The sequence below is a fragment of the Brevibacillus sp. RS1.1 genome, assembly GCF_013284365.1.
GTDB lineage: Bacteria > Bacillota > Bacilli > Brevibacillales > Brevibacillaceae > Brevibacillus > Brevibacillus brevis_D.
In genome coordinates this window covers 1-115,343 of record NZ_JABSVA010000008.1, presented here as the reverse complement: position 1 = coordinate 115,343, position 115,343 = coordinate 1, and the positions used below count along the sequence as shown (strand labels likewise).

Annotated in this window: 89 protein-coding genes, 1 other RNA gene and 4 pseudogenes (1 of these 94 running past the window's edge); 18 read left to right on the top strand and 76 right to left on the bottom strand. The window is 46.9% G+C overall.

What is annotated here, in order from left to right; all coding sequences use genetic code 11:
• The 10 genes from HP570_RS22650 to HP570_RS22605 form a co-directional block, all read right to left on the bottom strand.
• A protein-coding gene (locus tag HP570_RS22650) for a hypothetical protein (RefSeq protein WP_173627235.1) crosses the window boundary here: on the bottom strand, nt 1-986 show its 5' portion. 418 nt of this gene lie to the left of the window's left edge; 986 of the gene's 1,404 nt are visible here — the first part of the coding sequence; it begins with the start codon at nt 984-986; the stop codon falls past the left edge of the window.
• Nucleotides 983-1,549, bottom strand: coding sequence for a sigma-70 family RNA polymerase sigma factor (locus HP570_RS22645; RefSeq protein ID WP_375138863.1), 567 nt, complete (start codon nt 1,547-1,549; stop codon nt 983-985). Before HP570_RS22645 ends, HP570_RS22650 begins: the two co-directional genes overlap by 4 nt.
• A gap of 111 nt (nt 1,550-1,660) precedes the next feature.
• Nucleotides 1,661-2,401, bottom strand: a complete 741-nt coding sequence (locus HP570_RS22640) for a GNAT family N-acetyltransferase (protein ID WP_173627233.1) — start codon at nt 2,399-2,401, stop codon at nt 1,661-1,663.
• A 143-nt stretch (nt 2,402-2,544) separates the two neighbouring features.
• Nucleotides 2,545-3,111, bottom strand: a complete 567-nt coding sequence (locus HP570_RS22635) for an SMI1/KNR4 family protein (protein ID WP_173627232.1) — start codon at nt 3,109-3,111, stop codon at nt 2,545-2,547.
• A gap of 27 nt (nt 3,112-3,138) precedes the next feature.
• Complete coding sequence (locus tag HP570_RS22630) at nt 3,139-3,711, bottom strand: histidine phosphatase family protein (RefSeq protein ID WP_173627231.1); 573 nt, start codon at nt 3,709-3,711, stop codon at nt 3,139-3,141.
• A gap of 468 nt (nt 3,712-4,179) precedes the next feature.
• Nucleotides 4,180-5,022, bottom strand: a complete 843-nt coding sequence (locus HP570_RS22625; protein ID WP_173627230.1) for a PRD domain-containing protein — start codon at nt 5,020-5,022, stop codon at nt 4,180-4,182.
• 174 nt (nt 5,023-5,196) lie between these two features.
• A complete protein-coding gene (locus tag HP570_RS22620; protein ID WP_173604273.1) occupies nt 5,197-6,576 on the bottom strand; it encodes a sucrose-specific PTS transporter subunit IIBC in 1,380 nt (459 codons plus the stop codon).
• A gap of 166 nt (nt 6,577-6,742) precedes the next feature.
• Nucleotides 6,743-8,044, bottom strand: coding sequence for a glycoside hydrolase family 68 protein (locus HP570_RS22615; protein ID WP_173627229.1), 1,302 nt, complete (start codon nt 8,042-8,044; stop codon nt 6,743-6,745).
• Nucleotides 8,045-8,125: 81 nt separating this feature from the next.
• Entirely contained in the window at nt 8,126-9,466 is a 1,341-nt protein-coding gene (locus HP570_RS22610) for a glycoside hydrolase family 68 protein (protein ID WP_173627228.1), read from the bottom strand.
• A gap of 33 nt (nt 9,467-9,499) precedes the next feature.
• Nucleotides 9,500-10,822: a glycoside hydrolase family 68 protein gene (locus HP570_RS22605; RefSeq protein ID WP_173627227.1), complete on the bottom strand. Its 1,323-nt coding sequence runs from the start codon at nt 10,820-10,822 to the stop codon at nt 9,500-9,502.
• A 664-nt stretch (nt 10,823-11,486) separates the two neighbouring features.
• Between HP570_RS22605 and HP570_RS22600 the strand changes: the two genes are divergently transcribed.
• Both HP570_RS22600 and HP570_RS22595 read left to right on the top strand, forming a co-directional pair.
• A complete protein-coding gene (locus HP570_RS22600) occupies nt 11,487-12,056 on the top strand; it encodes a DoxX family protein (RefSeq protein WP_015893358.1) in 570 nt (189 codons plus the stop codon).
• Nucleotides 12,057-12,289: 233 nt separating this feature from the next.
• Nucleotides 12,290-13,921, top strand: coding sequence for a peptide ABC transporter substrate-binding protein (locus HP570_RS22595; protein WP_173627226.1), 1,632 nt, complete (start codon nt 12,290-12,292; stop codon nt 13,919-13,921).
• A 55-nt stretch (nt 13,922-13,976) separates the two neighbouring features.
• Here the strand turns inward: HP570_RS22595 and HP570_RS22590 are convergent, their stop codons facing one another.
• From HP570_RS22590 to HP570_RS22495, 20 genes are all read right to left on the bottom strand, one after another.
• Complete coding sequence (locus tag HP570_RS22590; protein ID WP_173627225.1) at nt 13,977-16,196, bottom strand: AAA family ATPase; 2,220 nt, start codon at nt 16,194-16,196, stop codon at nt 13,977-13,979.
• Between the two features lie 16 nt (nt 16,197-16,212).
• Nucleotides 16,213-17,421, bottom strand: coding sequence for an MFS transporter (locus HP570_RS22585; protein WP_173627224.1), 1,209 nt, complete (start codon nt 17,419-17,421; stop codon nt 16,213-16,215).
• Nucleotide 17,422: 1 nt separating this feature from the next.
• Nucleotides 17,423-17,902 carry a DUF6530 family protein gene (locus HP570_RS22580; RefSeq protein WP_173627223.1) on the bottom strand — a complete coding sequence of 160 codons (480 nt, stop codon included), beginning with the start codon at nt 17,900-17,902 and terminating at the stop codon, nt 17,423-17,425.
• A gap of 23 nt (nt 17,903-17,925) precedes the next feature.
• Nucleotides 17,926-18,288 carry a GIY-YIG nuclease family protein gene (locus tag HP570_RS22575; RefSeq protein ID WP_217364780.1) on the bottom strand — a complete coding sequence of 121 codons (363 nt, stop codon included), beginning with the start codon at nt 18,286-18,288 and terminating at the stop codon, nt 17,926-17,928.
• Nucleotides 18,289-18,515: 227 nt separating this feature from the next.
• The gene (locus HP570_RS22570) at nt 18,516-18,980 is read right to left on the bottom strand and encodes a GNAT family N-acetyltransferase (protein ID WP_015893365.1); all 465 of its coding nucleotides are present in this window, start codon (nt 18,978-18,980) and stop codon (nt 18,516-18,518) included.
• Between the two features lie 12 nt (nt 18,981-18,992).
• Nucleotides 18,993-20,123, bottom strand: a complete 1,131-nt coding sequence (locus HP570_RS22565; protein WP_173627221.1) for a mandelate racemase/muconate lactonizing enzyme family protein — start codon at nt 20,121-20,123, stop codon at nt 18,993-18,995.
• A complete protein-coding gene (locus tag HP570_RS22560; protein WP_173627220.1) occupies nt 20,120-21,589 on the bottom strand; it encodes a serine hydrolase domain-containing protein in 1,470 nt (489 codons plus the stop codon). The genes HP570_RS22565 and HP570_RS22560 overlap by 4 nt, the downstream gene beginning before the upstream one ends.
• Before the next feature lie 36 nt (nt 21,590-21,625).
• The gene (locus HP570_RS22555) at nt 21,626-23,266 is read right to left on the bottom strand and encodes an ABC transporter substrate-binding protein (RefSeq protein WP_173627219.1); all 1,641 of its coding nucleotides are present in this window, start codon (nt 23,264-23,266) and stop codon (nt 21,626-21,628) included.
• 159 nt (nt 23,267-23,425) lie between these two features.
• On the bottom strand, nt 23,426-24,739 hold the full coding sequence (locus HP570_RS22550; protein WP_173627218.1) for a helix-turn-helix domain-containing protein: 1,314 nt from the start codon (nt 24,737-24,739) through the stop codon (nt 23,426-23,428).
• Nucleotides 24,736-25,764 (bottom strand): dipeptidase, encoded by a 1,029-nt coding sequence (locus HP570_RS22545; RefSeq protein WP_173627217.1) that lies wholly within the window; start codon nt 25,762-25,764, stop codon nt 24,736-24,738. The genes HP570_RS22550 and HP570_RS22545 overlap by 4 nt, the downstream gene beginning before the upstream one ends.
• A gap of 17 nt (nt 25,765-25,781) precedes the next feature.
• On the bottom strand, nt 25,782-26,888 hold the full coding sequence (locus HP570_RS22540; RefSeq protein WP_173627216.1) for an aminopeptidase: 1,107 nt from the start codon (nt 26,886-26,888) through the stop codon (nt 25,782-25,784).
• A gap of 21 nt (nt 26,889-26,909) precedes the next feature.
• A complete protein-coding gene (locus HP570_RS22535; RefSeq protein ID WP_173627290.1) occupies nt 26,910-27,872 on the bottom strand; it encodes an ABC transporter ATP-binding protein in 963 nt (320 codons plus the stop codon).
• Nucleotides 27,869-28,858 carry an ABC transporter ATP-binding protein gene (locus HP570_RS22530; RefSeq protein ID WP_173627215.1) on the bottom strand — a complete coding sequence of 330 codons (990 nt, stop codon included), beginning with the start codon at nt 28,856-28,858 and terminating at the stop codon, nt 27,869-27,871. Before HP570_RS22530 ends, HP570_RS22535 begins: the two co-directional genes overlap by 4 nt.
• Before the next feature lie 37 nt (nt 28,859-28,895).
• Nucleotides 28,896-29,750 carry an ABC transporter permease gene (locus HP570_RS22525; RefSeq protein WP_041749656.1) on the bottom strand — a complete coding sequence of 285 codons (855 nt, stop codon included), beginning with the start codon at nt 29,748-29,750 and terminating at the stop codon, nt 28,896-28,898.
• 1 nt (nt 29,751) lies between these two features.
• Nucleotides 29,752-30,687, bottom strand: a complete 936-nt coding sequence (gene nikB, locus HP570_RS22520; RefSeq protein ID WP_015893375.1) for a nickel ABC transporter permease — start codon at nt 30,685-30,687, stop codon at nt 29,752-29,754.
• Between the two features lie 231 nt (nt 30,688-30,918).
• Nucleotides 30,919-32,805, bottom strand: coding sequence for an alpha/beta fold hydrolase (locus tag HP570_RS22515; RefSeq protein ID WP_173627214.1), 1,887 nt, complete (start codon nt 32,803-32,805; stop codon nt 30,919-30,921).
• A 59-nt stretch (nt 32,806-32,864) separates the two neighbouring features.
• Nucleotides 32,865-33,437: a TetR/AcrR family transcriptional regulator gene (locus HP570_RS22510; protein ID WP_173627213.1), complete on the bottom strand. Its 573-nt coding sequence runs from the start codon at nt 33,435-33,437 to the stop codon at nt 32,865-32,867.
• Between the two features lie 360 nt (nt 33,438-33,797).
• Nucleotides 33,798-34,643: a DUF2785 domain-containing protein gene (locus HP570_RS22505; RefSeq protein ID WP_015893378.1), complete on the bottom strand. Its 846-nt coding sequence runs from the start codon at nt 34,641-34,643 to the stop codon at nt 33,798-33,800.
• On the bottom strand, nt 34,640-35,368 hold the full coding sequence (locus tag HP570_RS22500; RefSeq protein WP_173627212.1) for an alpha/beta fold hydrolase: 729 nt from the start codon (nt 35,366-35,368) through the stop codon (nt 34,640-34,642). Before HP570_RS22500 ends, HP570_RS22505 begins: the two co-directional genes overlap by 4 nt.
• Nucleotides 35,349-36,527 carry a DUF4272 domain-containing protein gene (locus HP570_RS22495; protein WP_173627211.1) on the bottom strand — a complete coding sequence of 393 codons (1,179 nt, stop codon included), beginning with the start codon at nt 36,525-36,527 and terminating at the stop codon, nt 35,349-35,351. Before HP570_RS22495 ends, HP570_RS22500 begins: the two co-directional genes overlap by 20 nt.
• 145 nt (nt 36,528-36,672) lie before the next feature.
• On the opposite strand from HP570_RS22495, the gene HP570_RS22490 reads away from it, so the two are divergent.
• Complete coding sequence (locus HP570_RS22490) at nt 36,673-37,767, top strand: suppressor of fused domain protein (RefSeq protein WP_173627210.1); 1,095 nt, start codon at nt 36,673-36,675, stop codon at nt 37,765-37,767.
• A gap of 120 nt (nt 37,768-37,887) precedes the next feature.
• Here HP570_RS22490 and HP570_RS22485 read toward each other — a convergent pair whose 3' ends face one another.
• The 7 genes from HP570_RS22485 to HP570_RS22455 all read right to left on the bottom strand — a co-directional run bounded on the left by HP570_RS22485 (nt 37,888) and on the right by HP570_RS22455 (nt 49,011).
• On the bottom strand, nt 37,888-39,855 hold the full coding sequence (locus tag HP570_RS22485; RefSeq protein ID WP_173627209.1) for a M6 family metalloprotease domain-containing protein: 1,968 nt from the start codon (nt 39,853-39,855) through the stop codon (nt 37,888-37,890).
• 350 nt (nt 39,856-40,205) lie between these two features.
• Nucleotides 40,206-41,900: a YcdB/YcdC domain-containing protein gene (locus HP570_RS22480; protein WP_173627208.1), complete on the bottom strand. Its 1,695-nt coding sequence runs from the start codon at nt 41,898-41,900 to the stop codon at nt 40,206-40,208.
• A gap of 294 nt (nt 41,901-42,194) precedes the next feature.
• Nucleotides 42,195-44,078 (bottom strand): sigma-54-dependent Fis family transcriptional regulator, encoded by a 1,884-nt coding sequence (locus tag HP570_RS22475; RefSeq protein ID WP_173627289.1) that lies wholly within the window; start codon nt 44,076-44,078, stop codon nt 42,195-42,197.
• A gap of 190 nt (nt 44,079-44,268) precedes the next feature.
• On the bottom strand, nt 44,269-45,648 hold the full coding sequence (lpdA, locus tag HP570_RS22470) for a dihydrolipoyl dehydrogenase (protein WP_173627207.1): 1,380 nt from the start codon (nt 45,646-45,648) through the stop codon (nt 44,269-44,271).
• Between the two features lie 13 nt (nt 45,649-45,661).
• The gene (locus HP570_RS22465; RefSeq protein ID WP_173627206.1) at nt 45,662-46,915 is read right to left on the bottom strand and encodes a dihydrolipoamide acetyltransferase family protein; all 1,254 of its coding nucleotides are present in this window, start codon (nt 46,913-46,915) and stop codon (nt 45,662-45,664) included.
• A 34-nt stretch (nt 46,916-46,949) separates the two neighbouring features.
• Nucleotides 46,950-47,984 carry an alpha-ketoacid dehydrogenase subunit beta gene (locus HP570_RS22460; RefSeq protein ID WP_015893387.1) on the bottom strand — a complete coding sequence of 345 codons (1,035 nt, stop codon included), beginning with the start codon at nt 47,982-47,984 and terminating at the stop codon, nt 46,950-46,952.
• A gap of 28 nt (nt 47,985-48,012) precedes the next feature.
• Nucleotides 48,013-49,011 (bottom strand): thiamine pyrophosphate-dependent dehydrogenase E1 component subunit alpha, encoded by a 999-nt coding sequence (locus HP570_RS22455; protein ID WP_015893388.1) that lies wholly within the window; start codon nt 49,009-49,011, stop codon nt 48,013-48,015.
• A 43-nt stretch (nt 49,012-49,054) separates the two neighbouring features.
• On the opposite strand from HP570_RS22455, the gene HP570_RS22450 reads away from it, so the two are divergent.
• Nucleotides 49,055-49,378, top strand: a complete 324-nt coding sequence (locus HP570_RS22450; protein ID WP_173627205.1) for a hypothetical protein — start codon at nt 49,055-49,057, stop codon at nt 49,376-49,378.
• Between the two features lie 95 nt (nt 49,379-49,473).
• Here HP570_RS22450 and HP570_RS22445 read toward each other — a convergent pair whose 3' ends face one another.
• From HP570_RS22445 to HP570_RS22430, 4 genes are all read right to left on the bottom strand, one after another.
• Complete coding sequence (locus tag HP570_RS22445) at nt 49,474-51,162, bottom strand: YcdB/YcdC domain-containing protein (protein ID WP_173627204.1); 1,689 nt, start codon at nt 51,160-51,162, stop codon at nt 49,474-49,476.
• Nucleotides 51,149-51,697: an RNA polymerase sigma factor gene (locus tag HP570_RS22440; protein WP_173627203.1), complete on the bottom strand. Its 549-nt coding sequence runs from the start codon at nt 51,695-51,697 to the stop codon at nt 51,149-51,151. Before HP570_RS22440 ends, HP570_RS22445 begins: the two co-directional genes overlap by 14 nt.
• Before the next feature lie 76 nt (nt 51,698-51,773).
• Nucleotides 51,774-53,297: a YcdB/YcdC domain-containing protein gene (locus HP570_RS22435; RefSeq protein WP_173627202.1), complete on the bottom strand. Its 1,524-nt coding sequence runs from the start codon at nt 53,295-53,297 to the stop codon at nt 51,774-51,776.
• A gap of 109 nt (nt 53,298-53,406) precedes the next feature.
• The gene (locus HP570_RS22430) at nt 53,407-53,787 is read right to left on the bottom strand and encodes a winged helix-turn-helix transcriptional regulator (protein ID WP_041749657.1); all 381 of its coding nucleotides are present in this window, start codon (nt 53,785-53,787) and stop codon (nt 53,407-53,409) included.
• Nucleotides 53,788-53,899: 112 nt separating this feature from the next.
• Here HP570_RS22430 and HP570_RS22425 point away from each other — a divergent pair, with 112 nt between their 5' ends.
• Nucleotides 53,900-54,562: an NAD(P)H-dependent oxidoreductase gene (locus tag HP570_RS22425; RefSeq protein WP_173627201.1), complete on the top strand. Its 663-nt coding sequence runs from the start codon at nt 53,900-53,902 to the stop codon at nt 54,560-54,562.
• Nucleotides 54,563-54,679: 117 nt separating this feature from the next.
• Here the strand turns inward: HP570_RS22425 and HP570_RS22420 are convergent, their stop codons facing one another.
• On the bottom strand, nt 54,680-55,879 hold the full coding sequence (locus HP570_RS22420; RefSeq protein WP_173627200.1) for a hypothetical protein: 1,200 nt from the start codon (nt 55,877-55,879) through the stop codon (nt 54,680-54,682).
• Nucleotides 55,880-56,054: 175 nt separating this feature from the next.
• On the opposite strand from HP570_RS22420, the gene HP570_RS22415 reads away from it, so the two are divergent.
• Together HP570_RS22415 and HP570_RS22410 are read left to right on the top strand one after the other, a co-directional pair.
• Entirely contained in the window at nt 56,055-57,371 is a 1,317-nt protein-coding gene (locus HP570_RS22415) for an MBL fold metallo-hydrolase (RefSeq protein WP_173627199.1), read from the top strand.
• 200 nt (nt 57,372-57,571) lie between these two features.
• Nucleotides 57,572-58,213, top strand: coding sequence for a hypothetical protein (locus HP570_RS22410; protein WP_064202027.1), 642 nt, complete (start codon nt 57,572-57,574; stop codon nt 58,211-58,213).
• A 215-nt stretch (nt 58,214-58,428) separates the two neighbouring features.
• Here HP570_RS22410 and HP570_RS22405 read toward each other — a convergent pair whose 3' ends face one another.
• Nucleotides 58,429-58,800 carry a DUF2165 family protein gene (locus tag HP570_RS22405; protein WP_254495425.1) on the bottom strand — a complete coding sequence of 124 codons (372 nt, stop codon included), beginning with the start codon at nt 58,798-58,800 and terminating at the stop codon, nt 58,429-58,431.
• A gap of 186 nt (nt 58,801-58,986) precedes the next feature.
• Here HP570_RS22405 and pdxR point away from each other — a divergent pair, with 186 nt between their 5' ends.
• Nucleotides 58,987-60,450: a MocR-like pyridoxine biosynthesis transcription factor PdxR gene (gene pdxR / locus HP570_RS22400; RefSeq protein WP_173627198.1), complete on the top strand. Its 1,464-nt coding sequence runs from the start codon at nt 58,987-58,989 to the stop codon at nt 60,448-60,450.
• A gap of 503 nt (nt 60,451-60,953) precedes the next feature.
• Here the strand turns inward: pdxR and HP570_RS22395 are convergent.
• The 8 genes from HP570_RS22395 to HP570_RS22360 form a co-directional block, all read right to left on the bottom strand.
• Nucleotides 60,954-61,910 (bottom strand): carbon-nitrogen hydrolase family protein, encoded by a 957-nt coding sequence (locus tag HP570_RS22395; RefSeq protein ID WP_173627197.1) that lies wholly within the window; start codon nt 61,908-61,910, stop codon nt 60,954-60,956.
• A gap of 68 nt (nt 61,911-61,978) precedes the next feature.
• Nucleotides 61,979-62,551, bottom strand: coding sequence for an SCO family protein (locus HP570_RS22390; RefSeq protein ID WP_173627196.1), 573 nt, complete (start codon nt 62,549-62,551; stop codon nt 61,979-61,981).
• A 15-nt stretch (nt 62,552-62,566) separates the two neighbouring features.
• A complete protein-coding gene (locus HP570_RS22385) occupies nt 62,567-62,893 on the bottom strand; it encodes a c-type cytochrome (protein WP_173627195.1) in 327 nt (108 codons plus the stop codon).
• Nucleotides 62,894-63,002: 109 nt separating this feature from the next.
• The gene (cyoD, locus tag HP570_RS22380) at nt 63,003-63,335 is read right to left on the bottom strand and encodes a cytochrome o ubiquinol oxidase subunit IV (RefSeq protein ID WP_142498141.1); all 333 of its coding nucleotides are present in this window, start codon (nt 63,333-63,335) and stop codon (nt 63,003-63,005) included.
• A complete protein-coding gene (gene cyoC, locus HP570_RS22375) occupies nt 63,336-63,932 on the bottom strand; it encodes a cytochrome o ubiquinol oxidase subunit III (RefSeq protein ID WP_173627194.1) in 597 nt (198 codons plus the stop codon).
• On the bottom strand, nt 63,932-65,905 hold the full coding sequence (locus tag HP570_RS22370; protein ID WP_173627193.1) for a cbb3-type cytochrome c oxidase subunit I: 1,974 nt from the start codon (nt 65,903-65,905) through the stop codon (nt 63,932-63,934). The genes cyoC and HP570_RS22370 overlap by 1 nt, the downstream gene beginning before the upstream one ends.
• A 36-nt stretch (nt 65,906-65,941) precedes the next feature.
• Nucleotides 65,942-66,847: a ubiquinol oxidase subunit II gene (gene cyoA, locus HP570_RS22365; protein WP_173627192.1), complete on the bottom strand. Its 906-nt coding sequence runs from the start codon at nt 66,845-66,847 to the stop codon at nt 65,942-65,944.
• Nucleotides 66,848-67,047: 200 nt separating this feature from the next.
• Nucleotides 67,048-68,505 carry an aminotransferase class I/II-fold pyridoxal phosphate-dependent enzyme gene (locus tag HP570_RS22360; protein WP_173627288.1) on the bottom strand — a complete coding sequence of 486 codons (1,458 nt, stop codon included), beginning with the start codon at nt 68,503-68,505 and terminating at the stop codon, nt 67,048-67,050.
• Between the two features lie 229 nt (nt 68,506-68,734).
• Between HP570_RS22360 and hisC the strand changes: the two genes are divergently transcribed.
• A complete protein-coding gene (hisC, locus tag HP570_RS22355; protein WP_173627191.1) occupies nt 68,735-69,850 on the top strand; it encodes a histidinol-phosphate transaminase in 1,116 nt (371 codons plus the stop codon).
• Nucleotides 69,851-69,935: 85 nt separating this feature from the next.
• Here the strand turns inward: hisC and HP570_RS22350 are convergent, their stop codons facing one another.
• Nucleotides 69,936-70,577: an NAD(P)H-dependent oxidoreductase gene (locus HP570_RS22350; RefSeq protein ID WP_173627190.1), complete on the bottom strand. Its 642-nt coding sequence runs from the start codon at nt 70,575-70,577 to the stop codon at nt 69,936-69,938.
• 251 nt (nt 70,578-70,828) lie between these two features.
• Between HP570_RS22350 and HP570_RS22345 the strand changes: the two genes are divergently transcribed.
• Together HP570_RS22345 and HP570_RS22340 are read left to right on the top strand one after the other, a co-directional pair.
• Nucleotides 70,829-71,728: a sigma-70 family RNA polymerase sigma factor gene (locus tag HP570_RS22345; RefSeq protein ID WP_173627189.1), complete on the top strand. Its 900-nt coding sequence runs from the start codon at nt 70,829-70,831 to the stop codon at nt 71,726-71,728.
• Nucleotides 71,729-71,959: 231 nt separating this feature from the next.
• Nucleotides 71,960-73,255, top strand: coding sequence for an MFS transporter (locus HP570_RS22340; RefSeq protein ID WP_173627188.1), 1,296 nt, complete (start codon nt 71,960-71,962; stop codon nt 73,253-73,255).
• Between the two features lie 72 nt (nt 73,256-73,327).
• On the opposite strand, the gene HP570_RS22335 is transcribed toward HP570_RS22340, so the two are convergent.
• Together HP570_RS22335 and HP570_RS22330 are read right to left on the bottom strand one after the other, a co-directional pair.
• A complete protein-coding gene (locus HP570_RS22335; RefSeq protein ID WP_087347755.1) occupies nt 73,328-73,510 on the bottom strand; it encodes a hypothetical protein in 183 nt (60 codons plus the stop codon).
• Between the two features lie 12 nt (nt 73,511-73,522).
• Nucleotides 73,523-74,353 carry a hypothetical protein gene (locus HP570_RS22330; protein WP_016741856.1) on the bottom strand — a complete coding sequence of 277 codons (831 nt, stop codon included), beginning with the start codon at nt 74,351-74,353 and terminating at the stop codon, nt 73,523-73,525.
• 506 nt (nt 74,354-74,859) lie between these two features.
• On the opposite strand from HP570_RS22330, the pseudogene HP570_RS22325 reads away from it, so the two are divergent.
• Nucleotides 74,860-75,662: pseudogene (locus tag HP570_RS22325) on the top strand (hypothetical protein).
• Nucleotides 75,663-75,779: 117 nt separating this feature from the next.
• Here HP570_RS22325 and HP570_RS22320 read toward each other — a convergent pair.
• The 14 genes and pseudogenes from HP570_RS22320 to HP570_RS22255 all read right to left on the bottom strand — a co-directional run bounded on the left by HP570_RS22320 (nt 75,780) and on the right by HP570_RS22255 (nt 97,137).
• The gene (locus tag HP570_RS22320; RefSeq protein ID WP_173627187.1) at nt 75,780-76,835 is read right to left on the bottom strand and encodes a DUF5050 domain-containing protein; all 1,056 of its coding nucleotides are present in this window, start codon (nt 76,833-76,835) and stop codon (nt 75,780-75,782) included.
• Between the two features lie 74 nt (nt 76,836-76,909).
• The gene (locus HP570_RS22315; RefSeq protein WP_173627186.1) at nt 76,910-77,884 is read right to left on the bottom strand and encodes an ABC transporter ATP-binding protein; all 975 of its coding nucleotides are present in this window, start codon (nt 77,882-77,884) and stop codon (nt 76,910-76,912) included.
• Entirely contained in the window at nt 77,881-78,927 is a 1,047-nt protein-coding gene (locus tag HP570_RS22310) for an ABC transporter ATP-binding protein (RefSeq protein WP_173627185.1), read from the bottom strand. The genes HP570_RS22315 and HP570_RS22310 overlap by 4 nt, the downstream gene beginning before the upstream one ends.
• Complete coding sequence (locus HP570_RS22305; RefSeq protein ID WP_173604164.1) at nt 78,903-79,883, bottom strand: ABC transporter permease; 981 nt, start codon at nt 79,881-79,883, stop codon at nt 78,903-78,905. The genes HP570_RS22310 and HP570_RS22305 overlap by 25 nt, the downstream gene beginning before the upstream one ends.
• On the bottom strand, nt 79,880-80,851 hold the full coding sequence (locus HP570_RS22300) for an ABC transporter permease (protein WP_173627184.1): 972 nt from the start codon (nt 80,849-80,851) through the stop codon (nt 79,880-79,882). Before HP570_RS22300 ends, HP570_RS22305 begins: the two co-directional genes overlap by 4 nt.
• An 87-nt stretch (nt 80,852-80,938) precedes the next feature.
• Nucleotides 80,939-82,684 carry a peptide-binding protein gene (locus HP570_RS22295; RefSeq protein ID WP_041749662.1) on the bottom strand — a complete coding sequence of 582 codons (1,746 nt, stop codon included), beginning with the start codon at nt 82,682-82,684 and terminating at the stop codon, nt 80,939-80,941.
• 208 nt (nt 82,685-82,892) lie between these two features.
• Nucleotides 82,893-83,462: pseudogene (locus HP570_RS22290) on the bottom strand (GntG family PLP-dependent aldolase); the annotation flags it as partial.
• A 7-nt stretch (nt 83,463-83,469) separates the two neighbouring features.
• Complete coding sequence (locus HP570_RS22285) at nt 83,470-84,369, bottom strand: GHMP family kinase ATP-binding protein (RefSeq protein ID WP_173627183.1); 900 nt, start codon at nt 84,367-84,369, stop codon at nt 83,470-83,472.
• A 427-nt stretch (nt 84,370-84,796) separates the two neighbouring features.
• A complete protein-coding gene (locus tag HP570_RS22280; RefSeq protein ID WP_173627182.1) occupies nt 84,797-89,761 on the bottom strand; it encodes an Ig-like domain-containing protein in 4,965 nt (1,654 codons plus the stop codon).
• A 229-nt stretch (nt 89,762-89,990) separates the two neighbouring features.
• On the bottom strand, nt 89,991-90,518 hold the full coding sequence (locus HP570_RS22275; protein WP_173627181.1) for a hypothetical protein: 528 nt from the start codon (nt 90,516-90,518) through the stop codon (nt 89,991-89,993).
• Entirely contained in the window at nt 90,499-92,283 is a 1,785-nt protein-coding gene (locus HP570_RS22270; protein WP_173627180.1) for a sensor histidine kinase, read from the bottom strand. Before HP570_RS22270 ends, HP570_RS22275 begins: the two co-directional genes overlap by 20 nt.
• Nucleotides 92,280-92,960 carry a response regulator transcription factor gene (locus tag HP570_RS22265; RefSeq protein ID WP_173627179.1) on the bottom strand — a complete coding sequence of 227 codons (681 nt, stop codon included), beginning with the start codon at nt 92,958-92,960 and terminating at the stop codon, nt 92,280-92,282. The genes HP570_RS22270 and HP570_RS22265 overlap by 4 nt, the downstream gene beginning before the upstream one ends.
• A 299-nt stretch (nt 92,961-93,259) precedes the next feature.
• Nucleotides 93,260-95,830, bottom strand: a complete 2,571-nt coding sequence (locus HP570_RS22260; RefSeq protein WP_173627178.1) for a winged helix-turn-helix domain-containing protein — start codon at nt 95,828-95,830, stop codon at nt 93,260-93,262.
• Nucleotides 95,831-96,018: 188 nt separating this feature from the next.
• Complete coding sequence (locus tag HP570_RS22255; protein ID WP_173627177.1) at nt 96,019-97,137, bottom strand: hypothetical protein; 1,119 nt, start codon at nt 97,135-97,137, stop codon at nt 96,019-96,021.
• Between the two features lie 139 nt (nt 97,138-97,276).
• Here HP570_RS22255 and HP570_RS22250 point away from each other — a divergent pair, with 139 nt between their 5' ends.
• Complete coding sequence (locus HP570_RS22250) at nt 97,277-98,350, top strand: RDD family protein (RefSeq protein ID WP_173627176.1); 1,074 nt, start codon at nt 97,277-97,279, stop codon at nt 98,348-98,350.
• A 48-nt stretch (nt 98,351-98,398) separates the two neighbouring features.
• Here HP570_RS22250 and HP570_RS22245 read toward each other — a convergent pair whose 3' ends face one another.
• The 4 genes from HP570_RS22245 to brnQ form a co-directional block, all read right to left on the bottom strand.
• A complete protein-coding gene (locus tag HP570_RS22245) occupies nt 98,399-100,720 on the bottom strand; it encodes a S9 family peptidase (protein WP_173627175.1) in 2,322 nt (773 codons plus the stop codon).
• A 206-nt stretch (nt 100,721-100,926) separates the two neighbouring features.
• The gene (locus HP570_RS22240) at nt 100,927-102,519 is read right to left on the bottom strand and encodes a sensor domain-containing diguanylate cyclase (protein ID WP_173627174.1); all 1,593 of its coding nucleotides are present in this window, start codon (nt 102,517-102,519) and stop codon (nt 100,927-100,929) included.
• A gap of 166 nt (nt 102,520-102,685) precedes the next feature.
• Complete coding sequence (locus HP570_RS22235) at nt 102,686-103,333, bottom strand: 2OG-Fe(II) oxygenase (protein ID WP_015893438.1); 648 nt, start codon at nt 103,331-103,333, stop codon at nt 102,686-102,688.
• A 203-nt stretch (nt 103,334-103,536) separates the two neighbouring features.
• Complete coding sequence (gene brnQ, locus HP570_RS22230) at nt 103,537-104,883, bottom strand: branched-chain amino acid transport system II carrier protein (RefSeq protein WP_142498167.1); 1,347 nt, start codon at nt 104,881-104,883, stop codon at nt 103,537-103,539.
• A 698-nt stretch (nt 104,884-105,581) separates the two neighbouring features.
• On the opposite strand from brnQ, the gene HP570_RS22225 reads away from it, so the two are divergent.
• The 3 genes from HP570_RS22225 to HP570_RS22215 all read left to right on the top strand — a co-directional run bounded on the left by HP570_RS22225 (nt 105,582) and on the right by HP570_RS22215 (nt 108,282).
• Nucleotides 105,582-107,060: a hypothetical protein gene (locus HP570_RS22225; RefSeq protein ID WP_254495422.1), complete on the top strand. Its 1,479-nt coding sequence runs from the start codon at nt 105,582-105,584 to the stop codon at nt 107,058-107,060.
• Between the two features lie 185 nt (nt 107,061-107,245).
• Nucleotides 107,246-107,656 (top strand): DUF6220 domain-containing protein, encoded by a 411-nt coding sequence (locus HP570_RS22220; protein ID WP_173627172.1) that lies wholly within the window; start codon nt 107,246-107,248, stop codon nt 107,654-107,656.
• Nucleotides 107,657-107,658: 2 nt separating this feature from the next.
• Entirely contained in the window at nt 107,659-108,282 is a 624-nt protein-coding gene (locus HP570_RS22215) for a DUF2306 domain-containing protein (RefSeq protein WP_173604142.1), read from the top strand.
• Nucleotides 108,283-108,423: 141 nt separating this feature from the next.
• On the opposite strand, the gene HP570_RS22210 is transcribed toward HP570_RS22215, so the two are convergent.
• Nucleotides 108,424-109,068: a hypothetical protein gene (locus tag HP570_RS22210; RefSeq protein WP_173627171.1), complete on the bottom strand. Its 645-nt coding sequence runs from the start codon at nt 109,066-109,068 to the stop codon at nt 108,424-108,426.
• A gap of 732 nt (nt 109,069-109,800) precedes the next feature.
• On the opposite strand from HP570_RS22210, the gene HP570_RS22205 reads away from it, so the two are divergent.
• Nucleotides 109,801-110,286 carry a hypothetical protein gene (locus HP570_RS22205; RefSeq protein ID WP_015893450.1) on the top strand — a complete coding sequence of 162 codons (486 nt, stop codon included), beginning with the start codon at nt 109,801-109,803 and terminating at the stop codon, nt 110,284-110,286.
• Nucleotides 110,287-110,344: 58 nt separating this feature from the next.
• Complete coding sequence (locus HP570_RS22200) at nt 110,345-111,394, top strand: DUF3231 family protein (RefSeq protein WP_142498173.1); 1,050 nt, start codon at nt 110,345-110,347, stop codon at nt 111,392-111,394.
• Nucleotides 111,395-111,554: 160 nt separating this feature from the next.
• On the opposite strand, the pseudogene ltrA reads toward HP570_RS22200, so the two are convergent.
• From ltrA to ssrA, 3 genes and pseudogenes are all read right to left on the bottom strand, one after another.
• Nucleotides 111,555-112,797: pseudogene (gene ltrA, locus HP570_RS22195) on the bottom strand (group II intron reverse transcriptase/maturase).
• A 799-nt stretch (nt 112,798-113,596) separates the two neighbouring features.
• Nucleotides 113,597-115,080 (bottom strand): annotated as a pseudogene (locus HP570_RS22190) (IS1182 family transposase).
• A gap of 118 nt (nt 115,081-115,198) precedes the next feature.
• Nucleotides 115,199-115,343, bottom strand: a transfer-messenger RNA (tmRNA) gene (gene ssrA / locus HP570_RS22185); the annotation flags it as partial.

The following is a 115,343-nucleotide window of genomic DNA, read 5'->3' as shown; positions in this document are numbered from 1 at the left end:
TGAACCCGGGAAGCATCGCCACCTCGAACTCGTTCCAGATTCTCATTAATTCGGTCATCTATTGCCGGATATTCCTTTCCATTCCCATCTACCAGCTTCACATTCTCCAAGCGATACAGCTCGAATCCATCCTGCAAAGTAGCTTCTAGCTCCGCTTCCATCACCGTCGGAGAGGCTATGATCTGGTTTACTTTCAGACTCGTCAACAGGCTGTCTGTTTCTAGCACACCATCTACTTCTGCGTCCGGTTGAATTACTTTTTCTGATACAATGACGGACTTTGGCAGGGGAAGCAACAGTTCAGCTACCACTTCATCAGCATCATTCTTGTGCATATCTACAATTTGCACAGGCAAGACGGGCTTCGTCTGATTCATGATCTCTCGCATTTTCTTCTCGTCAATTCGGTAATTCGATTTGATGATAAGATAATGCACACCATCGATCAATTGAAAATCCTTACTTGCACCGCCAATTTGTCTCAGCTCCCCCAAATCTACACCAAGTCTCCCATAGAGCATATCGCTTCTTTTCGATTCATCCGGAATTCGCGCAATCTCCTCCATTTTTTCACCGGAGATTAACAGCGTAAACGTAATCCGTCTGTGATCGACCATGGCATCCCTAATCTGATAAACAAAACCGTCCTTCTCCACTTTCACCTCAGGCAGAATCGGATAGCCGTTCTTCAAAGCATGCATAAAACCTTCATCGGGCGTGATCCATTCAAATACTTCCTGACCTCGCTCTGCACCAGTCAGTCCCCACAAGCTTACATCGAAGGGCTGAGCAATCTGAAAGAAAAGGGTAACAGCAACTACCACTCCGGCTGCCCAAGAGGTTACCTGCCAACGACGGCGACGCTTCTCACGCTGAATTTTTATGAGTACTTCCTGCTCGAATCTTTCCAAATGAAACGGATATTTTTCACGAACGGATTGCTTTGCTAATTGACTCCATTCCCTCCACATGCGATCGTCGCTCATCCTTTTACCTCCTTCGACATGGTCTCCTTCAATTGCTTTCTAGCTCGATGCAAACGCGTACGGACGACCTCTTGCGAAACGGAGAGAATATCCGCTACTTCCGCAATCGACAGGTCTTCATAATAGTGCAGGAGAATAACCTGCCTGTACTTCGGTGCGAGGGATTGAATGTAGGTGACGATCTCTTCCCGCTTCACCCGGTTTAAAATCTCTTCCTCTACCTGATTGTTTGCCTGCCGATCCATCAGGTCGCCCAAATGATCATCCATCGTCGGAAAAATGTTGCGGAACGACCACGACCGAAAATGCTTTTTGCTTTCATTCATCGCGATCTTGTAGAGCCAATGCTTGATCTCTCCGTCCCCGCGGAACTGATCGAGATGTCGATATGCTTGGATAAACACATTTTGGGTAATATCGTCCGCCAAGGCATGATTTTTTACCGTGAGGCTCACCAGATGAAAAATCTTCTCCCCGTATTGCTGCATCAGCCATCTCAGTCTGGCTTCCCGTGTAACCTCCAGACTCGCTGGTATTGTTTCTGCTTCGTTCAACCCGTTCACCTCATCCGTTGAATGCTTGCTATTAGGTATGATCCATCTCACGGCAAAAAGGTGACAGAAAATGCAAAAAGAAACCGCTGTGGTTTCCACAACGGCTACTTCGCTATCGCTCTACAAAAAATGCTGCATCCAAATATTCGGCTCGATGTATACCACTTCGTCCTTTTCCACGTCAACTTGTACGGGAACTAATGCATCTGGAATGATGTACGATCCGGACTCCGGAAATTTCATCCCTGTCCAGCTTTCCCAATCCGTCAGACTTCCTCTGATCAGCATGGATTCCGGCGCTACCTGCATAATCGTCGCACCCAGTTTCCAATGCGTGCGCACCCACGGATCAAACGGAGCGTCATCGGTCGTTTTCCACTGAACATACTTGTCCATTGGCGTGAGCGGGTACTTGTGCTTGAGCGATGGACGTACGGGTGCCACCAAGTACGCCAAGCCATTTTCCTTGGCGATATCCTTCATCGCCGTAACCATCTGCTTGCTCAGACCGAGTCCGCGATAGCGGGGATCGATGGAGATGGAGAGTGCCGATAACGCATTTGGCTGTTTTTCTTGGCGGTAGTCTTCAATCCCTTGCAGAAAGACATCATCCCAGCCTTTTGGCAGTCCTTCCACAGTGCCATCCCAATAAAATGGAATCGCATTTCCTACAGCCATCACCTTGTCAGCCTCGTCCGTCAGCATGAACTGATAAGAAGAGAACCAGTCATACAAATGATTGTAATATTCGTTCGCCACTTCATCATTGAGCATGAAGGCAGACCAGCTTGCTTCAATTAGTGCATCAGCTTGATCGTTTAAATCTGATCTTTGTGCGAATGTGTAGATGTTGTATGACATGCTTGGAATCCTCCTACGAACTCAGATGTCTAGCTTCCCATCTAATCCCTATTCGAGTTTCTTCGACATTTTCCTCTTGCGGTGTGTCACACAATCGTTCCCTCCCTCTTTCCTATTTTCGTGAAAGAGGGTTTGCTTTCACGTCATGCACGTCCTAAAAAAGTGTGGTCAAAATAAGTTTTGAAATTCGGATACAAAAAGACCAGTGATTCTTTCAATTCGTTGCGTTCTGTATTTTCTTCATCCATTTCAAACAAAATTTCATGGTCAATTTCATAGATTCCACACTTCTCTTCATCCGGGCTTTCTTGCAAATCGATACATCGTATTTTTCCGTACTCTGTATCCCATGAAAAAGGAAGGTAGCCTAACTTGCAAAGCAATGGATTGTACATATCCTTAATACGATCGAATGGCTCATCGATTCCTTGCTCAGGAATGACGTCGAAATAATGATGGTAAGTAGAAATGAAGGCTTTATACCACTCCGGAAATTTCAGCCCAAATTCTTCTTCGAGCGCAGCTACATCCTCCTGACTTACGATAGAAGGAATCAGCTTCCATCTGGACCATTCTTCATCGATATCAGCTACCTTCATGTCATCAGGGACGTCTGGTCGCATCCATCTGCAAAAACCGTCTTCTGTCACTTGGTTATATCGGGCATAGTAAGCTTCAAAAGCATTCTTGATATACTCTTTTCTATCCATCTAGCAAGCCTCCGTTTTTATAGGAAGTCAGTTCTTCCACAATCGCTTCGTTTCCACGAGTACCTCATCCTGAAATTCCATTTTGTATATATCAGGCTTGGACGTCGTCAATAAAAAATCCAAGTCGTACTGACTGTCAAAGTACCCCATCATCAATGTCATAACGGCACCATGCGTACCGATTGCAACTTTCTGCCCTCTGTATTGCTCTAAAATGTTTCGGAACGTTCCTACCACACGATTCCGACAAACGGTGATTGACTCTCCCCCAGGTAAAGAAAAGTCTGGCTCAGTAAACATCTTCTTTACTAATGGATACAATTCGCTATCGGCCATGATTTGATTGTTTCCGATAAAAACGAGTTCTCTCAGCTCTTCAAAAACGACGATCTCTTTCCCTACGGACTGGGCTAGTTCTTCTATGGTTGCCACTGCCCTTTTATACGGACTTGAAATGAACGCATCTATCCCCTCGTCTCTTAACAATTGAGTAATGATACGGGCATCTGACCTACCTTTTTCAGTCAGTTCTCGTGTTCTCTCGTCCCCTTCGGTTTTTGGTGATTCTCCGTGCCTGACCATGTAAATATAGGTTTTCATGCCTAACCTCCGTGGAAACTTTTTTTCCGCCTAGATCCTTCCTGCAAATATATTACAACAAAAACCCCCTTCCCGGTTTTCACCAGAAAAGGGGCACTCTTAGATTTTGAACCGATTCATGATCTCTTCCATCGTCTGCGTCAAGCATTTCTTGGATCGTTTCAGCAAACAAATCCTTTAATGCTGACTGTACGTCGTCCACAGACTTCATGTTTTTCTCTTTGATCCACTGCTTGATCTACTCTTTTGACATCATAAAAAATCTCCCAACCTTTCTAATACTAAGTGTAGTTTAGAGGTTGAGAGTTTTATTGTTTTTCCCTGTGCTGTTTCTTACTGTGGTCTTCTCCGGGACCTCTTTCTGGTCTCCTCTTTGCATGGATAATGTTCATGGGCACTTGAAAAAAAACTCGCTTCCTTAGGGCAAGCGAGTCCTCCTTAAACTCGAGGGTTAAATGTATCCACATGTTAACCACTCAACACTCTACTATAGATCCTTTGAATCTGCATCGTGATGTAGACCAATTCCATCTCGGGGAACTCAAAATCATATTCTTCTTGCGCAAATTCACCTACTTTTTGTGCACATAAATAAGATTCCTCGTACTGTTCTTTTATGATCTGGGACATTTTCGGTTCTACATCATGAAACGATTCGCCAAACTCTGCCCGTTGTACTGCAAAGCGCAAATGTGTGACTAATCGCTCATAGGAAACCGTTTTCTCCTCAATCTTGATTTTCAAGCTGCTTTCGATAAGATTGATCATATCCCGTATCATAGTGGTCATATCCATTGTTTTTGCCATATCTCCCGCGTTTATCCTGGCAGTGTGGATATGCAATGCAATATAACCGACCTCATCTTCGGGAATTTCTATCCCTAGCTTCTCTTTTATCAATGTTTTCGCCCAGCAACCGATCTGAAATTCTTTTGCATACAAAATTTTGATTTCGTTCAGCAAGGTATTTTTAATGACCATTCCCTTCACTAATCTTTCTAGGGCGAAGGACAAGTGGTCGGTCAAAGCAATATGAATATGGTCATGCAAGGTTATCCCTAGTTCTTTTTCCGTATGCGAGATAATTTCCTCTGCCACTTGGATATGTTCTTCAGGAAGTGTTATCAATATCTCTTCGAACTTTCCGTACTCTTGCCATTCATTCATGACAAATACTTTTTCTATCTTTGAAATGTCTACCAGATCATTCTTTTTTTTCTGGAAAGCGATCCCTAAGCCCATAACGATCTTTTCTTCCCCATGATCCTGGACAACGACCGCGTTGTTATTTAAGATTTTTTTAATTTTCATGGTATCCTCCCTCCTGTCTATCCTCCCGTCACCTTCCCCATTTACTAGGTGAACCATGATGAGAAAAATTACATCTTCGAGGAGTTCCATTACCTTTCATTTTACCGTAACCATCACCCATAGAACGCATCCAATTTGGACCAGGAAAACCTTCTCCCGGGTCATCAGAATGATTTATTCCTCTTCGGTAAATCTAAGTATCCATGTCGAGGTGAAAGCGGTAGTAACCGCGATAGCTAGACCAATAAGATAATGGACTGCGTTTGATATTCCTAATGGTGTCACAATCGCAAGCATGGGGATTCCAGTTAAGCCATAGGCGTTGGCAACTACGTGACTACCTACGACATATGCTCCGCCTAGCCCCCCTCCAATAGCCGCTCCTATAAATGGGGTGATTAACCTCAAATTGATGCCAAACATCACGGGTTCAATGATGCCAAAAAAGGACGAAAGAGCAGCAGGTATCGCAATCTTCTTCAGTTTGTCATTTCTCGATTTGAAAAAAACAGCTAATGCAGCTCCACCTTGGGCCACGTTAGCCATGGACCAGATCGGCAGCAAAAAATTGACACCAACCTTCGGATCGGCTAGCAACCCCACCTCAATGGCGTGCAAACTATGATGCAATCCAGTAACGACGAATAGCGCATATAATCCGCCAAACAGGAACCCTGCCACCAGTCCAGCATACTGATAAACGTAGTACAAGCTACCAGAAATCATCTCCCCGATCATCATGCCCAAAGGGCCAATCGCTACGAGGGAGACAATCCCGGTAAACGTAATGGTGATAAAGGGGATGAGCAATAAATCTAATGACTGGGGTATGAATTTTCGCAGGAGTTTTTCAAACCTGCTCATTACGTATACCGACAACAAGATAGGAATCACCGTACCCTGATACCCGATCAACGCGATTTCAAGCCCGAACAGATCCATATATTGCGGGGCGCTGTTCCCCAGCTCCGCAGGGTTTAATAATGACGGGTGGGTTAATATCCCCCCAATCACTGCACCTAAAATGGGATTGCTGCCAAATTCCTTGGCTGCGCTAAAGCCAATTAATATCGGAAGAATAATGAACGATGAGCTGGAAAACATGGTGAGCATCTTCATCCATGCGCTATCCATCGTGATCCAACCAAAAGCCTTCACCATACCAAGCAGCCCCATGAGCAAACCGCTCACTACGATAGCGGGAATAATCGGTAAAAAGATGTTGGATAGTGTCTTTACAAAATGAGTGAATGGATTCATCTTTGGCGCCTTCTCCATCCGCTCTTTGGATGGATTTGTCTGTGCGATCTCGATCGCCTCGACAAGTGCCTTGTACACTCTGTTTACTCTGCCGGTCCCAAATATAATTTGGAATTGTCCGCTTCTGGAAAATACCCCTTCTACGCCATCCATTTTTTCGATGGCTGATATATCCGCCTTTTCTTCATTTCGAAGAAGCAAGCGTAATCGAGAAGCACAGTGGGTAGCGTCAGCAATATTTTCCTCACCCCCTACCAGAGGCAACAACTCTTGAACAAACTCTTTTGATTGCATCAGCTTTGCTATTGCATGTTCCTCCTCTTTTGTATAGCTAAGGGAATCAACAACATCCCGCTTATCATTCCATGAAAACGAAAGAATCATAAATGCATGTCTACAAGAGTAAAGACGCTCAGCAACTACTGAACGCCAAAAACTTTCTATTACTATCCTATTTTCTCTAACGGAACACGCCTTGCTTTTTCTCATGCAGAAACCTAGTCTTGTCATCCGCAATGGAGAGCTTTAAAGATGGTGCCAGCATCCCACCGAAATGATCCTTTTGATAATCTGGTGTTTGTTCGCCAATTTGCTGGATGTCCTTTCCTTCTACATGGACATAGTTGACAAAGCTAATCACCGTACCGTTTGGCATGACCATCCAAGAGTATGCTTGATACGGATTGTCTTTTGGATTGGAAATCACTAGTCCGCTTCCATTCAGGGGTTTATACCCGCCAAATAAGGACCCGGACACAAAACCGTATAACCCTTCCGGCGCATCGAGACCTGGCGCGAACTTTTCATGGTGGGTTTTTGCAAAAAGATAGTATTGATTGCCTTTTACAATAATGCTTGGACGCTCCAGCTCGTCATTTACACAGTTGGCTTCCAGTAAAGGGGGAAGAGCCTCAAATTCCGTCAGACTGTCAGAAGACGCTTTGGCAATGCCGATACTCGCATTATAAGGTTTTGAACTGTCAGGCTGACAAGCCCGCTCTGACAAGGTTCCTGCGGAGTTGGCCTCAAATAAAATATATTCTTGTCCGCTCTTTGGGTCTTGGAAGAAGTAAGGATCGCGGAAGGCGTAAGAGGATTCACCTTGGTTGGACTGACTTTCTGTTTGATAGTATTCACCATCCGGTTCCAGGATGATTTTGTGTTCAGACCAATTTTTAAACGCCACAGAGGCATTGGTTGTTACGATATCAGCGGTAGCCGTAGCCAAACGCTGTTCGTATGTGAGTTTTTTTTCATTTTCACGTCCGGTCGCTGTATAAAAGATATGGACTTTTCCATCTTTGTCAATCATGGCAGAGCCTGCCCATTGCCTTGAACCCAATGCTTTTCCGTCATCAAACAAACGTCCGCCTAACTGCCAGCTCTTTCCGTCCTTTGCATAGAAATAGCGGATTTCCGCCGTATCGTGGCGTTTGCCAGGAAACACGTCACTTGGCACCGTCAGAGCAAAAATAACCTTATGGCCATTGACAACTGCTGGATGACCATTCCGATCTTGGAGCGGCCATGTATCCCATACCAGAAAGTCCTTTGTAAGTTCCTCAAGCTCCTCCTTGTTGAGGACAGGTGCTGTATTCTCTTCATTCATCTTTATTTTGCTGACATCTTCACGCGTCCAATCGAATGTAGCTGCTGTTTCTTGGGCGAAGGCGCTCGAACAGATAACCGGGGCTAGAATACCGGAAAAACCGATAACTGCTGCTGACAGCATCTTTCCAGCATTTTTTGTGTTCCAAAACATGTAGATGCAGCCTCCTGTAGTCTTCTTGTTTTTAGAAAAGAATAGAAGGTCAACCGACAACTTTCGGTTGACCATTCTTATTTATTGCTTGATCCAACCTGGCTCGTACTCTTGTTCCAATTTTGTGCGATCGTCTTTGATCGACAGCTTCACTGTTGGAGCCAATGTGCCACCAAAGTGGCTGAATTGGAATTCCGGAGTCTGATTGCCGACATCGCCGATGGACATGTTGCCCAGATCGCCAAAATGGGCGAAACCGACCACGTTCAAGTTCGGAAGCACCAACCAGGAATATGCTTGGTATGGATTATCCGCCGGATTGGCCAAGACCAAACCGCTTCCGTTCAGCGGTTTATATCCGCCGATCAGCTTGTCTGAAACGAATCCGTACAGTCCGTCCGGTCCGGTGAGTCCATCCGCATATTTATTGATGTGGCTGTCGGTAAACAGATAATACTTTTTATCCTTCACCACAATATGCGGGCGCTCCAGTTCTTCATTTACGTAGTTGGCTTCTACGAGCGGAGGAAGCATTTTAATTTTGGAAAAATCGCCACCTACCACCTCAGCAATGCCAATGTTACCATTAGCGTGTACGGCACCTGGAGGCACGTTTTGCTGCCCTGCAAACTCAGGGCTTCCGACATATTCCGGTTTCAACTTGCGGTCGGCTGCGGTGCCTCCGGAATTCCCTTCAAACAGCAGGTATTCTTTTTTCGTTTGCGGATCTTTAAACCACATCGGATCGCGGAAAGCGTAACCCCCGCCTTCACCCTGCTGCGCTTGTTCTTTGGTCTGATAGTGTTTTCCGTCCGGCTCCAAAATGATGCGGTGATCGCCCCAATTTTCGAATCGGACTCCGCTGTTGTCCGCGACGATATCGCCGGTAGCCATGGCCAAACGTTGTTCATAGGTCAAACGCTCTTCACCTTTGTGTCCGGTTGCGGTGTAGAACGCATGGATTTTGCCGTTATCCATCATAGCCGATCCAGCCCATTGGCGGGAACCGAGTGCGGATCCGCTCGGGAACAGCTCGCCACCCAGCGTCCAATCTTTTCCGTTTTTCGAATAAAAGTAACGGATCGTGGCAATGTCGTGCACTTTGCCCGGCAGCACATCACTCGGTGCGGTAAGCGCGAATATCACTTTCCAGCCTTTGATCGAGGCTACATTCCCGTCACGGTCTGTCAGTGCCCACGTATCCCACATGTGATAGCCCGGCGCCAATTTTTCCAATTTGCTGATGTCAGTGTACGGCAAGGTATTGTCTTGATTCAGCTCGATTTTCGATGCCTGTTCGCGCGTCCAGTTGACCGTTTGCTCACCGCCCTCGGCATACGCCGAGAGCGCAGTGAGGCCGGAAGCGACAACGCTTGTTGCCAAAGCCAGCGCGGTCAATGCTTTCTTGTTTTTGCGGATCATGTTACCGCCCCTTTCTTTTACGGCTATGCATGCTTAGCGATTCGGGCCGAACGGTTTGATTTCACCTTGTTTTCCCTCTTTGGTAATTTCCGATTTGTCGCCTTCCAGGTTTACCTTCAACGTTGAAGAGAAGGTACCGCCGAATTTCACTTCCCCGTTCTCATCTTTTGGTTCGTTAATGAAGCTGATCACCTGTTGGTTCGGAAGCACCATCCAGGAATACGCTTGGTACCCGTTTTCCGCCGGGTTGCCGATAACCAAGCCGCTTCCGTTCATCGGTTTGTAATCACTACGCAGACCCTTCCCGACAAAACCGTATACACCGTCCGGACCTGTCAAGCCAGGCGCGTAGGTGAAGGTATGGCTGATCGTGAACAGGTAATAATCATCGCCATTCACCACAACGTGCGGACGTTCCATCTGATGGTTGGCCCCAACTGATTCGAGCAGCGGAGGCAGCAGTTTCAATTTGGTGATGTCGTGGTCAAGCACTTCCGCGATGCCGATATTTCCGTTGTACAATTCCGCGCCTGCCGGAACCGAATGGGTTTTACGGTATTCTTCGTCACCGATGTTTTCCGGCTTCAAAGAATAGCCACCGCCGGCCTGGCCTTCGAAAATGATGTACTCTTTGCCGGTGTTCGGGTCTTGGAAGAAGAACGGATCACGGAACGCCGTGATGATATTGCCTTTGAACTGATCGATCGTTTCGTAGTACTTGCCGTCTGCTTCAAGAATGATCTTGTGTTCACCTTCGTTCGTGAGATGCACGCCATCTTTATCGGCGCCAATATCGAATGTCGTCTTTGCGATACGCTGCTCAGCCGTTTGAGCCCATCTGGATTCGTCCCAATTGTTTTTATCCCCGGTTGCCGTATAGAAGAGGTGGACTTTGCCTTTCTCATCCAGCATGGCTGTTCCGGCCCATTGCATATGACCTAACGCTTTGTTTTTGTTATAGGGAATCCCAGCGTAGGTCCAGTCTTTGCCGTTTTTGGAGTAGAACATTCCGATGCTTGCTTGCGTATGACGTTCACCCCAACCCAAAGAGCGCGGAGCGACCAAGGCGAAAGCGACTCTGTAACCTTTGACAGTTGCAAGGGAGCCGTCTCTGTTCTGCAGGGGCCATGTGTCCCAAACCCATTGGTCCGGTGCGACGAGCTTGAAATCCAAATCGACAGGTGGAGCTGTTGTCTCTTTCGTGAGAGCAACTTTTTCCGCTTGCTGGCGCGACCAAATCGAAGTGTGATCATCACTGACTTCGGCGGCTAATGCTGGGGTGGCTGCAAGAAAATTGGCAGCGATCGCTGTGGATAAAGCTAGATTCCTAAACTTAGGTTTGCTGGATTTTCTCATTTTCTTAAATCCTCCCTTTACATCATGAATTGCAGCAAAGTTACCTATTATGAGAATATTGAGAGATTGAAAACTCTGCTCTTCTCCATTGACAGGACACAAAAAAGACCTAAAACGCGTAAGGGACTGTATAGCGATAGCCATACTTCACCCATCTCACGTCTCAGGTCTTGCCTGCTTAGCAGTAACAATCCTGCGGTATTTTGTTCGCATCCTCATTCTATTGTCTGCGAATTACGATTTCAATAGTCAAAAATACCCTTTCCTACAGATCGAAACAAAGGAGAATATTCCCAGACTGTAAATAGCACCTTTCTAATTGGAACCTTAGTTAATCGTCCGCTTGGATCGGATATTTTTTCTTTTGTGAGAAGAATATCCATGGTTTCTCTGCTTTCATCCATCCACTTACAAACAGAGAAATAACAATAACCAACAGTAACATCACCACTCGTTCATAATTTACCACATCTTAACTTGTCAATCCTTTCATGAGTTTACTGTATTTTGGCAATATATACACTAAGATTTACCATTAACACCGTGCTTATAGTGTCAATGAACACCGTATGAACTTATGCCCCAAACCGCACTACACCGCCATTTGTTATGTTAAAATCGGCACGAACAAAGATGTACAAAACGTATGTAGGAGGACACCCACATGCAAAATCGTCAAAACGAAATTATTATTCCTGAAAATCCTGTTTCACACTTCCTGTTCACCAGTACGAAATCCGCTGCGATCTGGTTGATTATCAGATTGTATGTCGGTTATTCATGGATTACTGCTGGATGGAAAAAAATCCAGTCCGATAGCTGGACTGGAGATGCGGCTGGCGGAGCGATTCAAGGTTTCGTAAAAGGCTCCTTGGCAAAAGCAGCCGAAGGAAAGGACGTTACCGGGTGGTACGCCTGGTTCCTGGAAAACGTCGTATTGCCAAATGCTAAGGTATTCGGCTTCTTCGTCGCTTATGGTGAGGTACTCGTCGGACTCGGCTTGATCCTCGGATGCCTGACAGGGATCGCAGCGTTTTTCGGCGGCTTGATGAACGTCAGCTTTCTGTTCGCTGGAACGGTCAGCACCAACCCACTCCTTTTTATTTTTGCCACTTGGCTCGTTTTGGCTTGGAAGGTTGCAGGCTGGTATGGTCTTGATCGCTGGGCGCTTTCTTATCTCGGAACACCTTGGACGAGAAAATCGCGCGACGGTGTTTTGCCGATGAACAAGTAATCCTTTCTTTCCTCTCGAATGACAAAGCCACCTTTTACGGGTGGCTTTTGTTGTCCCTTCCCCTCAATCGTTGCTGAAGTAACGGACAAATTGTATGAATTTATCCCAACATGTACCCGTGATTTTCAATGAATATTTATACATGATGTTGAATGACTGTCTGATTGCTGTGCATTATTCTTTTGAGGAACTATAATTTTCTTATTTTTCAAATAATTAAACAGGAGGACTGTATGAACAAGTGGCTACTAGGCATTTCTACTGCTGTTTTCTTATTTAGTCTCTCAATCGGCTGTAGCTCAAAGCCCGCCGACAATATCCAATCCCCCTCAGCGGAAACGACAGCAAAGCCTACTACCACAGAGCCAATGGTCTTGCAATGGAGCATCACCGGGGAGCCGTCTACGATGGATGCCGGCATTGCAACAGATTCGACCTCGATGGACATGATCAACCTCACCTTCGAGGGTCTGACCACTGTCGACCGTCAAGGCCAGATGATCAACGCCATCGCGGAGAGCTACACGCATACTCCTGACTTCACTCATTTTACTTTTACCATTCGAAAGGACGCCAAATGGAGCAATGGCGACCCTGTTACTGCTCACGATTTTGAGTACGCCATCAAGCGCAATCTCGACCCCAAAACCGCTTCCGGCTACGCGTATCAGCTCTTCTATATCAAAGGGGGCGAGGATTTTTACTCCGGAAAAGGCAAGCCAGAAGACGTCGGGGTAAAGGCAAAGGACGACTACACACTCGATTTCACCTTGCGCTCACCAACACCGTTCTTCCGCGAATTGACCTCATTCACTACCTACTACCCGCTTCATAAAAAGACCATCGAGAGCAATCCCCAGTGGGCAACAGAAGCGAAAACGATTGTCGGCAACGGCCCGTTTATCATGGATAAGTGGGAGCACAAGTCCAAGCTCACCTTCAGCAAAAGCCCTACTTATTGGGACAGCGCCAACGTCAAGCTTGATCAGATCCATATTGTCATCATCGAGGATAACAACACCGCCCTGTCCATGTTTGAAAATGGCGATCTGGATTGGGGTGGCTACCCTTCCTTTGGCTTGTCGCCGGATGCGGTCGGTCAGCTTAAGGAAGAGGGCAAGCTGCTCGTCGCAGATAACCCAGGTACCAAAGCTGTCATCTTCAATACAAAGAAACCCCCTTTTACGAACAAAAAAATTCGCCAGGCGTTTTCGTATTCGATCAACCGACAGCAATTGGTGGATAACATCCTACAGACTGGTGTTCTGCCCGCTTATGGCTGGGTTCCCGTTTCCATGGGGTTGAATCCGGACGGCTACTTTAAAGAGGATGTGGCGAAGGCGAAGCAGCTCTTGGCAGAAGGCATGGAAGAGCTTGGGCTGACTCAATTCCCTAAAGTCACGTACTACTACGACACCGGAGAAACGGACAAGAAGCTGGCTCAAGCACTCCAGGACGAATGGAAGAAAACACTGGGAGTCGACATAGACATTCGCACCTCAGAATGGAAAGTGTTCAACGAGGATGTCCAAAATGGCAAGTATGACTTCGGTATCTGGCAATGGGGAGCCGATTTCAACGACCCGATCAATTTCCTCGAAATGTACAAGGACTTGGGTGGCAACAACGTCGTTCGCTTCGATCACAAGGAATACCGCGATTTGCTCAATAAGAGCTACTATGAGACCGACCAGCAAAAGCGCAAGCAACTGTTGTTTTACTCTGAAAGAATTCTCATGGAAGAAATGCCGCTGGCACCGCTGCACTTCCGTGGCAATGCTTATGTGAAAAACGATAAGGTGAAGGACTTTGTGATCCTCCCTCTCGGCGGTTCCTACTTTAAATACGCGTATATTGAAAAATAATAGAGCGCGGGCATCCTCTCTAGGCGAATCAGATAGAGAGATACCCGCGCTTCCATCATAAATACCGAGCGATCATCCGAACTAACTTTGCAGGGAACTCCTGTAAATTGGTAATATCCAAAAATCTTTCATTCCCATAGATATCGCTAATCACATCCTTGTCTTGACCGATTGCGGCTGCAAGAAAGGTAACCCCTTTTCGTTCATACTCCTGTATCGTCTGTTTCATATCTGTAACCGCATAGCTTCCGGTATAGTCATCCATTGCTTTCGGTTGTCCGTCACTTATGCTAATCAGCAGTTTTGTCTTTTGGGGGGAAGCGGCTAATCGTTCCGCCATAATTCTAAGAGCCATGCCATCGCGATTATTGCTTCTGGCATGAATCCTCATTAACCGGAAGCGATCATTGGCATCCGCTTTATCAAAGTCGGCATAGGCAAAGATCGACATTTGCTCCAATCTGGAAACATCCGCCGTATCGCCGTAGATCAAAATGGGAATCTGACAAAGCTGACAATATTCATATACCGCGATTACTGCTCGTTTTGCTGCTTCTAATCTCCCGTAAGCTGACATCGATGCGGATTCATCAACCCTAAGACCAACCACAAGAGAAGGGGATTCCGTTGGCGGACGTTTCTTGGCAAAATACTTGTAATCCTTGTAAGCAACGCTGTCTGCCTGAAATTTGCTGCCATAGTAACGATTCCTCGAAAAGTCGGAAGAGATCTCATGTTCCAGATACGGAAGTGTCTTTCTGGCAATCTCTTGCACGATCGGCATGAGTCCCTGACAAAGACGAACATATTCCTGTTGGTTTTCCTCATCGTAGTCTGGACGGTGAACAATGAGCTTTACTTTTTGATGAATCGAATCGGAAATGAGCTCTCTTGCCTCTCGATTCAGCTTTTTACGGAAATCGCGTTCCTTTTGTTTGGCTTCCTCTGACATGGATTCAGGATTTGCCTGATGATAGTTGGGAGAGCCATCTTCACCCAAACCTGAACGTTCCATATGGGTAGAATCATCTTCAGAGACACGGGAAGAGCTTTCGTCCCCATCGGCAGATTTTTTCAAGGCGATTCCCTTTTCTTCTATCTGGTTGTCTTTGCTAAAACCAGTGTCGTCAATATCTCCCCATGTCTTGATCTCTACGGCGTCGTCAGATTTTCGTTTTTTTTTTTGCTCAATCTCTGCTTCATCCAAGCTGGCAAGCAAACCATGATTTTTCAGGGCTTCTTCCAGAAGTTTTATTTCTTCCGAATCGGTTGTGATCTTGTAGATGACCTTATGATAAAGGGATTCTTTTGCGGAGGCTCCTCCGGCAATCGCATCCGCCCAGTAGAAAAAGGAACGCATTCCAGCCACGCCCTTGATCGCATTGGCCCGTGCTGTTCTGTCTAAAACGACAATCATGTCCGCTAAAATACCCAACATCTTTCCATCCTGAAAACCGGTTTTGGCCATTACACGTTCGATCATGATTTCTTTGGTCGGCAGGTCCATCTTTTCCGTATGGTGAACCCTGTCGCGCAGCGCTTCGTTTAACGGTCTGGTTCCCGCATAACTGCGGTTTGTTGTGATAACCGCGATGAAGTCCGGGTGCCTGCGTATGATCTCGGTGGGAAGATTGATGCTCCCATCCAGCTCCAAGGCAGAGTTTAATGCCATTAACACCGCCGCATCGCGAATAACGTTTGGTTCTTGAATTTCCAGCAGATAACCGTTTTGATAGGCTCTGACGATCTCCGAAGGGTAAAATCGGTACTCAATCGCTTCGCCATCGTTGTTTTCCACTGCTGCACGCTCCAATAATTGCTTCATTTTTAAGGCAGCCTGTTCCTGTGTAATCCCCAGTGCTTCCATCAAAATTTCAGATATACTTTGAAACCCATCGCTTTCATATAAGGCTTTCCATAGCGTTTGCTCGGCAGGCTCCATTTTCTCTAGACGTTCAGAAGAAATGACTGGCAAAATAGCGCCGATAATATCCGATTTATCCATATCAGCAAAACAAGTCACTTTTGTATACGGCAGCCCGAAATTAGCGGATAATGCCTTGGCTAATTGTGTTTTTCCAGAACCCGCGTCACCTTCTAACAATAGATTGGCGATTTTCATTTCCCCGCGATGCCAGTTGCGTTTGATTTCTTTACTAATGCGCTGTTCTTCTTCACTGACCTTATGCGTGGATGGCTTTTTCCAGACGAGCTTTTTTTCTGCATCCGTCAGCTGTCTTTCGGGTGACAGATGATAGTTTTCATTTTCCGTCATCACATTTCTACTCCCTTCATACCGCTGGCCCACTCTGCTTTTTGCCCTTTTTCTCAACAAGTAGAGGAAGCAGCAAAGCCGCACCAATCATAATCAAAACCCCGCTCACCACATATACCGCAACGAGGGATAACGTCTCCTTTAAATAGCCGGATATAAACATGCCAATCACCATCATCCCCATAAAAACAGGCGTGATCGTACCAGATACCCGGCCGATAAATGCCCCTTCTGTGTTCCGTACAAGCAGCGTCTGGATTCCGCTTTGAATACAAGGGAAAAAGAAACCGCTGATCACTAATAAAACAATCATCAACCAAATCGTTGTGGTAGCCCCCATTACCATGGTGCAAACGGCAGAGACAAGCAAGCCTACCATGAGCAACATCTGTGGCCTTACCTTTTTGGCTATCCCGATGATGAGAGCCCCTCCTGCCAACATAGCTGCCCCATTGGCCATAACCAACCACTGCAAAAATTGTTTGTCCCGTCCCAAATTCTCGATGACAAGGAAGATTTGAAGCGGCTGTGTCAGACCTGACGCCAATCCGACAGCGAAGAAAGTCAAACAGAGTGTTCGCAAGGATTGATTGGACCCGATATAGCGCAGTCCGGCCTTCAATTCCTCTATGAAGCCGCCGGCATCCTCAGACTTCGGTTCCTCCGCGTCACGGGGAAGCGTCGCTAAGATAAGGAAAGACCCTAGGAAAAGAACCGCCGTCAAAATCAGAGAGACTGTGATTCCAAACTGGATGAAAATAAACGTGCCGATGACCGGACCTAAAACCGTAAAGACAGCGACAAGCGTTTGGGACATAGCCATTGCGCCCTGCAGTTGTTCAGCCGGCACATGCCGCTTGTACAGTTTCATGGCCGAGGGCTGAGAAAATTGAGACAGGCTGGCGGAAATAAAGGTTCCGATGAGTAGTGCCACCCATCCCCCATTCATGAGGGCAAGCAATACAGCCCCGACGGACACGGCAGACAGCAGATCGCTCCAAACCATTGTCCGCTTCGGTCGCCATCGGTCGGCAAAGGTTCCGCCAATCAGGCCGAATAGAAAAATGGGTGCAAATTCCGCAACCGAAATCAGTGATACATAAACCGGATTATTATTCGTCAATTCGCTAACGAAAAGAAGGACGGCATAATTCCGGACCCAAATCCCCAAATGCAGCAGCACGCGGGAGAGGATAATCGTTCGAACATATACATTGGAAAACATTTTAATACCCCATATCCTTTAATAGCTTTGATAATGTGCGCAGACGTTCGCTAATCATCTCATCGTCGTTACTCAACGCTTGGCTGAACAGCTTAATGTCATCATGAAGACGCTCATTGTCCGTACATATCGCCACGTTCATTGCATCCCCTTGCAGGGCAACTCGGTCGATGACGGGCTCCTGCGGGTCATAGTAATGCTCATATCTGTATGCGTCGCGAAAGTGGGCCAAAGACCGACAAATCAGTATGGACATATCAAGAACGCGATGGAGAGGCAGTTCCTCCGATTGTTTCGACCATTCTTCTCCTGTGTATCTCCATACTTTGGCAGATAGATCGACCTTTCTTCTGGAGCTGCCCTCTGCCACTCCCAGAGAAAGTGCTTTCGCATCTGTGTTCCTGGCGAATCGACCATCAACACGCTCATAGTTATCCGAGATGACAACAGGCTTATGGTTCAAGTTCGTAGGTATTTTCATTTTCGTTCCCTCTTTTCGTTTGATTATTGCTCTTTCTTTTTTTCCTGGTGGTATCCGCGTTCTCCGTACGGCTGGAGCTGGTCGAGCCATTTTTGTTCCAGTTTCTTCAGGGCATCCTTTTCATCAAAGAATCCGTCTTCCTTCTTCTTCAAAACCTCCAACACTTCAAAGACGAATGCCTCTTCTCCGTATTCATTCCATTCCTGTTGAAGCTGTTTGTTTATATGCGAACCCATTTTGAGAGTGAACAGCTTTCCGTTCATCGTCTTAAGGTTGCGGGTGGCGCTGATCCAGACTTTTTGGTTATGGGTGTTTTTGATCTGATACACCCCTGCCTCCGTTTCCGATTCTTTATACAGTTGTTTCAGTTCTTCTCGATTCATCATTTCTCCCCCAGTTTTTCATGAACGGATTTAACTAGACAAAATTAGTTTTCGTTTATTATTTAATAAACATAATGATTCATCGTCTTATAATTGTCAAGAGCACAAAAAAAACACCGGAACATGTCCGGTGCCTAATTTGGGTCGGGTTACAACGAGTACAGAGCCAATGAATCTCCAACAAACAATAGTGAAAAATGTCTATGCAAATGCTTGTAGAGACTCTCCTTCTATAACGTTTTCACCATATAATAGCGATCGTTTCCACTGCCATATTCCGCAATTCGTGTCTCGATAACCACAAAGCCTGCTTTTTGATAGAGTCCGACTGCTCCAGTATTATCAGGGCTTACAGTTAGACAAATCTGACGGAACCCATCCTCATGCAGCTGCTCCAGCAATCGGTTCAAGAAAGAGAACCCATACCCCATCCCTTTACGATCTGCCCGGATGTAATACCCATACATGTAGCATTTGTCCGGCTGACGAAAATCCCTCAAGAGCTGGCATACCCCGACAGGATATGCCTCCTCTGCTTCCATGAAAAGTGCAACGCAGCCATGTCTCGCGAGTGGTACGAGCACCCATTCATCAATCGCTCCATGCGGGCCAAAAGCCTCCTGCTCCATTGCCTTGATCATCTGAAGCTGGCTCTCTGTCAATGCCTCGACGATTTCTATGCGCGTATTTTGCATTCAGTCCTCTCCCTATACGGGTTGCCGCTTCGCTCCGATGACCTGCTCTGACTTAACCGTTATGTCGGCAAGCACTGCTTCGTCTAGCTCTACGCCTAAGCCTGGCTGATCTGTCACGACAATCTGACTTCCGTGAATCGTAAGCTCGGCCACATCCCGCGAAATGAACGTAGGTCCTGCCAACTCATTGGAAATGATGTTTTTCTTCGCCAGTGACAAATGTGCACCAGCTGCACTGCCAATCGAGGACTCCAGCATCGAACCGATCTGACACTCCATCCCGGCCATTTCCGCCTGATTCACCAATTTGAGAGCAGGATAAATCCCTCCACTTTTCATGAGTTTGATGTTTACTTTATCTGCAGCTTTCTTCGCGATGACTTCCCGCATTTCCTTTGTCCCGTGCAGTCCCTCGTCTACCATAATTGGAGTAGTCGTTTGCTTGCGAATATCAGCCAGAGCCTCAAGATCATCTGCCAAGACAGGCTGCTCCATCCAATCAATGTGACAATCCTCGATCTGTTTCATAACAAGCAAGGAGTTCGCACGGTTCTCCCAACCTTGGTTGGCGTCCACCCGCAACCCTACGTCAGGGCCAACTGCCTGCCGAACAGCCCGGATTCGCTGGATATCTGTCTGAAGATCAGCTCCCACCTTTATTTTGATCGAGTCATACCCGGCTGCCACTGCTTGCCTGGCTTCAGCTGCCATGACCTCTGGCTCTAAAATGCTTAACACATACGGGAAGGAAAGAGTCGTGTGATATTTCCCACCCAGAAAATGGTAAACGGGTTGACCAGCCGCCTTGCCCATCAGATCATAGCAAGCGATATCGATGGCGGCTTTTGCTGCTGGTACTCCCCAAACAACCTGGTTCATCTTCTCGTGGATTCTCTCGATATCAAACGGATTCTCACCGATCACAACAGGCGCCAAGTTATGAACGAGCATTGTATAGGTAGACTCCCATGTCTCTCCGGTGACATTTTGATCCGGTACCGCTTCTCCCAGTCCGACCAGGCCATTATCTGTCTCCACTTTTACAATAATGGACGGCATATCCTCATAGGAGGCGTACGCAATGATAAATGGGCGTTTTAGCGGCAACCTTATGGCATGAACCCTTACTGACGTTATTTTCATACTCGACTCCCCTCCGCAGCAGCTACTCGTGGAATGATTCGATAATAAAGGGACATGGCTTTTACAGCGCCATCTTCGCCTTTTACAAAGCCAACTGTCAGCTCGCTTCCCTCTCTCTCGGTGATAAATTGATGCTCCCCAATTGGTCGCAATAGACAGTTCAGTTGTTTTCCTCCACCAAACACATCCGACGTTTTATCTATCATCATCAAGGCATCCTCTACCACATATACGATAATATCCACGCCTTCCCCACTAACGTATCGACCGACATACTCTCCTAATTGGGCAGTAGGGACGCTGTATGTCTCGAATTGGTACTGCGGCGTATTCAATGGACGCCCTTCTACAGCATGGAGTGCTGTCAGTGTGGCTTTTTCGACTGGACTTCCGATCAAATTGGCTAGAGCCATGGATGTAATGCCCCGCTCTGGAACAATCGCTAAATGGGCAGCGACACCTTTGATCGCTCCACCGTGCTTGATCAAGGTACCCCCATAGTAGTCGGGTTGAATGGATAAGCCATATCCGTAATACCTTCCGTAGCTGTTCTGGACATGCGGATAGATCATTTGTTTGACGCTCTCCTCAGATAAAATCCGTTCTTTGCCCACACATCCGCCCGTACGGAATATTTCAGCGTAGTTCAACATGTCACGCACTGTTGAATTCAAATGTCCCGATGCCGCTACGAGTAGCCCATCCTCCCAATTTGGATCAGGGTAAATCTCAGATACGCCATTGCTCTCTTTAAAATGATAGATGGTCGTTACATCCGGGAGATGTGGCAGATCGCTCAGAAGAAAAGTGCTGCTCTTCATGTCTGCTGGTTCCAAAATATGCTCTTTTACATAAACGTCATACGATTTCCCACTCACTCTGGCTATGACCGCTCCCAGGAGAGAATAGCAATCATTTGAATAGCTGAACAATTGTCCTGGAGAGCCCACCAGTTCATAATCCGCCAGGGCAAGAGCTTCTATCAGCTCTTCGAATGTGTAGATCGGTTTCTGGTACTCCTTTTTCAAGTACCGGTGAATCGGGTTATCCTCGTCAGGCATGTCATCGAGCATGGAGTTGCGAATCGCCAGGTTATCAATGGGCAGAGGCGGCATGCCCGTCGTGTGCGTCATAAAATGGTGGATTGTCATCTGCTCCGTTTTTTGACGATCCGGGGTACGAAATTCAGGGAGGTACTTGATTACCGGATCATGAACAGAGAGCTTCTTCGCTTCCTGTAGCTGCATGATCGCCATGCATGTAAAGGACTTCGTAACGGAAGCCAATCCCATCACGGTACCTGGCGTGATTTCGAGTTCCTTTTCACGATCACGATAGCCAAAGCTTTTGCGAAACAGGCTCTGTCCATTCAGATTCACACCCATGACGAAGCCCGGAACTCTGCCTTCCTTCATGTCTTTTCCAACCAGTTCTTCCCATTCTACTAACCAGCCTTGCTGTCTCATTTTTTCCACCTCTTTCGGATGTTGTCATACCATGCCCTACTCGTTCACCCACATGTCCTGAATAATTAAGGAGGCTAATGGATTTGGTTTGACTCCTTGAATCCGGTTACTGACGACCACGAATGTTTTTGCGGAATAGAGCGGAATCCAATAGGCCTGTTCCACGATTCTTTTTTGAATGTCTGTAAAAACCTGCTGTCGCAGTACTTGATCTGTTGTCGTTCGTCCTTTATTTAACAGGCTATCGAGCTGTTGATCACTGAGGCGAAAGAAATTCAAGCCCCCGATCTGACTCGAATGCAGTAACAAGTGCAAAATATCTGGATCGACACTGCCATGACTCGTTGAGAACAAATCGAACTCGCCCTTCAGTGCCTGTTCAAGAGCTGTCGCTGATTCATACTTTTGGATATACACTTCGACACCAATCTCTTTGAACATGCTTTGCACCAACTGATGCCCGGGATTTGTTTCTTCGATGAGCATCGTCAGGCTGAGCGTTTTCCCATCCTTTTCCCTTATCCCTTGCGCGTTTGGCTTCCATCCTGCCTCTTCCAGCAATTGTCTAGCTTGATCAGCATTGTACTTGTAGCCGTACTGCTCTACTGCTGCATCGTATCCGATCATCGTTGGTGGGATCGGTCCGTAGACAGGCACCCCCTCTCCTTGCAGATCTGCCATGATTAATGCATCTTTGTTGATCGCCAAGTTCAGTGCTTTTCTCACGCGGACATCCTGCAAGATTTCATTTTCCAGATTCATCCCAATGAAGTACTCTGCAGGCTGCATTCCTTCCAGCACCGTAAAATCTTTGTGATCCTTGTATTTCTTCGCGTCTTTCGGGGGGACAGTGGCAATATCAATCGTCCCACTGTCGAGAGCAGCCATCATGGTCTGGTTGTCTTGAATAAATTTCAGAACGAACTTGTCGGGTCTTACAGGTCCTTGATTCAGAGCAAAAGGAGCTGCCCACTTATACTCGTCGTTTCGTACCAGTGTGATCGATTCTCCTGTTTTCCAGCTCTCGAATTTCCACGGACCTACCCCCACAGGATTGCGTCCCAGCTCATTTCCGTATTTGTTTCGTGCCTCTACGGAAATGGGTTGCTGGTAGCCGCTATATGATAAGTTAGAAAGTAACGAAGGGGAGGGCTCATCCAAATGAAAGATCAATGTGGAATCATCAGGAGCTGAAATGGATTTGATCGAAGATACGTCCGGTCCCGTAACCGGTGAGGCTGTTTTCGGATCGAGTGCACGTTCATAGCTTTGCTTAAAAACTTCCGCAGTGAGCGGTGTTCCATCATGGAACTTCACGCCAGAACGTATCTTGAACGTCATGGTCTTGCCGTCTTCCGAGATCGTGTACGATTCAGCCAGATGCGGCTTCAACTCAAACGTAAAGGGATCGAGGATCAGCAGAGATCCCCCCAACATGCTCCCAACAAAATTTCCCGCTGGCAACGACGTCTTTTGCGGGTCCAGCGTATCCGGCTCCATCTGGTAGCCCATGGTGATCGTCCCACCCTTTTTGGGCTGAGAGACTTTTGCCTGTTGATTTGCTTGCTTCCCGTCTGTAGCCGGAGTGGGAGCAGAGCTACAGCCAACGATGGAAAAGACGAGTACACAAATGAGTAAAACGCTGCGAATTTGGCTCTTTAACCGCTCTGATAGCATGTCGCGACCTCCATTTTTCGAGTCTTTTCCATTCGAAGCCCATTTTGTCGGTATATAGTCGCTAATTAGATCGGATTGCTTCTTAGATGAGAGATGTGGGGGTCCCGGATTGCCTTCGTAAACGGAAAACCGGGACAGGTTGATGTTACATGAGGAGAATCACGGATGATTAAGGCGATACACAGCTCGCGGGCGTCCTTGCTGATACGGCTGTTCTTCTCCGACGATCTCTACGACCTGATGCTCGATCAGCTTTTTCAAGGTTCTTTCTGAGCTGCGGCGACTAATCTGGAGGTACTCGGCTAAATCGGAAGCGGTGAAGCGGTTATCGCGGTGAAGTTTGACATACTGCATGATTTTCGTGATAGTAGCGACACTTGCGCCAGTCTTCTCCGCTATCTCCAGCACTTCCTTGTTCTCGCTTTTTAATTGGAAGGTCTTCGATTCCGTGTTCAACGGTCCAATCACTTCTTTTTCATCTGTTACCAAGTACGCACTGCTTTCCTTTGTTTTCTGGGCATGATAAATCGCTATGCGTGCGTTGGCTTCGGCCTCTTTCGCAGTTAGACCAAAACCAAACCCGATGGCAACCGTCACTTTGGCAAGCAGATCGACATTGCCCAATACTTGCATGATCTTCCCATATTCAATCATTTGCTCGATACTGCCTCTCGTGCCATAGATGATGAATTGATCCATTCCCAATTTTTGAATGGAAGCGTCCGTCTCTTTGACGAGCTCCAGCAGCTCTTGCAGCAAAATAATCGTCGCATCCTGCCACTGTGTTTCTACTGGCGGACCATCATTTTGCTGGATCGCTGCAATTCCCACGGCGATTTGCGAGTTTTTGCTAATTTTCAATTGACCATAAGCAATCGCTTGATTGACGGCATCGCGAATATTTTTATCGGGACTAACCAGCGATGCGGAAGGGATGTTCATCTCACGCAATTGACGATATACGTAATCAACACCAGTCAAAGCAAAATGGCTCTGTTTCTGTTCCCAAAGCTCCTTGTGGAACAAAATAATTTCCTCTACGTCAAATTTCGTCCCGCCTTCTTCAATAATCTCACTGTAGTCTTTTACATACCAAGGCGTAGAAATAATGCCCAATTCATCAGCTACCTTCTCAATATACTCCGCCTTTGGCAAATCTATCGAGATGCGGTCCAGTCCTCCTGGTACGTTCAGCAAGGTATGAAACAAAGAAAGGGAAATCGTATATTCATCGATCGGGATGTACACGGCAGGCAGCTTCTTTTGCTCTACCTTTTCCTTGGCAAAAAAATAAGGAAGTGGGCCAGCAAAAAGCAGCACGTCGCAGTCATGGATTTGATCAACCAACGCAGCGCTCTCTTTGGGGTTCTGGTATGTATACGAGGTCAGTTGAAGGTAATCAATGGATTGGGTATGCTTCAAGATCCTTGGCAAAAATTCTTCCGAAGAGATTACCGCTATCGTAATGGTCAATGCTCCACCTCCTCATCTCTCTTTGATTTCCAGACGTCCTTAAACACGCGGATGAAGTTTTTGCCCAAAATACGCTCAATCGCTTCATCCTTGTACCCTCTTTTGGCAAGGGCACGCACAAGCTCTGGAACCTTTGTATGTCCTTTTACGACATCAAAATCTTTGCGTCCTGCTTGGATAAACATATTGGGAGAATCGTATTTCATAAATGGCTCGATGATGTCCAGACCAAGTCCGACGTGTTCAACCCCAACTAGCTTCACGATGTGATCGACGTGGTTGATCATGTGCTCGATATCAGCCTGGTCGTCTGTGTCGGCTACGAACAGATTGACGCCATTGATGCCGATTACGCCGTTGGTGAATGCGATCGCTCTGATTTGCTCATCTGTCAGATTGCGCATGGAGCTCGCTAATGTCCGACAGTTGGAATGAGAAGCGATGATGGGTTTACGCGCTACCTCGATCAGATCCCAGAAGCCTTCGTCATTCAGATGGCTGACATCAATGATGATGCCCATTGCTTCTGCCTCTTCGACGACGCGGATGCCGAACTCCGTGAGCCCTCCCTTGCGCCCTTCCCGTACCGGACTAAAATGACTGCCATCTCCAACGAAGTTTCTCCTGCTCCACACGAGACCCAGAAGGCGTACGCCCAGCTCGTAAAAAACACGGAGCATACTCAGATCATTATATAACGGTTCCGCGCCTTCCAGAGAGAGCACAAAACCAATTTTCCCCTGTCGCTTCGCTGTCTCGATGTCGCTCACACTTTTGCAAACCATGATTTTATCAGGCGATTCATCTGCCTCTGCGTGCAACGCGCTGATTTGTTGCAGTGCTTTTCTCAAGCCCATCTCCGGCAGGAATTTGTTGTCGATATAAATCGCTGCGACAACTGTATGCACCCCACCCGCGACCAAATCAGGCAAATAATCCGTTTCAATTACTTTTCGTCTGCCATATTCCCGCTGAATGGCAACATCCAGCAAAAGGTCAAAATGCCCGTCGATTCCATGTGTCATGCCTCATGCTCCCCCTGTTATTTCAGGTTTTCTGGGTTAAGTGGTTCAAGCTCCGGTAAAAGAAAGCGTCCGTCTCTGCGAATCAAGTGGTCATCGAACCAAATCTCACCGCCACCGTACTCCGGGCGCTGAATCATGACCATGTCCCAATGGATGTTTGACATGTTGCCATTGGATGCCTCGTCATAGCATCGGCCCGGGGTAAAGTGGAAGCTGCCGTCGATTTTTTCATCGAATAAAATATCCTGCATAGGCTCCCGGATGAACGGGTTGACCCCCAAAGCAAACTCCCCAATGTACCGGGCACCTTCATCCGTATCCAGAATTTTGTTCAAGCGCTCCGTGTCATTGGCTGTGGCATGAACGATCTTCCCGTCCACGAACTCCAACCGTACCTTTTCAAAGGTAAAGCCTTGATAAGGCGAAGGCGTGTTAAACGATAGGACACCGTTCACCGAATCGCGAATAGGGGCCGTAAACACTTCACCGTCTGGTATGTTATATTGCCCCGGACACGGGATCGCTGGAATGCCTTTGATGGAGAAGGTCAGCTCTGTGCCAGGTCCCGTGATTTTCACGCGGTCAGTTCGCTCCATCAGTTCCTTGAGCGGCTGCATGGCTTTTGCCATTTTGGCATAATCCATTGTGCAGACATCAAAGTAAAACTGTTCGAACGCTTCTGTACTCTTATTCGCCAGCTGCGCCATAGAAGGCGTCGGATAACGGAGATAGACCCATTTCTTTTTGAGACGCACGATACTTACTTCTTTGGAAAAGGATGTAGCCAGCTTCATCTGCTCACCCGGGACATCAGACATTTCGTTGATGTTCAGCCCACCCTCGATGATGATGCACGCTTGCATTTTTGCCATTCGTTCTTTGTCCATCTCTGCCTCTAGACGGAATTGCTCCTCTGTTCCCGCTAACAATAACTGACGGCTAATCGAGGATTCACGCAGGTTCACAAAGGAATGTCCGCCTGCTCGCGAAACTGCTTTGACAAGCTCCTTTATCAGAGCAGCGTCCACCTCCATCGCATCGATCAGCACGTTATCTCCCGGCTGCACATTTGTAGAGTAATTTACCAGCACATTCGCCAGCTTCGTAAGACGTGGGTCCAACATCTATCTATCACTCCTGTTCCCTTATTTTTCATAGAGATGACACGCAACCAGTCTGCCGTCTGCTTCTGTTAATAGCGGGGCTTCTGTTTTGCACACTTCCATGCATGCCCAACAACGCGGATGAAACTTGCAGCCCTTCGGCGGATTGGATGGAGACGGCAGATCCCCTGTTAACATGATCCGTTCTTTTTTCTCGTCAGGATCTGTGATAGGAATGGCGGAGAGAAGCGACTGTGTGTAGGGATGCATCGGACGTTGAAACAGCTCTTCTTTTTTCGCTAGCTCAATCACTTCTCCCAAGTACATCACCGCTACCCGATCGGCGATATGCTCGACGACACTCAAATCATGCGAGATAAAAAGATACGTGAGCGAAAACTGCTCCTGCAAATCCTGAAGCAAATTGAGAATTTGCGATTGGATCGATACATCGAGAGCGGATACAGGCTCGTCAGCGATGATGAGCTTTGGCCTGAGCATCAAGGCGCGAGCGATTCCGATTCTTTGCCTTTGTCCTCCGGAAAACTCATGGGCATATCGCGACAAATGACTTTTGTTCAAACCGACGATCTCCAGCGTCTCTTCGATCATGGCTGTTCGCTCGCGTTTTTGAATACCATGGGCAATCAATGGCTCTGACAAAATGTGTTGGATCGTCAGCTTTGGATTGAGGGTATCAAATGGATTTTGAAACACCATTTGCATATCACGCCGCAGCTTTTTCATGTCTGGCTTCTGTAAGCTACGGATATTTTGACCTTCGAACACAATCTCGCCGTCTGTCGGCTCGATCAAACGCAAAATACATCTGCCCAATGTTGACTTGCCACATCCCGACTCTCCCACGATTCCCAACGTTTCACCTGCGTTGACAGTCATGTTCACTCCATGAACGGCATGCACGTAACTTGGCGGCTGAAACCACCCTTTGCGGACAAGGAACTTCTTATTCAGGTTCTTCACTTGCAAAAGAGGCGTCTTCATCCATTCACCGCCGTGCTCTCCCTGTTCTCTCGATACAGCCAACAGCGGCATTCCGACTGCTGATCCACATCCAGTAACGGGGGATTTTGTTCCAAACAAATAGGCATCGCCTTCTCGCATCGCGGAGCAAAACGACATCCTTTTGGGTAATGATCAGGGGTCGGCACACTTCCCGCGATACTATGCAATCTCTTCAGGCCTTTGGCGTTATGTGGCGTTGATTTGATCAAGCCCACGGTGTACGGATGCTTGGGGCTGCGCAGCAGTGTGCGAACATCAGCGGCTTCAATGACCTGCCCGGCATACATCACGAGTACCCGGTCGCATGTCTCGGCGACGACGCCCAAATCATGCGTGATCATGATGAGCGACATGCCCAGCTCTCTTTGGATTTTTTTCATGACATCCAATATTTGCGCCTGGATCGTTACGTCTAGTGCAGTCGTCGGTTCGTCCGCTATCAGCAGCTTTGGATGGCAGGCAATCGCCATCGCGATCATCACGCGCTGTCGCATCCCCCCTGACAGACGATGCGGGTACTCGTGATAGATTTCATTGGCACGTGAAATGCCTACCTGCGTCAACAACTCGACCACTCTTTGTCTCGATTGGGCTCGGTTCATGCCCTCATGCTTTTCCAGTCCTTCGCTCAATTGCTTGCCGATAGTCAGTACGGGATTCAGGGAAGTCATCGGCTCCTGAAAGATCATGGCGATCTCTTTTCCTCTGATCTTCTGCATCTCTTTTTCGCTATAGCGCAAGAGATCGGCTCCGTCCAGTTGAATACGGCCTTCAATGCTTCCGTTTTTACTGAGCAAGCGCATCATGGATAGGGAGGCAACGCTTTTTCCACATCCTGATTCTCCGACGATCCCGACCGATTCACCTTTTTTGACCTGCAAACAAAGATTGTCCACTACCTTGAAAGCCCTTTCATTTTTTGGAAACGTGGTAGTCAATCCTGTCACTTCCAACATGTTTGTCACGTTACTCACTCCTTTTTCGGGAACGGAAGCTCGTCAACTATGCTTTGGGATCAAAGATATCGCGCAAAGCATCCCCCAGCAAATACACCGTAAAAACGACTGCCGTAATCGCAAGACCGGGAAATGTCGCGAGCCACCAAGCTTCTCGCAAGTAATTTTTCCCTTCATTCAGCATCGTTCCCCACTCCGGTGTAGGAGGCTGCGCACCCAAACCGATAAAGCCCAGTGCCGAGGTCCCCAAAATAGCACTACCTATAAACATGGTCGTATAGACGATCAGTACATTCGAGATGTTCGGAATGAACTGGCGCGTAATGATCCACCAATTCGAGCTGCCGATGGAGCGACTTGCCTCCACATAACCGGATTGCTTGATCGAGAGTGCCGCACCACGGATCAGAATCGAAAAGGCCGGGATCGATGATATTCCGATCGCGATCATCGCATTTTCCTGACTCGGTCCGAGTACAGCGACAATGGCTAGAGCCAGCACAATGCCGGGCAACGCCAGCATGATGTCCATGATTCTCATGATCACATTGTCAACAATTCCTCCGAGGTAAGCGCATGTCACACCAATCAGCGTTCCTGCTACAAACGTCATGACAGACGCCAGCACAGCTACGGTCATTGTCACTCGTGTTCCGTACAGCATCCGGGAAAAAATATCGCGGCCAATCGCATCTGTCCCTAGCCAAAAGTCTTTCGACGGGCCTTGCATAAATGCTTCGTAGTACGTTTTCGTGGGATCGTGCGGAGCAATCCACGGCCCGATGATTCCAAGCAAAACAATGCAGAGCATCATCAGGAAGCTGTATTTCGCTTTTTTTTGCTGCATGATCTTCTCAAATAATTCGAAACGAGGCATGGACCATTGTCTGCTCCAGAACATGCTATACCCCCTCCTTCGCGGCGTAATCAATGCGAGGATCGAGAACCGCGTACAGGACATCAATCAAAATGACTACGAGGACATACACCGCTCCGATAAACAGCGTCGTTCCTTGAATCATCGGAAAATCCCGCGAGCTAATTGCTTGAATCGCCAAAGTCCCCACTCCCGGCCAGCCAAAAACCTGCTCGATAATCACTGCCCCACCAAGCAAGCCAGCGAGTTCCAAGCCAATGACAGCCACAATTGGAATCATCACATTGCGAAAAGCGTGCCGCAGCAGCACAACTCGTTCATTCATCCCTTTCGCACGTGCTGTTCGGATATAGTCATTGGACAAAACCTCTACCATGCCAGCACGAGTGAGTCGGCTGAGTGCCGTCGCCGTCAATGTCCCCAGAGTAAACGCTGGAAGAACCATGTCTTTTAACCCCGTTCCTCCCGCAATCGGAAACCAGCCCAAATGGACGGAGAATACAAGGATGACGAGTAAACCTAACCAAAAGCCAGGTATGGACATCCCAAAGGTGGAAAAGGTCATAATCGCTCCATCGATGGGTGTATCCTTGTATTTTGCCGCTAGGACACCCAGCCCGATACCGATCACAACTGCCACTACGAGGCTGGCTACTGCCATTTTTGCTGTCGCTGGAAAGCGATCAGCAATTTCTGTGCTGACAGGTCGACCCGTTTTCAGGGAAGTGCCGAGATCTCCTTTTAAAACCCCAGAAGCATAGTCGAGATACTGGACTACCAAAGGCTTGTTCAAGCCCAGCTCTCCTCGAAGCGACTCGATTTGTTCTACAGTCGCCCGCTGCCCCAGCATGATCCGCACAGGGTCTCCGGGGATGAGATGAATGAGCAAAAACGTAAAAACGGAGAGTCCAAACAGGACAATGATGCCCGACAATAGGCGCTTCACAATATACTGCTTCATGAGGTCTTCACCCAGATGTGAGAAACGGTATGAACTAGCTTCTTCTTGTTGCGCTCCTGCACTTTGCTCTCCTCCCTCTTTCTCCACTAACGCCACTTGTCGTTATAGTGTCGTTATTAGTTAAAAATAGTCTATTCCAAATTCACAGAAAGTTCAACTTGTTTTTTCTCGCCCCATTCAAAAAGAGCATGGTCCCTTTCTACCATGCCCTTCTGAAGAATCGTTCCGTCGTCATTCCTTGCCGTGCCTCATCTGTAGCAATACGTTTGCCGTTAGCTGTGGATGACTGAGGGGAAAATGATGAGCAACGGAGAGCCTTTCAATCTTTACATTCGCTTTCCTGAATGCATCCTCTGCTCCTTTTGTCAGCTGATACGTTTTATCCTGAGTTCCCCATACGATCTGGGCTGGAAAAGGGAGAGGCTGTGTCGCTACCGCCATTTGCCGGAATTCGTTCATAAAGTAGCGCAGCACGTCTGTATGCGTCTTGCTGATGCGCGGGGATTGCAGGAGCTTCCCTGCCTTTTCTACATAGCCTTTTGGCATTTCATACGTAGACTGAAATACCCCTTGCTCAAGCATTGCTTTTTCCAATTTGGCTGACGTTAACTGCTTTTGCAAAAAAAGCTGAAGGAGGGCTGGACTCTTCCCCAATCCCGCCTGCAGCCGAGAATACTTCGGGGCATGCAGGGGTGGCTGCAAAAGGTATAGCTTCTCGATTTTTTCCGGTACTCGCTTTGCTGCCTCCCATGCCAAAAGCCCGCCAAATGAATGTCCTGCAAGATGAACCGGAGATGGCAGCTGTCGCAATGCCTCGGCCACTGCCTCGATAAAGCCCTCGAGCGGTTTTTCGTGATGGTGATAGGGCGATCTGCCAAATCCGGGTAAATCCAGTAACCATACTTCCTGTTCACCCAGCTGTTCAGCGAGCGGGAGTAAATCGCTCATCTCACTGAAAAGCCCGTGCACGAGCAGCCACGGAGTACCCGAGCCTTCTTTCTTGTACGCGGCCATGCCTGCGATTTGCTCTCGGTGAAAGCAAGGAGGTACTTTCTGATCCTTGACCGACAAACGGTAGTCGAGATCGGCAATCACACTGGGAAGATACGCCGCTACGTCGTATGCATCGATGCTTTTTTTCGCTTTCATTTGCTGAAAGGGAGCGAGCGGGAAGTCTTTCTTTACGAGAAAATCCATCGAATTGGCAGGTACCCCGAGCAAGCGGCTGCCGCCGTTATGGAGAATTTTTTTCAAGACCGATACCGGGAAAGGAATGGTTGGTGGCTTCATCCGTAATTCTTTAGCCATCAACGAAATCAGCTCTGAAAAAGCTGGCGTGGCACTCCGCTCATTTAAGGCGTAATACGTTTGATGCTCGATGTGATTTGTCTCTACAATCCCCACAATGACCTGGGCAAAATCGTCGACGGAAAGCAAGGGCAGCCACCACTCCTTACCACCGGGAAGAACAGGGATCTTACCACGCCGCATGGAGCTGATCACGAGCCCGAATCCATCTGTTTGTTCTGTGTTCCCGGTGCTTCGCGGGCCTATGATCGTACACGGATTTACCACGACCAGCGGCATTCCTTTTTGATACGCCTCTTGTCTGAGGTATAGATCTGCCAGAAACTTGTATTTCTCGTAGCCCCCTGCCTCTTGATAAAAATCGGTTGGCGCAAAAACATCTGTCGCCAGCTTTCCACTCTCATCGTCAAACGGACTCATGTAGCCAACGATATGAATCAGCTTTTGTAGACGCTGTTGTTTATGCAATTCATTCGCTAGTGCTGCAAGGTGACTTGCTCCTTGTAAAATCAATTCCCTCGCCACCGTTTCATCCAGCGAGATATCCATCGGGGCACCTGCATGGATGATAATAGTTGCGCGCAATACCTGCTCGTAATCACTCGCTGATAATCCCAAGCCCTCCTTTCGCAAATCACCCCGCACGGCCTTGCAATTAGACCTCTCTGTAGGTGTCATCTGCATCAGCAATTCATCCCACTTCTCGGGCGAACGAACCAGCGCCAGTACGGTATGACCGGACCGGGCCAGCTGCTTTGTTAACTCCTTGCCGATAAATCCAGTCGCACCTGTTACAAAAACGACAGCCATTGTTTCTGCCTCCTTTATATTTACAGAACTATTCAGTACTAATTCACTTCAAAAAAATCCTACACTTGAATCAAGTGTAGAAGTGTCTGACCTGCGCCTACGAGTACCTGTGCATGACCCTGCGATTCAGCCATGAGCATCGCTCCCTCCATAATGGTCACGAACAAGACTGCCGTTTGCTGAATCGAGATATTTTCCTTGAATTCTCCACGGGCGATTCCCTCCACGAGCAGCTTTTCCGCTAGGTTCTGCCATTCGATCAGGAACTCGTTGATTCGCGCTTTGACCTCTGGTATTTGTGCCGACAGCAAGGAAAGGATCGGACAGCCTCCTACACAGGAGCGGTCCTCCAGTTCTTCTGCGATGGTGGTAAAAATCAGCCCTACCCGTGCGGAAACAGACAGGTCTGTCCGTTGCAAGATGGCTTCCAGTGCTCCTCTCAGGACGTTGATTCTGTAGCCGAGTACAGCTACGACGAGCTCCTCCTTGCTTTTGAAGTGATAGTAAATGTTGGACTTGGAGACTTTGCTCTGTGCTACGACGTCATCCATGCTGGTATTCATGATTCCTTTTTGCAAAAACAAATTAGATGCAGTGGCGATGACATGGTCACGGTTTGAGGTTCGTTTCATGATTAGTACTATATAGTACTAGTAAGGGATTGTCAATCGTCCGAGTGTGTAGTGGAGGAGAAGAAAAAGCGCAGTTCTCTTTGACTCTGACACGCCCGCAAGGGGGATTGACTGTCCGTCTACACTTCAAAAAGGGGACCGTCGAGCCAAAGCCACCCTACGGGCGGAAGGTTCTCAAAGAAGAGGTGTTCGACAAGCGTGGTCCCCTTTTTGAAGTTCCGACTGGGTAGGCGTTGTCAAGGTCTACGAGCCCTGCGCTTTTTCTTCTTGCCAGCTTTGTTGGTTCATCGCTTTCATTTAAAACTTCGTATAAAAAAAGAAAAGGCTGATGCCTTCTGTCTTGGCATCAACCTTCACCCATTAATTGATCGCAAATCTGTTACACTTCGTTACGGCAGCAAGCATAGCTGCCGCAAGCTCATTTTCCCGGCTATCTCGTGCCCTTCTGAAATAGAGACAGCGTAAAAAGTTCTTGCTGTTTACCCGAGCGATAACTTGAGTACGACTTTTTGGAAGCTCGGCACAGCTTGCCAAGCCATTGATCCAGTCAGCAAGTTCCTGTTCTGGAAGCAAGCCTTTGTCTATCATGGTATCTACGATGCTCGCAAGTCGTTCGTCCTCTTCGTCATTGAAAATATGCTTTCCGTTATGTAGCACGCCCTGGATCGCTTGAAGAACGTCTCGCTGTACGGCTTCGTCGCTCTCTGGGCACTGCACTAGCTCTACGAATACGTCTGCTCCGTGAGCGGTACTGTGAGCCCAGCCTCCCTCGGACAAATAGCCGCGCAAATCCTTCTCCTCTTGAAAATAGCGGAGCATGGCATTCTTCACATGCTGGAAATCAGCGAGCTCCAAAAAAGGCTTCTGCCTGTGACGTCGCATGATCAAGGCAATCGGCAATGCAGAGAATGTCCTCGTAAATACAGATGGATCACCCTCGCTGCCGATCTGATAGAACAAATGCTTTTCGTCGGTTAGTTCTCGCAGGAGGCTGCGCAATTGCGCCTCCGTCAGCTTGTCCTCGTCGAGAATCCAATAATAAAATGCCGGGTAGATGAGGTTATCCCGCAATTCCGGGTCAGGATCCCCAATGTATTGCAACAATCGTGAGACGAAATCCTCCAATTGTTCACCTTGACGCAGCTGATATTGTTCCTGCTCCAATCTTTGCAGGTCCAGCACAAGCTGGGTTCTTGTATCGCTCACTTGTTCATCCCCCTTACCATAATCAAAATTTCCTCCACCACCATTTCCGGTTCATCGTGATGAATATAATGCCCGCTGCGAGTAGCTATTCTTTGCTTGCTTGAGGTTGAAAGCCGCTTGAAATCGGCCTGCAGACGTTGATCGATTGCTAAGATTTCCTCGTTCGGCCATTCCTCGTCCCACACGTCCGGCAAGCCTCTCGTAATAATCGTGACAGGTATGTCGCTTTGCCGAAAAGACTCAACAATCTCTTGATAGCTCCGTATTTTATCGATCTTCTCGCTGTTTCGCATCGGATTCTCGTAATATTCTCGATTGGCTGCGATCAGGTTGTCAGGTAAAACCTTTTCATAGGCGAGCTCTTTATATTCGGGAGCAGCGTCAACCAAAACCAGCCCCGAAACAAGCTGCGGATACAGGTTCGCAAACAATCTGGCAACCAAACCGCCAAAAGAATGTCCGACCAAAATACAAGGCGTCTCCACCTTTATCTCTTGCAGCAAGTCATACAGCTCCTCGACCAGATCACGGCATGTCCGGGGTACGACTTCTGGCGCTGGACTCCTGCCAATCCCTGCCCAATCATAGGATAAGGTAGACGCTTCCTGCGAGATGCGGTCTTGAACGATCTTCCATGTCTCACCGCTATCGCCCATGCCTGCTAGAAAGATCACACTAGGTGTCCCACTTTTTCGCGAATACAGCTTATGTATCCATCGAGACATGATCCCAATCGTCCTCCATGTAACGAACCAGCCAATTCAATGCTCGGTGTCTTTCCACAACTACTTCGTCATTCAAACCACCCGCAACCACACGATTGTTGATGCGCGCATCCACGCACGCCCAGTCATAGCGGTAGATTAAATCTGCCTGATCGAGAATCTCTTGTTTGCTTCTCACGACCGCATTGCTATAGAAGGTGTCATAGTCACCTGCGCTTCTGAGAGCGTCAATCGCGGTGTTCACATCACAAATCTCATCTGGGAAATGGAGCTCTTCCACATAGCCAAGTGCCCACAGCAGTATCCAGTAGCATTCGTACATCCAAACCATCTGAATCATATCGGTTCGGTCGGGCTGTGGATCATTCAAGAAGTCTCTCTCTTTTTCCGTAAAGAATTCAGCAGCGCCAAACTGCTCAATAATGCCCTCGATGAACTCCCGCTCTTCCTTGAGTTGTCCGTTTTCGGCAATCCCGCCGGCATATACCGCAATCAGACACAGGGCAATCGCTCGCTGAACCATCTCATCCTTGCTCCTGATGACGGCATCCTCATCCCCTACGATGACAGGAAGATGCGGGATGTACGGAATGCCTTGCTCCTGCAATAGCTTGATGCTCCGCTCCTTGCGCGCTTCGCCTGACTGGGAGGGCTGAATATGTCCGTCGATCAGGTCTACACTGACCGTCACCAGAAAATCGTCCACTTCGGATTCTCCTGCCGTATTGAGAATCAGCCTTCCTTGTTTATCGAGCATGTCTCCGGTAGGGAGAAAAACAATCCCGTGTACTTCTTCGGCAATCGCCATAATGGACGCAAACGCCGTCTGATCAATTTCCTTGCTCGCCACGATTCCTACCGCCACATTGAGCGCTGTAATTTGGTACAACAGCTTTTGCTGGACCTTCTCGTGGGTCGTTTCAATCTGTGCGAAGTAGCCGTACATCCCTTTTTTCATCTGGAGAAAAGCTTCTTGGTCATCGTCCTCGCGCATAAGATTGAAGGTGATCTTGCTCTTGCTAAACCATTTTTTATCGGTCACGGTCACGGCCCGCTCGTCTGCGGATACCTCTACCAATTGATCACGAAAAGCCTCGACAATCGCAGAGACGACTTTCTCGCATTGTTGGATGGAGACATAGATGGTGCATTGATTCATCTGGTAACCTCCTTTGCTGGGAAAACATTTTCAAAGTACCGAATTTTGTAATCAATATTCAATTATGGTATTCTAACCCTGTTTAATCAAGCACAAATCTTTATAGTTATCGGCGAATCTATCACGACGATTGAAGGTGAAACCTATGAAAAACATTCTATTAGAGGAGTTCTCCCCCATTTGTCCGATTCAAGCTTTTGTCGAAGAGGATGAGAACGGTGTCTTTTTTTATTTGTGGGATTATCCAGGCGAGGAACATGCCAGCATTCGCTCTTGTTGGGTAAGAAATTACGGACCTGCACCGGACTCGATCGATTTCGCTGCCATGGAGGATGGTCAAGCTCCCATGCTTCCACGCGATTGCTGCGCTCATCCGGATGGGGCAGACAGGCTGGACCCGGAGCAGCTCTCGATCGTCTGGCTGGAGGAAGGCGATGCAGCTGCGCTTTTGTATGAGGATGAGGTGCTGTGTGTGATTCCTAGCTGGGCTGGCCCTTCCCCGGACGGCTCGCACTATCCTTCGTATGCGCGAGATTGCACCGGAGAATCTGATTTATGCTTTCCGCTAGGAACACCAGAGTCGAACGCCATGTATGCTCGTATCGAGGCTGCCCAGCATTTTTGGGCGAGCTGGGATGGCAACCCTTGGCCTGACATCCAGCAGCAGTTCATGGACGCGATTACCTCGACTCTCGGCCCAGTTAAACAATATTACGGCATTGACGGCGGGCACTGGCCCCCAAAAGCATTGGTGACCATCGAAAAAGGGGACGTCACCTATGCGATAACCCTCGGCGTGTCCATTTTACCTCAGCCAAAAGTCGAGCAGTATACAGAAGAACCGGAGCAATTACGCCGATTCGAGCTGGCCTTTGCCTGCGAAACCAAATGGCTCGCCCAAAACGAACAGCAATTGCTGGCCTACGTTAGCGGCCAAACCTCTCTGCCGTGGTCGTATATGACCTTCCTCGCACAGGGTCACACCATTCCGTGCCAGGAAATCAGTCAGATTAATAGCCGCTTCTCCTCTATGCTGCTCGCAAAACCTGAGGATGCCCCGCGCATTCCACTTCCACTCATGGCGGGTGATCCTGTGAATCTATTATGGATGATTCCGATTACCGCAGAGGAACAGCAGTATGCAGAAATACATGGGTCTGAGCAATTGCTTCAGCACTCTGCGGGAGATGGTGCAAGCTGGATTTTTAATGGGGTTGCGAAATTTAGGAAGGAAGCATGAAGTTAGAAAACAGTTTCTAGTGGAATAAAAAGGTTATCAAATGCCGAGCGAAGCTCTCAGCAGATGATAACCTTTTCGAGTAGCGTATCAATGATTGCAATAGCTACCCTTTACCATACATTATTGCCCAAATACATTGAGTTCAGCCACACTTGTCCATGGGTTATTGTTTATCTCGCTTAAGGCACGCAGTTTAATATAGCGACCTGTCTTGGCTGCAAAGCTGGTTTCTTTCAACGTAGTATCACTTGCAAAGGTACCTGTGGCTACAGCTGTTCCCCAATTCACTCCATCACTGCTGACGTAGAACTCATAGTTCTTGATCGTTCCGTTCACTTGACCATCTTGTCTGGGCAGGTAACTAAATTTGGAAATGCTATACGTTGCACCCAAGTCAATTTGAATCTCGTGCGGCATTGGAGCTACGGGGCTCCATTTCGTGTGCCAAAACGTGCTGTTGTTTCCATCAAAGGCTTTCGGGGCTTCATTGTACAATTCATCGCTGTCTACGTATTTTAGCGTCCAATTCGCTTGCGGAATCAGACTGGCTCCTCCTGCTGTGACTGCCACATTCATGGCAGAATTACTTGTGCTTGTTGTCGTAATCGTTACTCCCGATTTTTCTCCCGTGTAGGTGTTACTGTTCGGATTGGTGTCTGGACTAAAAGTAGCAGCATGATTATTATTCGTGTAATAGAATGGGTCTTGATATTCACTCACGGATTGCTCAATGTCAATGAAAGGATGCGGGTCATTCGTGCTATTACTCATGGATTCATCAACGTGCCAAACCGCGATGCCTCCAGAAACTGTTTGCAAGCTAGCATCATATCCAACTTTTTCACGATTCTCAACTAAAAAATACGTATTATCCTTCAAAGGAACCTTTAAAACATTATAATTATTCGGGATGGCTTGAAGCGTAAAATTGTTAGTGGCATTTACTACAGTTGGTGTGACAAATCCTAATTTTGCTTTTGACCAGGCATCCATATGAGTGGGTGTCGTTCCAGGTTCCTCCCCTTGGAGATTATTCCAGGTTCCATTTGCCATTATACTTAGACCACTCACATGATTATTAGCACCATAGAGATCCGGAAGGCCCAAGGAATGACCGAATTCATGAGCAGTGATACCCATCGTTGCCATATGACCAAATTGTTTTTCACCCTGCGTCGTATACATCCCTGATACTGTAACACCATCATGATTGGTGTTGGGAGCATACCACTGATGTGCCCAAATATTTGGCACTGCACCACCACTAGCCTCTTCATTACCAGCAAGAACAGTTATAATGTAGAAGCTATCTTTAGAGTCGATGACTTGATCATTATTTGTATCAAAACTAGCAAAGTTCACCACAGGATCCGCTTTATCCAGTGCATCTGTTATAACCGTCCTAATGTCTTTTCCCGATGTATCCGGATGAGCGTAATCTAATTTTACTTTCACAACTCCATCATTGTGCGTACCATATATTTCGGATGCTGGGGTGATCTGTGCTTTTCCATTACTCACTTCATTATAGTAATTCTTTACCGACTTTTGATTTGCAGAAAAGAATTTGTTGCTCCAATCGTTGTCGTTATAAGCGATATCAACATCTGTAAATCCAATTAACAAAACAAGCAATTTTTGGGTTCCTGAAACGGGCGTGATACTTCCGTCAATATTTTTTTCTGACGATCCCGAGAATTCTTGTTGAAGCTCATTCAGGAACTCCTGTTTTTTATTTGCTTGAGGGTCGTACTCATTTATCCATTCCATTAAATTTTTCTCATTTACCGCCTCTGAAGGCTTTTCGTCAATTTTATATTTTATCCCCGTCGATTGCAGATCATCTGATGTAAGTTCAGCGTAATTCCAATATCCCTCCTGATCTTGTAAAAGGACATCGCCATCCTTTGTGCTCGCCCAATGGAACCATTCATCTCCATGCATCACGGCTTGAAAAGATTCACCAGACGGTTGCTTCATTTTGACAACTCCATCATATGCGGGTGCAGCAAAAACATCCGTTTGAAAGTACAAAATACAAATCAATGAAAAAACAGACGTGAACAGGCCTTTAAAACTTCTTTGCATAAATGTTCCTCCCGATTTAGAAGTTGTTATCCTGTTGGAATGGTTTCCTCTATAGATTCAGGAAGATCGCCCCCCCTTTCTATGGCAAGCTGAATATTCTGTTGATAAATGCACCAGATTCATACGTAGAATGAATCGACAGATCATCTATACAGAACTGCCAGAATGCCCTTACCTACATTATTGGAAATTCTTGGTAACATGTTAACTTTTTCTATAAATCGGGGATTTTTTTTATCATTAACTAATAAACGCCCCCGTTCGGGACTTTCACCCTAGAGACGACGCCCATGCTAGGTGTACTAAAAAAAGCCGATATTGCTGCGAGAGCAAATCGGCTGTTACGTCATTTATTGGCGGGACACCTTGACGAGCTTCCCTGTCGAAGCATCGATAAAGCTATAGCCATTCTTCCATTTGCGTTGATAGACTAGTTGCGGTTCGGGAGCTCTTTGACCATCATACTGCTCCCACACGTAGACCAGCTCCAGGTCAATTTCTTGTTGGATCGTTTCTTTTGCTTCTGCTGCACTTACAATCTTTTTGGAATCTGGAAGGGTAACACCCGGGTTGAGTGGATGGAGGTTTAAATCGGTAATCGTGCCCGTCGCCTTGTCTACACCCACCATATAAAACTCGTCAGATACTTCGATCCCGTTGCGTTTTCCGTGAAAAGTGAATGAATACACTTTATCCTCTTCCTTATCCAGCTTGTTCTTGTCTACCCACTCCGGAATATCTTCTTCAGGAGACTCTACGATAAGCGTTAGCTCCGTTAACGCCGGGTCAAGATAAGGTACGAGTGCTGCGATCGCTTTTTTCTTCGCTTCCTCTACACTGATTTTCTGCTCTGTTTTTCGTTCGTCTGGGAAATTCAGATCGAAGTCGATGAGCCGATCACTCTGTTCATCTGTAATGAGGCTAACCATCTCAAATGCAGGCGTACCTTTATTTGAATCGTTCATCCACCGATAGGATTCGATTGTCTGAAGTCCTTCTAAAAGATTGTCCTTGTGATCATCGTATTCAAAGGTCGCACCAGAAACATCAATACCAAACTGTGTTTTCAGCCATTTCTCTCCTTGCTCGCGGGAAGCTATTTTGATGCTTTTCCCTTCTCCTTTTACATGAACACTCTCCCCTGCCATTTCTGTTTCTTCCCCTGTGACTTTGCCGGTCAGAGCATCGATCCAACCAATGGTATTCAGTTGATAAATAAGCATCGGTTTCTCTTCTGCCGATTTTCCATTTTGAGCATAGGAAATCGGCTGCTCCCATACGTATACCAGGTCCATCTTAAGCTTGTCCTTGTAGATTTTGCTTGCTTCCTCAAGTGTTATCGCTTTTTTCGGATCAGGCCAGTTCACTTTGCTAGGATCGATGAAATGATACGCTTCATAGCCAATAATATGGCCAGCATGATCAACGGATACGAAGATAGAGTTGTTGGACAGAGGGAGGTTATTGATGAGAGAGTGGTATTTCACAGTGGAGTGAGCCCATTCCAGCTTGTTGCCCTTCCCGTCACCTGATCCAGCTTTTCCCCTACCGAGTTTTTGTTCGGCTTTCAGCTGTTTTGCTTCCGTACCGAATAAATCCTCGATAAAAGTTGCAGCCTTGTCTCTGGCAAGCTTTTCTTCCGGATAATCAGCTGAAGCCCATGCTGGATTTTGGATATCCATAAGGAGCAATCGGCCCGTCTGTGCATCCAGCTCAAGGCTAACGGATGAGTATGCGTCATACTCTTTTTTTTCATCTGTTTTTGGCCTGTTGGTGAAGTGCAAGCTCCAGATCGGTGCCGGATAACGACCAAAGCCGTCTTCCTCATAATGTTTATCAATTAGTCGATACCCTTTCAACTCGGGAATCACCTCAAATAGCTTGTCCAGAGAATTCTGAACATCTTGGGAATAATCATTTTTTTGAGACGCTGCCTTTTTCACATCACTTGCTGCTTGTACTGTTGGTTGATGGGTAGTCCAAGCAGGTGCAGAGGCAAGTAAGCACGCCGCTATAACCGTCATCATGGATGAGTTGAGTTTCATTGGGCACCTCCAAATAGTATTTATATTTGCGGATAAGTTCTGTTTGGCCTTACCAAGGGTAAGACGGAAGGGCAATTATTCGCGTCACATATTATTCCATTTTTATTATATAATCCCTTATCTCTATTAAAAAACACGTCCTCGCGTTAATCGGCGAGGACGTGTAGTCTAAACCTATATTTTCACGGAACAGCCCGTTCTATCTGACCCCCTGAAAAGCTCGCGTACCTTCGTTTCCGTTTTCTTCGTTGGAAAAGAGGAAGACTTATCCTGTGGTACTCCTCTCTGACACCGTCAACTGCGAGGAGGTTTGGCAGTTTCTTCAAACCGATGTATTCGTTTATAGAACGTACTTCTGGGGATTCCCAGAAGTTTCGCCGCTTTCGACACATTCCCGTTTGTCTTTTGCAGCGCCTCGACCATTTGCTGCTGCATGATCTTATCGCGAAACGATAGAGAAGCCCGGTGCTCCTCCGTCCTCTGTTCAGGAAAGCTAAGGCTGGTAGAGACGCTTTTGCTCAGCTCTGCGCTTTGATGGAGCAAGGAATGCAGCTGATGTAAAAGGTCGTCGCATCTGTTCATAGAGAGAATCCGCAATTTATCCAGCACATTCATAAGCTCGCGAATGTTTCCTGGCCAGGTGTAATCCATCAGCGCGGCAAAGAATTCCGGAGGGAACACAGCATCCCAGTCATGCTTTTCACAGTAATGGTGAACGAGGTGCGGAATGTCTTCTGCCCTCTGCCTGAGTGCCGGAACATGCACGGGATAGACGTACAGACGATAAAAAAGGTCTTCTCGGAACTTCCCTTCTTTGACCAGTTGGTGGATATTGCGGTGCGTAGCCGCAATCACGCGAAAATCGACGGGTATCTCTTGGCTGCCGCCCAGCGGAGTTACTTTACGTTCCTGCAAGACACGGAGAAGCGCCACCTGCATGGAGTGTGGGATCTCCCCAATTTCGTCCAAGAAAATAGTTCCTTGGTGGGCAAGTTGGAATTTCCCCTTCACTCCGGTTCGCTTCGCCCCGCTGAATGCCCCTTCCACATAACCGAATAGTTCGCTTTCCAGCAGCTCTGTCGGGATCGCGCCGCAATTCACCGCAACGTACGGCCCGCTTGCCCACTTGCTGTTCTCATGAATCGAACGGGCGATCACTTCTTTTCCGGTGCCTGTCTCGCCCAGGATAAAGACATTGATGTCCGCGGAAGCTACCCGCCCAAGCTCTTCCAGCGTCTTTCGAAATGCACGGCTTGTGCCAGCCTCGCCGCGGAACCGAAACGGCTTGGCTGAATCCTTGTCCTGATAGACGGCCTGCCTCACCTGTTGCTCCCCTGCATTCAGAAGGTAGATACATTTTCCGATGAAACCACCGTGCTCCGCAGAGCAAATCGGCACTTCCATCCGATTTCGGTACCCGCGCATGTATATTTCTTCGGTACGCATTCCGCACCAGTTCGGAATGTTCTGACGAATAAGTCTGCTCGCCGCGACGACTTTTTGACGAGGGTTGCAAATGATGAGCGGCTGTTCCTTTTCCAGTACTTCCATCGAACCCTGAATCAATTCCATCTCGTCGTGATGAGAACGGAGCTTTACTTCTTTCTCCAGCGTATAGGCGGCCTGAGTGACAATCCCCAGCATGTATGGATGCGCCCGGTCAACCGGGCACGAAACGTCGAGGATACCCAGGACCTCCCCGTCATCGTTGCGTATTGGAGCGGCAGCACAGCTCCAACCATGGGAAGCTATGGAATAGTGCTCCGAGCCGGTTACCATAATCGGCTGCCCCAGCGACAGCGCCGTCCCAATTGCATTTGTCCCCATCTCGGCTTCCGTCCAGCGCACGCCCTCTACGAATCGTATTTTTTCGGCTACCTCCCGGACACTTTTGCTTCCTTTCATCCAGAGCACGTAGCCTTCTGGGTCGATTAAAAGCGCGATCATTCCCATCTCGCTCGCGAGTCGATCCATTTTTTCGAGAAAAGGGGCAGCGACGTCCATAAGCATAGCGTTCTTTTGCTGTTGGTGCCGGAGAGATTCCCCGCTCAGAATGTGCCTTCCCCGATCCAAGTACGGGCTGACTTGGGCGTTCCGGGAGCGATGCCAAGATTCGATGATGGATTGGTGAATCCGTGAAGAATCCAGTACGCCTTCCTGAACGAACTGCTTCCACATCTGCGAACTTAATGCGAATTCAAACAAGATACATTCCCTCCCTCAGTAACTCGCCTGAAGTAACTCCTGCCAGAATGTATGCAAGGTCGTCTCCTTTTGTCTAAATTCTAATCAATAATGGCAGCGTTTACAATGGCTGCAAATCAAAATTCCCCCTGGGTTACAGGGGGCTTTTGGTTGAGTCGATGCTTCAGGCGTGTACAGCATGACCGATGGCAGACAGCAGAGCTTCGTGAACAGCTTCTGACAACGTCGGGTGAGCAGAAATGAACGTTTCCATCATATCCGCCGTCATTTCCCCGTGGATCATGACCGTTCCTTGCCCAATCAACTCCGTCGCCCGCGGGCCTACGATGGACACACCCAGTATTTCGTTGTATTCCGGTTCCGTGATGACCTTCACCTTTCCGATCGCTTCACCGAGAATGATTGCCTTGCCATTAACGGAAAACGGGAATTCTCCGATTCTTACGTCTCCGTATTGGGACCTGGCTTGCTTCTCGGTGAGGCCGACACCAGCGATTTCCGGCGACGTGTAGATGCACCTCGGTACAGCCCGATAATTGGCTTTGGCGTCCAGACCGCATGCATGCAAGGCTGCTACTGTTCCCTCATGAAAAGCGACATGGGCGAGCTGGATGCCCCCGACAACATCCCCGCATGCGTAAATATGTGGCACGTTCGTTTGCATATGCCCGTTTACGGAAATACCTTGCTTGCCGAATGCTACACCCGCCCGATCAAGTTGCAGTTCAGCCGTCCGCGGCATCCTTCCGACAGCAACCAGCACGATCTCTGCTGTGGCTTCCCCGCTACCATCCGGATTCTTGAAACGAACGGTTTTCGTCTGCTGGTCGACCGACGTCAATGACGTGGAGGTCAAGATCTTCACCCCTGTTCGTTCCAGCTGATCTCGCAGAACACCCGCAATATCCGCATCTTCACCGGGGAGAATCTGATCCGCCATTTCAATCACTGTCACGTCGCACCCCATGCGACTGTATATGCTAGCAAACTCGCATCCGATGACGCCTCCGCCGATGATCAGCAATGTCTCGGGAATCGCCGAAAGCGACATCGCGTGTCCACTGTGGATGATCCAGCGACCGTCAAATGGCGCAAACGGTAGCTGAATCGGCTCCGATCCCGAGGCGATGATGATTTTATCGGCTTCAACAATTTCTTCTCCCTGATCCATCTTTACCGCTATTTGGCGTTGACTGACAAAACGAGCCTTCCCCGTAAGCACCTTGATTTTGTTTTTTCTCATGAGAAATCCGATTCCCATGACGAGTTGCTCTACGATGTTGTTTTTGTAGCTCTGCACTCCCGGCCAGTCAATCGATACTTCCTGTTCGGGCACGCGAATGCCGAAGCGGCCGGCATGCTTTATTTTCTCGGCCATCTCGGCGGACTCCAGGAGCGATTTGGTTGGCATACATCCTTCGTTCAGACAGGTCCCACCCAACACCCGCTGCTCGATCAGGGTGACCTGTTTGCCCTTTTGGGCGGCGACAATCGCCGCAACGTAGCCCGCAGGTCCCCCTCCGATCACTGCAATCGTACTCATCCCATCACGTCCTTCACAAGAGCATCCGGTACGGCTCTTCCAGGTATTTTCTCAGCGTGTATAAAAATTCGGCTGCCGGTGCTCCGTCCAGTACCCGATGGTCGAACGTCAGGCTGAGCGGGAGAATGCTCCGCCGCTGTACTTCCTCACCGATGAAGACAGGCGTTTCCTGCACAGCCCCTACGCCGAGAATGCCTGCCTCCGGCGAATTCAGCACTGGCGTAAAGAAATCAATTCCGTATGCCCCAAGGTTCGTGATGGAGAAGGTAGACCCTTGCATCTCTTCCATGCCAAGCGTCCCTTCCCGCGCCTGTGCAGCCAGCGCTTTGATCCGGCGGGAGAGGTCCAGCACCGATGTTGATTCTGCGTACCGAACGACTGGAACGACCAGCCCTTGTTCGAGCGCGACGGCTATTCCCAGGTGGACGTGCCCGTACCGATGAATCCGGTCATCGATATAGGCGCTGTTTACTTGCTTGTGCCTTTGGAGAGCGAGAACCGTCGCCCTCGCGATGAGATCAGTTACGGTCAGCTTGATTTCGTGCTCTTTTTGAGTGACTTCGTTCATTTTCTTTTGCAAAGCGATCAAATCCGTAACATCGGCCCGTGTGGTGATCGTAAGCTGGGCGCTTTCCTGCAAACTGGCCATCATCCGGGAAGCGATCACTTTCCGCATGCCCGTGACAGGCAATTGCTCCGTCGTTTCCTCCACGACAACGGCAGGTGGTCTATCATCCTCCGCTGCTACAGCCTGCTTCGCCTCCCGGTCAGCGATCGCCTTTTCTACGTCTTCCTTTGTGATCCTGCCCACCGGTCCCGTGCCGATGAGAGATTCGACGGGGAGGCCGGCCGCCTCGGCCAACTTGCGCGCGACCGGGGAAATTTTCACTTCTTTCGCACTCGTTGGACTTGCCGCAATCGTGTCCGACTTCGTCATAGCCACGGGCTCCTCCAGCTTTTTCTCGCCAGTAACCGTCTCGAACGTCGCCGTTGCGGCCGTTGCGGCCGTTTCCTCCGCGATTTGCTCGTTTGGATGACCGATATATCCAATGACCGTTCCAGGTGGCACACCCTCCCATTCCGAAACAGTGATTTTCAACAAAACACCGTTCGCCGGTGCTTCCAGGTCCGCTTCGATTTTTTCCGAGCTGATGCTAGCGATCACTTCTCCTTTGGATACCAGATCGCCGGCTTGTTTGTTCCAACGGGAAACCGTTCCCTCTTTCATCGCCATTCCCATCTTCGGCATGAGCACCTCGACTGCCATCGGTTTTCCCTCCGTTTTCTTCTTTCTTTCTGAATCAGACGCTTAGCAGCGATTTATCGCCAAGCAGTTCGGATACGACTTGAATCACCGTTTGCGGCGTCGGTAAATACAGGTCCTCCAGCACAGGCGAGAACGGAACCGGGGTATGCGGTGCCGTAATCCGCTTGATCGGCGCATCCAGACTGTCGAAGCCTTTATCCGCGACCAAGGCCGCGATGTCGGTCGCAATGCTACAGCGTGGATTCGCCTCGTCGATGACAATCAGCCGATTCGTCTTTTGAACGGACCCCAAGATCGTATCCTCATCAAGTGGCGACAGGCTGCGCGGATCGACGACCTCCGTTTCAATTCCTTTCCTGGCGAGCTGCTCCGCCGCCTCCAAGGCTGTATGCACCTGTTTACCGACCGCGACGATCGTCAGATCCGAACCGGCACGCTTGATGTCCGCCTTGCCGATCGGAATTGTGTAATAACCGTCTGGCACTTCCCCTGTCATGTTGTATAGCGTCTTGTCCTCAAAGAAGATTACGGGGTCATTGTCCTCGATAGATGCCAGCAGCAACCCTTTCGCGTCAGCAGGTGTGGACGGAACCACCACTTTAATGCCCGGAATGGCCGTGAACAGAGCATAAAGGCTTTGCGAATGCTGCGCCGCCGCCCGGAATCCGGCGCCGTGTGTCGTGCGGATCGTAACGGGCACCTGTGCTTTGCCCCCAAACATGTACCGGAACTTGGCCCCCTGGTTCAACACCTGGTCCAGGCAGCTTCCGATGAAATCGTTGAACATCAATTCCGCAATCGGGCGAAGACCAGTGGTCGCGGCAGCCATCGCCGCCCCGATATAGCCCGCTTCGGTAATCGGGGTATCCAGCACCCGCTCTCGGCCGAACTCCTGAACGAGGCCTTTCGTTACCCCGAGAACGCCTCCCCATGCTTCTTCATCCTGCAAATGGTCGACCTGTGCCCCGCCAGCTACGTCCTCGCCCATCAAAATCACGTTTTCGTCTCTGCGCATCGCGAGTTTCATCGCCTCGTTGATTGCCTGCGACATGGTTATTTTTTTAGTCATGTTCCCTTCCCCCTTTGCTATCGTTTTTTCAGTACGATACGTATACGTCTGTCAACAGTTCGGACGGCTCCGGGTACGGGCTGTTTTCCGAAAACGCGACTGCTTCCTCGACCGCTTTGTCAACAGCTGCTTCGATTTCACCTAGCTCGTTTTCAGTAAACAGCTTTCCAGAGAGCAGATCGTTCTGGAATTTTCTGATCGCGTCTATTTCCGACAGATGCGCCTTCTTCTCTTCATCTTTTTTGTATTTCTGGGCGTCGCCCTCAAAGTGGCCGTAGTTGCGGTACGTCACGCACTCGATCAGAGTCGGCCCCTCTCCCCGACGAGCACGCTCGATTGCTTCCTGCGCTGCCTGATAAACGGCCAGCACATCCTTGCCATCCACTCGGATGCCAGGAATGTTGTAAGCGATTGCACGGTCCGCGATGGTTTTGCAGCTGGAGGCGTACGAAAACGGCGTGGCTTCCCCATATCCGTTGTTCTCTGCTACGAACACGGCTGGCAGCTTCCAAATGGCTGCCAGGTTGATCCCTTCATGGAACGTACCCTGGTTGTTCGCTCCGTCTCCAAAGAAACATACACTTACAGCGCCTGTCTGCTTGTACTTGGCTGTCAAAGCGGCTCCGCAAGCAAGCGGATAGCCACCCCCGACAATGCCGTTTGCCCCGAGCATTCCTTTGTCCAAATCCGCAATGTGCATGGAGCCCCCCTTTCCTTTGCAAAGTCCCGTGGCCCTGCCGTAAATCTCCGCCATCATTCCATTCAGATCGCACCCCTTTGCGATGCAGTGTCCGTGCCCTCGATGCGTGCTGGTAATGGTGTCGCTGTCGTCCAGGTGCGCGCAAAGCCCGACCGCAATGGCCTCCTCCCCCGCGTATAAATGGACGAAACCAGGGATTTTCCCTTGGCCGAACAGGTCGTGCACCTTGTCCTCGAACTTCCGGATCTCCAGCATTTTTTGGTACATCCAAGCTGCCTTTTCACGGGACAACGGAATTCCTTTGACTTGCTGATCCACTTTCGTCATTTGCGTGTCTCCTCCTCGAACATGTTTTATTGGGGTCCGGCCTTTGACACAATGGATATCGCAAAAAGTATGCCAACCGTCGAAGCAGGTCACATTGCGTTTTTTTGTAACCGCTTTAATTTTGGCAGGAAACAAAAGTGGACACCTGTCTCATTTTGTCTCCTTTTGTACACTGGCTCACCGCGTGCCTTTGGAGTGTGGCAACGCAAAAAAACCTCCCGGCGTTATACCAGAAAGGCCTCATCTGCAAATCCTGTTCTATTACCTGGAGCAGCCTTATGCCGTTCAAAATGACAACCAGCTGTTCGCAGAAAACTGGCTTTGGTTTTTTGAACGATCGAACCCGGTTGGTCAATGGCAAGGTTGAACGAAAAAAGGCGCCATACGAGCTTGCGCTTCTCGCCCCAGACCCGAGCCAATAAAAACCCCGCCCCTCATGATGAGAAGCGGGATCACCTATGTTTATTTGAATGCCTTTCCTGTTACCGCATCCAGCCTAAAGCCAGAAATCGTGTCCACCGTATAAACTAGAAGTGGCTTTTGTTGCAGTTTCCCATCTGTTACCGGAAGCACATACCCCAATTCAACCGGATGGCCCTGCAAAAATCGCTTGGCTGCTTCTTCCCTCGATATGACTGTATCCAATTCCGGAAACGATTCGGTCGGACTCGTGAAATAGTCCATGAAATTGACGATCTCCCCAGTTTGCCCATCCACATTGACGAGGTATTGCTGATCACCAACAATCACGCCATTATGAAGGACGTAAAAGGTGAAGCTGTACGCCGTTGCAGAAGGCATCGACATCTGGGTCTCATCAATCTTTAATTCCTCCACACGGCTGTCCAGATAGGGCTGCAAAAACTCAACGGCTTTTTCCTTGGCCTCCTCATAGCTAAGCTGAGCATTTACTGGATTGTTCTGATGCTGGGTAGATCTGGCCGTCTCTGTACCACGCCGCACCTGAAAACCTGTAATTACCCCGTTGTTTGAGTAGACGGTGACTCTGCCTAGCCCTTTCTTGGCCTTGTAGGACGTCATCTGCTCGCCCTCCATCGTCTTCTTACCACCAGTGAGGATAAATTCGTCCAGATTCACCTGAAACTGTTCCGCCATAGCCTTTGCAACTTCTTCCTCCATTTGCACAGTGACCTTCTTGCCTCCAGGTGTTACCGGGATGGAAGCGGAGTACCGACTTGTATGCGACGCTTCCCCCCATACCTCTTCTCCTGTTACCGCATTCATGTATCCAGTCGTCTGAAGAGAGTACGTCAGCGATGGCTTCCCAGTATGTCTCGAACTCGCAAAATAGGTAAGCTCCATGAGCGACGCTACTTTCTCTGTGATCTCTTCTTCGGACAATACAGCGTCCGGTTCGGCAAACGACTCCGCAGATATTTGCAGTGGCGCGGCGTCGAACGTATTGACATACGTCACACCATTACGATTGACACCAACGACGTATCGGTCTGAGAAAACGGGTAGCCCATTTGCATAGCGCGTATAGGTCACCGCATCCCAATCAGTGCCGCTGGACTGACTCGCTTGGTATTGCTTGAATTCGTCTCCCAACAGCGCTTGTAAAAAGGCAGCAGATACTTGCTTCGCTTGTTCTTCTGTAGGCGAAGGGGCCCCTTCATTCATCGCTTTCTCATTTTCGTAACGGCTTATTTTCCCCGTGACTGCTACCATCTCTACAGATACGTACCGCTGTTCCCCTCCTTGCTCCTTTTGATAGAAGACAATCTCATAGATTCCATCTTCTTTTCCAATGACTTTGGGTTCTATCGTCTTTAATTCCGGAACGAGATTGAACAGCTTTTCCAAGGTTTGCTTCGCGGCAGGGGATACTTCCGCCAACTTCAGCTGCTGACCCTTTAACACGAGCGGAGCCTCTGGCTGCGTCGTCATGATAGATTCCGGATTGGTAATCAGCCGGGTAAAAATCGGCGCCAGCAAAAAGACTGCGAGCAGCACAGCTACGGATAATCCCAGTCGAACTGCCGTGCGTCGCGTTTTGCTTCTGCTTCGATGCTGTCGATCGACCTCGATCAGCTTTCTTTCCAATGTGTGCAAAAACTCGTTCCGGGGGACTGCATCCGGTCTGTTCCGAAATTCCTGTAACACTTCTTCATCGCTAGGAAATTTCATGCACACCAGCCCCCTTTTCATAAATGTGTAACGCCGTTTCCTTTACCATCTTCATCGCGCGGTGAAAGTCTACCTTGACCTTCGCCTCTGTGCAGCCGAGAATTTCCGCTGTTTCCTTCACCGTATACTCTCTGATTCCCCGCAATACGATGACGTTTCGGTACTTGGGCTTCAGTTGCAGCAGCGCTTTTTCAAAATGAGTACGTTCCTCTTTATCCTGCAGTTCTTTTTCCGGCAACCCCTCTGAGCTGGGCAACAGCTTTAGCAAGGTCCCGCCAAAAATTGTTTGCAGCCGTTTCTTTCTGTATTCATCGATGGCAACATGCTTGGCAATATGCAAAATCCAAGTGCGCATACTCGAGCGCTCCTCAAATCTGTGCAAGGATTTAATGACGCGCACAAACACTTCTTGGGTCAAATCCTCTGCGGCTTCCCGACTCCCATTAAAATGATAGAGATACTGATAGACTTCTTTGGAATACATCCTGTATATCCCTGATATGTCTTGCTGACCTCGATCTTCTCGAGCATCCAAGGCTTCTTCCTCCTCTTCTCGCGACAGGACATGATGGAATCCCGCTTCTCATGATAGAAAGCGGGACCGAATACGATTATTTGAATGACTTTCCTGTTACCGCATCAAGCAAGAAGTAAGAAACCGTGTCGATGGAATAAACCAGACTTGGCTTTGCTTGCACCTTCTCATTCTGAACAGGGAACATGTACCCGAGCACAGCAGGACGGTCTTTCAAAAACTGCTTGGCGGCTGCTTCTTTGGAAATGGCGGTCTTTTTGTCCGGGAACGGAGCAGATGGCTTCGTAAAGGAGTTCATGTAATTCACGATTTCCCCGGTCTGTCCGTCTACGTTGACAAGGTAATTCTGATCCGTAACAATCACGCCGTCATGCAGCGCGTAGAAGCTGAAGCTGTATGACGTTGCAGATGGCATCCTGATCTCTTTTTGATCGATCTTCAGCTCTTTTACACTAGAGTCGAGGTACGGCTGTAAAAACTGCACCGCTTTTTCCTTGGCTTGCTCGTACGAAAGCTGGGCATTTGCCGGTTTGTTGCCATGCTGTATGGCATTGGCCATCTCGACTTTCCCGCGGACCTGGAAGCCGGTCACTTCGTTGTTGTTCGTATAGACCGTGATTCTGCCATCTCTTCCCTTGGACCTGTAAATCGTTTCCCCTTCCCCTTTCATTTCCGCCGGGGTATGCGTATCCTTCTCTAACGTGATTCCATCCATCTGCATTTGAAATTCTTCTGTCAGCACTCTCATCGCTTCATCGGCATTGCTGGCTGTGAGCTTTTTGCCGCCTGGCTTGACCGCAATGACATCCGAGTAACGGCTTTTAAGGGAAAAGGCACTCTCGATTTCTTCTCCTGTCACAGCATCCAAGTATCCGGTCGACTCCAGCGAGTATTTCAAAGCCGGCTTTCCTGTCTCCTTTTTATGCGCGGAATACGTAAGCTCCATGAGCGAAGCTACTTTCCCCGTCACTTCTTCTTTGGACATTACCTTTCCTGGCTTGGCAAACAAGGAAGAGGCTGCTCGGAGCGGGGCGCCTTCAAACGTGTTCACGTACATGACACTCGAACCGTTGACACCAACGACATAACGATCGGTGAAAACAGGTACACCTTGCTCATGGCGCGTGTAGGTAACAGCATCCCATTCACCTTTTGTTGTCTGAGTGGCTTTGTACTTTTTGAAATCATCGCCCAAGAGCTTTTGCAAAAATGCCGCAGATTTTTGTTTGGCCACCGCTTCCGATGGCTGATTGTTTTGCTTCTGCATCTCCTGTTCGTTTTCGTAGCTATGCAAAGCACCAGTCGTTGCATCGAGGACCACCATGGCATACAGCTCCATCTTGCCCGGGGCAATTCTTTTGTCAAAGCGCAGCTCGTACACGCCGTTTTTTGGTCCGTTCATCTTTTTGTCCATATTTTTTAATTCAGGCTGGATGGTGTAGAGTGTTTGAAGTGTTTTTTCTGCTGCAAGTGAGAGCTTCATCTGCTCTTGATTGTCCACAGCTTGTACGGTCATTGTCGGGTGTTGCAGCCATACCGGAGTTGTCGCCAACAGGCTTGCCATTAGTAACGTGCTTGCCAATTTCTTTGTATGCTTCACAGTTGTTCCCTCCCAAGGAATTTTGTGTTTGTTTTTCGTCCTATGTAATAGTCGGAAAAACCACCGGGAGGTTACAAAATAAAAAAACCACCCTTTCAGGTGGCGATTTTCATGACCCGTGAGCAGTAGATAGAGACTCTTCTGGTGCCTCTGTTTGAAAATGTTCTCCCCACTCTCGTAAATACTCAATGACAGGTCCCAAGCCTTGCCCTAGCTCGGTCAATTCGTACTCTACTTTTGGCGGAACGACCGGATACACTTCACGCTTGACGATTCCTGCTTCCTCCAACTCCCGCAATTGTTCTGCCAGCATTTTATGATTCACACCGAGTATATTTTTCTTTAACTCTCCGTACCTTTTTTTCCCTTTGAACAGCTGACAAATGATGGATACCTTCCATCTTCCCGCAAAAACCGAGACGGCAAGCTCGATTGGGCAAGGATATTCCTTGCCATTTAATAGGTACCTCATCGCTGGTTTCTTCTTCATCCCACTCACTTCCCTTTTCGTAAGTATTAACCGAAAAAGTGCGTACTTACTTTTCTTTAGTGTATTCGGTATGCTTATTTTTGTAAAACACTTTTAACGGAGGGAGCTCATCATGCATAAAGATCAAATTATAGAAGCCTATCAATTCAGACATGCCTGCAAAGAGTTTGATGCAGCTAAAAAAATTACAACGGAAGACTTTGACTTTATTATGGAGACAGCTCGTCTGTCGCCTAGCTCCTTTGGTTTTGAACCATGGAACTTCCTCGTGCTGCAAGAGCCGACGCTTAGAGAGAAGCTGTTACCCGTCGCATGGGGTGCGCAAAAACAACTCCCGACCGCAAGTCATTTCGTCATCGTATTGGCTCGGACCAAACAAGAAATGACCGCTGATTCCGAATATATCCAACATATGATGAAAGACACGCAAGAGTTGCCGGAAAACGTCGTACAGCAAAAAGGCGCTGCTTACGATCACTTCCTGAAAAACGATTTCTCCGTGTTTGATGACGAGCGAGTCATGTTCGAATGGGCATCCAGACAGACCTACATCGCACTTGGCAATATGATGACATCTGCTGCGATGATCGGCATTGATTCCTGCCCCATTGAAGGCTTTGCAAAAGAAAAGGTTGAGGACATCCTTGCGGCGGAGGGGCTGCTGGACAGAGAACGTTTCGGCGTGGCTTGCATGGTGGCTTTTGGCTATCGGAAAAATGAACCCCGTGCGAAAACCCGACAAGCGAAAGAAGAGATTATTCGTTTTATCGGTTAAAATTCAGGATTGGTTACACGTAAAAAGCATTCGTATTCCGAATGCTTTTTGGCGTTCATCGTGACAAAAAAAGTAGTCGCCCGCAAAAGCAAGCGACTATCTTCCTTACCTATTTACTTACTCATCCGTATACTGAAAGCCTACGATGCGACCTGCTTCATCCACAGATATCGTGATTCCCTTGCCTGTGGCTGGACGGAACGTCACGTCTGCTGTCACAAAGCCATAGTCATAGTCTTCAAAAACGGCACCGCCACCGCCCCGCTCGACCTTTGCCTCTACTTTATACTGGCTTGATTGATCACCCACCAGCTGTTTTAGGAAAGCAGCTGCTTTCTCTTTTGCCATCTTCTCGGCAGGGAGCTTTTTCGAAACCCAATCTGGATTTTGGATCATGACTTTGCTCAATTCGTTTGTACGGGCATCCATGATAACGAAAGCTTCTGCGCGAGGGGTCGGACTGTACACTCGTTTTTGTGTTTCCATCATTTTCAGGAGTTGCCAGTTACCTTCGATGCCGTAATCATCATAATCGGAAAACTGCGCAGTGTCCGGGAAAAGCTTCGTCACCTCGGCTACTCCCTTTTCCACCTCAGGGGAAAACTTGCTCTGCTCCACACCCGTTGGAATGCTCACTTCGAATATTTTCTCATCAAATGCGGGTTGGAAATCCACCTTGTCTACGGTGTACGAAAATGCTTGTGCTTGATTGTGGGTGAAGGTCCGCTTGAGCAGCAGCCCTGTTTCTTTGTCGATCCACAGGTCATCCTGGTAATGATGAGGCTTGCCATTGATTTTCGCCTCTTCTTTTTTCGCGACGTGATACACAGCTCGATTCAACAGTTGTGCTTCCTTCACGGTGATCTCCACCTTCGAATCTGGCAGCGTCACTTTCAAGCGACTTAGCTCTCGCTTCGTCTTGTTGATTTCATTATCGTATGGGCCAATCGTTGCGGAGTGGACAAATCCTCTGCCGCCTTCTTGATACGCTGCCACCTGTCCCGCCTTCCCTACGGCATGCTGAACCCTTTTCCCATCTGAGATTTCCTCTCTCCATTCCCCTTTGATCGTGTTATCCCATGTTTTTGCCTTTTGGGTCTGGGTATCCTGCTTCACTTTCGATGTGTGCGTGGATTCAATGTACATGGAGACTGGCTGTTTTTTATCCATTTCTTTGAGGAGCTGATCAAAAGTGATCGCTTTCGCTTTATTCGCAGCGGCTACCATGTTGGTTTGTGCCTGTGCGATCCCGAATGGGGATACTGCTGAGAGAAGGAGTGCTGCCATGCTCACGGTAACAAGTGCTTGCTTTTTCATGTCGGTTCATCCTTTCGACTCGTTGATTGCTGTTCACTTGTTACGATCCTCCTCATGCACAGCTTGTGACACATCCCCCAGAAAAAATATTTTTTTCAAGTTCCTGTCACGTTTTTCTCCCCGGCAGGATCATCCCTTTTAGCAAATCGCTAGTATACATAGGGAGACAAACCACATGAAATTTCAAATGATCAACCACGCTTCGTTTCTATGGGAACACGATTCCATCAAATTATTGACCGATCCTTGGCTTACGGGAACTGCCTTTGATAACGGCTGGGGCTTATTAGCCAAGACCCGCTTCACCTCTGAGGATTTTGCCGAGATTACGCATATATGGTTTTCTCATGAGCATCCGGATCATTTTCATCCACAGAGCCTGCGAACCATACCCGAGGAGTATCGCAAGCGAATTACGATCCTCTACCAGCAGTCAACCGATAAAAAAGTGATCGATTGGTGCCGTGCCTTTGGCTTTCAGCAAGTCATTGAGCTCTCCCCGGACAAATGGTACTCCTTGTCCGACGATGTCTCTGTTTTATGTCGGCCGTTTCCTGTCGGCGATTCCTGGCTGTGCATCAAGACAGCAGACATGACGATCCTGAACCTCAACGATTGCGAGGTCAGCACCACACAAGAAGCCAAGGATATCCTGAACCGTGTCGGTGACATCGATCTAGTATGGACGCAATTCTCGTATGCAGGCTGGGCGGGGAACAAGGAAGACTTCCTGCTCCGCAAAAAGCGAGCCATGGAAAAGCTCGCCCGGGTGAAAAAACAGGTGGAAGTCCTTCAACCTCTCTACGTGATTCCCTTCGCCAGCTTCGCCTGGTTTTGTCACGACGAAAACTATTACATGAATGATGCGATCAATAAAGTAGACAGTGTGTACCGCCTTTTGCGGGAGGAAACGGATGCCGAACCAATTATTTTGTATCCCGGGGATACGTGGACGCCACATGAAGCCCATGATCCTGCAAAAGCGCTCGCCCTCTACGCACGCGACTATGAGAAGATGGCTTCCTCTCCTACTCTTCTTCCTTCGATCAAAATCGAATGGGACATGTTACTCGAGGCAGGCTTGGACTTCAAAGAACAGATTCGAAAAAATAATCATTCGCTGTTTCTCTCTATCGTTAGGCCCGTTACCTTTTATTTGTCAGACTATCAAAAGACATTTCGCTTTTCCCTAGCAGATGGGTTGATCGAATCCCCCTGCAATCCACTTGATTGTGATGTGGAGCTGTCATCTGAGGCCCTGCATTATTGCTTCACCCATTTGTGGGGATGGAGTACGCTACGCATTAATGGCAGACTGCAAGCGCCAAAAGGTCGGAATGCCCGTTTCAAGCGCTTTGTCATGCTCGGGCATGTTGCACAGCTAAACAATTTCGGTATTTATATGGGGTGGAACAGGGCGTTTTTGCGTTTTGCGTTAAATTATTTGAGAGAGAAGGTTCGCAACCGCTATATTACGACAAACAATATATGAAAATAGGTAATTGTACTCATTTTACCACAGTTTAAATAGGTGTATTTTATCCTAGTTCCCTTGGGCACGTAAGAGAGGGTGTTATTATTAGAATATTCGCAATTAACCTCCCGTATTCCCAATATTATGCACCCCATGATAGAATCGGAAAGGAAATTCCGCACATTTCCAATTATGTATAAAAAGGTGGATCAATTCAGATGAAAAAACTAGTATCCGTAGCTTTGCTGCTCTCCATGTTGGCTGTTTCTGCTTGTTCGAACAAGCCAGCTGATACAAAGCCAGCTGAGCAAAATGCAGCACAAACCACAGACGCTGCTAAACCAACTGAAGCTCCAAAAACAGATTCAACTACACCAGCTGCAACAACAAGCGACAAGCTGGAAGCGAAAAAGGTTCTGAACGACAAAGTGGAAATCTTGATTCCAAAAGGCTTTACTGTCATGTCCGAAGAGATGGCAAAAGCAAAATATCCAATGGAAAATCGTCCTTCCCTGATTTATACCGATGAAAAAGGTACCATTAACATTGCGTTTAGTCATACAGAAACACCTATTCAGGACAACCTTCTCAAAGACATGAAGGACCCAATGAAACAAGCTTTCTCCAACATGTACCAAGATGCAACCTGGTATCGCGATGAAGTTATCCAAATCAACGGAAAAAATGTTGGTGTGTTCGAACTTCTGACTCCAGCTGCTGATACAAAAATTTACAACCTCATTTTCTTTACAGAGCTCGACGGCAAAATGCTGATGACCACTTTCAATTGCACCGAGGCACAAATGGAAGAGTGGAAACCGCTCGCGCAAGAAATTTTGATGTCTTACAAAGTGCAATAAGGAAACAACGATTCCCCCTTATAAAGAGTAAAAGCACCCGCCAATGGGTGCTTTTTCTGTTTGTTGCATCCAACTCTTTCTACCAACGAAGCAAGGTCTCCGCGAAGGATACGGATTGGGAACTGCAATGCGGTCTATACCGGAGCTCCAACGGGTAGAGTAGGAGTTACAGTCTGTCGGAAACCCTCTCCCACGAATTGAACGTGGCTCTTGTATTACCCATCTGTTAATTCTCGATCTCGCAAGGAAACCAAAATAACGAATCCAATCATCACCTCTGTAATGTTAAACGCTACCTGCTGACCATTCCATACTTGTGATTGCCACATGGCGCACCACTCTGCACCCACAATGGCAAATCCGAAAAACCAGATGCAAAAAGCAACCATGTAAGCTATGTATGCGAATGTTTTCGAGTTATTGAACGTTTTTGCATCCTTTTTTACGTTACGCAGCATATTTCCTGTAGCGATCCAACCAAAAAGTGAGAATAATCCTTCCGCAATGATAATTCCGATATAAGGGATGGTGTGAGCAGTATGATACTCACGCCTCTTTTCCCTATTCCCTATACTGTCTTTACTCATTCTCGATCGGATTGACTCCCCCTTTCTCTTTGTAAGAAAAATCTATCTATTTTTATCGCGAGTATTCATATCCATTAGATGGAAACCTAATCATACTCCCATGTTCAACAGTTTGGAACGGTTTTGTCACATGTGTTTTTCTTAACAATGTTATGATGAAATGGATTCACCCCTATATAACAAACAATGAATATGTGCAAGGTTGTGATTATTATTTGGAAGCCTGATCGGTCGAGCAGTCAAACTTTATACCACCAAATAGCCGATGAGATTGAACGCAGAATTTCATACGGAGAGTTCCCCCCTGGGAGCCTGCTCCCTTCTGAGAGAAAACTGGCTGAGCAATTAGGTGTAAACCGAAGCACTGTTATTCTAGCGTACGAGGAACTCCGGGCATTAGGCATCATTGAGAGCAGAACAGGAAGCGGTACTCGTGTGTGTAAAAATAAATGGGAGGCAACTCCGAAGCATACACCGAACTGGCATCGATATGTAGAAGGTGGTCAATTCCTCCCGAATTTGTCTTATCTGCGTCGGATCAGAGAGGCCTTGCAAAAAGACAGCAGTCTCATCGATTTTGCGAGTGGAGAATTGTCTTCCCAGCTCTCACCTGGCAAGGAGATCAGTACCCAGATGAAGGAAAACCCCTTCACCGAATATTTGGGATACGATAATCCGCAAGGCTTTACGCCATTGCGTGAAGAACTGGTCTCCTATTTGTCACGTTACCGGAATGTACAGACAACGGACTCTTCCATTCTGATCACGTCGGGTTCTCAACAATCTCTGTATTTGATCACCCAATGTCTGCTTGCACCCGGCGATGCAGTTGCCATCGAAGATCCCTCTTATTGTTACTCGTTGCCTATGTTTCAATCTGCTGGTCTCCGTCTGTTCCGCCTCCCCGTCAGCAATAACGGCATGAATCCAGAAGATATTCGAGCCTTGTATAAAAAACATCGGATCAAGATGATCTTTATCAATCCTACTTTTCAAAACCCGACTGGGGTTTGTCTTGATCCCACTCGGCGCATGCAACTGTTGGATGTAGCAAGCGAACTTGGTCTTCCGATTGTAGAGGACGATCCATTCAGTCTCACTTCCTATGACGGCAAGCCTCCACTGCCACTCAAATCATTGGATCAGCTTGGCTCCGTTCTCTACATCGGTTCCTTTTCCAAAATTGCTGCATCCGGTTTACGAGTCGGTTGGATGGTGGCGCCTCATTCCGTTGTCGAGCGTTTGGCAGATGCCCGCCAGCAGATGGATTTTGGCCTGAGCGTGGTGCCACAAAAAATCGCGGCCCAGTTTTTGCATTCCGATAACTTCCTGCCTCATTTAGAGCGGTTACGCATGCATTTACAGTACAGAAGAGATTTGCTTGTGGAGGCACTCCAAAAAGAGTTGCCCAATGAGCTTTCTTTCTCCATTCCCCAAGGCGGATTACACTTGTGGTGTAAAATCAACCTGGATGTGAACGACAACCAGTTATTTGAAGAAGCCCTTCGCAGAGGCGTCGTTTTTGTGCCAGGAAGTGTGTATGGTTCAGACTCCGGCTACGTTCGCTTTACCTTTGCGCGACCAAAAGAAGAGGAAATTACGCTTGGTGTCGCTAAATTTGCGGATGCGTTGAAGGGGGTTTTGTTATAAAGATGGTGGTCGGCCAACGATTGTGGTCGGGGGAAGCCCTGCCACATGTTTTCCAGTCGCCTGTATCCTCTCTACGTTCGGGCGGTCTCCTTCCAAACATGTGACAGGACTTTCGTACAGCTTTTGTTTCTTTCAAGCTATCAGAGCGTTTAAGAGGTCAAGACAGGAAGCTTTGATTCAAGTATTTTACTACTTGGATTTACCTACAAGGATGTTGGACAAAGCTACGTAGGAGAAGCGCATTTCCAGTCAAGCGCCTCTGGAGCCCATCTCAGCACCGGAACAAATGGCGGGGAATTTCAGCTTTTATTACATACAAAAACGCATTTGCGTTTTCTGGTTTGAAGCGCTCCCGCCATTTGTTCCGGTGCGGACAGTCTCCCCCCCTTGCGGGCGTAGGTTGAAGCGTAGACTGGAAATGCGCTTCTCCTCCGCTACAGCAATTACAAGACCTCCACCGCTTTCATCAAGCAATGGAGGCCTTCTGCATTTGACAAACGGACTTACTTCATCCACTTCACATTCTCTTTTTTCTCTTCATTCACCAACAATGTAAAAACATCGGGCCGCGAGTAATGTCCAACGACATCAAAATCGAATTGGCTATAAGCGATATCGCGAATGTCCAGATCAGCGTAAAGAATCTCCTCCCGCCCAAAAACAGGCTTGATGATATAGTCGCCCAATGGCCCCACAATCGCACTTCCACCTCTGCTCATCTCGTCTGGTGAAGAGGCCAGATCGTCGTAGCAAGCCAAATCAGTCGGATACATATCTTTTGTTACGTACTGATTGCTCGATAAAACGAAGCATCTACCTTCCAATGCGATATGGCGGATGGTAGCTTGCCATGCATCCCTCGCGTCTGCTGTAGGTGCGATGTAGATTTGAACGCCTTTTGCATACATCGCGGCTCGCGCTAACGGCATATAATTCTCCCAACAAATCAGAGCCCCGATCTTACCGTACGGAGTATCGAATACCGGTAAAGTACTTCCGTCTCCTTCGCCCCAAATCAACCGTTCGGATGCAGTCGGCTTCAGCTTGCGATGCACGCCGAGCAACTCACCATCTGGTCCGAAAAATAAGACGGAACAATATAAGGTGCCACCGCTATTTTCATTGTCTCGCTCGATCACACCAATGACGAGATACACGCCAGCCTTGCGCGCTGCCTCCCCGAGCTTGTCTGTCTCTTCACTCGGGACGACAATCGAATTGTCCCAATAACGAAACCAGTCTTTACGCCCCTCAGGTGAGCGACTGCCTACTTTTGCTCCAAAAGTAAGTCCTCTCGGATACGCAGGGATAAAAGCTTCGGGAAAAACAACGATTTTCGCTCCTTTTTCTCCTGCTTCCAATGTCAGTGAAACCGCCTTTTCCGTACTTCCCTCACGATCCATTATGACCGATGCAGCTTGAACAACTGCTACTCGTACGTTCTGTTGCTGAATTGACATGTTACATCCCCTCCCAAATGGAGCATCTGTCTTGCTTTCCTATTATTCGGCGTACCCGACTGGCTCCCCTACTCCTGCAACGCTTTCATATCCTCGATAATTTGATTGTAGGGCACGTCCGTCATTCCTTCATAACGGTTAACCACTGTTCCCTTTTGATCGACCAAATATAAAAACGTGTCGTGGATGACTTGATCGGAATTAGAGTCCTTTTCTATTGGCGTCTTGAATGACTTGAGAATAAACGTTTTGATCTCATCAAATCCGTAGCCAGTCAATGCATGCCAATTGGAGAAATCAGCATTGAATTTACCCAGATAGGACTTCAATGCCTCTGGCGTATCTCTTTCTGGATCAACCGAGAAGGAAACAAACTCCACATCTACGCCAGCTTCTTTTGCTTTTTTCTGCAATTCAGCCATGTTTGCTGTCATCGTCGGACAAACGGTTCCACAATACGTAAAGACAAAGTTAGCAACCCAGACCTTATTTTCCAGATCACTTGATGAAAAAGGCTTCCCTTCCTGGTCCGTATAAGCAAATTCATTAACCGGATAGTTGTAATCATATCTTGCTGGACCACACGCAGTTACCAAAACCATCAGGATACCGAGCATGATCAACCAAGCTGTTTTTTTCATTGTACCGCTCCTCTCCTATTCCTTTTTCTCAGAGAGCCACTTCGCTAACTGGCTGATTTCTTCAGCGCTTAGCACTTTTTCATAACCAGGCATGCCATTTGCGCCGACCGTAATTATTTCAACGAGTTTTTCCTCCGTCATTTTCGAACCAACTTGCTGCAAGCCTGGACCCACCCTACCGGATAAATCATTACCGTGGCAGCTCATGCAATTATTTTTGTATAGCTGCATCGCAGTTTTCTCAGCATCTGCAACTTCTGTTTGCTCTTCCGTTGCACCATTACTGCATGCAGTTGCAACCAAGAACAGGGAACCAATCAGGAGATACTTGATGGCTTTCACAGAAACCCCCTACCTTTCCGACGGGAATAAGGTTACCTTCCAAAAAGGGACGGTCTGCAACCGAGAATCAGGGCGTACAGCAGTACGCCCCCGATTGAATTTTATGTCATTATAGTGCGACCATGTTGTACATCATGATCCAGATAGAGCCGATCACGATGAGGAAGACGATAAACAACCCGAGTAAAAGCGACATCAAGTTGTAGCGTGGTTTATCCTCTTCTTTCAGGTGCATGAAGAAGAATAACTGGACAATAAACTGGAACAGAGCCGCTCCTAAATAGATGATGAGTCGCTTATCACTATCCAACCAGCCGTTCTCTAGAGCCAGGATGGGAATGATCGTGAATACAAGCGACAAAACGAAACCGATCACATACGATTTCAGGGAACCATGACCGCCGTGTTGTTCTGTCGTGCCATGCACAGATTGCTTGCTCAATTAATTCACCCCCATCACATACACGATGGTGAAGACGAAAATCCAAACAACATCAAGGAAATGCCAGAACAAGCTGATGATGTTTACTTTTCGTTTCGTTACAGGTGTAATACCGTGCTTGGTGATTTGCATGATGACGATGATCATCCACCCCATACCGAGCGTCACGTGCAAGCCATGCGTCCCTACCAATGTGTAAAAGGCAGTCAGGAATGCACTCGTTCCAATTGTTGCCCCTTCACTAACCATATGGATGAACTCGTTGATTTCCAGGAACAAGAAGGATGCTCCCAAGAATACGGTAACTCCCAGCCAGTTCATCAAGGCAAGACGATTCCCCTTATTCATAGCGAGAATCGCAAGACCGCTCGTAAAGCTACTGGTCAGCAAAATAAACGTACTCGCGTAAATCCCACTCATCTGAAACAGATCTTTTGGACCTGGACCACCATCCGTGCTACCTTGCAGTACGATATAAGTCGCAAACAAGGTAGCAAACAAGATAACATCCGTCATGAGGTAGATCCAAAAGGCAAACGTGCGCAATTCCTCTTGGTCTGGATGATGATCATGATGTCCAGCATTCACATTAGCCATTACGTAATCACCCTCCCTGCTTCGGCCTCTGTACGTTTAATCTCTTCCACCGTGACATAGTAGTCCGTGTCGTAGTTAAACGAGTGAACAACCATACATGCAATCACACCGATAAACCCTGGTACCGCCATCCACAGCCAGTCAAAAATCAAACCGAATCCGACAAAAAACCAGAACATGGACATCACAATCGGAATACCGGAGTTTTTCGGCATATGAATCGGTTCCAGCTCTACTTTCGCTGGCTTTTCCAAGCCTTGCTCGATGCGCAGCTTTCTTTCATGCCAGTCATCTTGAGACGTTACCTGCGGCATGACGGCAAAGTTATAGAACGGAGCTGGGGAAGGAATCGACCACTCCAACGTACGAGCATTCCACGGATCGCCTGTTGTATCTCTCTTCATGTGCTTGATGCTATGTGCAATGTCCCAAATTTGGACAAGGAATGCAGCACCCATGATTACGGCACCAATCGTCGATACCAGGTTCATTTCGAACCAGCCCTTGTCCCAGCCGTACGTGTAAAGACGACGTGTCATCCCCATCAAGCCCAATGCGTATTGCGGCATGAAGCACAGGTAGAACCCGATGTTCCACAGCCAGAAAGCCCAACGGCCAATACGCTCATTCAGCTTGAAGCCAAAAATTTTCGGCCACCAGTAGTACAAGCCCGCGAAGAATCCAAATACGACACCCGCAATGATCACTTGGTGGAAGTGTGCAACGAGGAAGTAGCTATTGTGATACTGAAAGTCAGCAGGTGCCACGGACAGAAGAACACCCGTCATCCCACCGATGACGAAGTTCGGGATAATCCCTACCGTCCACAGCATCGGCGTTTCGAACGTAATTTTTCCTCGGAACATCGTAAACAGCCAGTTAAACACTTTCACACCCGTCGGAATCGCAATCAACATGGTCGTGACGGCGAAGAACGCATTGACGTCAGCACCGGAGCCCATCGTGAAGAAATGATGCGCCCATACGAGGAACGAGAGAACGCTAATGATGATCATGGCGAATACCATGGATTTGTAACCAAACAGCTTTTTCCGCGAGAACGTTGCAACGATCTCCGAGAAAATCCCGAACGCTGGCAAAACGATAATGTAAACTTCCGGGTGACCCCACATCCAAATCAGGTTGATGTACATCATCGGATTACCGCCGCCATCCAAGGTGAAGAAGTGCCCACCCAAATAGCGGTCGATAAACAGCAGTGCCAAGGTAACCGTCAAGATTGGGAATGCGAAAACGATCGCGATACAACTCGACAAAACCGACCAAGAAAACATCGGCATTTTCATCAAAGTCATACCAGGAGCACGCACTTTCAAGATCGTCACAATAAAGTTAATCCCGGTCATCAAACTACCAATACCTGAGATTTGAATCCCCCAAATGTAGAAATCCTGACCTGGTCCCGGGTTAAAGGCTAGCTCCGAATACGGCGGGTAAGCCAACCATCCTGCATCCGGGGAGCCCCCAATGACGAAGGACAGGTTGAACAGCATCGCCCCAGAGAAAAACAACCAGAAGCTGAGCGCATTCAGAAACGGAAAGGCTACGTCACGTGCACCGAGTTGCAGCGGCACGATGACATTGAATAAACCAAACATAAGCGGCATCGCCATAAACAGAATCATAATGACGCCATGCGTCGTAAAAATCTGGTTGTAGTGATCCCCACTCAAAAACTGCATCTCAGGCATGACGAGCTGCGCCCGCATTAAGAGAGCATCTACCCCTCCTCGAAACAGCATGAGAACGGAAGCGAGAATGTACATGATACCGATCTTCTTGTGATCGACAGTCGTCAGCCATTCGCGCCAGAGCCATCCCCATTTTTTAAAGTAAGTCAGCACCGATACAACTGCGATGATACTGAGCACAATGCTGACGTCCGCACCATAAATAAGTGGATCGCCTGTTACGAAAAATTCAGAGGCGAATTCTTTCACACTCTCCCACATCGTTGTCTCTCTCCTCCCTCTTTCTATTTCAACCGACTATTCTTTCACCCGCGCTGGCGGTTGCACTCTCGTAGATAAGCCGTGATTGTGTGAAGCAGCATACTTGGTCACCGTCATTTCGTACAAACCTTCAGGGAAAGCAGAGAAATAGCGCACATCTGATGTTCCTTGTTTCGTCAGCTCTTTGTAACCATCCAGTGTCAGCTCAGGGGAAGTATGTTTCACCTGATTCACCCATTGATCAAAGTTTTCTTGGGAAGTCGCATTCGCTGTGAAGAACATCTTCGCAAATTCTTTTCCGGTAAAGTTCGCACCTGATCCCATGTACTCACCCTGCTCATCTGCTTGCAGGTAGAGAGTCATCGACATGCCGGACATGGCATAAATCTGACCGCCAAGCTGTGGAATCCAGAATGAATTCATCGGGGCGTCAGATGTCACTTCGAAGCGTACCGGCACATCCTCTGGGAACTGCACATAGTTCACAGTGGCAATGCCTTGTTCAGGATATTGGAATAGCCACTTCCAATCCAAATTCGTCACTTGAATCGTGATCGGTTTCTTCTCGGATTCCAACGGCTTGGATGGCTCCAACGAATACGTGTACCGAACTGTCACGATCCCAATTAACGTAATAATGATGATGGGAATGCCCCACCAAATGATTTCCAGTTTCGTGCTGTGTTCCCAATTAGGGGTGTACTTCGCCTTTCTTCCTTTTCTGTCACGGTATCGCCATACAATGACAAACGTAAGAATTAGTACTGGAACAATCACAATTAACGTTAAAAGCGTGGATAAAATCATTAAGTCCTTTTGCTGTTCACCAATGGGTCCTTTCGGATCGAGCACGATATAGTTATCAGCGCAACCGGTCGTCAAGAACACCAGGATGAACATGAACAAAAATGACATACAGCGTACTGTCTTGGACGTCTTCATGTCCTTTTCCTCATCTCCTATCACCATGCACGGGGTACTTTTGAAACAAGTCTTACTCTAAAGCCGGACCGATAGAGTGTCACCAGCCAATGACAAAGTGGATCAACCAGCCATGTTCAAGAATCCGCTGCATTTTGGACACCTTTTCGACATAAAAAGAAAAAGACCACCCCAAGGCGGCCTTTCCTCCTATTGTTTGGTTATTCCTTGATGACACGCATAGTTTGTAGCGTCGGGTCTTCAAAGCCCTGTACTGGTAAACCTGCCTCCATGTTTCTCTTTGTATAGATGAGGTTCTCTTCCGAAATGATCTCACCCGGAATAAAGATCGGGATACCTGGTGGATACACCATGACAAACTCCGCGATAATTCTTCCCACAGCTTGTTCGACGGGAATCATCTCTGTCGGTGCGTAAAATGCATCGCGCGGGGTGACAGCCAGTACCGGTATTTTCGGCAGCTGCATTTTCGGGCAGGCTTTTCTGTTTCCTTGATCCGCGGCCCCGGCAGCCAGCTCCTCCAAGGCATAGACAAGGATTTGCAAATCTTCTCTCGTATCGCTTGGTGTGATAATACAAACGATGTTGTACAGGTCAGATAGCTCTACCTCAATGTTAAAGCGATCACGGAGCCATTTTTCAGCTTCATATCCCGTAATGCCGAGGTCTTTTACCGAGATGACCAGCTTGGTCGGATCATGGGCAAACGCTCCATTTGTCCCGATAATTTCTCTCCCAATACAATACAAATCATTTATTTTATTGATTTGTGCCCGTGCTTCGTTTGCCAGCTGAATCGTTTGATCCAATAGCATTTTCCCGGATGTAACCAACCGCTTTCTCGCCACATCGAGCGACGCGAGCAGTAAATAGGAGGTAGATGTCGTCGTGAGCATGCTGTAGATTGCTTGTACACGCTGAATCGAGACGAGATTTCCCTGCATGTTCAACAACGAACTCTGCGTCAGAGAGCCTCCTAATTTATGCATACTGCTTGCTGCCATATCTGCACCAGCCTGCATCGCCGATAGGGGAAGCTTGGGATGGAAGTGAACATGTGAGCCATGCGCTTCATCTACGAGTACAGGCACTCCTCTGGCATGCGCAATTTGAACGATACTCTTCAAGTCACCGGCAATTCCGAAATAGGTTGGGTTGATGACGAGGACTGCTTTTGCATCTGGATGCTGTTCCAATGCTTTTTCCACAGCCTGTGGTGTGATTCCATGTGAGATCCCGAAGACAGGGTCTATTTCTGGATGTAAAAAGATAGGAGTCGCACCAGATAAAACAATGCCGCTCATGATAGATTTGTGTACATTCCGTGGCACGATGATCTTATCGCCAGGATTACATACTGCCATAATCATCGTCATGATGACTCCGCTCGTGCCTTGAACAGAAAATATGGTGTGATCAGCGCCAAAGGCTTCAGCTGCCAATTCCTGCGCTTGTTTGATAATTCCTTTTGGTTGATGCAGATCATCTAATGGTTCAATGTTAATCAGATCGATGGAAAGTGCATTTTTTCCCATGAACCATCGAAATTCAGGATCCATCCCTTTCCCTTTCTTATGACCTGGTATATGGAATTGGATTGGATTCTTCTGGGCATGCTTTCTCAACCCGTTAAAGAGCGGCGTTTGCCCTTGAATCAACATTTTTCCCACCTCACTATCCTTCCGTGTTGTTTGCATGAGTGATGTTTCTGGGCTGATTATAAAGGAAGCGGCCTCTTCCTTCATGATCCAATCTTGACTTTTATGAACCATCCAATTTGTGTCCTTCCTCGTAATTGGTCTGTTTCATCTTTCGTAAATTGGCTGGTTACAGTGCTGGCAAATTCACTTACAGTGTTGCTACCACGAAGTTTTGGAGGCCATATAGATGAAACAACTGCCCACTACACAATCGCGAAAAACACTTGAAAAGATACAATCCTATCAACCTGGAATGCCGATTTGGGAGATAAAAAAAATGTACGGGCTCTCTTCTATCATTAAATTAGCTTCAAATGAAAATCCACTCGGCCCATCCCCCAAGATCATCCGCGCCATTCTCAGTGCGCTCCCGGAGCTGCATCGTTACCCGGATGCCCATACAACGACGCTAAAAGAGCATTTGGCAGATCATCTTGTGGTAAGTTCAGAGCATTTACTTGTCACGAATGGCGGTGACGAACTGATCAAGCTCATATCCGAAACCTTTTTGGAGACCGAGGACGAAATCGTTTTGCCTACGCCGACCTTTCCTGAATATGAATTCGGCGCACATCTCATGGGGGCTGTCATCAAAATGGTTCCGCTTGAGGCAGATTATGCATTCAATGTTTCTACAATTTTGGCGGCTATCACGGATCGAACAAAGCTTGTCTACCTTTGTTCCCCGAACAACCCGACAGGCACCTATTTGTCTCGTCAGGACTTGACGACATTACTAGACCAATTGCCAGATGGGGTGCTTGTGGTACTCGACGCTGCTTACAGTCACTACGCAACGGCTGACGATTACACAACAGGTATTGAATTTGTCCGCCAAGGATACCCTGTTCTCGTTTTGCAAACCTTCTCGAAAATTTACGCGCTTGCCGGTATTCGCGTCGGATTTGGCGTCGCTCACCCATCGGTGATCCAAAAAATCCTGAAAGTAAAAGAACCGTTTAACGTCAATTCCTTGGCACAAACAGCCGCCATTACCGCTCTTGGAGACGTGGAGCATTTTGAAAAGTCCCTCACGGAAAACACCAAAGGCCGCAAGCAGCTCTATGATGCGTTCGATGAAATGAATATCCCTTATACCGTGAGCATGTCTAATTTTATCTTGGCAAAATTCGGGCCAAATGCGGGTAGGATTTATCAAGAGCTACTGGAAAGAGGAATCATTTTGCGGTACGGAGAGACCTGGGGGCTACCGGAGCATATTCGAATTAGTGTAGGTACGCTGGAAGAAAATCAAATTCTCATACAAAACCTCCGTGAACTATTGATTATCGTAGGAAAATGAATAAAAAAAGGATAGCACTACACCTAGCAAAAGCAATTTAGGTACAGGCTATCCTCTTTTTTCAATCCCCCAAAAGGGGCAGTCGTCAGAATTTCATGGCAATCTCGCGCGCTTGTTGCATCGCCTTTTCTTTTATCGCAGGCTCTTGCTCGGGTTTCGCGGCCATGCCCTCCACAAATATCGCCTCAAGAGTAGGAACTCCAACGAATTCCATAATGAGCTTCAGGTGGCGGTGACCCATTTCTAAGTCTGCATCCTCTGAGCCTGGTGACAAGAAGCTTCCGCTAGCTTGAATGTGAACGGCTTTTTTATCACTTAACAAGCCAACTCGGCCGACATCCGGTAAATATTTGAAAGTCTTACCCGCTATGCAAATGGAGTCAATGTATGATTTCATAACCGGTGGATACGAATAATTCCAAATCGGAGTAACAAATATATATTTATCTGCGGCAACAAATTGGTCTACCAACTCATCCATACGGCTGAGTTTCCTTATCTCCGCTTCGGTCAATTGATCAAATGCAATACCAGCTTTCAGTTTGCCCCAACCACTAAAAACATCGAGATCAAGTTGCGGTATATCCATTTTATACAGATCAAGATGAATAACTTCATCATTTGGATTTGCAGATCGATAAGTCTGTACAAACTCTTTACCTACTAACATGCTGTATGACTTTTCATGATCGTGTGGATTTGCCGTAATATGTAATACTGTTGCCATAATGTAGTACCCACTTTCAACAATTATTTGCTCGCAGAAACGGTTACGATCTGTCTGGTAGAAACGTTAGGATTGCATGTGAAGCACTCCTCCCATTTTGTTTAGAACCGATTTAGGCTCCTTACTATGTTGACGAATCGCCCCCCGGGACTTGTGACAAAATTAAATAACCGGTATTTGTCACATTGTTAAGATTTCATCCGTCAGAATTTATATTGACTTTTTTATTTTTGCGCGAGGGAGTTTAAAGGATGAGCGAACAGGTTTGGTTGGCAAATATATTCGAATCACACCGAAAGCACCTTCAGGCAGTCGCGTATCGAATGCTTGGATCATTGAACGAAGCGGAGGATGCGGTACAGGAGTCCTGGTTACGTCTTAGTCGTGTGGATGCAAGCGGCATTGAGAACATGGGAGGATGGTTGACCACCGTTGTTTCACGGGTTTGCCTTGACATGTTACGCTCGCGAAAATCTAGGCGCGAAGAATCGATAGAAACTCAATTGCCCGATGCTTTCACAAGCCAAGATAGTATTGTTGACCCCGAACAAGAAGCCATATTGGCTGATTCTGTCGGTATTGCACTTCTAGTCGTTCTTGGTAATTTGAACCCTGCCGAACGCATCACGTTTGTGCTGCACGATGTTTTCGCCATGCCCTACAATGAGATTGCGCCTATTTTAGGTAAGTCGGTGGTCGCTACTAGACAACTTGCGAGCAGGGCACGCCACCGAATTCGCGGGGCGAAAGCAATGCAGGAAGTCGACCTTGCTCTCCAACGCGACGTCGTTCAAGCTTTTCTTGCTGCAGCACATGTAGGCGATTTGGATACTCTGGTAGCTGCGCTCGATCCGCACGTTATTCTTCGTGACGATCGTCAAACAGACTCTTCAAGAGTAACGCAAGGAGCGGTTGCTCTAGCGAAACAAGTTTCGGGACGCGCACAGAAAGCAGCACAATTAGCCCTCGTTAACGGATCAGTAGGAATCATTGTGGCTCCTCAAGGAAAATTGCTTTACGTACTCAAGTTTACAATGAATTACGGAAAGATTACCGAAGTCGACTTAATCTCCGATCCTGAGCGCATCAGTCATCTGGATCTGAAGGTATTAAACACCGATGTGCCACGGTATACAGATGATCTCGTCTAAAACCGTATGAAAAGTCCCCTTTTTACAGAAGGGGACTTTTTCTGCACTCTAACCGGATAGAAAATGTCCGGTGTTTTCGCTTTTGCAAAGTGTTTCCTAAGCTGGATTCTCCTTGTGTTTACCCGTCGCCAATACTATACTGAATGCAAATTCCCTAGTCATTTCCACACGAAGCAATGACTGAAATTTCATAACTTACGAAAGCTTTCGCTCCATAGAAAGGTGGATCAGATGTCACTCAAACCTGAAGATTTACAAAGCTACATCGACTCCCCAGACAAGCAGCAAAGACTATACAAACGAACGCTCTGGATTGTCGTCATCTCACAAATTTTCGGCGGTGCAGGACTTGCGGCAGGTGTCACCGTAGGAGCTCTCCTCGCTCAGGATATGCTCGGTTCGGAAAGTCTCGCGGGCATCCCTGCCGCATTGCTCACGCTTGGCTCTGCTGTCGCTGCATTGCTGGTGGGTCGACTCTCTCAACGCTTTGGACGCCGTTTAGGGCTCGCTAGCGGCTTTTTAGCCGGAGGGATTGGGGCAATTGGGGTGGTGCTCGCAGCCGTCGAAAACAGTATTGTCCTTCTATTTGCTTCCTTAATTTTGTATGGGGCTGGCACCGCTACTAACCTGCAAGCCCGCTATGCAGGCACAGACTTGGCAAAGCCTAAACAGCGAGCGACTGCCGTGAGTATTGCCATGGTCTCCACTACATTCGGGGCTGTTGCAGGACCAAACCTGGTGGAAGTCATGGGACGATTCGCTACATCCATCGGTGTCCCCGCACTGGCTGGTCCTTTCATCTTGGGTGCCGCAGCCTTCATCCTTGCAGGTCTCGTATTTTGGGTATTGCTTCGCCCGGACCCGTTCATTGTTTCGAAAGCAATCGCCGAAGCACAACAGGGGAATCAGAGCTCGTCGGCCTATCTGAATGGGAATCAGCTTGCAAGCAACAACCGGGGAATCATCGTGGGAGCTACCGTCATGATTTTGACGCAGATCGTCATGGTCGCCATTATGACGATGACGCCTGTACATATGAAGCACCACGGACATGGTCTCTCAGAAGTAGGCATCGTCATCGGTTTTCATATCGGTGCGATGTACCTCCCCTCGCTCTTGACGGGTGTACTCGTTGACAAGATCGGTCGCTCCACAATGGCCTATGCTTCAGGTGTCATACTGCTTGCAGCCAGCCTGACTGCTGCTTTTGCGCCAGCTGATTCGATGCCGCTGCTCATCACCGCTCTTGTGCTACTCGGACTGGGCTGGAATTTTGGATTAATTAGCGGTACAGCGCTCATCGTGGATGCAACGCAGCCCGCCACTCGCGCGAAAACGCAGGGAACGGTTGATGTCTTGATTGCCTTGGCTGGTGCATCCGGTGGAGCCCTGTCTGGTATGGTCGTCGCCAATGCCAGCTACGCAACACTTTCGCTTGCCGGGGGCGCATTATCGCTGTTGCTAGTCCCTGTACTGATATGGTCCCACAGAAAAAGCAAACACCGTGTAGAGATCTCCCAAAACTAAAGCCACCCTCATCAGGTGGCTTTTCCTCTATCCAAAGGTATCCAAAAAAAATAACACTGCTCACAGGCAGTGTCATTTTCCTCCGACCACTTTATTATCATGTCCTTCACTCGGACTATGCTCATCTACAATCTGTTTTAAGCTAGCGAAGCCAGGAGTAAATTTGCTGTTGGGAATCTTCTTCTTGGAAGAGAGATTTTTCGAGTAAACAGCAGTTTCGTTACCTCTTTTCGCGAAGAACTCAGCTAATTTCATCGTATCCCACTCCTAACTAGCTCTCTTTAAAGTTTTGACCTTATTCACAAACTTGGTAACAAACCCTAATAGTAACATATACGTTGTCAACCGCTCGAACTCCTGCATATTTTCGGGAGTAAATGTGTCATTCTTGTAAACAGCGACCGCAAATCCAAGTCGGAACTTGCCGAAATTTTTCACAATTGCAAATTGTTCGATGTCCGTGTTTTGAATTCGTCCCTTTACTTGTTTATCGGCAATTCTGCAATCCTCTTGAAGCATAGAAGACAGTAGTAGCGTACGTACTGTATCAAAATCTTTCAACTCGGTTAAGTAAAACACTTCAAACTGCTTGTCATTATTCGTAGGTACGATCCAATAGCAGCATAGCTCGTCCGGTTTCAAACCATAAATCGTCTTTACTTCCATTTCAAATGCCTTCATAAACGTGATCGCATTCGCATTAATAATAGCTGTTGATTGACCGCTCCCATCCAAGCTGTAAATCGCATTGGCCAATTCTTTCTCACAATATTTCACTTCCATCTGGAACTCGATCTCGTTCCCTCTAATCTTGTTGCAGATGAACAAAACGATGAATATCATTCCTGCCAAAATAGCGGAATACAAGATAGACAAGCCTAGAACAGAGCCTAATGAAGCTAGCTTGTTTTCCTCATGTGGCGGTGCCAGGATAAACAGCCATTCAATCGGTTGAAACATCCACTTATGTATGACTGCTATCAAATCTGGCAGCAAACCTTTTAACAATTCAAATACGAGCCATGAGACCAGAACGAACAAGATGCCAAGAACAGAAAAAACAATCTTCACATGGCTCTGCACGAGATTCTTTAGCACCTGTAAACCTCTCCTTCTGGTAAAGTTTTACATTATTTTAACATTTTATTCAGATTCTACAAATAGGAAAAAACTACCTACATTTAGGTAGTTTTTTAGGCGTTTCTATCGTTATCGTACTAACCTTTTGATTACCTATGTACTGGATCGTCTGCTGTATAATCTTGCTGTTTTCTTCAATTCTCTTCAGTGGTTTAAATGAACTCAACAATTGCACGTTCCCCCTATCGGTATACTAGGTGTAATTTCGTGACGTAATGCTCCCTTATTGGTCTGCCCATTTTTCACCGCTATCAAACACGAAATGCTCATCATGACCTTCTTCCGTCTTGGTAATACCCCTTACCTTATGCCGTTCTAATTTTGTTTAGACCCCTCTTCTAGGTGCTGCTTTTCCACTATCAGTGACGGTTTTGTTACAGACAATGTTGCTCCCATTGGCACCATTGACATCCTCAATCCTTGCCTTAATTAAAGATAATCCAAGCGAACAGGAGTTAGTCAGAATGAATTCAATGATAGCGAAGAACGAAACCATTCTATCATTGCCATAGCGGTTATCTTGCTCATGGTAGCGGCTTCCGTCATACTCGATGATACTGAAGTCATTCTACCAGAAATAGCAGCGAGGGTGATTGGGATATGGGTATACAAGGAACCGGGATGGATCAGACAGCCTTCTACCATTTTTGTCGCTCCGTCGATCACCGCTGCAATCCGATTTACAGTGAACCAACTAGACCTTCCGTACCTTGGAAAAGTCAGCATTACACTCGTACTCATGATGCTCTTTTCCTTCATCATCATGCTTGGTGTTCTCGCCTTCAAATTCAATGACGGTCTTGAGAAAAAAGGAAGATACCGTACCAGTATATGCTCGTGTTCCTTATTTTGATATTCGTGTGGATCAGTTTATGCTGGGTGGCAGGCTACCCACAGCTGGCCGTTATTCCGCCCATTCTCGTCGTTGTATATGAATCGCGATGTTCAACGGCAAGATGGCCTTCAAGCTCGGTCTGGTGTTAACCATATCGGCGACACTTGGAACGCTGCTGTACTTCGAGCTTGATTCGTGGGTGTTAGTCACTCTGCTTGATATGATTTTGATGCTTATTTTGTTGCGTATCCTAGGTATGCGTGTACCGGCAGCGTACGCTTTTCTCCATTGCTTCCTTTTGTCTTCCCTGATGAAATTGTAGTCATGCTGCCTATCAGAGCGCTCATTGCTTCTGCATTTTCCTGTGAAAAACGTCTCGACGTTTTTCATAAAAGTGGATGCGACCACTTGCGGTCAACAAAGCGGTCATGACCGTTTTGTTTGGCTCCGTTCTCCTCTATAAGAACTGGGATAGAAAACGAAGTCATCTTCACGCCCCGAATAATTTACCATATCAATAGAGCCACCCTTCTGAGGTGGCTCTTCTCCTTACTGCTTTTTTGGTCCTATCTTTTCCACTTTTGTATCGCCCCATTTAAGTTTGAATATCTGTTGAGTCGAATCATCGAAATTTTTAAATCCATATAAAAAGAGATAGTCTTGATCGCCACTCATTTTCAGACTGGAATATCCACTAAAAGGATGGAGCTTCGTTATTTGGCCATCCTCTAAATTCATTCGCTCCAAGGTAATCATATCGCTCGAATTAGAAAGGTAGTACATAAAGCTTCCAGAAACAATCATACCTTCTGTTCCCAAAAACCCTTGCTTCACCAGCGACGCCTTCGAATCGTTTAATCCAATTTTGAATACATCGACAACGCCATTTTCGTTTACCCATTTTGTAAAGTAGATAAAATCGTTAGACACGCCAATTACCTCTAGCTCCTCCTCGCTGATGAGTGTGTTTTGCGTTCCATCTCTCTTCATTTTATACAGCTGACCCACGTTATCGGTGGTATAAATAATCCAATCCTGATAGAAATACAGACCTCCCACATAATCAAGCAGTCGCTTTTCATTACCACCATCCACATCCATCCTGTAGAGAGCGGCCCAACTAGACTGATAGTAAATTGTGTCGTCTATTACATAACTGGCGTACACGTTATTTGGATCTTCCACATTCGAATTGAGTAGTGCCATATCTGCGCTTTTCACGATTGTTTTGGAGCTGCCATCCGTCTTAATTTTGATGAGCTCATACGTATCTTCATAAGTATCGTTGATATCGTAGGTGTCAAGCTCCAGCTTGTAAAGCGATTCATAAGGCCTATTGCGTGTGTAATAAATCCAGTCTCCCGCGACAGTAATGTCATCAGCCCAATCACTGCTCAATTTTTGCAAGGAGCTCCCATCCTGCTTCATTTTGTACAAACCATTGTCATTGTAATAGATCCAATCTCCTTGCGTTGCTACCGAGCCAGGAGATGCATAGCTACCCAGTGAGCTGCTTTTTGAAGTACTTGTGGTACAACCATAGAGCGTAAACAGCAAGAATATCGTAATGGAAACAATCAGGCTCGCAATGCTTTTTCTTTTCATGATACCACCCCCATTTTTTTACAATAAACGAAAGAAACCCCCACCTAAGCGATGAGTGTTTCCTTTTATAGCATCTATCCTAAAGGGAAATGACACGCTACCTGCCGATCCTGCCCAACCTCTATGAGCTCGGGAATCTCCTTGCTGCATCTCTCCTGCGCCATTGGACAACGCGGATGAAAACGACAACCTGACGGCGGATTGGCCGGAGATGGTACATCCCCTTGCAGGACGATCCGCTCTTGTCTACGATGCGGAGTGGGCTTCGGAATCGCCGACAACAATGCCGCCGTATACGGATGCAGTGGCTGTGCAAACAAGTCATCCGTTCGTGCAATCTCCACCATTTTCCCCAAGTACATCACGCCTACCCGATCAGAAATATGGCGTACCACATTCAGACCATGCGCGATAAATAGATAGGTCAGCCCCATCTCTTTTTGTAATTTCATCATCAGGTTCAAAACCTGTGACTGTACGGACACATCCAGCGCAGAAACAGCTTCATCCGCCACAATAAACCGTGGTGAGAGTGCGATTGACCGCGCAATACCGATCCGTTGCCGCTGTCCGCCGGAAAACTCATGCGGATACCGATTTCGTCTCGAAGGATCGAGTCCCACCAGACTCATCAGCTCGACTACTCGCTCATCCATTTCCTTTGCAGACGCCCGCAGATGAACCCGCAAAGGCTCTCCAATAATATCACTTACCAAAAATCGTGGATTCAACGAACCAAACGGGTCTTGAAAAATAATCTGCATATCCCGTCTCAGCTTCAAATTTTCTTGTCTATTCACCTGATGGATATTGGTTCCGTCAAACAGCACTTCTCCGCTTGTCGCCCTTTGCAAATTCAGCACGACACGCCCCAGTGTCGACTTCCCGCAGCCGGATTCCCCCACGAGCCCAAATGTCTCCCCTGCGCGAATTCCGAAAGATACATCATCTACGGCTTTTACATGACCGATGACACGACTCAACAAGCCGGCCTTAATCGGAAAATACTTTTTGATATGGTTGGCTTCGATCAAATATTCCCGGTTCATTGGCGGTTCACCTCTGCTTTGCTTCCAGCGACTGAATTGGCACGCTGATTTATTCTGAATTGATTGCTGACATCTTCGTTCAACCAGCAAGCCACTTGTTGTCCCGTAACAACCTCGCGCAAAATGGGCTCCTCTTTTCGGCATTTGTCGATCGCATACGGACAACGCGGGTGAAAACGGCAGCCCGTCGGCAATTGAGTGATGCTCGGGATGGTGCCTTGGATGGTGTACAATTCTCCGCCGCGCTCTCCTTCAAAGCCGGGAATAGACTGCAGCAAGCCAATTGTGTAAGGATGCCGGGGCTCGTCAAATATCCGTTCGACCGTTCCCTCCTCCACAATCGTTCCTGCATACATCACCGCGATTCGATCCGCCATCTCTGCTGCTACCCCCATGTCATGGGTGATCAGCAAAATCGACATGCCCATTTCCTTTTGCAGCCGTCTGAGCAAATCCAAAATTTGCGCCTGAACCGTTACATCAAGAGCTGTTGTCGGCTCGTCTGCTATCAGCATTTCTGGGTTACAAGCCAGGGCCATCGCGATGACCACACGCTGGCACATCCCTCCAGACATTTCGTGCGGGTACTGTTTCACTCGTACTTCCGGCGCCGGGATCCCAACCAGACGAAGCATATCGATTGCTTTTTTGAACGCATCCTGCTGGCTCATATTTTGATGCAGCATCAAGCTCTCGGCAATTTGGTCGCCTACCGTAAACACCGGATTGAGAGCCGACATCGGGTCTTGGAAGATCATCGCGATTTTGTTTCCGCGAACGTGCATCATTTCATCCAAGTCCTTTGCCGCCAGATCCTGACCGTGAAACATGACGTTCCCACTCTGAATAAATCCGCCCGCATAATCAATCAGTCGCATGACTGCAAGTGAAGTCACACTCTTCCCGCTACCGGATTCCCCTACCAAGCACACCGTCTGTCCTTTGCCAACGTTGATGCTCACTCGATCCGTGGCCTTGACCGTGCCGTCATCCGTAAAGAAGCAAGTGGTCAAATTTTTTATTTCGAGGATGTTGCGTTCCACTTGTTCAGCCTCCTTTTCGGGTTTTTCTTTTTCTTCCGTGGGTCGAATGCATCGCGGATGCCGTCTCCGACGAAGTTCACCGCTAGCACCACGAGTAAAATACAAAGACCAGGATAAAGTGCTTGCAAAGGATCGACCAGCATGAATTCCTGTGCCTTGCTCAGCATTAATCCCCAGCTTGTTTCAGGTGGTTGAATCCCCAAGCCTAAATAGGAGAGACCTGACTCTGACAGAATGGCCGAACCAACCATGAGAGTCGCGTACACAATGATGGGAGCCATTGCATTGCGTATCAGGTGACGCGTAATAATGCCCCAGTGTGAAACACCGATCGCTCTCGCCGCTTCCACATACTGCATTTCCCGTAGCTGCAAAAACTGCCCGCGCACCAGACGTGCCACACTTGTCCAGCTCGTCAGCGACAAAATCAGGATCATGTAGACAAATTCCGCTCCGAAAAGCGCCAAAACCAAAATGTTAAAAAACAGACTCGGAATGGAGTTCATCACGTCCACGAGACGCATGAAGCAGGTATCAATCCAGCCGCCAAAGTAACCAGAAATCGCTCCAATCAGCGTCCCGATGACGACCGCAGCAAAAGCAACGCTGAAGCCGACCAGCATAGACACCCGACTGCTATGAATGAGGCGGGACAAGATATCACGACCGAGCTCGTCTGTTCCGAGCACATGCCCTTCTGTTCCAGGAGGCAGATTGGTAATCATAAAATCAACCTTTGCCGGATCATGCGGTGCAACCCAATCGGCACCCGCGGCGATCCCAACAAAAAACAGGAGCACGATCAAGCCACCAACGGCATACGGATTGCGCATAAATTTTTTGCCCGCGGTTTTCCATAGCCCAGGAGGCTTTTCCCCAACAGAATTTGTCGGAAGCTGTCCACCTGGTCGATTCGGTTCAACAACAGTGTCATCTTGAAGCTGCAATTGACTCATGCTGCCCTGCCTCCTTTACGTCCAAGCTGCACTCGTGGATCAACCAGTGCGTAGATTAAATCGGCTAACAGGTTTCCGATAATCACCATCAGTGAAATCAGCAACGTGATCGACATCAACACAGAATACTCACGCGCTACAGCCATTTCCACAAACAGACGGCCCATGCCTGGCCAGTTAAATACACTCTCTGTCAATGCTGCACCTGCTACCAGCGTCGGCAAATCCAATCCGATGATCGTCACGACAGGGATCAATGCGTTCCGCAGAGCATGGCGGAAAATCACGCGTCTTTCCTTCATCCCTTTGGCACGTGCCGTCCGAATATAGTCTTGCTCCAAAACCTCCAGCATACTGGCGCGCGTATATTTGACATAGGCTGCGATGTTCACCAGTGTTAACACCGTAACAGGTAGAATCAAGTGCAAAATGAGGTCGCTTATTTGTCCCTCTTTTCCCATCGTGTACATGTCAGATAGTGGGAGCAGGTTCAACTGCATCGCGAAATACTGTTGGAGCATTATCCCAAACCAGAAGGTCGGCATCGCAAATCCGAGATAGGCAACGATGGAGGCGATCTGGTCAGATAGACCGTATTGCTTTGTACTGTTGTAGATGCCCCAAGGAATGGCGATCAGCATGGAAAGTCCCCACGCTACAGACATGAGCACAAACGTATTCCAAACCGTCGGCCACAAAATATCACCAACAGGAACGTTATTTTTAAAGGTATGGCCCAAATCTCCTTGCATCAAATTACCGACCCATTTCATGTATTGAATATAGACAGGCTGATCCAACCCCATATTTTTCATCTGAATAAGCTGTGCTTCAGGAGACATTCCCGGTGAGAGCATGACTTTTAGCGGTCCTCCGGGTGCTGCATGCATGAGTCCGAACGAAACTACTGTGATCAAAAATAAAACAAGCACGGCTTGTAGTACGCGGCGTACTAAATATTCAGTCAATCAGCATCCTCCTTTCGTTTGAAAGGGGAAGGGGCAATGAGGCTGCCCTTCCCCCCTTTTCCTATTGCTAACCGCTACCAGCCGAGCTTATTTTTTGGTATCGTCGATCCACCAGTTCAGGAAGCCAAAGGTCTCCCCATACGGAATCATGGATACTGGTTTAAACTCATCCTTATATTTGACGCGAGAAGTCATGCCTCGTGGCGTTCCGTACTGATACATGAATACGTATGGCAGGTTCGTCGAGATTTCTTTTCCGACTTCTTTATAGATTGCAGCGCGTTCCTCTTGTTTTACAGTAGATACAGCCTTTTCCCAGAGCGCATCCAGCTTCGGATTGTCGTACCAGCCAGCGTTGTTGCCAGGCGGGAATGCCTTTTTCCCGAACGTAGAAATGCCATCCGGATCTGGATCAGACAATTGCCAGCCGAGTAACAGAACCTGGAATTTACCAGGGTTGGCATACTGATCGACAAGGGCTGAGAAGTCTAATGCTTTTGGCTTCGCTTCAATTCCGATCTCTTTCAGGTTTTGCTGAATAACGACTGCTGCCTGTTCACGGCGACTGTTCCCCGAGTTGAAAATGAATTCAAAGGAGAAGCGGTTGCCGTCTTTGGCAAGAATTCCATCTGCCCCGGCTACCCATCCGTCTTCTTTCAGCAATTGTTTAGCTTTCTCTGCACTATATTCGTAATGGACTGCTGCATCGCCCGGGTCTGCCCATGTACCTGGCAGGAACGGTGCATCCATAATTTTTCCGGTTCCTTTCAAGATATTGTCGATAATACCTTGACGATTGATTGCGTGGGCAATGGCCTGACGCGTTTTTTGACCTTCAAACAACCCGTAGTTATTCGGGAAGTTCTTCTTGTCAAAGTTGAAGGCAAAATATTCATAGCTAGGACCTGGCTCCGTCGAAATGTTGATCGTTCCTTTCGCCTTCACCGCTTCGAGCTGCGTGACAGGAATGGAATCTACCAAGTCAACGTCGCCTTTCATCAGAGCCTGTACTTGTGTGTTTTGATCCGCATAGATTTTGTACACAACCTTTTGAATATGCGGCTTCTTTTCACCCCAGTAATTTGGGTTAGCATCTAGCACATGGAATTCCTTTTGTTTCCACTCGGTCCATTTGTACGGTCCGGAAGTAGGTGTCTTGGCTGGATCTTTTCCGTAAGAATGTGCTTGCAAATCTTTAAACGGTACGTCTTTCAACACGTGGGCTGGTGCCAACTTTTGCATTAATCCAAAAGCAAACGGAGCGTACAATTGTTTCAATTTGATTTCTACGGTGTAATCATCCAGCTTTTTCATCTCTTTAACTTTGTCGTATTTCGTAATTTCTGGTGATCCAGTCTCAGGAGTTTTGATGGCATTAATGGTAAAAATCAAGTCGTCAGCCGTGATTGGCGTTCCATCGGACCATTTCGCATTATTCTTCATCTTGATTGTATAGGTGAGGCCATCCTCGCTTATTTTCGGCAACTCGGCTGCAAGGGACCAAGGGTAAACTGCTAAATCAAAAGACGGGTTCCGATTGTACAAATACGCCTGAGTGTACTCCATAACGTCGCCGGATGCTGTATCATTCCCGAAAATCGGATTGAGCGTGACGATGTCAGACGTCGTAGAATGCGTAAACGTTCCACCGTCTATTGGTTTCTCATCATCCGTACTGGTCGCCTGAGGAGCCACCTGCTCCACCGGTTTTTTTGTTGGTGCTGGTGTTGTAGTTCCTGGCGAAGCATTGTTCCCGCTTGAGCAACCGACCAATAGCGCGCCGGTTAAAGAGAGCAACGCCAACGGCTTTAACCAACCTCTCCCTTTTTTCAAATCATTTCCCCCTCTTTCACATGTTTTCAAGCCTTTTCCATAACGGGTAATACATCCCAAGGCCTGTCTTTTTAATATTAAATAATTTTCTGTTATTTGAAAATATTTTCCCTTTAAAAGATTTGAAAAAATCAGATGATTTTATATTCTTTTATAAACCTTAATAATAAATCCCCCTTCAAATAAAGGGGGAGCGAACCTATCTGCTCTACACCGTTTGGAACTGCAACAGTTCACGTACAATGACTAGCGCCTTGTCGATATCGGCTGTCTCAATACCAGAATGAGTCACCGCTCGAATTCTGCCGTGACCGAGCTCCGCTACGCGCAGCCCATGTGCTTGCGCTGCTTCTATGAAGGTCTGCCACGTATGGACTGGGTGTTCAATCCGGAAGAACACAATATTGGTCTCTACATCTTCCACATGAGTCACGATTCCTGGAATCTCTGCCAGACCACGTGCCAAGCGTAGGGCGTTAGCGTGATCGACTGCCAATCGATCCGTCATTTGCTGCAAGGCAACCAGGCCTGGCGCCGCAATAATCCCTGCCTGACGCATACCGCCACCCAGCATTTTGCGCAGACGATACACTTTCTGAATAAAGTCTTCTGTTCCGACGACAAGGGAACCAATCGGTGCTGACAACCCTTTCGACAGACATATTTGCACGGAATCCGCATAACGTGCAATCTCAGCCGCATCCACGTCAAGAGCAACTGCCGCATTGAACAAGCGTGCACCGTCCATATGAACAGGCACCGACTTTTCGTTTGCAAATGGAACGCTACGTGTGGTACACATGCAATTCTTTATTCCATTCACTTAACCATCTATACCCCAGTTCCAGCTTTTGATAGAAGTCAGGTTCTTCTTTCAACAATAAAATACCGAGGCTGGTCCCACTGTGTGCCACAACCGTACCTAACCCTCCAATTTTCTCGTTGATCTCCATGACTTCCGGCAATAGTTTTTTGGGCAGAATTTTTTGATTCAAGATCGCACTTCGGGACGACACGGCACCTATCGTGTGGACATCCTTTTCTCTAATCGCTTTCGTGATTTTTTGCAACAACACGCTGTACTCCATCTTTTCTTCTTGGGTATAAGGCTTTGTTCGCTTATTGAACTCAACGGTATCGATGGTTTCCCCCTCATCAATACTTACAATGCATAATGCTGGCAGTTCCCCGATGTATTCTCGCAATCTGACTTCTTTATGGTAGTAAGAAACGGAACCCTCATACATAACGCCATCCGTCGGCTCAATACTCGACAAAAACCACTCTAATAATGAGGGCTCAATGTTTATACCGAAACAATCTCCAACCGCTCTGGAGGCAGCCACCAAATCTGCTGATGAGCTTGCCAAGCCCTTTCCAACCGGAAGTTCAGAGTTGATCTCTAAAATTCCACCTGCCGGCAATCCATAGTGCTGAATGATTTTTTCGACCAACCTTTTTGATTTCTGCTTGGAGCGTGGCACAATGACGATCTCCTGTAAGGTTGGAATCGAATAAAAAGTAGCGTAAGATGCATTTTTGATAGGCAAAGTCACCAGAAAATCCAGATTATTTTCCTCTAGAATCCCCTGCAGAAGTTCCCCAAAAGTACCGACAGATACACCGATTCCTACGTCATTCGTATTAGGAAAACGACTAATGGAACTGGTCTTTATCATGCTCATAGTGGCCCCCCGTTTACACGAATATGATTTGGTGCTGATTCCCCTATACAGCTTGACTACAGGGAAACACATTATTAGCGTTGACATTGGTTTATCATAAAACAAAAATAGACATGCTTACCTTCTCGGGTAGACTGGTGTAGAAATAGATCGATACCTGAGAAGGCTGAACATGTCTATTTTTCTATTAACCTTGAAAAAGGGTATACCCTCCTACTACTATCGAGACTGCAAATAAAATACCGAAGTACCACTTCGTAAACCGAAGACTGAACCACGAGCCTTCCCACCATAAGATCCCAAAAAAAATGGCCCCAATCAAGATGCTACTTGCAAAAGCAAGGAGTGCATTCTCCATATTTCTTCACCTTTTAAACAGAATGGAAAAGAGGCTGCCCTCCCAGTAGATCGAACAGCCCCTTTTCATTTACCAGACCGTAATGTTAATCGTAATAGTCTCGCCGCCGTATTCCACTGTAATGGTTGTTTTACCAGATTCCAGTGCGGTCACGACACCATTTTCTACAGTCGCAATCTCAGGATCTTCCACTGTCCATTCGGCATCCTTGGTGACGATCTCCTCGTATCTATTTTCATAGACCGCATACAGGACGATCTCTCCAGTATTGTCTGCCTCCAAGCGCAGCGAAGAGCGCGATACTCGCAAATCTTTCACTTTCTTTTCCTCTACGACGAGCACACGATTGGTTACCTTTTTACCGCCGTATTTCGCAGTAATGACAGCCTTACCGGAAGCCAGCGCTGTCACTTTTCCCTCTTTTGTTACTTCGATGACCTCTTCATTGCTAGAGGACCAAGTTGCTTTCTCTGTCACCTCTTCGGTGTTCTTGTCATTGAAGACGGCTGTCAGCGTTAGCTGCTTCTCCTCATCGATCTCCAGCACCAAATCCTTGAAGGAGGTCGTCAACGAACGAATCGTTTTCGTAGAAACCGTCACCGGAATCTCCAGTTCCTCGCCCATATAGCGAACGATAACGATGTCTTCTCCCTCTTCTTTGCCTGCCGTAATGCGACCCTGCTTGACGGTAACCAACCCGTTTTCCGTGTCGTACTCAACATTTTTGTCTCGCGTGATGTCTTTGCGTTTTTTGCCTTCTACCTTATAAACTCGTAAGGTTGTGGTTACTCTCGGCTTAATCCAGAAGGACGGTTCGTTTGTTTCCAACTGGAAGGTGGGTATTGCCTTAACGGTTACTTCCACCGAAGCGGTTTTGTTCCCGTCTACGGTCGTCACTGTAATCGTCGCAGTCCCAGGAGCTACTGCCTTGATCTTGCCATCCTCATCTACCTCGACGATCTCAGAGTCGCTGCTTTCCCACTTGACCCGTTTGTTGGTGGCATTCGTTGGTTTTACTGTGGCTCGAAGGCTTTCTGTATCGCCAACACGCAGTGTTAACTGCTCTTCCTCCAGCTCAACTCCGGTGACCGGCTCTCCTGTTGGTGGATTCGGCACATTTGGCACGTGTAGCTCAATGGAATCATCCAGTTCAACGGTGTTTCCTGCCTGGTCGCGAAGCTGGATCAGAACCTTTTTCATTCCATTGCCATACGTCAAGTTCCACGGTATCGTTCCCGTCACTTTTTCCCAGCTGCTCCACTTGCCTTGGTCATTGGAGATACGCATCTCGACATCTCCCAAATTGTCCGAAGCAGTAACATGCAGTCTCACGCTGGTGGAGCTGGTTAGACGATCATCATTGTTGATGACGAACGTTCCTGTTGGTGCTGTTTTATCCAAAGTAAACGTGATCTTGATTTCGTTACCGGAAGCATCTACAACCCGTAGTTCATGCTTACCTTCACTTGTTACCCGGTCGCCACTTGAGAACGGAGCACCGTTCAACGTCGCGGTTCCTTCGTTGAATGTGATGGTCACGTCATCTTTGTAAATGCCTTTGTCCTCGACTCCAGTAACAACAGGCGCATCTGCATCCAGCTCGATCGTATCGGAAACAGTTGTAATGTGCCCTGCCCGGTCAGTGATCTGCATCTCGACAGTCTTGGTTCCATCACCGGACTTCAACTGCCATGCTTTGGTCGCAGTTACTGCCTCCCAATCGCTCCAGTCGTTGTCACCATTTGCGAAGCGGATTTGTACATCACTCGTACTGTCGTTCGCTGTGATGGCGAGCGTAACATCACGAGACTTGGTGGAATTGTCTCCGTTATTGATCGTGATAGATCCAGTCGGCGCCAACACATCCAGTACAATCGTATCACTTAGCTTTGTGACGTTCCCCGCTTTGTCCCGCAGCTTGACATAAACCGTTTTGGTACCGTTTGTGCTGCCATCAGCCAGCTTCCATGCTTTTGACTCCGCAAAACGCTCCCACGTACCCGAATTGTCATCGGCGTTAGAGATCGCCATTTCAATGTCATCGGTATTGCCTGACGTAGTGAGTTGCAGTGTAACGTCTTCTGTTTTCGCATATTCGGCTCCGTTATCGATACTGAGCGTTCCAGCCGGTGGTGTTTTATCCAGCGTGAAACGGATCGTCGTACGATTTTGTGCATCATCCGTGACGACCAGCTCATACGATCCTTCCGCCGTGACGACAGAACCGCTCGTAAACGGATTGCCGTTTAGTAATGCTGTTCCCTCATTGAAGGTAATCGTTACGTCGCTCGCATAGACACCATCCTGGGCGACTCCTGTGACAACTGGTCCAGCGGAATCCAACGTGATTTGCTTTTGAAGGGCCAATCTATTTCCAGCCGGATCTCTTAGCTCCAGATAGACTGTTTTGGTCCCATCGCCACCGCTCAGCTCCCATGGAACGTCGCCTTTTGTCGGCGCTGTTTTCCAATCGCTCCACGTCAGGTTGTCATTCGACAAGCGCATTTCCACACCGTGAGCATCAGCCGACTCCACAGTCAGCGTAACCTTGCTCGTGTTGGTATACGACTGACCTTGATTGATCGCAAAAACACCCGTAGGGTTGGTCATATCGAGTGTGATCTCATCGGTAAAGCTGGCAATATTCCCCGCTTTGTCCTTTACTTCCATGGAAACCGACTTGGTTCCGTCTCCAGTCAGCAAGGTCCATGCCTTTGTTGTGGTCAGCGTTTCCCAAGAAGTCCAATTGGCTGGATCACTCGTATCATGGGAAAAGCGCATCTGTAGTTCATTGCTGAAATCGGTAACAGCAATTTGTAATGTGGTTGCTAGTGTATTGGTATAATCGGCGTCACCATTGATCTTGAGACTGCCCGACGGCTTCGATTGATCAATCGAAAATGCAAGCATTGCTGTATTGCCCGCTTCATCCGTGACAATCAGCGTATAAGCGCCATCGTCATTGACGATTTCTCCGTCAGCTATCGTCTTTCCGTTCAAGGTCGCCTTTCCTTCGTTGAAGCTGATCGTCACACTCTGATTGTACAGCTTGTTGTTCTCTACCCCTGTGACTACAGGCGCAACCGTATCGAGTGTAATTGTTGTCTGTAAATCATGCGTGTTGCCAGCTTCGTCGATCAACTGTAGATAGACCGTTTTTTGTCCATCCCCATTTGTTAGCTTCCAAGACTTGGCGCTCGCCACATCCTCTAGCGCACTCCAGCTGATGTTATCGTTGGACAGCTTCATTTTCACCTTGCTGGAAACGTCAGTGGCATCGATTTGCAAAATGACATCCTGGTTATTCGTATGAGTGGCTCCGTTATTAATCGCAAATGTTCCAGTAGGCGCGGTTTTATCCAGGGTAAAGGTTACCGTAGTCGTATTCCCCGCTGTATCCGTCACTACCAGCGTATACTTGCCCTCCACACTCACCTTTGTGCCGCTGACAAAAGGAGCACCATTCAATGTTGCTGTGCCGTCGTCGAAGACAGGTGTGACATCTGCCGTGTAGAAGCTGCCATTCGCTACCCCTGTCACAACAGGTGGCGTTTTGTCCAACACGATGGTACCAGATGTATAATACATATTCCCTGCACCATCACGGAACTTCGCGTAGACTGTTTTTTGTCCGTCCCCACTAGCCAAGTTCCATTCCAGCTTGTTGTTGACAGGAACAGGTATCCAGCTGCCTGTAAAGCTGTTATCATTCGACAACATCACTTCTACCGGGCCGTTCGCATCACTTCCCTGAATGGTAAGCTCCACCTTTTCTGATGAAGTGGCTACGTTCCCATTATTGATCTCGATGGTTCCTGTCGGTGGTGTTATATCCAGCACAATGCTATCCTGCGCTTTCAGGACAGTTCCTGTTCCGTCACGCAGCTCCATGAAGACCGTTTTGGTCCCTTCTCCTGCTTGGAGGCTCCAGGTAACAGGCGTCTCAAACATCTTCCATTCGCTCCAAGGACCGCCTTCCACGTTCGTCAAACGATATTCGGGCTTGGCTGCGTCAGGATCATCATGGGCAATGGTGAGCGTCACATTTAGTGAATTCGTAAACGCAGCACCGCCATTGATGGTAACCGTTGCTGTCGTTGGTGGTTCATCTACATCCGTCACCTGGATCGTCATCGCCTTGGTGAATATATTGCCAGCCGAGTCTGTTGCAGTGATCGGTACAGCGTAAGTCGATTTCGTTTCAAAATCAAACGTTTCTGTCGCCTTCAGTTGATTTCCGTCAACAGTAAATGGCAACGTAGTGTTTTGAATACTGAACGTAACAGTGTCTCCTTGATCAGGATCTACTGCCGAAAGCGTACCAACTACCGCTCCTATTTGATTGTTCTCGGGAATCGAATTGGACGATAAGAGGATATCGGTTGGTGGAGTGTTAGGAGCATACGTTATTTCTAGCTGAGAAGCATAGCTAGCATTTCTTTTGTCGTAGAAAATGATTTGAGGCTGATACAAGACAGGAACAGGTGGTGCTGTTTGTCTTCCTCTTAAAACAAAGGTAGCTTTTTTGTCTGGAATATTACTCATGACAAAGCTGGTTACATCAAACGATTTCCACCCTGTGAAATTAGTAGGAATAAACTCATTTGTTATGATTCTTTCATGATGCGAGGGCAGCACAGCCGTAGAATCATCGTTCCAATTGTCATCAGACGAGCCCCATAGATCAATGAAAGGCATATCTCCGCCTGTTGCTTCTGCCTTATGCACATAAATTTTCAGGGCAGCGGACTGAATTTTCCTCTCACTTTTCACGCTGCTCAGGTCAAAACGTAGAGCAGCATTTGCAGCCCCATAATCCCCACCAGAGTCTCGCGCGTAGCCGACGATCAACGTGTTCGGAACTCCTTGGTAATCCAAGCCATCAGGATAGGCACCATACGCATCCACGAACTTGTCTGCCTCTACTCCAATCTCTAGAAGTTCCGCTGCGTTGGCTTTTTCTTGAATAAGCATCGGTTGGACAATTGCAAACAGCAAAGTAAATACCAACAAACGAGCCATCATTCTTTTCATCAATAACGTTGTCCTCCTTCCTTCTTCATTTCAACTCCCCCTACTGTCGACACATTCCCCCAGCAAAACATCTAGGTGAAACAAAAATATGGTAACAACAGTCTTTTGCAAAAAATACTAACTAAAGTTATGTCTTTTCGTGATTGATTTTTTTCAATAAAAAAACCCACCCCACCGTACTGTTGCAAACAAAAAGAACCCCAAAAATGGGGTTCCAATTTAGCGGGTGTTATTTAAGGGTTAGCTCCTTCTCCCATGTCTTTTCATTGCCTTGCTCATTTTTAAAGACCAAGATCAATTTCCCCTTTTCCCCCTTCAACTCATCCTTGTAAAAGAAACCGGTGAACTGTCCATTGCCACTGATGTAAAAGCCATTCCCACCAGAGATACCTTCTTTGTCATTTTTGATCGCTTGCTCTGTAGTGTTTACGATGTCAGTTTTCTCAGACTTCCACTGCATGCTAGCTAACGAATAGCCGGCAGGTAGCTGTTCGATAGAGAAATCGAAGCTATTCCCCTCGATGGGTTTCGGTTCCTGGTCGACCACGACGAGAATTTCTTTTTCCTGCTGTTCTGCGGCAATGTCTTTTGCAACGCTCTCCGGTTGTTTCTCTTTGTTTTCTTTGTTTTCCTGAGGATCTTGCTGCGGCACTTGACCAGTCGATTGTGAAGGAACCGGTGTGCCACAAGCACTAGTAACAAGTGATAGAACCAATACAGCCAGGAAGCTTTTCATATTATTCTTTTTCAAATTCATTGTCATTTCCACCTTTGTTTTTATTTTCAACCAACGTGAAGGAAAAAGCGACACCATTCACGGTATTTTCCGCATCATAATCACTGCCATGCAGATCGAGGATGTGTTTACAGATCGCTAATCCGAGACCCGTGCCGCCAGATTTTCGCCAGCGAGAGCTATCTACTCGATAAAATTGCTCCCATATCCGCGTTAGTTGATCGTCTGGGATATGCGCTCCTTCATTTTCGATTCGAAACCGGATGCACTCCCGCTCGCGGACCCCGGTAATCCGAATCTCACTTGATGGATTGGCGTGCCGGACTGCATTGCCGAGCAAATTCACGATCACTTGCTCGATACGTCTTGGATCTGCCCATACGTTGATCTCTTCAGGTAAGGCAAGCCATAATCGTACCTGCTTGTTTGCCAGCTGTAGTTGAAAAGAAGCGGCTACGCGATCTATTATTTCCGATACGGGAAACGATTGTCTACGAAGCAAAATGGCTTTGGCTTCGAATTTGGACAACTCCAGCATATCCATAATGAGCTCGTTCATCTTGTCGACTTCGCTTAAAATGACATCCATGTATCGCTCCCGCTTTTCATGTGCGACATCATCTTTTAATCCTTCCGCAAAGCCCTTCACAATGCCAAGCGGGGTCTTGAGTTCATGAGAGATGTTTGCAATCAATTCTTTGCGAAGCTGCTCCATTTTTTCCTTATGCTCTAAATCCTCGCGAAGAGTGACATTGGCACTTTTCAGATCTTTTAATGTTTGATCCAGCTTACCAGCTAATGTATTCAGATGGCGAGAAAGCTCACCGAATTCATCCTGAGAATGAATCGAAGCAAGTTCTGTGAAGTCCAGATTAGCCATACGTGAAGCGGAATGACTCAACGTAACTAATGGTTGCGTGATGATCTTCGAAAAGACAAAGGACAGCAGCAGTAAGATGACGAGGATAACTGGCGTCGCGTATAGGGAATAGCTGGTCAGCATACTTACCGCATCGCTCACTGGTTGCAACGTCGTCACCGCCAGTATATAATTCGCCCCGCCCTGATAGGAGAATCGATGAATCACGATGGCATAGTTTACACCACTCCACGGATCAGTCCACTTCCGCTGGATGAATGATCCGCTTTTCATCTGTGTAATCTCGTCGGATTGCTGCGTCAGCCATGGTCCGATTTGATCAGCTACGAGAGAATCCTGATAAAAAGGGTTATGTGCCCGCTGCTGACTAGGCAGCATGAGTTCAGAAATAACTGCCGTAACCCGGGTTAGTCTATTTTCGGTCACATTTGTGGATGGACTTTGCCTCGCAATCCGTATCGGCTTCATGATCGTATTCTTCTCATCCATATAGATTCCGTCGATGGTAATCGTGTCTCCAACATGGAGTCCTTCAGGAAGATCGGTGCTTTTCATTTCTTTTAGCGGTAAGGTAATCACTTGATTTTTATTTGCTACTTTCATTTCCAGAAAATAGGGGTCGAGATTCAATTGCCTGAGCTGCTCATCTACGATCGCGATGCTGGCATCTGTGCGATTCATCAATGTACCCACCAGCTTATCCAGCTTGTGCTTGTCGGGAGGGAGTTTGGCGTACTCATCTGGGAAAGATGCCATTGCTTGCGAGAGCTCGCTTACTTTCGCATTTAAATAAAAGCGCTCAAAGAAAAACTTTTCCCCTATCAATATCAAAGAGTAGAGCAAAAAGACAAAAACAAAAGTGGCGGCAAATAATTTTGTCACAACGTTTAGTCGAAGTCGTTTCATCGCTTTGCCTCAAACTTATATCCAAAACGGATCATCGTCTGAATCAGATGCTGCTCTGTATCCAGCTTGGCCCGCAGTTTTTTCACATGGGTATCAACGGTGCGATGGTCGCCAAAGTAGTCCATCCCCCAAACCCCATTCAATATGCTATCTCGGGACAAGACCGTCCCTTCATGCTTGATGAAGAACAGAAGCAGCTCATACTCTTTTGGTGTCAATGAAACCGGGACGCCGGCAATCGTAACAGTGTGAGCTCGTTTGTTTACCGTCAATGCTCCAAACTGAGCGATATCATCTCCCCTCCCGATGCTCCCCTCTGCTCTTTTCATCAGAGCCTTGGCACGGGCCACTAATACTTTTGGGCTAAACGGTTTGGTGACATATTCGTCTGCGCCAAGCTCGAAACCCATCAACTGGTCATCGTCGTCTACTCTTGCTGTAATGATTATGATGGGAATGTCGGATCGCTGGCGGATTTTTCTGCACACCGACCAGCCATCCATCTCGGGCATCATAATATCTAGCACAACTAAATCGACAGGGTGCAAAGCGAAAAGCTCCATCGCCATTTTACCGTGCTGCGCTTCGTACACTTCCCAAGCTTCTTTTTTAAAATAATCCGATACAAATTCACGTATGAGCTCGTCGTCCTCTACGAGTAACACTTTCCGTTTCATTTCCGCGCTCCTTACTCGTGGTTGTGCATTTATTGCATAGATTACCAATTTATTGTGAAATTTACGAACCTGTATCTCACCGTCACCATTCCTATGGCCGCCAACCTTGTTTTTACAAGATGAGTATAGATGGCTGATGTGACCGTTGTGTGTACTTGAGATGGATTTACGAAGAAAAACAAACACCCGAAAATGGCTTAGGCCACTGAAAACATGCAAAACGAGCCTTAGAATCGATTCTAACGGCTCGTTTTCTTTCGTTGGGACTTTTTCAGTGGCCTCCGTATAGGCGGGGGATTCTACTGGTCGATCTCACTTTCTCTTAATCTGACGATTGCTTGTGCACGATTTTTTACCTGGAGCTTGCTAAAAATTTGATGCACATGCCCTTTTACCGTCCCCAGTGTGAGATGCAGCTTGTCCGCAATATCCAAATTCGATAACCCTTCACCGATCAGTGCCAGCACTTCCGACTCTCTTTCCGTCAATTTTTCCAATGCAGGGGATACCCGAATTTGAATATCAAGCGTAGGAAATTCCTTCTCCACACTTTTGAGCAACATCGAAAGATAGGCCATCTCTTGCTTGGATACGTTTTTGCTTTTATAGAGTGAATAGAGCATTTTGGCAACGCCAGGGCCTTCATCCAAAAAAGTGCGTACATAGCCTTCTGGCGCGGCTAACGTCACCGCCATGCGCATACACTCCATCGCTTCATGCTGCTGTTTTTGGATCATGTAAGCTTGGCTGAGCAGAAGAAAGGCTTCAATCCGACTCCCGAGCCGATCCTTTATTTCCGCCTCGTGCTTTAAGCTGGTTAGCAGCATAATGGCTGCACTGTCGTTTTTTAAATAGAGGTATACCCGGGCCAACGTCATTCGCTCAAATTCATGCCGGGAAGCGACAATATCTACATTCATTTTCGCATAGGGCTCGACCCATTTTTCTATTTCTTCCCGTCGATTTTCTTCGATCCATAATCGGACGCGGAACGTTTCTACAAAAGACATCCAATGAGGAGGCGCATCATGCTGGCGGCATAGCGAAGTGATTTCCTCCATGGCCAGCCACATCTCGTCTTTACGGTGCTCTGCTTTTCTCCATCGAGCCAACGTCAGATAAACCGGGACCAACACACCGAAGTTCAAAGAGATCGTGCCTAACTGAATCGCACGAGGTACAAAATATTTCAACTGGTCAAAATCATTTTGCTCATAATAAAGCTCGCCCAAAACGATAGAACCGTAGGCCAATATCCCAAGACCACTGTGCTTCCAGATCGCCCTTAGTTTTGGATAGTATTCATTCACGTTAGACAAATACCCGCTCAAGGCCACACGACTGCGCAGGACGTATGGCTCATCCGAATTAAGTTCAATGCCGACGATGAAGTAACGGCTGAATTTTGGCTTCATGTGAACGGATTCTTCCATATATTTGAGGGAAAGCTCTACATTTCCCCGCATCACTTCGATATATCCCCGAAGCACACACATTTCTACGCGGCAGTCGTCATAGCTCCCATGATTGATCCGAGTTGCTTCGTCAGCCAATTGAAGGAGGATTTCCGCCTGATCAATTTCATTGGACACAGCATGCAGCCAGGCAAAAGCAATGCACAGCTCGGGGTTGCTTTCCAACCAGGACGCATCAAAGTATTTCATCCATCTGCGCAGTGTAATATTTTCGTACTGTTTCAACATCCACGGTGCATGTGTGACGATCAAACGGCTCGCCCGGTTCCAATCTTTTCCGAGAAACGCATGCTCAGTCGCCTCCATGATCCACCCGTGACTTTCAAACCAACAGCTTGCAGAGATATGTAGGGCAGGAAGCAGTTCGTTATATGTTTTCCTTACGTGGGAAAGTAGAAGTTCTGCGAACAAATGGTGATAACGATACCACTCATTTACGCCATCCAGCGCGATCACAAATGAATTCGTTCGCTCCAGCATGCGAAGAATGTCGTGAGCGTCCGCCTCTCCGGTAACAGCTGCGCATAGATCGCCTGTCAGACGCGGCAGTATCGACGTTTTCAGCAAAAACATCTGCACCTTTTCTGGAAGTCGTTTCAATACTTCTTCCGTCAAATATTCCCCGACGTACTTGTCGTTACCGGAAAAATGATGAATGACCTTAGACGCTTCGGGCTTTCCTTGCATGGAAAGCGCTGCTAGCTGCAAACCGGCCACCCATCCCTCCGTTCGTTTGCTTAGCAAGCCAATGGCTTGTTCTGTCAAACTCAGACCCAGTTGCTCGCAAAATAAGCGCCGACACTCCTCCTCATTGAAGCGAAGAGTGTCTGAGCCCAGTTGCTTCAACTGTTTCCGAACGCGTAGACGGTGTAGGGCAAAAGGAGGTTCCTCCCGCGTAATCAGGACGACATGCATATAGAAGGAAGCATGCTGGATCAGTGTCTGCAATCCTTCATGAATAGAAGGCTCCTTTATGAGGTGGTAATCGTCCAATACCAGATAAAAATCACGTTCAAACCCCGCAATTTCTTCGAGTAACACGGACATCAACTGTTCAGCAGAAGCTGTGTACTGTGGGTGAAGGACCGAGGAAGATTCTTTGCCCACGCCTTCCTGTGCCATATCAATTGCCCTAGCAAAATATCGCCAAAAGCGCACGGGATCATTATCTGATTCATCCAGGGAGATCCAACCAGTCGGTTTGCCGGAATTTTGCGTCCATTGACTGACTGCTGTCGTTTTACCGAAACCGGCTGGCGCACACACGAGAATCACTCTTGCGGCGCCAGCGTCATCGATTTCTTTCCATATCTGATGCCGAAGTAACAAGTCCGAACCATACTTCGGAACATGAAGCTTGGTTGCGATAAGTGGACTGTACGTTAATAAATCCATACGCATCTCCTGCCTAGAAGTAAAATGACATTCATGAAGGAAACATGGAGCGTAGCCTTTCTATTGATGACTGGAAGCGTAATGAGGTTGGCTAACGAGGGAAAATGGGATCATATAATGATAGGAAATATTGCTCAGATTAAAGATACAGCAAAGTCGCTCCTGCGTGGGTATTTTTTTTATGAAAGTCATCTAACCATTCTGTTGATTCGTCTGGCTTCTATCGCAACCTTTTTACTGTACAGCCTTTTATCCTGTTTGAGTTGGAGCACCTTGGCACACTGGTGCGCCTTACTCAAAACGTTCTTGCTGTAGTTGTTTGTCGCTTTCAACATCTGATTAGCCCAGTGGTATGCTTCTCTAGCCAAAACCTCGTTGCTATCCTTTGCCTTCAAGCTGATATCCAACAAGGTCTCGCTCAAGCTTCTGCCCAAACCGGTACTCCTCCAGGAAGAAAAGAGTTTGAGCTCTGGTTCGCACTGCTTGACGCTCGCAAAAGCCTGGACCCAATCCTGTTTGAACAAATGGATTTCGGCGATTTTTAACCAAAGGAATACTTTGTCAAACGAATCTTCCTGCTCCGGGAGATCTAGTGTGAGGTAGTGAAGTGCCTTGTCGTACTCTTCCAATTGTTTTGCCTGATGATACAGCAGAGAATAATTCTTTTTGTCAGAGCCGAGCTGCTCCTCTAGCCTCTCCAGTAATTTTCTGGCTTCTGCCATGTTACCGAAATCACATGCTCTGTCCATTAACGTAATCAAGGGCTCATCCTCGGGATTGGCGGGGTAATTCCTCGCCTTGGATTGAAACCATCGCTCCATATGTTCAGCCGAATACATTGTTGCCAGCTCCTCTTTCTTATTCTGAAAGAAAGAGCTGATTCGGTACAGATCGTTCTCTTCGATATACGTGATCGCCTCTTCAACCCCCGCTGAAATAATATACTCGGTATCAAAACCGTAATAGGTATCAAAATTGCTTAATTTTGCCTGCTCAAACAGAGGGATATGGGTAACATCCTTATACTTCGCCAACAGGTAAGCCACGATGTCCATCGATTCATGTAATCCCTGATACGGATGGAACTTATGCATCTCAATCTCTTGGCTCATCAAATAGTACAGGAGCTCCTTGTCTGCTTCTGTCACAGTCTGATCGTATTGAAGCTGAACGATCAGCGCGTATCTTTTCAGCCCGTTTTTGTCATAACCGTATGCATCCTTACATTTGCTGTATGCAAAAGAGCCCCAAAGGTCTTTGGAATGTTTGATCAATGGCAATTGCTCGGGTATTTGGTGGATTTCCATATGCTCTTCTCCTCTCCCCTGCATGGGATAGCTGCGTGCCTTGCTTCTCTTTTCCCATTCTAATCGTCTACAATTGACAATACAATTTTCAAAATGGTTAAATGTAATATGTTTACATTTCTTTAGGAGGTGCACAAAATTGGAGCAACAACCACCATCATCATCGGTACCGACAGAGTTTTCTCCGCTTGCCCAGCAGGAACCACCCAAAAACATGGGAGATTTATCGAAATCGTACGATAGGGCGACGATTTTTTTTATGAGATGGGGAGCCCATGTTCTTGATTATATTCTTCTCGCTTGTTTTCTAACCGGCTTTCTCTCGTTTGGGGTTTCCATCACCAAAGACGTCTACAGTCTCTATTTCTTCATCTTAGCCGCAATTATCCTATGTTCCTATTATGTACTGTTAGAAGGACTTACCGGATATACGATCGGAAAATTTACGTTCCGCATCATTGCTGTTAATGCAGAAGGACGACCACCGGGGTTATGGAAATCATTTATCCGTTCCCTCATTCGTCTATTCGAAACAAATGTGTTTCTTCTAGGCGGATTGCCAGCCGGTATCAGTGTGTTGGCTTCCGACAAAAAGCAACGGTTAGGCGACCTGGCAGCGAATACATACGTCGTGAAAGTGAAGGATCTGAACAACGTCAGCAAAAAACAAACCACCGTACTCGCTATTGTCTTTTCCATCGTAGCCGTTTTATCCATCATTGGTATGATTTTTGGGATAATCGATATCGCATCGAGAACGCCTACCGAAGAAATTTTCTATAGCAAGGATAAACAGTTTCAAATATCGGCCCCTTCGGATTGGAGCAAGGATTCAACCCTTCACGATGAACTTGATATAGGAATCTCCAATCGTAGTCGCGAAAAGTATTTATTGGTACTGTCAGAATCGAAACAGGATGTAGACAGTTCATTGACGCTTCAAGAATATGCCCAAGTCATTGAAGCAAACCTTCAAGAGGGAGTAGATAATGTATCCATTGATAAACAGATTCGTACTGTAGTCGACAACCAGGTGGCCATCCAATTCAATGCCAAAGGCGAAGTAGACGGCATTAAGGTCGCTTATATTGTGACATTAGTCGAAACGCCTACACATTTTCATCAAATCATGGCTTGGACAGAGGAAAAAAGATTTGCATCCCTCAAGCAAGAACTGCAAAAGGTCAGCGCAAGTTTTCGCGAGGTAAAATAGTGACAGAACACAGAAGCCACCTTCATCAGGTGGCTTCTTCCTCTTGCACTACTTCTCTATCGGCTCTTTATCACTGGCCTTTTTGTTGGCTATTTGATTTCCCCATGGAGGTTCTGCTCTCATCAAGTGCCGTATAAAATAATCCCATTTCCTGCGGATAAAATAAGGCTCCATAGAAAATCCGTGATGTCGGTTGGGCAATATCAACATGTCAAAGTCTTTATCCGCTTTAACCAATGCATCCGCCATCCGAATCGTTTGGGAAGGATGCACATTATCATCCATATCGCCACTCACCAGCAAGAGCTTTCCTTTCAGATTCGCTGCCAGACGAGCATTGTCTTGATCTCTGTACAAGACCGGATCATACAATCCTTGATAGCGTTCTGCCCATGCTGCTATATACAGCCGTTGATCATGATTCCCACACGCGGAAACAGCAACCTTGTAACAGTCAGGAAATGAGAGAATGGCCCTTGTCGAAGCGTAGCCTCCCCCTGACGAGCCCCAGATGCCTACCCGGTCAACATCCACATACTGGTGGCGCTCAGCCAATTGCCTTACCGCTGTCACATGGTCAAGCAAGCCTCCTGCTTCCTCCAACTTTCTGTCTGAGACGTCATGGAACGCTTTCGAACGATAAGGTGTTCCCATTCCATCCAGGATCAACACGATAAAGCCCAACTGCGCTAATGACTGTCCACCACCCAGTGGATCATGGTTTCGGCCCGGATCGAGTGCGAAAGCTTTCGGTGTGTTGATGATCTGTGGTCCCCCGTAAATGTAATCGACAACCGGATACTTGCGGGAAGAATCAAACGGGAATGGACGCAACATCACCCCATAAAGATCGGTCACGCCGTCTCGTGCTTTGACGGTAATCCTTTCTGGAAATTGGTACCCCATCTCGAGCAGCATTTCCACATCTGCGTACTCCAATTCTCGAATGAGGCTGCCATCTACCGAGCGGAGAACAGTTACTGGCGGCGAATCAACTCGCGAAAACGTATCGACGAAATACTTCATAGTGGGAGAAAACACAATATCATGCTCTGCATCTTCAGGTGTTAGCAACGACAAACCGGTTCCATCCAGACGAACGCGGTACAGGTGTTGATAATAAGGATCGCGTCCTTCCTCAAGCCCTCCTCCAGTGATGTACACCCATCCCTGCTGCTCGTCCACTGCCATCAGCCTACGTACCGTCCAGGGGCCCGATGTGATCGGATTGCGAATCGCTCCCGTTTTGCCATCGCAATGGTAGAGGTGGCTCCATCCATCACGCTCTGAATGCCAGATGAACGAGCCATCGGCCAATAATCGAATATTCGGATTAGACGCTCCGAGATTATGCAGGTCTTGGTTCAAAAACGTATCGCTTTGTTCCCGCAGTAGCGTGCAAACCTGACCAGTGCAAGCATCCGCTACGGAAAAATCGACCGAACGGGCATCACGGGACATCCGGGTGATATAGATCTGTTTACTGTCGGATGACCATCCGGCCATTTGCATCCCCGGAGTGAGGGGTGAGACTGGGCATGCCTGTAATGGCTCGCTTTCAATTCGGACTATGGTTCGAGTTTCCAGATTACAGATGACTAGCTCTGCCAATGGTACGTGTTCATCGCCAACTATTGGATAACGGTACGAGTGCAGTACCGGTCTGACCCCTTCCCCTTTTGGTACAGATTGGATCAGATGCATCTCGCGCACCTTTCTTTGGTCAAGCCTATGGGTCAGCAGCATCTTGGAATCGGGTGACCATATCACCACTGGAGGAAGCTTACTGCCATTCAATCGCTCCGCCACGGTCGAGAGCCTACATTCAGGTTGGGTTCCGTAATCATAGTAAGCCTTGCCGTCATAGGTAAGCCTGATACGCCTTCCGGTTTCGAGTGATCGAACATACAAGTTGTGATCATATATGAACGCCACCCATTTTCCATCTGGAGACGGCAGTTCATCCATCGTCGGCTTTTTAAAATGATCGATGGGCTTGCAGCTGTATTCCTGTAAATCACAGTTCCAAACCGTACCGTCCATCTCAAACTGGAATACCGATCCACTCTCAGTAAACATAAGTTCCCCAAGTGGCAACGTTTCTGCGCTATACGTTTTGCCTGCATTACCTGACAAACAGACAGCTAAGCGTCCGTGATCGAATGCTGGCTGACTCGTATTCTGTTCAGCATCCACGATCACATATTGCCTGCCAGTCCCCTTTTCCAGACGTAGTTCACGGATGTACCAGAACTGATTCCCACTGATCCAGTTTGGCCTGATAAAAGCATTGAATATTGCATCGTAATAATTGGCGGGATGCAAGCGTTGTGCCCTCTCATACTGTTCCCATGTGACAACATTCTCCATGCCAATCCCCCTCTTTCAAAGTGAGATACAAGAATCATGTGCTTCACATTTTCGAACGAAAAATTTCCTTAATTATCCATTTGTTACATACATACGTAAAGAGCGCGATAATATATCTCCAAATTTACTATTTTAGCACCTGACGCGTGAATTTTTTCAAATGAAGAAAGAGGCGATCTCTCGCCTCTTCGCTCCTAACATAGATTTTATTCCTCTTCCGCAATCATGGTTTGGTTCCTACCCGCTCTCTTCGCCTTGTACATGGCCTCGTCAGCTACATGCAGCAGACCTTCAGGAGAAACAGCATGAGAAGGATAGTGCGCAATGCCTTGTGATACGGTTAGTCGCTGCCCGATTGGGTTTGTCCGTGTTTCCAAGGCACGACGTATTCGTTCGGCTACCTGATAGGCCTCCTCCAAACCAGTATGAGAAACGAGGACAACAAATTCCTCACCGCCAAAGCGACAGCTGACATCCTCAGGCCGAAGGGAGGAAGAAATGATTTTCGCAAAATGCCTCAACACTTCATCTCCAGCCTGATGGCCATATGTGTCATTAATGGCTTTAAATCGATCAAGGTCCATCATCATAATAGAAAAGGGGATTTGCTCCGCCATCCATTTTTGCATGGTTTCCTCGAGTGTTCTTCGGTTCGTTAGCCCTGTCAAAGGATCTGTTCGAGCATCGTGGGTCAATTGCTCCGTCTTCTTTTTGATATTGGTTAAGGCAAAGCGAATAGCACGAGATAACAGCTCAGCCTCTCGATTCCAATGCTGGCTACCCTCAGAGAGTTCCACCTCTTGTCTCCCGGCCTTACTCACAAGATTGGCCAAAGATACGAAGGGTTTGGCTATTTTGCGCGCAAGCCCGATCACAACCAGCATTAATAATAAAAAGGAAGGCAACATATACAACAAAACGGATTGAATATCACGATTTACTTGTTCTTGAACAACACTGATAGGTGACACGACAACGACACCCCAGTCATTCTCTGGAACCTTTACGTACGCAGCTAATACTGTCTGTCCCCTCAAGTTGACCATCTGTTCATAGCCATTTTTCCCTTGGATCAGCTTGCGTACGGCTGGATTGGCACTGATATCCTCTCCGATCCGGTTTGAATCACGGTGGAACAACAAATGACCATCAGAACCTACGATGTAAAAAGAGGAACCTAGTTCATCTGTTGGATTACTTCCAAAGATCGTATTCAAAATGTTATCTTCATGAAGATAAATCGTTCCCCCGATAACCCCCCGGTAAATCCCGTCTTTATCAAATATGGGTTCGCTCATCAATACAATGAGTCGCTTCGTACTTGATGTTATGTAAGGTTTGGAAATGTATGGCTTTTTTACAGCTAATGCCATTTTCGCCGTTTCCGTTTTAACATAGCTTCCTACTGTACCAATAGATCCGGGAGACACACTTTGAACACGTCCCGTTTCATCTACCACGGTAACCGAATTAAAATAGTTGTTTGTACGACGGATCAACTCAAGCTTGGAATATACCTCATCCGCAGTCATCTCGTTCCGATTGGAAAAGATGCTCGCCGAATACTGTAAGCTACTGCGCATGGATTTAATCAAGGCGTCTAGGGTATGACTCATTTTGATTGCACTCGTGTGATTTAAGGTCAGCGTCGTGTTAATTAGTGCCTGTTTTTTGGATTGATAGAATGAGAGAAGTAGGATGGTGACAGTCAGGATAACGGATAAAGAGACTAGTCCTGTTAAAAGTGTCACCAGGCTAATCCTTTTCGGGCGGCTTGCTCTTTTTTGTAAGACAGGCATTGGATGCCCCCTTGTATTTGGCATATAGCTATTATGCAACAAATAAAAAATAGTCTAACACTTGATAATATTCATTTCAAGTATACAAGAAAGTTCAAGTAGCCGACCTTGGCTTGGGGACATAAAAAGGCCACCTTTGTCAGGTGGTAGTTTCCGCATATATCATCTAGGAGACCCGAAAGCTTTGTCTTCTCATCCACATCGTTGCAACCCACTTTTCTCCATGGATCACTTGTGCACCTGCATGCAAAGTGAACTCGTTTACTTCTTGATTTCTATAAAAATATTCAAAGTAGACAGCCATGCCTTTAGTGGGAAAAACAGATAAATGAAGCAAAGGGAACACCGTTTCTCCGCCTTGTTCCACATCATTCAAATACATCACGAGCGTACTAATGCGATTGTTCGTACTTGCGCGACTCGTTTCTGCAAAGAAATCATAATGAGGTTTATATTCTTGGCCAGGAGTATATCGTAGAACTTGTAAGCCATCTCCATGCTCAATCGGAATGTTCATGATTTGAGAGATTCGCTTCTCGATCCTTGTAATTGTCTCCGTCTGCTCGCAGAACACCCCGCTGCTCGTTCGAATAGAATTGACTGAACGATCTTCGCCTATTTTTGAGCGTTGCAATCGTTCTCTGGAATGTTCAATTAGCTCATCGCATTCGCTATCGCTAAGCACATTTCCTAACACGACAACCAGCGGTTCCTCATACTTGGCAAGAATTCGAATCTCTCGATCTTCTGTCTTGATCCTATTTCCAGTCTGATCAAATATCGTCCGTTCTTTCCCAGTCGTGTGCCCTATCATCGCTATGCACCCCACATATATGACATCCGTCGCAAAAAACAGAATACCATAAAATGGGTACATACCAATCAGTAAACTTTAGAAAAATAAATTTTTTTTAACACCCTCATCATAAACAAAACCCGTCTCCTATATGTGAAGAGACGGGTTTGCCCTATTGAAAGCATCTTCTAAGTGACATGTGTCTATATGAAAAGTTATTTTCAAGCCTCTTTTTGTTTTTGAACGTGGTACATATTCTTCCGGAATACACTGATCATGTATCCGCATACCCCACCTATAATAGAAGGCAACAGCCAGCCCAAACCAACGTCATACAGTGGAAGGTACTGAGAAAAATAATGATAAACAAAACTATTTTCGACTCCAGCAGCCTTTAAGCCATCAAACAGACTAATCAGAAAAGTGAAAAACAAACTTCCTTGATACACTTCTGGTCTGCCATTGAATGCTTTGTGCAGAAACGTCAAGAAGAGTAACGAGATCGCAATCGGGTACATGGTCATTAAGACCGGAACGGAGACCTTAATGAGTTGCGTTAATCCAATATTAGCAACGAGTGTACTGAAAACAGACAAAATAACCGCAAATTTTTTGTAAGAGATCTTTGGAAACAACGAATGAAAAAAAGTAGAGCAAGCTGTAATAAGCCCTACACTTGTCGTCAAACACGCCACTGTAATCATTAATCCCAATAAAATGGCACCGTAAGAACCAAAGTAGTAATTGGAGACTTTCGCCAAAACCTGAGCGCCATTTTCTAAGTAGCCCAACTTTTCTACACTAGAGGCACCCATAAAGGAAAGTGCGGTATAAAAAAGGGCGAGGAGTAAACCGGCTATCATTGTTGCTTTTGCGCACGTAGCCAAAACTCGTTTTTTGGCAGTAATACCTTTTTCTTTAATCGCATTCACAATGATCATTCCAAAAACAAAAGCTACAAGCGCATCCAAGGTCAAATACCCTTCTTGAAAGCCCTTGAAAAATACATGGGACGTGTAATCTGCTTGCGGGGCTTGAAGGGCTCCAATTGGGTAGATAATAGCCGTTAACGCAATAATTCCGATAAATGTCAATTTAATCGGAGTTAAGATTTTTCCGACTACATGGATAATTTTCATAGGATTGAGCGATAAGAAGCACGCAATGGCAAAAAACAGGATGGTAAACAGAATCAAGGGTGCAGGACCTGCCTGTTCTGATAGAAAAGGCTTTACCCCAATATCAAACGATACATTGCCGGATCTAGGTATCGCAAAAAACGGACCGATTGCCAGATACAAAACAATCGTGAATACCATTCCGAATACGGGGTGCACGCGACTGGCCAAGGAGCGCAAGTCGTCTGCTCCCGAAAAAACAAAGGCTGTGATCGCTAGTAAAGGCAACCCAACCCCTGTAACCAAAAAACCTGCATTGGCTATCCATACATTTGTTCCGGCTAATTGCCCAAGCATTGGCGGAAAAATTAAATTACCCGCTCCAAAAAACAAAGCAAATAACATGAACCCGATCGTAACGACAAAAGAAACTGGCGCTTTCTGTGACACAATAATCCTCCTAATTGTTCTCTATCTCTCAATCATAAATGTTCGTTCAGATGACTGCTTACCCAACCCTCATTTATTCATTCTGATACTATACTCCAAATAAACATTCTTTTCAAACACATCACACTTCAAAGTACCGCTCTCAAACTTACATCCCTGTTACAGTTTACTATAAGTACCCCCATATCGCATCTGGAAGTACCTTCCCTAGAAACCAAAGCATCAAGGACTTTAAAAATATTTCAGAAAATATTTATTTTTCTTAACTTGAAATCAATTAGCAATCTTCCTTATAATTACATTAAAACCTATTCGTTCCATTCTTCTAGAAAGGAGGTGTCCACACATGAAAAAGGTCGTAAAAGTAGCAGTAAACAAGAACAAACAAGTGCAAGAAATGAAAGCATTGAAATGGCGCGTAGTTGTTGATGTTTGCTTGTAAGAGAGTCAAAAAGCATACATGTTTTCCATAAATGAAAAACGTTAGGAAGGAGGGGATTGCCCATGAAAAAGGTAGTGAAAGCACAACTTTCTAACAATCAAAACGTTCAAGAAATGAAATTGCTTTTCCATCCAATTATGACACTTGCGTGTAAAAAGTAATCGATCGTTCAAGAGCACCTCGTGTGCTCTTGAATTTTTTACATAAGGTTCTCGCTTTCCAGGCAGTAAGCAAACATGACGGGACGGTGCAGATTATGAACCAAGCGGTTTTGTTGGAAAGATACCATCAGTTGAGAGAACTTGCCGAGGATCCAGACACATGGCTAGAGTCAGAGATCGGTTCCGATCTTTGGGTGGATGGAATTAATGTATTTTTAACGGTATCACCAGAGGATTTCATTGAGGGACTTGAGCGATTCGAGAGTAGCTATGGTTTTAAGAGCCATGAAATTGTTAACACGATTCTTCAATTTCAACGTTATTGTAGAGAAGCATCTGCGGATGGTGAATTTCCTTTATACCAGGCTCTAGCAGTTGGGATGACCTGGTTGAGCTTACACCCTCAAATAAACGGCAGCTATTTCAACTTGCCTGTTCAAATTACCAATCACTCCATCGCTTTGTTGTTAAGCCCAACCTACTTAGCTGTTTGGGCACATAGTTACAATGAAGGCATTGGATTATACTTAGATTTACATTCGACGCTACCCACATTATTCCGACCCGAGCATGGACGGATCTATCAAAATGCAGGATCGTATTTGGAGGGAACGCACATCAAGTTTCCTTTTCAAAATTACTTCCACGAAATTGCTCATATCCTCTTCTTCCATGACGTCTATCAACGTGTACTAGGGAGCGAAGACGAATGTAGAAGCTACTGGACACATATTGAGGCTTGCATTTACGGACTTGAGGAGCAGGTGCTCGCTGAAATGATGGAAGTCCAACCAGATTTGCATGCCATCGATGATGGATTCGGAAGCAGTAAAGGTTTCGAGGATTTTATCTCTTATCGCTTTGGAATTCTTGCTGCTCAAGAGAATCATTCGATACCAAAAGACACGGTTCGTACTTACATCAAAAGAAACATGCAATTAGGCGAAGCGAATGAAAACATCCCTGATAATGAGGTAAAAGCGAAGATTCTTGCTAGTCATAAGCTAGATGAGGAACGTTTAGAAGAGCTCGATACTCACTGCAAGGCATTTGCTACGGCATTGCAGGTACATAGCTTGTGGGGAATCAAAAGCTATCGACGAAACTCGATCCCAGCGTTTCGTGAAGTGGTAGAGCTACTCTCCCCTGATGCGTACTGTTTGCAAAAACTCGAAGAATCTATGCGACCAGATTCATGGGGGACATTAGAGGATTTGTTATCCAGAAATCCGTTTGATGAGATATGCTCGCAAACAAGGGAAAAGAATATTCACGTATGGAACTGGCGTGATACCCTGTCTCGCTTGGCAGAAATGCGCGGATATTTGGCAAACGCGAATGAACCTGGTTACGGTGAGACCAATCAAGAGCTGTTTCAGATAGCAAATCGTTTAGCTAGAGTCATTCACGAGGAGAAACAAAAAGAGGGCCCAGCAGAGCAGCATGAGAGCCAGTACGCGGACATGAAACGAGAAATTAGCGAAGCATTAAACCGATTGCCTAACGTGGAAGTACGCGATCACTTGCACAATCTTCTCTCCAAACCGTATTACTTTGTGTTAGAGCCCAATTAATAGCTGACTATGAGTCAAAGACCGGCGATATTTCCTATGTTGGTCTTTGTTTTTTTATGTAACGTATACATATCCCGCGATGACATTCAGATTTTATCCTTTTTTTAGAAATCGTTTAGGGTTTGTTTTGAACTTGCATTTAGGATGGGGGTAAGACAAATTATTCAGATGGGAGCGGTTTTTACATGCTTGAGATGAATGAGAAGATTCCCCTTCCCCCTCCTCGTGTGAAAATAGTGAGGTACATGTTTCTTGTCCTCGCATGGGTGTTTTTTGCTTTCATTATTGTTCAGGTATCACTGGCAGGTCTTGGGCTATTCGTCAACGGAGAACATTGGGAAATGCATAGAACCTTGGCTCAATATTTTGCACTGCTTCCTGTCGGCATGTTGGTTCTCTCTTTCCTTGGAAAGCTGCCCGTACATCTTCGGTGGATTTGTCTCGGATTGTACCTCATGATCGTTGCGCAGTTCCTTACCGTTATTTACTCCTCTCACTTAGGAATCCTCTCTGCGCTTCACCCGGTCATTGCCTTGTTTCTCTTCTGGGGATCTCTTACCACCGTAAAACATGCTCATCATTTAGGGGGGAAATAGGCATGAAACTTCCTAAAATTTGGTGGGCGTTATTTCTTGTATCTCTAGTGGTTATCGTTCCATTTATGGCTCCCTATTTAACATTCGATCCTGCAAACAGTCGCATCACGATTATTTCCGGTTCTTTTCAATATCCTTTATTAGTTGCTCATATCGTGTCTGCTTTCATTGCTCTTCTCACTGGTTTTTTCCAGTTTGTCGATCGAATTCGCCTGAAGAACCCAAGGATACATCGTTTTCTTGGAAGGGTTTATGTGTACAGTGTGTTTATTAGTGGACTACTCTCTTTAGCGAGTATCTTTTATGCAGAAAATTTCATGAAGGCAACAAGCTTCCTGATCTTATCCTTGGCTTGGTTATTCACTTGCTGGAAAGGGTACCGTACCGCCATCAACAGGCAATATGAGGAACACCGAAAATGGATGATTCGCAGTTTTGGAATGACATTAGTTGCCGTAAGTGCGCGTCTGTTGGTGCCAGTATTACTGCTTCTGTACTTTATTTTACACGGTTTTTCTCTTCCGCATGGTATGGAAACCGTTATTGGAGACGTATTGAATGTAAACATTTGGGCTGGGCTTATTCTTAATTTTGTTATTGTCGAGTGGGTTATTTTGAAGAAATAAGTTGGCTTCGTCACGCCACATCAGCTGTGGAGTGGTAGCGCAAAGAAGGACTATCTCGATCGTTGAATCGGGATAGTCCTTCTTATATTCGTGAGACACGGCTTTCCCTTCAGGAATCAGAAACCGAATTAGGAAAGTCACCTAGAAATACGAGTTTCGATACTGACTACGTTTGCTTTTTTCAAGTGTCTTGATCAGCAAATACTTTTGTACGCCCTTAGATTCGGCAATGGCTAGTTGACCGTATTGTTCTGCTTCTGCCATGTTTCCTTGGTGATAGGCCACTTCAGCATCGAGTAACAACTGGTAGATACGGCTTTTGATCGCGGATCGGTGTTGGTTGTAGGTATCTTGGTTGTTTTTTAGTAGCGATAAATGTGCGAAATAATAATGTCGATGCTCGATTGAATCAATCTTTCCGAGTGCTTTTTCTACTAAATCGTAGTTGCCGCAATGGAGTTCTACCACTATGGTGATGTAGGCACGAAGCTTATCGGATGTGATTTTGGCTAGTTCCTTCTCGGCTTCCGCTTCGTTGTCGTGTAGATAGGCGTACAAGAAACGATAGTAAGGTTGTTTTGAATGTTTGACGTAGCGTTCAACTGTATTCATGTTGGTGCTGAATTTAAAAATGTACAGGTCTTTGCTGATGAGAAGGACGAAAGCGATTATGAAAAAGGTGATCCATACCATTGGGGTAGGTTCTATGTCTAGGAAGAAGATCGTTAAGCCACCTGCGGCTCCGAGGAGGAGCATGGTTAGTAGGCTTCGTAGAGTGGAAGACATGAGGGTGGTGCTCCTTTTCTTTTTGGAAGTATTCTTTTAGTCTAGCATAAGAGAAAGAACATGCATCCAAAAATTAGGGCAAGGGTCATTTGCGGATTGCGATTCTTCACTCAATATTTCTTCTAACTCCAATGGTACCCAGGTTCAAAACATGCAGAAAGAAGCAGAACGATTAACTTTTTCATTAGATTCAAAAGAATACTCAATCCCTATTCAAAAGGTTGACTCCATTAATAAATACCTTGAACAATTCGATTAAAGTGATCGAGAAACAGAGATAAAACGAATTTCTCTGATCATGCATCTTCTCCAAATGAAAAGAATCTCGCTATCTTACTTGGAAAAAATGAAGGTACAGAAGTTGTCCGAAATAGTGTAATGATCATGAAAGATAAGCATACCTGATCTGACCGACTATTCGTTTGAAACACTTAAGCAATGGCAGCAAAAAGAGAATAAAACAAAAGAAGTTACATTAAGTATTAAGTGACTTTAAAAAAGGCTTCCTAAGTTAGGAAGCCTTTTTCCCCATTCCCCCTTCCAATTAAATCCCTGATCTTTTGTAGTGCCCTACGCTTTCACGTGTTGTGGGATCTTTTTCTTTCTCAGTAAGCGATGAGTCACCTTTTTTCATAAATAAAATAAAACCATTCTGGAATCCTAACACACAAGGAGGTGAAGCATAAGAAGGTCACACGAGGGTATCTGAAATAGCAAGGTAGGGAAGGAAATTTGATTAGAAGCGCAGCAATTGAAAAAATGTTGTGGAGTATTGCCTTACCAGGGTTTGGTCAATTATTGAACGGAAAGTACGTAAAGGGATTAACCATGCTGGCACTAGAATTCATCATCAATCAGAAATCCCACTTAAACCAGATCATCGTCGCAAGTTTTCAAGGTGACATCCCGACTGCCATTCGATTAACAGATTATCAATGGCTCATGTTTTATCCGTGTGTATACATGTTTGCTATCTATGATGCATACCGGGATACCTTTTCAGCAGATATTCCCCCTTACTCCGTTTTTCCGTTTGCCTTCGCTGCCTTTTTCGCAACAATAGGCGTTATTTATTCCCCTATTTTCTGGATCTTTGGGGTACTATTGGGTCCTGTATGGTTACCCATGTTATGTTGCTTTTTGGGTATTCTTGTAGGAAGTATTTTGCAGTTTATTTTCAGAAAACTAACTCAGGGCATCCATAAACAGGAAACATAGTTTGGTTCATTATTGGCGAAAATTTAAAGGAAACATTCATTGGACGGAGGGGTTCTTTATGGAAACCATAGTGGAGGAGCAAACGACTCCATTTCAACAATTAAACAATGAACATGATAAATTAACGTCCGCCGAGCAAGGAAAGCTTTGGGCTACATATGTTGGAAATACCATGTCGGTTTGCGTGTTGAGTTATATGCTAAATCATGTTGAGGATCAAGAGGTCAAAAAAATACTCGAACACTCTTTACAATTGTCTAACCAATTTTTACAATCGCTAAAAGGAATATTTGCAAAAGAAAACTACCCGCTTCCCGTAGGATTCACAAATGAAGATGTCAATATAACCGCACCAAGATTATTTGAAGATGAATTTTACCTTCATTACCTAAAATATGTTGCTAAGGCAGGAATAAGCCTATATGGGATCGCAATCCCTTTAGTTACAAGAGATGATACTCGAGAGTTTTTTACTTCATGTATCAATCAAACAGTCAACCTCATTAATATCGTAAATACTGCATTGCTTAAAAAAGGACTGTTAATCAAACCACCCTATATTCCGTATCCGGAAGCAGTGGATTTTGTAGAGAAACACAGTTATCATAATGGTTTTTTTGGTCGTGTTCGCCCCCTGCAGGCTCTTGAGATCACGCATCTTTACGATAACGTTGAAAATAATGCGACAAGCAAAGCCGTATTGGTTGGCTTTAGTCAGGCTGCGAAATCTAATCAGTCAAAGGCGTATTTTCGACGAGGGGAAGAAATAGCTTCCAAGCATTACGATACTTTTAGCGGGATTCTGCAGGAGGAAGGTTTAACATCCCCTCCCATTCTTGATCAGTTGGTGACCACCTCCACCTCTGCACCTTTCTCAGATCGATTGATGCTGTTTCATAAGTTGGATATGTATGCAGTTAGAATAAGGGCTTATGGTAATGCAATATCTATGTGCGCAAGGCATGATGTGGCAACGAAATACGCTCGTTTTCTTGTCGAAGTTGGAAATTATGTCGAGGATGGATCAAATCTCTTGATTGAAAATGGTTGGCTGGAGCAGCCGCCTCAAGCTGTCGATCGAAATGCCCTTGCCTCTAATAGGCATTAATCCTTCCGTCGAGTGGTGAAATTTGAGCAAGAAGTGCCCATGTTGATGGCTCTTTCACCACTTGCTGCCTAACCCAATGACGCCAAAATCGAGTAGGAGGGAGTGACTAACTCCCGTCCTCTCACACCACCGTACGTACCGTTCGGTATACGGCGGTTCATTAAGCTTGACGAATGACCGAATATCGTTGTACTAAGCTTTTCAGCCCTTGTTGTTGCCAATATGCAACTCCGAGGGCTTTTGAGGAGTCTTTGTGGTACGCCATTCACCCTTTCGGGTGTTTGCAATTTCTATTGCTTGGACGTGCGATAAACCCAGATAACGAAGTTCTCGATATCGGGTTCTTATTCGTTTCCACTGAGACCACAAGCAAAGTCGAAGTCTACGCCGTATCCATTCCTCGATGGATTGCAGTATTTTCTTTGCATCCGCAAGGGCGAAATATCCAATCCATCCCATGAGATACTGGTTTAACTTCTGAATCCTTTCATCCATCGAAATGCTCCATGTCGGATTTGTAATGAAACGGATTTTCTCTTTCAACTTCAGAAGTGATTTTGGATGAAGCCGAATCCTTACTTGCTTTGAACTAGTGAAACTGAAACCGAGGAACTTACGTTTCCAAGGTCGATCCACTGCACTTTTCTGCTCATTTACTTTTAGCTTAAGTACCTTCTCCAAATAGTTTTGAATACTCTCTTTTACCCGTTCTCCTGCCCGCTTTGTTTTCACGTAGATGTTGTTATCGTCTGCGTAACGACAAAAGCGATGTCCTCTCTTTTCCAGTTCTTTATCCAGGTCGTCAAGCAGGATGTTCGCCAATAACGGACTAGGCGGGCCTCCTTGTGGTGTGCCCTCTACTGCCGAAAGGCAGATACCATTAACCATGATGCCTGCTTGTAAGTATTCGCGAATGAGTTTCAACAAAGATTTATCTTGTACTTTCCGAGCAACCCGACTCATTAAAATATCGTGATTTACCCGATCGAAGAATTTCTCTAGGTCCATATCCACGACAAAGCGATATCCTTCGGAAATATAAGATTGTGCCTGTCTCATGGCGTCATGCGCACTTCGATTCGGTCGGAATCCGAAACTTGATTCTGAAAAATACGGGTCAAAGATTGGAGTAAGGACTTGGAGAATGGCTTGCTGAATGAAACGGTCTACCACAGTAGGCTTACTCCTCCGTCAGTTTTCGGGATTTCGACTCTGCGGACAGGAGAAGGTTTATAGGTTCCTTTCATAATCTGTTCTTTAATGGTTAACCAGTGTTCACGGATATAATAGCGCAGTTGTTCGGTTGAAACACCGTCGATTCCCGCCGATCCTTTGTTTCTTTCCACTCTTTCGAGTGCCACTAATAGATTTTCCCGTGATAGGACTTTACCCAGCAATTCCATGACGATACCCTTTCCTTCGCACACATCCTTCTAGTCTTGCCGGATAATACTCAGCCCTCTCTTGTACCCTCAGGGCTTCACCCTTATTCTCCAAGAGTAGATCCTTCCGGAATTCTGCTTCGCAGTATTATCACGAAAGTGATTAGTGGATATGTTGACTTAATGTTCAGCCCTTCCCCGTTCAAGCGTCCTTTACTTGGGTACTATGGCTTCTGCTGACTTCTGCATGTTCAGCGACTCCTTACGGAGACGGTTACCAACATTTGAAGGCACTTCATGCAGACCTCCCCAGGTAAGAACGATAACTTTCATCCCATGTACCTGCCTAATTTACTGCTATACCCCTTGGCTGTATTGGACTTCGTTTTGTTTAGCAAACTCGTCCGAGTACAACAGCCTCAAATTAGATTCGTGTACCTCAGGTCGGGACTTTGCCGCCGGCTTCCTTCAGATTCCACCTCGCGATGGACACCCTTGCCTTGGGCTAACGATTGGTACAGCCAACCCCCGTTCGGGACTCACACCCTAGAGCTATCGCCCATGCTGGGCGCACTAAAGCTATGGCTCCTACCCGGTTTGGGAAGGAGCCATAGTTTTATATTAACCGTTTAAAGTTCTTCAGGGTTCTAATCTTCATTGAAAAAAAGCACCTCTCCAACACTAGCAAACTGTAATATATAAAAAAACACCCACAAGGGAGAGCACTGCAAAAGTCTACTTTTTGTGGCTGAGTGCAGGTAAAGCTTGTCCTTCCTTTTTTAATAATACGATTCAAACGAAAAAATGCAGTCCGTCCTCTCTAGGAGGCGGGCTGCATTTTTTCGATCAGTGTAACGATTCGCTTTGCATTTACGACGAAGGCCGTAAGTATGGCCTGCATACGCATGCGAAACAGACCACGGTATTTGGCCTTGGTCATCCCATGATACCTTTTTAATTCAGCATTTTTATGCTCGATAATCGGTCTGCGTCGAATACGTTCTTTGAACGTATCACTGTTCTCAAACTCGATTTGCTCTATGTAGTGTTCCGCCATGATCCGGATGGAATAGGTTTTGCTCTTCGCTCCTGGCTTGAAACAGCCTTCCCTAAATGGGCATGTCTTGCATTTCTCCGTATCGAAATAGAACACAAGGGATCGGCTTTTGCCATTTTGTTTGCTCCCTTGAACGGCTTTTCTAATGCTATGTTGTCCTGCCGGACAAATAACAAAATCCGCATCTTTGTTGTACTCAAATCCTCTTGCCTGAGTCCTCCGTTGTGTACGACCGGGTTTAGCGGAACCACAGGCTGAATTTTCTTGGATTTCATCTCAGCCAGGTTATCTTTGCTCGAATACGCAGTGTCACCAATCACTTCTTGAACTTCTATCCCTGCGGATAGCGTCTGGTTGAGAAGCTCTTTGAACTGTTTTCCGTCATCTGAACTTCCCCCTGTGACTTCCACAGCCGTAATGATTTCTTCTTCTGTCATGGCAATATGTTCTTTGTAGCCAAAAAAGGACTTTGTACTGCTCTTCCATCCAAATCGTGCATCTGGATCAATAGCTGACATAATGCCTTTATTGGCAAGGAGACGCTCGTCTTCAACGATGGTCTTCGCGATCTTGATCTTCTCGGAGATGGCCCCCTCATGATCAGGTAGCAACGTTTCGACGGTCTCTCCAAGCTCCGCTAAGTAGTGAAGCATGATCTTCTCGGCACCATTTTGATCTTTCTTTAACTCCGGTAACCGTGGTAGTTTCTTTTCGAGCTTTGAGTGCTTTTTCACCACAACACGGAATAAACGCTTTGCCGCATCCCGTAGCACTTCAAGTGGCTTTTGATTTTGCGAAGCTGCCAGCGTATGTGTAGAGTCCATGATAATTGACTTTGACTTCACAAGTCCTTTTTCGATGGACTGACGTACAACCGATTTGAGAACCTCATCTACGGCTCCTGCCCCTAACCGATGATTGCGAAAACGGGATAATTGCGAGGGATCTGGCAGTTTATCTTCTGGATTAAGACCTAAAAACCATTTGTAGGCGAGGTTCACTTGGGCTTCTTCAATTATGCGATCGTCCGAAAGATTGTAGAGAACCTGTAGAAACAACAAACGAAACAGAAGTTCCGGCTCGTTAGCTGGTCTACCGTAGTACTCACAGTAAGAAGAGCGAACCAGTTCATGAATGAAAGTGAAGTCAATAGCTTCATGAATTTTACGCAGTTGATGGTCTTCGGGAATGAGTTTATATAATTCGGCGTGGAAAGACACGGTCAATTGTTTAGCAGACGGTAGCACTTATTCCAACTCTTTCGTTTTCTTCCCAGTATACGACAAAACCCAGTACCTTGCGGTACTGGGCTAAATTAGGTGGACTTTTGCAGTGCTCTCACAAGGGGTGCATAATTGATATGTAAGGTGGAGGCGGGGGGATTCGAACCTCCGTCCGAAAACAGCGATACATGAGCATCTCCGAGCGCAGTCACTCATTTAAATTTCGGTACCGGATTCGCGGAGTGACGCACTGACCCGTTACCTAGCCTGATTGATCTTCTTCCTTC

Bases quoted from the DNA above. Each gene is read 5' to 3' on its own strand.
- HP570_RS22640 (WP_173627233.1), bottom strand. From the start codon at position 2,401: ATGTCATACAACATCTACACATTCGCACAAAGATCAGATTTAAACGAT.
- HP570_RS22635 (WP_173627232.1), bottom strand. From the start codon at position 3,111: ATGGATAGAAAAGAGTATATCAAGAATGCTTTTGAAGCTTACTATGCC.
- HP570_RS22630 (WP_173627231.1), bottom strand. From the start codon at position 3,711: ATGAAAACCTATATTTACATGGTCAGGCACGGAGAATCACCAAAAACC.
- HP570_RS22625 (WP_173627230.1), bottom strand. From the start codon at position 5,022: ATGAAAATTAAAAAAATCTTAAATAACAACGCGGTCGTTGTCCAGGAT.
- HP570_RS22620 (WP_173604273.1), bottom strand. From the start codon at position 6,576: ATGCAATCAAAAGAGTTTGTTCAAGAGTTGTTGCCTCTGGTAGGGGGT.
- HP570_RS22615 (WP_173627229.1), bottom strand. From the start codon at position 8,044: ATGTTTTGGAACACAAAAAATGCTGGAAAGATGCTGTCAGCAGCAGTT.
- HP570_RS22610 (WP_173627228.1), bottom strand. From the start codon at position 9,466: ATGATCCGCAAAAACAAGAAAGCATTGACCGCGCTGGCTTTGGCAACA.
- HP570_RS22605 (WP_173627227.1), bottom strand. From the start codon at position 10,822: ATGAGAAAATCCAGCAAACCTAAGTTTAGGAATCTAGCTTTATCCACA.
- HP570_RS22600 (WP_015893358.1), top strand. From the start codon at position 11,487: ATGCAAAATCGTCAAAACGAAATTATTATTCCTGAAAATCCTGTTTCA.
- HP570_RS22595 (WP_173627226.1), top strand. From the start codon at position 12,290: ATGAACAAGTGGCTACTAGGCATTTCTACTGCTGTTTTCTTATTTAGT.
- HP570_RS22590 (WP_173627225.1), bottom strand. From the start codon at position 16,196: ATGACGGAAAATGAAAACTATCATCTGTCACCCGAAAGACAGCTGACG.
- HP570_RS22585 (WP_173627224.1), bottom strand. From the start codon at position 17,421: ATGTTTTCCAATGTATATGTTCGAACGATTATCCTCTCCCGCGTGCTG.
- HP570_RS22580 (WP_173627223.1), bottom strand. From the start codon at position 17,902: ATGAAAATACCTACGAACTTGAACCATAAGCCTGTTGTCATCTCGGAT.
- HP570_RS22575 (WP_217364780.1), bottom strand. From the start codon at position 18,288: ATGATGAATCGAGAAGAACTGAAACAACTGTATAAAGAATCGGAAACG.
- HP570_RS22570 (WP_015893365.1), bottom strand. From the start codon at position 18,980: ATGCAAAATACGCGCATAGAAATCGTCGAGGCATTGACAGAGAGCCAG.
- HP570_RS22565 (WP_173627221.1), bottom strand. From the start codon at position 20,123: ATGAAAATAACGTCAGTAAGGGTTCATGCCATAAGGTTGCCGCTAAAA.
- HP570_RS22560 (WP_173627220.1), bottom strand. From the start codon at position 21,589: ATGAGACAGCAAGGCTGGTTAGTAGAATGGGAAGAACTGGTTGGAAAA.
- HP570_RS22555 (WP_173627219.1), bottom strand. From the start codon at position 23,266: ATGCTATCAGAGCGGTTAAAGAGCCAAATTCGCAGCGTTTTACTCATT.
- HP570_RS22545 (WP_173627217.1), bottom strand. From the start codon at position 25,764: ATGACACATGGAATCGACGGGCATTTTGACCTTTTGCTGGATGTTGCC.
- HP570_RS22540 (WP_173627216.1), bottom strand. From the start codon at position 26,888: ATGTTGGACCCACGTCTTACGAAGCTGGCGAATGTGCTGGTAAATTAC.
- HP570_RS22535 (WP_173627290.1), bottom strand. From the start codon at position 27,872: ATGAAGACGCCTCTTTTGCAAGTGAAGAACCTGAATAAGAAGTTCCTT.
- HP570_RS22525 (WP_041749656.1), bottom strand. From the start codon at position 29,750: ATGTTCTGGAGCAGACAATGGTCCATGCCTCGTTTCGAATTATTTGAG.
- nikB (WP_015893375.1), bottom strand. From the start codon at position 30,687: ATGAAGCAGTATATTGTGAAGCGCCTATTGTCGGGCATCATTGTCCTG.
- HP570_RS22515 (WP_173627214.1), bottom strand. From the start codon at position 32,805: ATGGCTGTCGTTTTTGTAACAGGTGCGACTGGATTTATCGGCAAGGAG.
- HP570_RS22510 (WP_173627213.1), bottom strand. From the start codon at position 33,437: ATGAAACGAACCTCAAACCGTGACCATGTCATCGCCACTGCATCTAAT.
- HP570_RS22500 (WP_173627212.1), bottom strand. From the start codon at position 35,368: ATGTCTCGATGGATACATAAGCTGTATTCGCGAAAAAGTGGGACACCT.
- HP570_RS22495 (WP_173627211.1), bottom strand. From the start codon at position 36,527: ATGAATCAATGCACCATCTATGTCTCCATCCAACAATGCGAGAAAGTC.
- HP570_RS22490 (WP_173627210.1), top strand. From the start codon at position 36,673: ATGAAAAACATTCTATTAGAGGAGTTCTCCCCCATTTGTCCGATTCAA.
- HP570_RS22485 (WP_173627209.1), bottom strand. From the start codon at position 39,855: ATGCAAAGAAGTTTTAAAGGCCTGTTCACGTCTGTTTTTTCATTGATT.
- HP570_RS22480 (WP_173627208.1), bottom strand. From the start codon at position 41,900: ATGAAACTCAACTCATCCATGATGACGGTTATAGCGGCGTGCTTACTT.
- HP570_RS22475 (WP_173627289.1), bottom strand. From the start codon at position 44,078: ATGTGGAAGCAGTTCGTTCAGGAAGGCGTACTGGATTCTTCACGGATT.
- lpdA (WP_173627207.1), bottom strand. From the start codon at position 45,648: ATGAGTACGATTGCAGTGATCGGAGGGGGACCTGCGGGCTACGTTGCG.
- HP570_RS22465 (WP_173627206.1), bottom strand. From the start codon at position 46,915: ATGGCAGTCGAGGTGCTCATGCCGAAGATGGGAATGGCGATGAAAGAG.
- HP570_RS22460 (WP_015893387.1), bottom strand. From the start codon at position 47,984: ATGACTAAAAAAATAACCATGTCGCAGGCAATCAACGAGGCGATGAAA.
- HP570_RS22455 (WP_015893388.1), bottom strand. From the start codon at position 49,011: ATGACGAAAGTGGATCAGCAAGTCAAAGGAATTCCGTTGTCCCGTGAA.
- HP570_RS22445 (WP_173627204.1), bottom strand. From the start codon at position 51,162: ATGAAATTTCCTAGCGATGAAGAAGTGTTACAGGAATTTCGGAACAGA.
- HP570_RS22430 (WP_041749657.1), bottom strand. From the start codon at position 53,787: ATGAAGAAGAAACCAGCGATGAGGTACCTATTAAATGGCAAGGAATAT.
- HP570_RS22425 (WP_173627201.1), top strand. From the start codon at position 53,900: ATGCATAAAGATCAAATTATAGAAGCCTATCAATTCAGACATGCCTGC.
- HP570_RS22420 (WP_173627200.1), bottom strand. From the start codon at position 55,879: ATGAAAAAGCAAGCACTTGTTACCGTGAGCATGGCAGCACTCCTTCTC.
- HP570_RS22415 (WP_173627199.1), top strand. From the start codon at position 56,055: ATGAAATTTCAAATGATCAACCACGCTTCGTTTCTATGGGAACACGAT.
- HP570_RS22410 (WP_064202027.1), top strand. From the start codon at position 57,572: ATGAAAAAACTAGTATCCGTAGCTTTGCTGCTCTCCATGTTGGCTGTT.
- HP570_RS22405 (WP_254495425.1), bottom strand. From the start codon at position 58,800: ATGAGTAAAGACAGTATAGGGAATAGGGAAAAGAGGCGTGAGTATCAT.
- pdxR (WP_173627198.1), top strand. From the start codon at position 58,987: ATGAATATGTGCAAGGTTGTGATTATTATTTGGAAGCCTGATCGGTCG.
- HP570_RS22395 (WP_173627197.1), bottom strand. From the start codon at position 61,910: ATGTCAATTCAGCAACAGAACGTACGAGTAGCAGTTGTTCAAGCTGCA.
- HP570_RS22390 (WP_173627196.1), bottom strand. From the start codon at position 62,551: ATGAAAAAAACAGCTTGGTTGATCATGCTCGGTATCCTGATGGTTTTG.
- cyoC (WP_173627194.1), bottom strand. From the start codon at position 63,932: ATGGCTAATGTGAATGCTGGACATCATGATCATCATCCAGACCAAGAG.
- HP570_RS22370 (WP_173627193.1), bottom strand. From the start codon at position 65,905: ATGTGGGAGAGTGTGAAAGAATTCGCCTCTGAATTTTTCGTAACAGGC.
- cyoA (WP_173627192.1), bottom strand. From the start codon at position 66,847: ATGAAGACGTCCAAGACAGTACGCTGTATGTCATTTTTGTTCATGTTC.
- hisC (WP_173627191.1), top strand. From the start codon at position 68,735: ATGAAACAACTGCCCACTACACAATCGCGAAAAACACTTGAAAAGATA.
- HP570_RS22350 (WP_173627190.1), bottom strand. From the start codon at position 70,577: ATGGCAACAGTATTACATATTACGGCAAATCCACACGATCATGAAAAG.
- HP570_RS22345 (WP_173627189.1), top strand. From the start codon at position 70,829: ATGAGCGAACAGGTTTGGTTGGCAAATATATTCGAATCACACCGAAAG.
- HP570_RS22340 (WP_173627188.1), top strand. From the start codon at position 71,960: ATGTCACTCAAACCTGAAGATTTACAAAGCTACATCGACTCCCCAGAC.
- HP570_RS22335 (WP_087347755.1), bottom strand. From the start codon at position 73,510: ATGAAATTAGCTGAGTTCTTCGCGAAAAGAGGTAACGAAACTGCTGTT.
- HP570_RS22320 (WP_173627187.1), bottom strand. From the start codon at position 76,835: ATGAAAAGAAAAAGCATTGCGAGCCTGATTGTTTCCATTACGATATTC.
- HP570_RS22315 (WP_173627186.1), bottom strand. From the start codon at position 77,884: ATGAACCGGGAATATTTGATCGAAGCCAACCATATCAAAAAGTATTTT.
- HP570_RS22305 (WP_173604164.1), bottom strand. From the start codon at position 79,883: ATGAGTCAATTGCAGCTTCAAGATGACACTGTTGTTGAACCGAATCGA.
- HP570_RS22285 (WP_173627183.1), bottom strand. From the start codon at position 84,369: ATGAGCATGATAAAGACCAGTTCCATTAGTCGTTTTCCTAATACGAAT.
- HP570_RS22280 (WP_173627182.1), bottom strand. From the start codon at position 89,761: ATGAAAAGAATGATGGCTCGTTTGTTGGTATTTACTTTGCTGTTTGCA.
- HP570_RS22275 (WP_173627181.1), bottom strand. From the start codon at position 90,518: ATGAATTTGAAAAAGAATAATATGAAAAGCTTCCTGGCTGTATTGGTT.
- HP570_RS22270 (WP_173627180.1), bottom strand. From the start codon at position 92,283: ATGAAACGACTTCGACTAAACGTTGTGACAAAATTATTTGCCGCCACT.
- HP570_RS22265 (WP_173627179.1), bottom strand. From the start codon at position 92,960: ATGAAACGGAAAGTGTTACTCGTAGAGGACGACGAGCTCATACGTGAA.
- HP570_RS22260 (WP_173627178.1), bottom strand. From the start codon at position 95,830: ATGGATTTATTAACGTACAGTCCACTTATCGCAACCAAGCTTCATGTT.
- HP570_RS22255 (WP_173627177.1), bottom strand. From the start codon at position 97,137: ATGGAAATCCACCAAATACCCGAGCAATTGCCATTGATCAAACATTCC.
- HP570_RS22245 (WP_173627175.1), bottom strand. From the start codon at position 100,720: ATGGAGAATGTTGTCACATGGGAACAGTATGAGAGGGCACAACGCTTG.
- HP570_RS22240 (WP_173627174.1), bottom strand. From the start codon at position 102,519: ATGCCTGTCTTACAAAAAAGAGCAAGCCGCCCGAAAAGGATTAGCCTG.
- HP570_RS22235 (WP_015893438.1), bottom strand. From the start codon at position 103,333: ATGATAGGGCACACGACTGGGAAAGAACGGACGATATTTGATCAGACT.
- HP570_RS22225 (WP_254495422.1), top strand. From the start codon at position 105,582: ATGAACCAAGCGGTTTTGTTGGAAAGATACCATCAGTTGAGAGAACTT.
- HP570_RS22220 (WP_173627172.1), top strand. From the start codon at position 107,246: ATGCTTGAGATGAATGAGAAGATTCCCCTTCCCCCTCCTCGTGTGAAA.
- HP570_RS22215 (WP_173604142.1), top strand. From the start codon at position 107,659: ATGAAACTTCCTAAAATTTGGTGGGCGTTATTTCTTGTATCTCTAGTG.
- HP570_RS22210 (WP_173627171.1), bottom strand. From the start codon at position 109,068: ATGTCTTCCACTCTACGAAGCCTACTAACCATGCTCCTCCTCGGAGCC.
- HP570_RS22200 (WP_142498173.1), top strand. From the start codon at position 110,345: ATGGAAACCATAGTGGAGGAGCAAACGACTCCATTTCAACAATTAAAC.